Origin of the sequence: Enterobacter cloacae complex sp. SHL022 (assembly GCF_049237785.1) — a bacterium.
GTDB lineage: Bacteria > Pseudomonadota > Gammaproteobacteria > Enterobacterales > Enterobacteriaceae > Enterobacter > Enterobacter hormaechei_C.
Window position 1 is genome coordinate 1 of the sequence record NZ_JBMKJH010000005.1, and the last position, 115,062, is coordinate 115,062.

Annotated in this window: 101 protein-coding genes, 4 tRNA genes, 1 other RNA gene, 1 pseudogene and 1 riboswitch (1 of these 108 only partly in view); of the genes and pseudogenes, 58 read left to right on the top strand and 49 right to left on the bottom strand. The window is 55.5% G+C overall.

Going from position 1 to position 115,062, the window contains the following annotated elements; all coding sequences use genetic code 11:
• The 4 genes and pseudogenes from ACOTZD_RS11275 to ACOTZD_RS11290 form a co-directional block, all read left to right on the top strand.
• A pseudogene (locus tag ACOTZD_RS11275) lies at positions 1-111 on the top strand (dimethyl sulfoxide reductase subunit B); the annotation flags it as partial.
• A gap of 1 nt (position 112) precedes the next feature.
• Complete coding sequence (locus ACOTZD_RS11280) at positions 113-976, top strand: dimethyl sulfoxide reductase anchor subunit family protein (RefSeq protein ID WP_047654007.1); 864 nt, start codon at positions 113-115, stop codon at positions 974-976.
• A gap of 274 nt (positions 977-1,250) precedes the next feature.
• Positions 1,251-2,399, top strand: coding sequence for an MFS transporter (locus tag ACOTZD_RS11285; protein ID WP_003858254.1), 1,149 nt, complete (start codon positions 1,251-1,253; stop codon positions 2,397-2,399).
• 123 nt (positions 2,400-2,522) lie between these two features.
• A complete protein-coding gene (locus ACOTZD_RS11290; protein WP_022650721.1) occupies positions 2,523-3,044 on the top strand; it encodes an anti-virulence regulator CigR family protein in 522 nt (173 codons plus the stop codon).
• A 36-nt stretch (positions 3,045-3,080) separates the two neighbouring features.
• On the opposite strand, the gene pflA is transcribed toward ACOTZD_RS11290, so the two are convergent.
• The 4 genes from pflA to ycaO form a co-directional block, all read right to left on the bottom strand.
• Complete coding sequence (gene pflA, locus ACOTZD_RS11295; RefSeq protein ID WP_003858250.1) at positions 3,081-3,821, bottom strand: pyruvate formate lyase 1-activating protein; 741 nt, start codon at positions 3,819-3,821, stop codon at positions 3,081-3,083.
• 203 nt (positions 3,822-4,024) lie between these two features.
• Positions 4,025-6,307: a formate C-acetyltransferase gene (gene pflB, locus ACOTZD_RS11300; protein WP_003858247.1), complete on the bottom strand. Its 2,283-nt coding sequence runs from the start codon at positions 6,305-6,307 to the stop codon at positions 4,025-4,027.
• Between the two features lie 51 nt (positions 6,308-6,358).
• On the bottom strand, positions 6,359-7,216 hold the full coding sequence (focA, locus tag ACOTZD_RS11305; protein ID WP_017384832.1) for a formate transporter FocA: 858 nt from the start codon (positions 7,214-7,216) through the stop codon (positions 6,359-6,361).
• A 405-nt stretch (positions 7,217-7,621) separates the two neighbouring features.
• A complete protein-coding gene (gene ycaO / locus ACOTZD_RS11310) occupies positions 7,622-9,382 on the bottom strand; it encodes a 30S ribosomal protein S12 methylthiotransferase accessory factor YcaO (RefSeq protein WP_174402232.1) in 1,761 nt (586 codons plus the stop codon).
• 127 nt (positions 9,383-9,509) lie between these two features.
• Here ycaO and ACOTZD_RS11315 point away from each other — a divergent pair, with 127 nt between their 5' ends.
• From ACOTZD_RS11315 to ACOTZD_RS11375, 13 genes are all read left to right on the top strand, one after another.
• Positions 9,510-10,202 carry a DUF421 domain-containing protein gene (locus tag ACOTZD_RS11315; RefSeq protein ID WP_003858241.1) on the top strand — a complete coding sequence of 231 codons (693 nt, stop codon included), beginning with the start codon at positions 9,510-9,512 and terminating at the stop codon, positions 10,200-10,202.
• Positions 10,203-10,364: 162 nt separating this feature from the next.
• The gene (gene serC / locus ACOTZD_RS11320) at positions 10,365-11,453 is read left to right on the top strand and encodes a 3-phosphoserine/phosphohydroxythreonine transaminase (RefSeq protein ID WP_003858240.1); all 1,089 of its coding nucleotides are present in this window, start codon (positions 10,365-10,367) and stop codon (positions 11,451-11,453) included.
• 68 nt (positions 11,454-11,521) lie between these two features.
• Complete coding sequence (aroA, locus tag ACOTZD_RS11325; RefSeq protein WP_003858238.1) at positions 11,522-12,805, top strand: 3-phosphoshikimate 1-carboxyvinyltransferase; 1,284 nt, start codon at positions 11,522-11,524, stop codon at positions 12,803-12,805.
• 185 nt (positions 12,806-12,990) lie between these two features.
• Positions 12,991-13,674 carry a (d)CMP kinase gene (cmk, locus tag ACOTZD_RS11330; RefSeq protein WP_003858236.1) on the top strand — a complete coding sequence of 228 codons (684 nt, stop codon included), beginning with the start codon at positions 12,991-12,993 and terminating at the stop codon, positions 13,672-13,674.
• Between the two features lie 111 nt (positions 13,675-13,785).
• The gene (rpsA, locus tag ACOTZD_RS11335) at positions 13,786-15,459 is read left to right on the top strand and encodes a 30S ribosomal protein S1 (protein WP_003858235.1); all 1,674 of its coding nucleotides are present in this window, start codon (positions 13,786-13,788) and stop codon (positions 15,457-15,459) included.
• Between the two features lie 170 nt (positions 15,460-15,629).
• Positions 15,630-15,917: an integration host factor subunit beta gene (gene ihfB, locus ACOTZD_RS11340; RefSeq protein WP_003858233.1), complete on the top strand. Its 288-nt coding sequence runs from the start codon at positions 15,630-15,632 to the stop codon at positions 15,915-15,917.
• 213 nt (positions 15,918-16,130) lie between these two features.
• Positions 16,131-18,395: a ComEC family protein gene (locus ACOTZD_RS11345; RefSeq protein WP_174402233.1), complete on the top strand. Its 2,265-nt coding sequence runs from the start codon at positions 16,131-16,133 to the stop codon at positions 18,393-18,395.
• Between the two features lie 36 nt (positions 18,396-18,431).
• Positions 18,432-20,180 carry a lipid A ABC transporter ATP-binding protein/permease MsbA gene (gene msbA, locus ACOTZD_RS11350; RefSeq protein WP_003858227.1) on the top strand — a complete coding sequence of 583 codons (1,749 nt, stop codon included), beginning with the start codon at positions 18,432-18,434 and terminating at the stop codon, positions 20,178-20,180.
• Positions 20,177-21,154 (top strand): tetraacyldisaccharide 4'-kinase, encoded by a 978-nt coding sequence (lpxK, locus tag ACOTZD_RS11355; protein ID WP_060580024.1) that lies wholly within the window; start codon positions 20,177-20,179, stop codon positions 21,152-21,154. The genes msbA and lpxK overlap by 4 nt, the downstream gene beginning before the upstream one ends.
• Positions 21,155-21,197: 43 nt before the next feature.
• Positions 21,198-22,427 (top strand): winged helix-turn-helix domain-containing protein, encoded by a 1,230-nt coding sequence (locus ACOTZD_RS11360; protein WP_174402234.1) that lies wholly within the window; start codon positions 21,198-21,200, stop codon positions 22,425-22,427.
• Positions 22,428-22,472: 45 nt separating this feature from the next.
• Positions 22,473-22,655, top strand: coding sequence for a protein YcaR (ycaR, locus tag ACOTZD_RS11365; protein ID WP_003858220.1), 183 nt, complete (start codon positions 22,473-22,475; stop codon positions 22,653-22,655).
• A complete protein-coding gene (gene kdsB / locus ACOTZD_RS11370) occupies positions 22,652-23,398 on the top strand; it encodes a 3-deoxy-manno-octulosonate cytidylyltransferase (protein WP_003858218.1) in 747 nt (248 codons plus the stop codon). Before ycaR ends, kdsB begins: the two co-directional genes overlap by 4 nt.
• A 142-nt stretch (positions 23,399-23,540) precedes the next feature.
• Positions 23,541-24,434 carry a YcbJ family phosphotransferase gene (locus ACOTZD_RS11375; protein WP_003858216.1) on the top strand — a complete coding sequence of 298 codons (894 nt, stop codon included), beginning with the start codon at positions 23,541-23,543 and terminating at the stop codon, positions 24,432-24,434.
• Here ACOTZD_RS11375 and elyC read toward each other — a convergent pair.
• Positions 24,411-25,190 carry an envelope biogenesis factor ElyC gene (gene elyC, locus ACOTZD_RS11380; protein WP_058658891.1) on the bottom strand — a complete coding sequence of 260 codons (780 nt, stop codon included), beginning with the start codon at positions 25,188-25,190 and terminating at the stop codon, positions 24,411-24,413. The two genes, ACOTZD_RS11375 and elyC, sit on opposite strands and share 24 nt — an antisense overlap.
• A gap of 120 nt (positions 25,191-25,310) precedes the next feature.
• Here elyC and cmoM point away from each other — a divergent pair, with 120 nt between their 5' ends.
• The 7 genes from cmoM to ACOTZD_RS11415 all read left to right on the top strand — a co-directional run bounded on the left by cmoM (position 25,311) and on the right by ACOTZD_RS11415 (position 35,947).
• Complete coding sequence (cmoM, locus tag ACOTZD_RS11385) at positions 25,311-26,090, top strand: tRNA uridine 5-oxyacetic acid(34) methyltransferase CmoM (protein WP_003858212.1); 780 nt, start codon at positions 25,311-25,313, stop codon at positions 26,088-26,090.
• 3 nt (positions 26,091-26,093) lie between these two features.
• The gene (gene mukF / locus ACOTZD_RS11390; protein WP_003858210.1) at positions 26,094-27,416 is read left to right on the top strand and encodes a chromosome partition protein MukF; all 1,323 of its coding nucleotides are present in this window, start codon (positions 26,094-26,096) and stop codon (positions 27,414-27,416) included.
• A complete protein-coding gene (mukE, locus tag ACOTZD_RS11395; RefSeq protein WP_003858208.1) occupies positions 27,397-28,101 on the top strand; it encodes a chromosome partition protein MukE in 705 nt (234 codons plus the stop codon). Before mukF ends, mukE begins: the two co-directional genes overlap by 20 nt.
• Complete coding sequence (mukB, locus tag ACOTZD_RS11400; protein ID WP_003858206.1) at positions 28,101-32,549, top strand: chromosome partition protein MukB; 4,449 nt, start codon at positions 28,101-28,103, stop codon at positions 32,547-32,549. The genes mukE and mukB overlap by 1 nt, the downstream gene beginning before the upstream one ends.
• A gap of 179 nt (positions 32,550-32,728) precedes the next feature.
• Positions 32,729-34,552 (top strand): L,D-transpeptidase, encoded by a 1,824-nt coding sequence (ldtD, locus tag ACOTZD_RS11405; RefSeq protein WP_174402235.1) that lies wholly within the window; start codon positions 32,729-32,731, stop codon positions 34,550-34,552.
• Positions 34,553-34,727: 175 nt separating this feature from the next.
• Complete coding sequence (locus ACOTZD_RS11410) at positions 34,728-35,279, top strand: YcbK family protein (RefSeq protein WP_003858202.1); 552 nt, start codon at positions 34,728-34,730, stop codon at positions 35,277-35,279.
• 20 nt (positions 35,280-35,299) lie between these two features.
• Positions 35,300-35,947, top strand: coding sequence for an MBL fold metallo-hydrolase (locus ACOTZD_RS11415; RefSeq protein ID WP_022650729.1), 648 nt, complete (start codon positions 35,300-35,302; stop codon positions 35,945-35,947).
• A gap of 54 nt (positions 35,948-36,001) precedes the next feature.
• On the opposite strand, the gene ACOTZD_RS11420 is transcribed toward ACOTZD_RS11415, so the two are convergent.
• The 4 genes from ACOTZD_RS11420 to pncB all read right to left on the bottom strand — a co-directional run bounded on the left by ACOTZD_RS11420 (position 36,002) and on the right by pncB (position 41,814).
• Positions 36,002-37,192, bottom strand: coding sequence for an amino acid aminotransferase (locus tag ACOTZD_RS11420; protein WP_003858198.1), 1,191 nt, complete (start codon positions 37,190-37,192; stop codon positions 36,002-36,004).
• Positions 37,193-37,376: 184 nt separating this feature from the next.
• Positions 37,377-38,435 (bottom strand): porin OmpF, encoded by a 1,059-nt coding sequence (gene ompF / locus ACOTZD_RS11425; RefSeq protein WP_022650730.1) that lies wholly within the window; start codon positions 38,433-38,435, stop codon positions 37,377-37,379.
• A gap of 607 nt (positions 38,436-39,042) precedes the next feature.
• Positions 39,043-40,443, bottom strand: a complete 1,401-nt coding sequence (gene asnS, locus ACOTZD_RS11430) for an asparagine--tRNA ligase (protein WP_003858191.1) — start codon at positions 40,441-40,443, stop codon at positions 39,043-39,045.
• A gap of 168 nt (positions 40,444-40,611) precedes the next feature.
• Complete coding sequence (gene pncB / locus ACOTZD_RS11435; RefSeq protein ID WP_174402236.1) at positions 40,612-41,814, bottom strand: nicotinate phosphoribosyltransferase; 1,203 nt, start codon at positions 41,812-41,814, stop codon at positions 40,612-40,614.
• Positions 41,815-42,068: 254 nt separating this feature from the next.
• Between pncB and pepN the strand changes: the two genes are divergently transcribed.
• On the top strand, positions 42,069-44,681 hold the full coding sequence (gene pepN / locus ACOTZD_RS11440) for an aminopeptidase N (protein WP_022650731.1): 2,613 nt from the start codon (positions 42,069-42,071) through the stop codon (positions 44,679-44,681).
• Between the two features lie 102 nt (positions 44,682-44,783).
• On the opposite strand, the gene ssuB is transcribed toward pepN, so the two are convergent.
• From ssuB to ssuE, 5 genes are read right to left on the bottom strand one after another with little or no spacing between them, the layout of a single operon-like run.
• Entirely contained in the window at positions 44,784-45,554 is a 771-nt protein-coding gene (gene ssuB / locus ACOTZD_RS11445; protein ID WP_023324411.1) for an aliphatic sulfonates ABC transporter ATP-binding protein, read from the bottom strand.
• Complete coding sequence (ssuC, locus tag ACOTZD_RS11450; protein ID WP_003858185.1) at positions 45,551-46,342, bottom strand: aliphatic sulfonate ABC transporter permease SsuC; 792 nt, start codon at positions 46,340-46,342, stop codon at positions 45,551-45,553. Before ssuC ends, ssuB begins: the two co-directional genes overlap by 4 nt.
• Before the next feature lie 9 nt (positions 46,343-46,351).
• Positions 46,352-47,497 (bottom strand): FMNH2-dependent alkanesulfonate monooxygenase, encoded by a 1,146-nt coding sequence (gene ssuD / locus ACOTZD_RS11455; protein WP_174402237.1) that lies wholly within the window; start codon positions 47,495-47,497, stop codon positions 46,352-46,354.
• Positions 47,494-48,456, bottom strand: coding sequence for a sulfonate ABC transporter substrate-binding protein (locus tag ACOTZD_RS11460; protein ID WP_023315761.1), 963 nt, complete (start codon positions 48,454-48,456; stop codon positions 47,494-47,496). The genes ssuD and ACOTZD_RS11460 overlap by 4 nt, the downstream gene beginning before the upstream one ends.
• Complete coding sequence (ssuE, locus tag ACOTZD_RS11465; protein WP_003858180.1) at positions 48,449-49,024, bottom strand: NADPH-dependent FMN reductase; 576 nt, start codon at positions 49,022-49,024, stop codon at positions 48,449-48,451. The genes ACOTZD_RS11460 and ssuE overlap by 8 nt, the downstream gene beginning before the upstream one ends.
• A 248-nt stretch (positions 49,025-49,272) precedes the next feature.
• On the opposite strand from ssuE, the gene pyrD reads away from it, so the two are divergent.
• Complete coding sequence (gene pyrD, locus ACOTZD_RS11470) at positions 49,273-50,283, top strand: quinone-dependent dihydroorotate dehydrogenase (protein WP_015570907.1); 1,011 nt, start codon at positions 49,273-49,275, stop codon at positions 50,281-50,283.
• Positions 50,284-50,449: 166 nt separating this feature from the next.
• Entirely contained in the window at positions 50,450-50,992 is a 543-nt protein-coding gene (gene zapC, locus ACOTZD_RS11475; protein ID WP_003858176.1) for a cell division protein ZapC, read from the top strand.
• Here the strand turns inward: zapC and ACOTZD_RS11480 are convergent.
• Entirely contained in the window at positions 50,989-52,098 is a 1,110-nt protein-coding gene (locus ACOTZD_RS11480) for a YcbX family protein (RefSeq protein WP_003858174.1), read from the bottom strand. The two genes, zapC and ACOTZD_RS11480, sit on opposite strands and share 4 nt — an antisense overlap.
• A gap of 98 nt (positions 52,099-52,196) precedes the next feature.
• Between ACOTZD_RS11480 and rlmKL the strand changes: the two genes are divergently transcribed.
• The 6 genes from rlmKL to rmf all read left to right on the top strand — a co-directional run bounded on the left by rlmKL (position 52,197) and on the right by rmf (position 60,122).
• Complete coding sequence (gene rlmKL, locus ACOTZD_RS11485) at positions 52,197-54,305, top strand: bifunctional 23S rRNA (guanine(2069)-N(7))-methyltransferase RlmK/23S rRNA (guanine(2445)-N(2))-methyltransferase RlmL (protein ID WP_003858171.1); 2,109 nt, start codon at positions 52,197-52,199, stop codon at positions 54,303-54,305.
• Between the two features lie 12 nt (positions 54,306-54,317).
• Positions 54,318-56,225, top strand: a complete 1,908-nt coding sequence (locus ACOTZD_RS11490) for an ABC transporter ATP-binding protein (RefSeq protein WP_006809352.1) — start codon at positions 54,318-54,320, stop codon at positions 56,223-56,225.
• A gap of 13 nt (positions 56,226-56,238) precedes the next feature.
• Positions 56,239-57,492, top strand: a complete 1,254-nt coding sequence (gene pqiA / locus ACOTZD_RS11495; RefSeq protein WP_017693685.1) for a membrane integrity-associated transporter subunit PqiA — start codon at positions 56,239-56,241, stop codon at positions 57,490-57,492.
• Positions 57,493-57,496: 4 nt separating this feature from the next.
• Positions 57,497-59,137 (top strand): intermembrane transport protein PqiB, encoded by a 1,641-nt coding sequence (pqiB, locus tag ACOTZD_RS11500; RefSeq protein WP_058659655.1) that lies wholly within the window; start codon positions 57,497-57,499, stop codon positions 59,135-59,137.
• Positions 59,134-59,700: a membrane integrity-associated transporter subunit PqiC gene (pqiC, locus tag ACOTZD_RS11505; RefSeq protein WP_017384809.1), complete on the top strand. Its 567-nt coding sequence runs from the start codon at positions 59,134-59,136 to the stop codon at positions 59,698-59,700. Before pqiB ends, pqiC begins: the two co-directional genes overlap by 4 nt.
• A gap of 254 nt (positions 59,701-59,954) precedes the next feature.
• The gene (rmf, locus tag ACOTZD_RS11510) at positions 59,955-60,122 is read left to right on the top strand and encodes a ribosome modulation factor (protein WP_003858162.1); all 168 of its coding nucleotides are present in this window, start codon (positions 59,955-59,957) and stop codon (positions 60,120-60,122) included.
• Positions 60,123-60,193: 71 nt separating this feature from the next.
• On the opposite strand, the gene fabA is transcribed toward rmf, so the two are convergent.
• Complete coding sequence (gene fabA / locus ACOTZD_RS11515; protein WP_000227926.1) at positions 60,194-60,712, bottom strand: bifunctional 3-hydroxydecanoyl-ACP dehydratase/trans-2-decenoyl-ACP isomerase; 519 nt, start codon at positions 60,710-60,712, stop codon at positions 60,194-60,196.
• Between the two features lie 68 nt (positions 60,713-60,780).
• A complete protein-coding gene (locus ACOTZD_RS11520) occupies positions 60,781-62,541 on the bottom strand; it encodes an AAA family ATPase (protein WP_174402238.1) in 1,761 nt (586 codons plus the stop codon).
• A gap of 186 nt (positions 62,542-62,727) precedes the next feature.
• Between ACOTZD_RS11520 and matP the strand changes: the two genes are divergently transcribed.
• Entirely contained in the window at positions 62,728-63,180 is a 453-nt protein-coding gene (gene matP / locus ACOTZD_RS11525; RefSeq protein ID WP_003858158.1) for a macrodomain Ter protein MatP, read from the top strand.
• Between the two features lie 65 nt (positions 63,181-63,245).
• Here the strand turns inward: matP and ompA are convergent, their stop codons facing one another.
• Positions 63,246-64,298, bottom strand: coding sequence for a porin OmpA (gene ompA / locus ACOTZD_RS11530; protein ID WP_017694761.1), 1,053 nt, complete (start codon positions 64,296-64,298; stop codon positions 63,246-63,248).
• Between the two features lie 356 nt (positions 64,299-64,654).
• Positions 64,655-65,164, bottom strand: a complete 510-nt coding sequence (gene sulA, locus ACOTZD_RS11535) for an SOS-induced cell division inhibitor SulA (RefSeq protein ID WP_048209418.1) — start codon at positions 65,162-65,164, stop codon at positions 64,655-64,657.
• Between the two features lie 217 nt (positions 65,165-65,381).
• Between sulA and ACOTZD_RS11540 the strand changes: the two genes are divergently transcribed.
• Positions 65,382-66,008 (top strand): TfoX/Sxy family DNA transformation protein, encoded by a 627-nt coding sequence (locus tag ACOTZD_RS11540; RefSeq protein WP_023315767.1) that lies wholly within the window; start codon positions 65,382-65,384, stop codon positions 66,006-66,008.
• Here ACOTZD_RS11540 and yccS read toward each other — a convergent pair.
• The gene (gene yccS, locus ACOTZD_RS11545) at positions 65,965-68,127 is read right to left on the bottom strand and encodes a YccS family putative transporter (RefSeq protein ID WP_003858151.1); all 2,163 of its coding nucleotides are present in this window, start codon (positions 68,125-68,127) and stop codon (positions 65,965-65,967) included. The genes ACOTZD_RS11540 and yccS overlap by 44 nt on opposite strands.
• 18 nt (positions 68,128-68,145) lie before the next feature.
• Positions 68,146-68,592 carry a YccF domain-containing protein gene (locus tag ACOTZD_RS11550; RefSeq protein ID WP_003858149.1) on the bottom strand — a complete coding sequence of 149 codons (447 nt, stop codon included), beginning with the start codon at positions 68,590-68,592 and terminating at the stop codon, positions 68,146-68,148.
• A 122-nt stretch (positions 68,593-68,714) separates the two neighbouring features.
• On the opposite strand from ACOTZD_RS11550, the gene helD reads away from it, so the two are divergent.
• Entirely contained in the window at positions 68,715-70,769 is a 2,055-nt protein-coding gene (helD, locus tag ACOTZD_RS11555; RefSeq protein ID WP_174402239.1) for a DNA helicase IV, read from the top strand.
• Between the two features lie 53 nt (positions 70,770-70,822).
• Here helD and mgsA read toward each other — a convergent pair whose 3' ends face one another.
• The gene (gene mgsA, locus ACOTZD_RS11560; protein WP_003858146.1) at positions 70,823-71,281 is read right to left on the bottom strand and encodes a methylglyoxal synthase; all 459 of its coding nucleotides are present in this window, start codon (positions 71,279-71,281) and stop codon (positions 70,823-70,825) included.
• A gap of 80 nt (positions 71,282-71,361) precedes the next feature.
• Complete coding sequence (gene csgI / locus ACOTZD_RS11565) at positions 71,362-72,024, bottom strand: curli synthesis inhibitor (protein ID WP_022650746.1); 663 nt, start codon at positions 72,022-72,024, stop codon at positions 71,362-71,364.
• 171 nt (positions 72,025-72,195) lie between these two features.
• Here csgI and ACOTZD_RS11570 point away from each other — a divergent pair, with 171 nt between their 5' ends.
• Positions 72,196-72,609, top strand: coding sequence for a CoA-binding protein (locus tag ACOTZD_RS11570; protein ID WP_003858138.1), 414 nt, complete (start codon positions 72,196-72,198; stop codon positions 72,607-72,609).
• Between the two features lie 32 nt (positions 72,610-72,641).
• On the opposite strand, the gene hspQ is transcribed toward ACOTZD_RS11570, so the two are convergent.
• Both hspQ and rlmI read right to left on the bottom strand, forming a co-directional pair.
• On the bottom strand, positions 72,642-72,959 hold the full coding sequence (hspQ, locus tag ACOTZD_RS11575) for a heat shock protein HspQ (protein WP_045345691.1): 318 nt from the start codon (positions 72,957-72,959) through the stop codon (positions 72,642-72,644).
• A gap of 60 nt (positions 72,960-73,019) precedes the next feature.
• Positions 73,020-74,210, bottom strand: coding sequence for a 23S rRNA (cytosine(1962)-C(5))-methyltransferase RlmI (gene rlmI, locus ACOTZD_RS11580; RefSeq protein ID WP_003858133.1), 1,191 nt, complete (start codon positions 74,208-74,210; stop codon positions 73,020-73,022).
• Positions 74,211-74,303: 93 nt separating this feature from the next.
• On the opposite strand from rlmI, the gene yccX reads away from it, so the two are divergent.
• Positions 74,304-74,585 carry an acylphosphatase gene (gene yccX / locus ACOTZD_RS11585; RefSeq protein WP_003858131.1) on the top strand — a complete coding sequence of 94 codons (282 nt, stop codon included), beginning with the start codon at positions 74,304-74,306 and terminating at the stop codon, positions 74,583-74,585.
• On the opposite strand, the gene tusE is transcribed toward yccX, so the two are convergent.
• Together tusE and yccA are read right to left on the bottom strand one after the other, a co-directional pair.
• Positions 74,582-74,911 (bottom strand): sulfurtransferase TusE, encoded by a 330-nt coding sequence (gene tusE / locus ACOTZD_RS11590; protein WP_003858129.1) that lies wholly within the window; start codon positions 74,909-74,911, stop codon positions 74,582-74,584. The two genes, yccX and tusE, sit on opposite strands and share 4 nt — an antisense overlap.
• Positions 74,912-74,999: 88 nt before the next feature.
• Entirely contained in the window at positions 75,000-75,659 is a 660-nt protein-coding gene (yccA, locus tag ACOTZD_RS11595; protein WP_003858127.1) for an FtsH protease modulator YccA, read from the bottom strand.
• Positions 75,660-75,929: 270 nt separating this feature from the next.
• On the opposite strand from yccA, the gene ACOTZD_RS11600 reads away from it, so the two are divergent.
• Positions 75,930-77,558, top strand: a complete 1,629-nt coding sequence (locus ACOTZD_RS11600; RefSeq protein WP_174402240.1) for an ABC transporter substrate-binding protein — start codon at positions 75,930-75,932, stop codon at positions 77,556-77,558.
• A gap of 144 nt (positions 77,559-77,702) precedes the next feature.
• Positions 77,703-77,790: transfer RNA gene (locus ACOTZD_RS11605), tRNA-Ser, on the top strand.
• A 60-nt stretch (positions 77,791-77,850) separates the two neighbouring features.
• Here ACOTZD_RS11605 and ACOTZD_RS11610 read toward each other — a convergent pair.
• The 3 genes from ACOTZD_RS11610 to ACOTZD_RS11620 are packed head-to-tail and all read right to left on the bottom strand — an operon-like array spanning position 77,851 to position 80,644.
• A complete protein-coding gene (locus ACOTZD_RS11610; RefSeq protein ID WP_045324465.1) occupies positions 77,851-78,612 on the bottom strand; it encodes an ABC transporter ATP-binding protein in 762 nt (253 codons plus the stop codon).
• A complete protein-coding gene (locus ACOTZD_RS11615) occupies positions 78,609-79,640 on the bottom strand; it encodes a FecCD family ABC transporter permease (protein ID WP_032608974.1) in 1,032 nt (343 codons plus the stop codon). Before ACOTZD_RS11615 ends, ACOTZD_RS11610 begins: the two co-directional genes overlap by 4 nt.
• A complete protein-coding gene (locus tag ACOTZD_RS11620; protein WP_022650752.1) occupies positions 79,637-80,644 on the bottom strand; it encodes an ABC transporter substrate-binding protein in 1,008 nt (335 codons plus the stop codon). Before ACOTZD_RS11620 ends, ACOTZD_RS11615 begins: the two co-directional genes overlap by 4 nt.
• A gap of 173 nt (positions 80,645-80,817) precedes the next feature.
• Here ACOTZD_RS11620 and ACOTZD_RS11625 point away from each other — a divergent pair, with 173 nt between their 5' ends.
• The gene (locus ACOTZD_RS11625) at positions 80,818-82,431 is read left to right on the top strand and encodes a mechanosensitive ion channel family protein (protein WP_174402241.1); all 1,614 of its coding nucleotides are present in this window, start codon (positions 80,818-80,820) and stop codon (positions 82,429-82,431) included.
• 40 nt (positions 82,432-82,471) lie between these two features.
• On the opposite strand, the gene ACOTZD_RS11630 is transcribed toward ACOTZD_RS11625, so the two are convergent.
• Positions 82,472-82,990 carry a LuxR C-terminal-related transcriptional regulator gene (locus ACOTZD_RS11630; protein WP_032657976.1) on the bottom strand — a complete coding sequence of 173 codons (519 nt, stop codon included), beginning with the start codon at positions 82,988-82,990 and terminating at the stop codon, positions 82,472-82,474.
• Between the two features lie 253 nt (positions 82,991-83,243).
• On the opposite strand from ACOTZD_RS11630, the gene ACOTZD_RS11635 reads away from it, so the two are divergent.
• Positions 83,244-83,331: transfer RNA gene (locus ACOTZD_RS11635), tRNA-Ser, on the top strand.
• 42 nt (positions 83,332-83,373) lie between these two features.
• Here ACOTZD_RS11635 and ACOTZD_RS11640 read toward each other — a convergent pair.
• On the bottom strand, positions 83,374-84,375 hold the full coding sequence (locus ACOTZD_RS11640) for a magnesium transporter (protein ID WP_174402242.1): 1,002 nt from the start codon (positions 84,373-84,375) through the stop codon (positions 83,374-83,376).
• Between the two features lie 60 nt (positions 84,376-84,435).
• Positions 84,436-84,605, bottom strand: a riboswitch (M-box (ykoK) riboswitch).
• Between the two features lie 158 nt (positions 84,606-84,763).
• Here ACOTZD_RS11640 and ACOTZD_RS11645 point away from each other — a divergent pair.
• On the top strand, positions 84,764-85,264 hold the full coding sequence (locus ACOTZD_RS11645) for a DedA family protein (protein ID WP_058675229.1): 501 nt from the start codon (positions 84,764-84,766) through the stop codon (positions 85,262-85,264).
• A 92-nt stretch (positions 85,265-85,356) separates the two neighbouring features.
• On the top strand, positions 85,357-86,598 hold the full coding sequence (gene agp / locus ACOTZD_RS11650; RefSeq protein WP_174402243.1) for a bifunctional glucose-1-phosphatase/inositol phosphatase: 1,242 nt from the start codon (positions 85,357-85,359) through the stop codon (positions 86,596-86,598).
• A 32-nt stretch (positions 86,599-86,630) separates the two neighbouring features.
• Here the strand turns inward: agp and ACOTZD_RS11655 are convergent, their stop codons facing one another.
• Both ACOTZD_RS11655 and wrbA read right to left on the bottom strand, forming a co-directional pair.
• A complete protein-coding gene (locus ACOTZD_RS11655) occupies positions 86,631-86,858 on the bottom strand; it encodes a YccJ family protein (protein WP_003858110.1) in 228 nt (75 codons plus the stop codon).
• A gap of 18 nt (positions 86,859-86,876) precedes the next feature.
• Positions 86,877-87,473, bottom strand: coding sequence for an NAD(P)H:quinone oxidoreductase (gene wrbA / locus ACOTZD_RS11660; protein ID WP_006809323.1), 597 nt, complete (start codon positions 87,471-87,473; stop codon positions 86,877-86,879).
• Between the two features lie 391 nt (positions 87,474-87,864).
• Here wrbA and ACOTZD_RS11665 point away from each other — a divergent pair, with 391 nt between their 5' ends.
• The gene (locus tag ACOTZD_RS11665) at positions 87,865-88,035 is read left to right on the top strand and encodes a general stress protein (protein WP_001273664.1); all 171 of its coding nucleotides are present in this window, start codon (positions 87,865-87,867) and stop codon (positions 88,033-88,035) included.
• Positions 88,036-88,151: 116 nt separating this feature from the next.
• Positions 88,152-89,072: a DMT family transporter gene (locus ACOTZD_RS11670; RefSeq protein WP_003858106.1), complete on the top strand. Its 921-nt coding sequence runs from the start codon at positions 88,152-88,154 to the stop codon at positions 89,070-89,072.
• A gap of 110 nt (positions 89,073-89,182) precedes the next feature.
• On the opposite strand, the gene rutG is transcribed toward ACOTZD_RS11670, so the two are convergent.
• The 7 genes from rutG to rutA are packed head-to-tail and all read right to left on the bottom strand — an operon-like array spanning position 89,183 to position 94,617.
• A complete protein-coding gene (gene rutG, locus ACOTZD_RS11675) occupies positions 89,183-90,505 on the bottom strand; it encodes a pyrimidine utilization transport protein G (protein ID WP_039268798.1) in 1,323 nt (440 codons plus the stop codon).
• 21 nt (positions 90,506-90,526) lie between these two features.
• Positions 90,527-91,018 (bottom strand): NADH-dependent FMN reductase RutF, encoded by a 492-nt coding sequence (gene rutF, locus ACOTZD_RS11680; RefSeq protein ID WP_015570873.1) that lies wholly within the window; start codon positions 91,016-91,018, stop codon positions 90,527-90,529.
• A 12-nt stretch (positions 91,019-91,030) separates the two neighbouring features.
• Positions 91,031-91,621 carry a malonic semialdehyde reductase gene (locus ACOTZD_RS11685; protein ID WP_058675228.1) on the bottom strand — a complete coding sequence of 197 codons (591 nt, stop codon included), beginning with the start codon at positions 91,619-91,621 and terminating at the stop codon, positions 91,031-91,033.
• A 9-nt stretch (positions 91,622-91,630) separates the two neighbouring features.
• Entirely contained in the window at positions 91,631-92,431 is an 801-nt protein-coding gene (rutD, locus tag ACOTZD_RS11690) for a pyrimidine utilization protein D (protein ID WP_174402245.1), read from the bottom strand.
• A 7-nt stretch (positions 92,432-92,438) separates the two neighbouring features.
• The gene (gene rutC / locus ACOTZD_RS11695; RefSeq protein WP_008499822.1) at positions 92,439-92,825 is read right to left on the bottom strand and encodes a pyrimidine utilization protein C; all 387 of its coding nucleotides are present in this window, start codon (positions 92,823-92,825) and stop codon (positions 92,439-92,441) included.
• Positions 92,826-92,836: 11 nt separating this feature from the next.
• A complete protein-coding gene (gene rutB, locus ACOTZD_RS11700) occupies positions 92,837-93,526 on the bottom strand; it encodes a pyrimidine utilization protein B (RefSeq protein WP_003858095.1) in 690 nt (229 codons plus the stop codon).
• Positions 93,526-94,617 (bottom strand): pyrimidine utilization protein A, encoded by a 1,092-nt coding sequence (gene rutA / locus ACOTZD_RS11705; RefSeq protein ID WP_174402246.1) that lies wholly within the window; start codon positions 94,615-94,617, stop codon positions 93,526-93,528. Before rutA ends, rutB begins: the two co-directional genes overlap by 1 nt.
• 245 nt (positions 94,618-94,862) lie before the next feature.
• On the opposite strand from rutA, the gene rutR reads away from it, so the two are divergent.
• Positions 94,863-95,501: an HTH-type transcriptional regulator RutR gene (rutR, locus tag ACOTZD_RS11710; RefSeq protein WP_023324433.1), complete on the top strand. Its 639-nt coding sequence runs from the start codon at positions 94,863-94,865 to the stop codon at positions 95,499-95,501.
• Here the strand turns inward: rutR and ACOTZD_RS11715 are convergent.
• Both ACOTZD_RS11715 and putA read right to left on the bottom strand, forming a co-directional pair.
• A complete protein-coding gene (locus ACOTZD_RS11715) occupies positions 95,498-95,893 on the bottom strand; it encodes a lysozyme inhibitor LprI family protein (RefSeq protein WP_032608981.1) in 396 nt (131 codons plus the stop codon). The two genes, rutR and ACOTZD_RS11715, sit on opposite strands and share 4 nt — an antisense overlap.
• A gap of 51 nt (positions 95,894-95,944) precedes the next feature.
• Positions 95,945-99,907, bottom strand: a complete 3,963-nt coding sequence (gene putA / locus ACOTZD_RS11720; RefSeq protein WP_023315788.1) for a trifunctional transcriptional regulator/proline dehydrogenase/L-glutamate gamma-semialdehyde dehydrogenase — start codon at positions 99,905-99,907, stop codon at positions 95,945-95,947.
• Between the two features lie 422 nt (positions 99,908-100,329).
• Here putA and putP point away from each other — a divergent pair, with 422 nt between their 5' ends.
• On the top strand, positions 100,330-101,838 hold the full coding sequence (putP, locus tag ACOTZD_RS11725; protein ID WP_003858085.1) for a sodium/proline symporter PutP: 1,509 nt from the start codon (positions 100,330-100,332) through the stop codon (positions 101,836-101,838).
• Between the two features lie 71 nt (positions 101,839-101,909).
• The gene (locus ACOTZD_RS11730) at positions 101,910-102,329 is read left to right on the top strand and encodes a DUF3574 domain-containing protein (protein ID WP_047653668.1); all 420 of its coding nucleotides are present in this window, start codon (positions 101,910-101,912) and stop codon (positions 102,327-102,329) included.
• A gap of 82 nt (positions 102,330-102,411) precedes the next feature.
• Here the strand turns inward: ACOTZD_RS11730 and ACOTZD_RS11735 are convergent, their stop codons facing one another.
• Positions 102,412-103,596 (bottom strand): NupC/NupG family nucleoside CNT transporter, encoded by a 1,185-nt coding sequence (locus ACOTZD_RS11735; RefSeq protein ID WP_023315790.1) that lies wholly within the window; start codon positions 103,594-103,596, stop codon positions 102,412-102,414.
• A gap of 251 nt (positions 103,597-103,847) precedes the next feature.
• Here ACOTZD_RS11735 and efeU point away from each other — a divergent pair, with 251 nt between their 5' ends.
• From efeU to phoH, 4 genes are all read left to right on the top strand, one after another.
• Positions 103,848-104,681, top strand: coding sequence for an iron uptake transporter permease EfeU (efeU, locus tag ACOTZD_RS11740; RefSeq protein ID WP_003858080.1), 834 nt, complete (start codon positions 103,848-103,850; stop codon positions 104,679-104,681).
• Positions 104,682-104,720: 39 nt separating this feature from the next.
• Complete coding sequence (gene efeO, locus ACOTZD_RS11745; protein ID WP_032608984.1) at positions 104,721-105,848, top strand: iron uptake system protein EfeO; 1,128 nt, start codon at positions 104,721-104,723, stop codon at positions 105,846-105,848.
• A gap of 3 nt (positions 105,849-105,851) precedes the next feature.
• Complete coding sequence (efeB, locus tag ACOTZD_RS11750; protein ID WP_003858074.1) at positions 105,852-107,135, top strand: iron uptake transporter deferrochelatase/peroxidase subunit; 1,284 nt, start codon at positions 105,852-105,854, stop codon at positions 107,133-107,135.
• Between the two features lie 500 nt (positions 107,136-107,635).
• On the top strand, positions 107,636-108,424 hold the full coding sequence (gene phoH / locus ACOTZD_RS11755; RefSeq protein WP_003858070.1) for a phosphate starvation-inducible protein PhoH: 789 nt from the start codon (positions 107,636-107,638) through the stop codon (positions 108,422-108,424).
• 475 nt (positions 108,425-108,899) lie between these two features.
• On the opposite strand, the gene ACOTZD_RS11760 is transcribed toward phoH, so the two are convergent.
• The 3 genes from ACOTZD_RS11760 to ACOTZD_RS11770 form a co-directional block, all read right to left on the bottom strand.
• Positions 108,900-108,987 (bottom strand) — tRNA-Ser (locus ACOTZD_RS11760).
• A gap of 137 nt (positions 108,988-109,124) precedes the next feature.
• Complete coding sequence (locus ACOTZD_RS11765; protein WP_003858068.1) at positions 109,125-109,802, bottom strand: isochorismatase family protein; 678 nt, start codon at positions 109,800-109,802, stop codon at positions 109,125-109,127.
• A 20-nt stretch (positions 109,803-109,822) separates the two neighbouring features.
• Complete coding sequence (locus ACOTZD_RS11770; protein ID WP_003858066.1) at positions 109,823-110,683, bottom strand: pirin family protein; 861 nt, start codon at positions 110,681-110,683, stop codon at positions 109,823-109,825.
• A gap of 109 nt (positions 110,684-110,792) precedes the next feature.
• Between ACOTZD_RS11770 and ACOTZD_RS11775 the strand changes: the two genes are divergently transcribed.
• A complete protein-coding gene (locus ACOTZD_RS11775) occupies positions 110,793-111,698 on the top strand; it encodes a LysR family transcriptional regulator (RefSeq protein ID WP_023324439.1) in 906 nt (301 codons plus the stop codon).
• Positions 111,699-111,829: 131 nt separating this feature from the next.
• Here ACOTZD_RS11775 and ACOTZD_RS11780 read toward each other — a convergent pair.
• Together ACOTZD_RS11780 and ACOTZD_RS11785 are read right to left on the bottom strand one after the other, a co-directional pair.
• A non-coding RNA gene (locus tag ACOTZD_RS11780) (RtT sRNA) lies at positions 111,830-111,967 on the bottom strand.
• A gap of 42 nt (positions 111,968-112,009) precedes the next feature.
• Positions 112,010-112,097: transfer RNA gene (locus tag ACOTZD_RS11785), tRNA-Ser, on the bottom strand.
• A 229-nt stretch (positions 112,098-112,326) separates the two neighbouring features.
• Here ACOTZD_RS11785 and ghrA point away from each other — a divergent pair.
• The 4 genes from ghrA to ACOTZD_RS11805 all read left to right on the top strand — a co-directional run.
• Positions 112,327-113,265: a glyoxylate/hydroxypyruvate reductase GhrA gene (gene ghrA, locus ACOTZD_RS11790; protein ID WP_003858063.1), complete on the top strand. Its 939-nt coding sequence runs from the start codon at positions 112,327-112,329 to the stop codon at positions 113,263-113,265.
• 84 nt (positions 113,266-113,349) lie between these two features.
• Complete coding sequence (locus ACOTZD_RS11795; protein ID WP_003858061.1) at positions 113,350-114,087, top strand: phosphatase; 738 nt, start codon at positions 113,350-113,352, stop codon at positions 114,085-114,087.
• A 19-nt stretch (positions 114,088-114,106) separates the two neighbouring features.
• A complete protein-coding gene (locus ACOTZD_RS11800) occupies positions 114,107-114,661 on the top strand; it encodes a TorD/DmsD family molecular chaperone (protein ID WP_003858059.1) in 555 nt (184 codons plus the stop codon).
• 96 nt (positions 114,662-114,757) lie between these two features.
• On the top strand, positions 114,758-115,062 hold the 5' portion of the coding sequence (locus ACOTZD_RS11805) for a DUF1097 domain-containing protein (RefSeq protein ID WP_057979956.1). The gene runs 178 nt beyond the window's last position; the window shows 305 of its 483 coding nt (coding positions 1-305); the start codon lies at positions 114,758-114,760; its stop codon lies beyond the right edge, outside the window.

Sequence of the window (115,062 nt, forward strand, 5' to 3'; positions counted from 1 at the left end):
CCGCTGCCGTCTGCGCACTTCACAAAGCCGAGTATTGTGATTAAACCTAACGCCAACAGCCGTCCGACGGGGGACACCACCGGCTACCTGGCAAACCCGAAGGAGGTGTGAGATGGGAAGTGGATGGCATGAATGGCCGCTGATGATCTTCACGGTCTTTGGGCAGTGCGTGGCGGGCGGGTTTATCGTTCTTGCGCTGGCGCTGTTAAAAGGGAACCTCAATACTGAACAGCAGCAGCGTTTAGTGTTAAGCATGTTTGGCCTGTGGGTGTTGATGGGCATTGGGTTTATCGCCTCTACGCTGCACCTGGGCTCACCGATGCGCGCGTTTAACTCCCTGAACCGCGTAGGTGCCTCTTCGCTGAGTAACGAGATTGCCAGCGGCGCAATCTTCTTTGCCGTTGGCGGGCTGGGGTGGTTACTGGCAGCGGTGAAAAAGCTGCCGTCAGGGTTACGCGCGTTGTGGCTCATCGTCACCATGGTACTGGGCGTTGTCTTCGTCTGGATGATGGTCAGGGTGTACAACACCATTGATACGGTTACAACCTGGTACAGCGTCTGGACGCCGATGAGCTTCTTCCTGACCATGTTTATTGGCGGGCCCCTGCTGGGTTATCTGCTGCTGCGCGTGGCTGGCATTAATGGTTGGGCGATGCGCCTGCTGCCCGCGGTCTCGCTGCTGGCGCTGGTAATCAGTACCGTTGTCGCGCTCATGCAGGGAGCGGAGCTGGCGACCATTCACAGCTCTATCCAGCAGGCTTCGGCGCTGGTGCCGGATTACGGTTCGCTGATGGCCTGGCGTGTGGTGCTGCTGACGGCTGCGCTGGTGTGCTGGATTGCCCCTCAGCTTAAAGGTTACTCGCCTGCGCTGCCGTTACTGTCCCTGGCCTTTGTACTGGTGCTGGCAGGGGAGTTAATTGGTCGCGGCGTATTTTATGGTCTGCATATGACGGTCGGTCTGGCTATCGCCAGCTAATTTTAGATTTTGTTATAAAAAGCCGGGACATAGCGCCCGGCTTTTCTTTTTTCATTCATGAAATTTTTCGACTGATGTTTCGTTGTAAAAATTCCCGGAAATAAATAAAAACAAATAGATAATTAATATCAGTAGCAGGCTTTGCATTAGCAGGATGAGTTTTTTAAATCGACAAGGCGCATAACGTGCGTGACGCCTGAATCGGTGGATTGACTTTGTTTTTGCCAGTGGCATGATGCGCACGAAATCTGAACTTCCTCACGGTTTTTAATCCATGACCACCTATACCCGCCCGGTGCTTTTGTTGCTCTGTGGCCTGCTTTTGCTGACCCTGGCGATCGCGGTGTTAAACACACTCGTCCCGCTATGGCTCGCCCATGAAAACTTACCGACCTGGCAGGTGGGTATGGTTAGCTCGTCCTTTTTTACGGGCAATCTGCTGGGCACCTTATTAACGGGCAGCCTTATTAAGCGCTTTGGTTTTAACCGCAGTTATTATCTGGCGTCGCTGATCTTTGCCGTCGGCTGCGCCGGTTTAGGCCTTATGGTCGGCTTCTGGAGCTGGATGGTCTGGCGCTTTATTGCGGGCGTCGGCTGCGCCATGATCTGGGTGGTGGTTGAAAGTGCGCTGATGTGCAGCGGCACGTCCCGTAATCGCGGGCGTCTGCTGGCGGCCTATATGATGGTTTACTACGTCGGTACCGTTCTGGGACAGCTGATGGTCAGCAAACTGCCAACCGACCTGATGAGCGTGCTGCCGTGGGTGACGGGCATGGTGCTGGCGGCGATCCTGCCGCTGCTCTTTACCCGTATTGTGAATCAAAACAGCGAACATCAGGAAGCCACCCACGTCTGGCCGATGCTGAGACTGCGCCAGGCGCGTCTGGGGGTTAACGGCTGCATTATTTCCGGGATTGTGCTGGGCTCGCTCTATGGCCTGATGCCGCTCTATCTTAACCATCAGGGCGTCAGTGATTCCGGGATCGGTTTCTGGATGGCGGTGATGGTCAGCGCGGGGATTGTCGGCCAGTGGCCGATTGGCCGCCTGGCGGACCGCTTTGGTCGTCTGCTGGTGCTGCGCGTTCAGGTCTTCGTGGTCATCATGGGCTGTCTCGCCATGCTCAGCAACGCCGCGATGGCGCCCGCGCTGTTCATTCTGGGGGCTGCGGGCTTTACGCTCTATCCAGTCGCGATGGCGTGGGCCTGTGAGAAAGTTGAGCATCACCAGTTGGTGGCGATGAACCAGGCTTTGTTGCTGAGTTACACCATCGGCAGTTTACTGGGGCCGACTTTTACCGCTATGCTCATGCAAAATTATTCTGATAATCTGCTGTTTATCATGATCGCCAGCGTGTCGTTTATTTATCTGCTAATGCTGCTGCGCAAAGTGGGCGAACATCCAACGCCAGTGGCCCATGCCTGATTTATTAAAAGCCTGTCGATGACAGGCTTTTTTGTCCCTGTCACATATAAGACTTTTACTGATTGTGAGTTTTTACTGCCTGGCGATAATTCCAATGAGTTCTCCCACTAAAAGGCAGCCATCATGTCTACTCGTCGTTTTTCCACTACCGCACTTGCCGTAGTGTTGGCTTTAACGTTTGCAACGGCTCCGGCCATGGCTAATCCTGGTAACGGGAATGGCGGTGGTCACGGAAACGGTGGCGGACAAGGTAATAGCGGCAATCATGGTAACGGGAACTCTGGTAACCATGGTAATAAGCACAATAACGGTCAGGATAACCCTGGGAAATCGGATAAGAGCTTTAAAAACAGCAAAGATGTCGGTAATGATGTGGATGCTCGCGTAAGCTTCGATCATGCCCGCCATCTGGCCCTGAATTACGGCTTAACGGGCTACGACTCTCTGCCTCCGGGTATTGCGAAAAACCTGGCGCGCGGTAAGCCACTGCCTCCGGGCATTGCGAAGAAAACCGTGCCAGCCGATATGCTGGGTCAGCTTCCTTCCTATCCGGGCTATGAATGGCGCGTGGTAGGTGACGACCTGGTCTTAATTGCGCTGAGTACAGCGATTGTGACTTCCGTTATTAACGGCGTCTTTAAATAGAATATAAAAAGGCCCGATTTTCACCGGGCCTTTTCGTTAATACATGACCTTGTGGCCATACTGCTCAAGAATACCTTTGACGCGCTCCATCGTCTCTTTTTTTGGCGGCTTCACGCCATCGAGCTTGTACTCTTCACCCATCGCCACCCATTTATGTTTACCCAGCTCGTGATAGGGCAGGAGTTCGATTTTCTCCACGTTACCCATATCCCGGGTAAATTCACCCAGACGATGTGCAGAGTCATCATCATCTGACCAGCCCGGCACCACCACGTAGCGGATCCAGGTCTTGACGCCTTTGTTGGCAATGTATTTGGCAAATTCCAGGGTACGGTGGTTCGAGACGCCAACCAGATTCTGGTGGATCTCATCGTTCATCTGCTTGAGATCGAGCATGACCAGATCGGTCACTTCAAGCAGTTCATCAATAACTGGATCGTAACGGCGCACAAAGCCGTTGGTGTCGAGGCAGGTATGAATGCCTTCTTTGTGGCAGGCGCGGAACCAGTCGCGCACAAATTCAGCCTGAAGAATGGCTTCACCGCCGGATGCCGTCACGCCACCGCCGGACGCGTTCATAAAGTGGCGATAGGTCACCACCTCTTTCATCAGATCTTCTACGGTGACTTCTTTACCTCCATGGGTGTCCCAGGTGTCACGGTTATGGCAGTACAGGCAGCGCATCAGGCAGCCCTGGAAGAAAGTGATAAAGCGGATCCCCGGGCCATCGACGGTGCCACAGGATTCAAAGGAGTGAATACGACCAATAATTGACATTGCGGTGATATCTCCGAATTTGGCCCATCCGGGGGCCTATGTAGATGCACAGCTCAAAGGCTATGTCGAGTCTGTTTTGGCTGTTATCCATTAAGTATAGATAGCGGACAAAAGAGACTGATGAAGCGAGGGTGTTAAAAAGGCCCCACTTGCGTGGAGCCTTTATTGTACGCTTTTTAACGCGTGATTTCAGTCAATTCCACTTACATGGACTGAGTGAAAGTACGGGTAATAACGTCCTGCTGCTGTTCTTTCGTCAGGGAGTTAAAACGTACTGCGTAGCCAGATACGCGGATGGTCAGCTGAGGATATTTCTCAGGGTGTTCCATCGCATCGAGCAGCATTTCACGGTTCATCACGTTCACGTTCAGGTGCTGACCACCTTCGATGGACGCTTCGTGGTGGAAGTAACCATCCATCAGACCCGCGAGGTTAGTTTTACGCACTTCGTCGTCTTTACCCAGCGCGTTTGGCACGATAGAGAAGGTGTAAGAGATACCATCTTTCGCGTAAGCAAACGGCAGTTTAGCAACGGAGGTCAGAGAGGCAACCGCACCTTTCTGGTCACGACCGTGCATTGGGTTAGCACCTGGGCCGAATGGCGCGCCAGCACGACGACCGTCTGGGGTGTTACCGGTTTTCTTACCATACACAACGTTAGAGGTGATGGTCAGAACAGACTGAGTCGGGATAGCGTTACGATAGGTAGTGAGTTTCTGAATTTTCTTCATGAAACGTTCTACCAGGTCAACCGCCATGTCATCAACGCGAGCGTCGTTGTTACCAAACTGCGGATATTCGCCTTCGATTTCGAAGTCGATAGCCAGACCATCTTCGTCACGAATTGGTTTAACTTTCGCATATTTGATTGCAGACAGGGAGTCAGCCGCAACGGACAGACCTGCGATACCACATGCCATGGTGCGAACGACGTCACGGTCATGCAGCGCCATCAGAGAGGCTTCGTAGCTGTACTTGTCGTGCATGTAGTGGATAACATTCAGCGCGGTCACGTACTGTTTAGCCAGCCAGTCCATGAAGTGATCCATGCGGTCCATGACTTCGTCATAGTTCAGCACGTCGCCTTTGATCGGTTCAGACTTAGGACCAACCTGCATTTTCAGTTTTTCATCAACGCCGCCGTTGATTGCGTACAGCATGGTTTTCGCCAGGTTTGCACGCGCACCGAAGAACTGCATTTGCTTACCAACAACCATTGGACTTACGCAGCAAGCGATAGCGTAGTCATCGTTGTTGAAGTCAGGACGCATCAGGTCATCGTTCTCATATTGCAGAGAAGAGGTGTCGATGGACACTTTAGCGGCGAATTTCTTGAAGTTCAGAGGCAGTTTTTCAGACCACAGAACGGTGATGTTCGGCTCCGGAGAAGGACCCATGGTGTACAGGGTGTTCAGGAAGCGGAAGCTGTTTTTGGTTACCAGAGTACGGCCATCTACGCCCATACCGCCGATAGATTCGGTTGCCCAGATGGGGTCACCAGAGAACAGCTCATCATATTCTGGGGTACGCAGGAAGCGAACCATACGCAGTTTCATGACCAGGTGGTCAATCATTTCCTGAGCGTCTTGTTCGGTGATTTTGCCTGCTTTCAGGTCACGTTCGATGTACGCATCCAGGAAGGTGGATACGCGGCCGAAGGACATTGCTGCACCGTTCTGAGACTTAACTGCGGCCAGGTAGCCGAAGTAGGTCCACTGGATAGCTTCCTGAGCGTTGGTAGCAGGACCAGAGATATCGCAGCCGTATTTAGCCGCCATCTCTTTGATCTGACCCAGCGCACGGTGCTGTTCAGCGATCTCTTCACGCAGACGGATAGTCGCTTCCAGGTTTACGCCGTTTTCCAGGTCAGACTGGAGAGAGACGAACTGCGCGTATTTGTCTTTCATCAGGAAGTCGATACCGTACAGCGCAACGCGACGGTAGTCACCGATGATACGGCCACGGCCATAGGCATCTGGCAGACCGGTCAGAACGCCAGATTTACGGCAGTTCAGAATGTCTTTGGTGTAAACATCGAATACGCCCTGGTTATGGGTTTTGCGGTATTCGGTGAAGATTTTTTTCAGCATTGGGTCCAGCTCGCGATTATACGCTTTGCAGGAACCTTCAACCATTTTGATACCACCGAACGGGATGATTGCGCGTTTCAGTGGTGCTTCAGTTTGCAGACCAACAATTTTCTCAAGGGCTTTATTGATGTAGCCAGCATCGTGAGAAGTGATGGTAGAAGCAACGGAGGTGTCAAAATCAACTGGCGCGTGAGTGCGGTTTTCCAGTTTAACGCCTTCCATTACGCTGTCCCACAGCTTGGTGGTTGCGTCAGTCGCACCAGCCAGGAAGGATTCGTCACCTTCATACGGGGTATAGTTTTTCTGAATAAAGTCACGGACGTTGACTTCATTCTGCCAGTCACCTTTCGTAAAACCTTCCCAGGCTGTGGCTAACTTTTCATTAAGCTCGGACATGTAACACCTACCTTCTTAAGTGGATTTTTTATTTACTGCCTGAGACAACCATTAATGATGATCGCCGCCACGCAGGTAAATGACCCAGTATGTCAACCCAACTAACAGACCCCCACCGATAATGTTCCCGATAGTGACGGGGATCAGGTTATCAGTAATGAAGTTCATAATCGTCAGGTGTGAAAAACTTTCCGGGGTTGAACCTACAGCAGTCCAGAACTCCGGGCTTGCAAAGTTGCGGATAACAATCCCCATCGGGATCATGAACATATTCGCAATACTGTGCTCAAAGCCGCTGGCAACAAACATCGCAACCGGCAGAACCATAATCATGGCTTTATCCATCAGGCTACGACCAGAGTAGCTCATCCAGACCGCCAGGCAGACCATCAGGTTTGCGAGGATGCCGAGAGCAACGGCTTCGATAAATGTATGGTGCATTTTGTGGTCGGCGGTTTGCAGGACGTTAAGCCCCCAGCCGCCGTTGGCGGTCATATACTCGCCAGAGAGCCACATCAACAGAACAAAGAGCAGACAGCCAATCAGGTTGCCAACGTAAACGTTGAGCCAGTTGCGACCCAGTTGACCCCAGGTAATTCTTCCGCTGGCTTTTGCCACAACAATCAGCACCGTTGAGGTGAAGAGGTCGGCGCCGCAGATGACGCAGAGAATCAGGCCCAGTGAGAAGCAAATACCACCAATCAGTTTCGCTATGCCGAAAGGCATCCCGGCCGTGCCGGTGGTGGCTGTGATATAGAAGACGAAAGCGATGGAGATGAACACCCCAGCCGTAATGGCCAGAAAGAACGTCGTCATCGGATGTTTCGTGGCTTTGTAGACACCCGCTTCTTCGGCAACTTTCGCCATCGCAGCGGGGAGTAATAGATCAAAAGGGTTGTCAGCTTTCACACTAACTCTCTCTTTATTAAGTCGGCGACGAGATACTAACAAAGCATTATAGAAGAGAAATTGATATAGATCATATCTCGCCTGGCTTATAGGCCCGCAGTGTGTATGGTTTTACAGCAAAAGCGGAGTAAGTATTTGATTATCCGTATAAAAATAAATTTTAAAAGTTATGAAAAGAGTTGAATTTTTTCCTTCAGCCTCCCATGGAACAGTTAATTAAAATGGAGTATTTATTATAATTAGTAACAGTAAAGCTCAGGTAAGCGTTTTTATATTTACCCGTGGTTAACTTAATTATTACAATTAAAAGTCATTGCGGAAAAATAAAAAAAAGGGGCAATGAAATTGCCCCGTAATATAGCTCAGGCGATTGAATACGCCTACAGCCATTAATGTTATATGCGCTTATTTTGACCAGTAAGCGGCTTTTGCCTTCTGCAATTTTTCATACGCATTCAGCAGTGACTGATGCGCCGGGAAGGCTTGCAGATCGCTGTCAACCGCTTGCAGGCCGTAGAATGGTTCTTCACCGCTCAGCGCCGCGCTGGCAGCTTCAACGGCATCCGCACCGTACATACGCACAAAGGCGTTCAGATACTGCAATGGCTGGCGGTCGTCTTCCTGAGAAAGCAGGAGCAGCGTTTGCAGGCAACGGTAATAATTAGTGCGCTCGGCGGAGAAGACGGACTGGTTAAACTCCATCGTCCACTCGGTCCAGGCCAAAGCCTGATCCAGATCGCCGCCCGCCAGCGCCAGCATCGCTTTCAGCTCGCCGATGCGCAGGGTGTACCAGCCGTTATCTTTTCCGGTCGCCAGACCCAGCAGTTCGCGTACGCGGGTGAAATCATCGTGTCCTTCTTCGTCCAGCTGGGCGATCAGGTTCAGATAATCTTCTTTATCCCACTCGCTGCCCGGCAGGGCCAGCAGGGTTTCACGCAGATGCGCGCCCATGCTGTTGTTTGCCAGCCACAGATCTTCTGCCGGATAAATGTCCGACATACCTGGCACAATAATACGGCACGCGTAAACGCCGAGATGTTCATAGTCGGCAATGTAGACTTCCTGATCTTCCGCGTGGAAGATCGCCATCAGGGTGGCGAACTCTTCTTCCGTCGTACCGGCAAAGCTCCAGTCCACGAACGGATAGTCCGCGTCCTGTTTGAACATATCCCAGGAGATCAAACCGCTGGAGTCGATGAAGTGCGTTTCGAGGTTGGTGTGCTCGGCGACCTCTTCGTCATCAAAGGTCGGCGGCGTAAACACGTCGAGATCTTTCAGGCTACGACCTTGCAGCAGTTCGGTCACGGTACGCTCCAGCGCCACGCCGAAGTCAGGGTGCGCGCCGAAGGAGGCGAAGCAGGTGCCGTTGGCCGGGTTGAACAGCACGACGCAGATCACTGGATACTTGCCGCCCAGCGAGCCGTCATACGCAAAGATTGGGAAACCTTCTGCTTCCAGCTTGGCGATGGATTCCACCACGCCCGGGTAGCGCGCCAGCACCTCTGCCGGAATTTCAGGCAGGCTGATGGATTCGGCAATAATGCGGTTTTTGATATGACGCTCGAAGACTTCAGACAGCCCCTGCACGCGCGCTTCATTGCGGGTGTTACCGGCGGACATGCCGTTAGACACATACAGGTTGCCGACGATGTTCATCGGGATATAGACGGTCTGCTCGTCAGACTGACGGGTAAACGGCAGGGCGCAAATACCGCGATCGTCGTTACCGGACTGCAGATCGATCAGCATGCTGGCGGTCAGTTCGTTTTCCGGATCGTAGAAGGCACGCAGGCGCGCGTCGAGAATTCCTTCCGGCAGTTCATCGTCTTCGGTCAGCGGGAACCATTTTTCGTTCGGATAGTGAACGAACGGGCCGTTGGCGATGGTTTCGCCCAGCCAGAAGTCGGCGAAGAAGTAGTTGGTGGACAGACGCTCAAAATACTCACCCAGCGCAGAGGCCAGCGCCGCTTTTTTGGTCGCGCCTTTACCGTTGGTAAAGCACAGCGCACAGTCTTTGTCGCGAATATGCACGGACCAGACGTGAGGCACCGGATTCAGCCAGGAGGCTTCTTCGATATTAAAGCCCAGGTCGGTCAGTTTCTGCTGGAAGCGAGCGATGGAATCTTCCAGAGCGGCGTCTTTGCCGGGGATAAACGTTTGAGTCATGGCGTTCACTTTTATCGTACGTAAAGCGCGCAATGATACGGGTTTTGCGTGACGGGTGCTATCTCCGGCGAAAATAAATGGCTGGGCTATGCTTATAAGCAGTAACCTACTGTTAAGGCATAGAAAAATGAAAGCATTTGATCTCCAGCGGATGGCGTTTGATAAAGTCCCGCCTGAGTTTTTAGGCGAAGTGGCGTTGCGTAGCCTTTACACCTTTGTACTCGTCTTCCTGTTTCTGAAAATCACCGGACGTCGCGGCGTGCGGCAGATGTCGCTGTTTGAAGTACTGATTATCCTGACGCTGGGGTCGGCGGCAGGGGACGTTGCCTTTTATGACGATGTGCCGATGGTGCCGGTCTTTATCGTCTTTGTGACGCTTGCACTGCTGTACCGGCTGGTCATGTGGCTGATGTCGAAAAGTGAGAAACTTGAAGATCTGCTCGAAGGGAAGCCGGTGGTGATTGTCGAAGATGGTCAACTGGCCTGGGAGAATGTGCAAAGCGCCAATATGACGGAGTTTGAGTTCTTTATGGAACTCCGTCTGAGCAGTGTTGAGCAACTGGGGCAGGTGCGTCTGGCGATTATGGAAACGAATGGTCAAATCAGCGTTTATTACTATCCCGACGATGAGGTGAAGCCCGGTCTGTGCATCCTGCCGGATATGCTCATCGAGCGATACAAAACTGTACCTGAAGCGGGGGAGTATGCCTGCATAAAATGTAGTCATGTGGTGGTCATGCAGGCGGGCGATCATCAATTATGCCCCCGCTGTACGAATCCAGAATGGACGAAGGTTAGCCGGGCTAAACGCATCACCTGACAGCGATTTTGTCGGTTTTGTGACAACGGTACGGCAGATTGTTTTGTGTGACGAGGGGCACATTTCTTCGGCCATCAGTTTTAGACATTGCGGCGCGTGTCACTGAATGATAAAACCGATATCCACAGTTATAACTTATGGCTTTTAGCGTGGTGAGGGGAAATGGCTCAAGTCTTTAATTTCAGTTCAGGTCCGGCAATGTTACCGACAGATGTGCTCAAACAGGCTCAACAGGAGCTGTGTGACTGGAACGGTCTGGGTACGTCGGTGATGGAAGTCAGCCACCGGGGTAAAGCGTTTATTAAGGTGGCGGAAGAGGCAGAAAAGGATTTTCGCGATCTGCTGAACATTCCCTCGAACTACAAAGTATTGTTCTGTCACGGCGGTGGACGCGGCCAGTTTGCGGGTATCCCGCTCAATCTGCTGGGCGACAAAACCACCGCTGATTACGTTGATGCGGGCTACTGGGCGGCCAGTGCGGTAAAAGAAGCGCATAAATATTGCACGCCGAATGTCATCGATGCCAAAGTGACCGTTGACGGTCTGCGCGCCGTGAAGCCGATGAGTGAGTGGCAGCTTTCTGACAACGCCGCGTATCTTCACTACTGCCCGAACGAAACCATCGACGGTATTGCCATTCACGAAGAGCCAGACTTTGGCGAAAATGTCATTGTGACGGCGGACCTCTCTTCAACCATTCTGTCCACCCCGCTGGATGTCAGCCGCTACGGCGTCATCTACGCGGGTGCCCAGAAAAACATCGGTCCTGCGGGCCTGACAATCGTTATCGTGCGTGAAGACCTGCTGGGGAAAGCCCATAAGTCTTGCCCGTCAATTCTGGATTACACCGTCCTGAACGACAACGATTCCATGTTCAACACCCCACCAACGTTTGCCTGGTATCTCTCCGGCCTGGTCTTCAAATGGCTGAAGCTAAAAGGCGGTGTGGCGCAGATGGATAAGATCAATCAGCAAAAGGCTGAACTGCTGTACGGCGTGATCGACAAGAGCGATTTCTACCGTAACGATGTCGCCAAAACTAACCGTTCGCGCATGAACGTGCCGTTCCAGCTGGCGGACAGCAACCTGGATAACGTGTTCCTTGAAGAGTCCTTCGCGGCGGGTCTGCATGCGCTGAAAGGCCACCGTGTGGTAGGCGGGATGCGCGCCTCTATCTATAACGCCATGCCGCTGGAAGGCGTTAAAGCCCTGACTGATTTCATGATCGACTTCGAACGTCGTCACGGTTAATTGGCTGTTTTTCACCCCCGCAGCGTTCCTGCGGGGTTTTTATTATGTTGAGTTGAGAGTTGAGTTTCATGGAATCCCTGACGTTACAACCTATCGCGCGGGTAGATGGCACCATTAATCTGCCTGGTTCAAAAAGTGTCTCGAACCGCGCTCTGCTGCTGGCAGCTCTGGCAAACGGCACCACCGTCCTCACTAATCTGCTGGACAGCGATGACGTGCGCCATATGCTCAATGCACTGAAAGCGTTGGGCGTTCAGTACGCGCTGTCTGACGATCGTACCCGTTGTGAAGTCACCGGTAACGGCGGCGCGTTACATTCTGCTGAAGCGCTGGAGCTTTTCCTGGGTAACGCCGGTACCGCGATGCGTCCTCTGGCCGCTGCGCTGTGTCTGGGGAGTAACGATATTGTGCTGACCGGTGAGCCGCGAATGAAAGAGCGTCCGATCGGCCATCTGGTGGATGCCCTGCGCCAGGGCGGCGCGCAGATTGATTATCTTGAGCAGGAAAATTACCCGCCCCTGCGTCTGCGCGGGGGATTCACTGGCGGCAATGTAGAGGTTGACGGTAGCGTTTCCAGCCAGTTCCTGACCGCGCTGCTGATGACCGCACCGCTGGCACCACAGGACACCGTCATCAGCATTAAAGGCGACCTGGTTTCTAAGCCGTACATTGATATTACCCTGCACCTGATGAACACCTTTGGTGTTGAGGTGGAAAACCAGTCTTATCAGCGCTTCGTGGTGCGCGGAGCGCAGCAGTATCAGTCCCCGGGCCACTACCTGGTTGAAGGCGATGCTTCCTCCGCCTCCTATTTCCTTGCCGCAGGTGCGATTAAAGGCGGTACGGTAAAAGTGACGGGCATTGGCCGCAACAGCGTGCAGGGCGATATCCGTTTTGCTGACGTGCTGGAAAAAATGGGCGCGGTGGTGACCTGGGGCGATGACTTCATCTCCTGTACCCACGGTGAGCTGAACGCCATTGATATGGATATGAACCATATTCCGGATGCGGCGATGACCATTGCTACCGCTGCGCTGTTTGCGAAAGGCACCACCACGCTGCGAAACATTTACAACTGGCGTGTGAAAGAGACGGACCGCCTGTTCGCGATGGCAACCGAGCTGCGTAAAGTGGGGGCCGAGGTAGAAGAGGGCGAAGACTACATTCGCGTCACGCCGCCGGCAAAACTGCAATTTGCAGAAATTGGCACCTACAACGATCACCGCATGGCGATGTGTTTCTCGCTGGTGGCGTTGTCAGATACGCCAGTCACTATCCTTGATCCGAAGTGTACGGCAAAAACGTTCCCGGACTACTTCGAACAGCTGACGCGCATTAGCACCCTGGCCTGATGATCGTATGCCGCATCACCTGATGCGGCATTTCCTTACGCTTTCTGACACTCATCCTCTTTCATTTCTTCTACACTCTGCTTCAATCATTCCGTAATTTGCACGCAAAGGTAACAGTTGCGCACGTTGGCGCGTATAATGCGCGGCGTTCATGTAAACGGTATGCCTTAATTAAGGAGAAAAAGATGACGGCAATTGCCCCGGTAATCACCATTGATGGGCCAAGTGGCGCAGGGAAAGGTACTCTGTGCAAAGCGATGGCGGAAGCATTGCAATGGCATCTTTTAGATTCGGGAGCAATCTATCGCGTGCTGGCGCTGGCTGCGCTGCATCATCATGTGGATGTTGCGTCTGAAGAAGCGCTGGTACCGCTGGCTGCGCATCTGGATGTGCGCTTTGTCTCGACCGATGGCAACCTTGAAGTGATCCTGGAAGGGGAAGATGTCAGCGGTGAAATCCGTACCCAGGAAGTGGCCAATGCGGCCTCTCAGGTGGCGGCTTTCCCACGCGTTCGTGAAGCGCTGTTACGTCGCCAGCGCGGTTTCCGTGAAGCGCCGGGGCTGATCGCCGACGGCCGCGACATGGGAACCGTGGTATTCCCTGATGCGCCAGTGAAAATTTTCCTTGACGCCTCTTCAGAAGAACGTGCCCATCGCCGCATGCTTCAGTTGCAGGAAAAGGGGTTTAGTGTTAACTTTGATCGCCTTTTATCCGAGATAAAAGAGCGCGATGACCGCGATCGTAACCGCGCCGTCGCACCACTTGTTCCCGCGCAAGACGCATTAGTGCTGGATTCAACCAGTTTAACTATTGAGCAAGTGATTGAAAAAGCGCTACAATATGCGCGCCAAAAACTGGCACTCGCGTAATCGCGACCGATTTAGCAGTACCCCCGCTGCAATGGATTGACGGCGGGTATGTGAAACAACCCCATCCGGCACGGAGCCAGGTGGACGTTAATATTAACCTGAAGATTAAACATGACTGAATCTTTTGCTCAACTGTTTGAAGAATCCTTAAAAGAAATCGAAACCCGTCCGGGTTCCATCGTTCGTGGCGTTGTTGTTGCTATCGACAAAGACGTTGTACTGGTTGACGCCGGTCTGAAATCTGAGTCTGCCATCCCGGCTGAGCAGTTCAAAAACGCCCAGGGCGAGCTGGAAATCCAGGTAGGTGACGAAGTTGACGTTGCTCTGGACGCAGTAGAAGACGGCTTCGGCGAAACCCTGCTGTCTCGTGAGAAAGCTAAACGTCACGAAGCATGGATCACGCTGGAAAAAGCTTACGAAGAAGCTGAAACTGTGGTCGGTGTTATCAACGGCAAAGTTAAAGGTGGCTTCACTGTTGAGCTGAATGGTATTCGTGCGTTCCTGCCAGGTTCTCTGGTAGACGTTCGTCCAGTCCGTGACACCCTGCACCTCGAAGGCAAAGAGCTTGAGTTCAAAGTAATCAAGCTGGACCAGAAGCGTAACAACGTTGTTGTTTCCCGTCGTGCCGTTATCGAATCCGAAAACAGCGCAGAACGCGATCAGCTGCTGGAAAACCTGCAGGAAGGCATGGAAGTCAAAGGTATCGTTAAGAACCTCACTGACTACGGCGCATTCGTTGACCTGGGCGGCGTTGATGGCCTGCTGCACATCACCGACATGGCGTGGAAACGCGTTAAGCACCCAAGCGAAATCGTGAACGTGGGCGACGAAATCACTGTTAAAGTGCTGAAGTTCGACCGCGAGCGTACTCGTGTATCCCTCGGCCTGAAACAGCTGGGCGAAGATCCATGGGTAGCTATCGCTAAGCGTTACCCAGAAGGTACTAAACTGACTGGTCGCGTAACCAACCTGACTGACTACGGCTGCTTCGTTGAAATCGAAGAAGGCGTTGAAGGTCTGGTGCACGTTTCCGAAATGGACTGGACCAACAAAAACATCCACCCATCCAAAGTTGTTAACGTTGGTGATGTAGTGGAAGTGATGGTTCTGGATATCGACGAAGAACGTCGTCGTATCTCCCTGGGCCTGAAGCAGTGCAAAAACAACCCATGGCAGCAGTTCGCGGAAACCCACAACAAGGGTGACCGTGTTGAAGGTAAAATCAAGTCTATCACTGACTTCGGTATCTTCATCGGCCTGGACGGCGGCATCGATGGCCTGGTTCACCTGTCTGACATCTCCTGGAACGTTGCAGGCGAAGAAGCAGTTCGTGAATACAAAAAAGGCGACGAAATCGCAGCAGTTGTTCTGCAAGTTGACGCAGAGCGTGAGCGTATCTCCCTGGGCGTTAAACAGCTTGCAGAAGATCCGTTCAACAACTGGGTTGCACTGAACAAGAAAGGCGCAATCGTAAACGGTAAAGTGACTGCTGTTGACGCTAAAGGCGCAACCGTAGAACTGGCTGACGGCGTTGAAGGTTACCTGCGCGCTTCCGAAGCTTCACGTGACCGCGTTGAAGATGCAACTCTGGTTCTGAGCGTTGGTGACGACGTTGAAGCTAAGTTCACCGGTGTTGACCGTAAGAACCGTGCAATCAGCCTGTCTGTTCGTGCTAAAGACGAAGCTGATGAGAAAGATGCAATCGCAACTGTGAACAAACAGGAAGATGCAAACTTCTCTAACAACGCAATGGCTGAAGCTTTCAAAGCAGCTAAAGGCGAGTAAGTTCAGGTTCGCACCATCATTTGAGCTGTAACGCATTTACAGCGCGAAGGATGGAGAGCAGACTTGACAGATTGCAGGATTCGTCCTGTAATCAATAACAAAGGGCGGCTACGGCCGCCCTTGTTTAATAAGCTGTTCAGCTAATGGGTTTGAAAGGAACCGGAGGAATCATGACCAAGTCAGAATTGATTGAAAGACTTGCCAGTCAGCAACCGCATATCCCTGCCAAGGCTGTGGAAGATGCCGTTAAAGAGATGCTGGAGCATATGGCTACCACTCTTGCCCAGGGCGAGCGCATTGAAATCCGCGGTTTCGGTAGTTTTTCCCTGCACTATCGTGCACCACGTACCGGGCGTAACCCGAAGACTGGCGATAAAGTGGAGCTGGAAGGAAAGTATGTTCCGCACTTTAAGCCGGGTAAAGAACTGCGCGATCGCGCCAATATTTACGGTAACTGAGTTTAATCATCAGGGTTAAACTGAGTTTAAAGAAAGCACCTTAGGGTGCTTTTTTTGTATCCCGCCCCTGCATTTCTGAATACGCGACGCATTTAAATTTTCTCTTTACTGTAAACGCTAAAAAACGTTGCAGCGTCCGCTGTAAATCACGCCTTTTCTGTCTGACGACGCATCAGGTCCCGCCGCATAATCGCCTGAAACATGGAGGTGAAGATGGGGATCCACGTTATCAGTATGTGCGCCATTCTGGCCATAATCCCACTCTATTGGTTACCCGTTTTGCCAGATTTGCATATTGTCTGGTTGCTGATTGCCGCAGGAATTGCGTTATCAGTACAGCAGAGAAAATGGCTCAGGTTTTCAGGCCTCGCATTGCTTTTTATGTGCTGGGGGATCCTGGCCGCTCAGGAAAGCGTGTGGCCGATGAACCATTTAACGAAAGTTCCGCAGCAGGCCGAGGTGGTCATTACCGAAACGGACGGCGCAACGATGCATCAGGGAAGGATTGTCAGCCTCAATGGAGAACGTGTGTGGGCTGCCATGGGCGTGGCGCTGTATGGCAACTATCTGCCGCAAAACGTCTGCGTGGGTCAACGCTGGGCAATGACCCTGCGGCTCAGGGCGGTACACGGAGAACTCAACGATGGCGGCTATGATTCACAGAAAAATGCCTTTGCCCGACATCAGACGCTGAGTGGACGGTTTACCCATGCGGCGCTCGTTGACGAAGGCTGTAGCCTGCGTGCGCAGTACCTGACATCACTACAGAGTACGCTTTCAGCATATCAGTGGGGACCCGTGATACTGGGGCTGGGAATGGGGGAGCGGCTGTCGGTCTCGCGGGAGATAAAAAACCTGATGCGTGAGACCGGAACGATGCATCTGATGGCAATCTCGGGATTGCATATTGCGCTGGCCGCTTCTGTCATCTGGTTTCTGGCGCGAGGCATCCAGTTCTTCCTGCCGGGCCGCTGGATTATCTGGCAAATCCCCTTGCTGGCAGGGCTGATTTTTGCCGCGTTTTACGCATGGCTAACAGGCTTACAGCCGCCTGCGCTGCGCACGGTTATCGCGCTTGTGGTACTGGCGGTGTTAAAAATGAGCGGTCGCCAGTGGTCGCCCTGGCAGGTATGGCTTACCTGCGTGGCGGCGATCTTGGTTTTCGATCCACTGGCGGTCCTGTCACAAAGCCTGGCGCTATCAGCGTTTGCGGTCGCCGCGCTTATTTTTTGGTATCAGTGGTTGCCTCTCCCGCTCTGGCAACGTGGCCGGTGCCTGCGGCCGCTGGTTACGCTGTTGTATTTGCAGGTCGGTATGCTGCTGCTTCTGTTGCCGCTTCAGGTGCTGATTTTCCATGGTTTCAGTCTCTCCTCGCTGGCGGCGAATCTGTTTGCCGTTCCTCTGGTCACGTTTATCTCAGTTCCGCTGATCCTGCTCGGCATGTTTCTGCATCTGTTTCCGGTGGCGACGCTGGAAAGTATCGTCTGGCTGGCTGCCGATAAATCTCTGGCAGGGCTTTTCTGGCTATTGATGCGTTTACCGAATGGCTGGCAGGACGTTGATGAACGCTGGCAATACCTGACGTTACTGCCATGGCTGCTGATCATTGGCTGGCGATTCAGGGCCTTCAGCGCAGTACCCGCAGTCTGTCTGGCAGGCAGCGTGGTGCTGGCATTTCCCCTCTGGCACAGGGCCAAAACAGACAGCTGGTCCCTGCATATGCTGGATGTAGGGCAGGGGCTGGCGATGGTCATTGAGCGTCACGGGAAGGCCATTCTGTATGACACTGGGTTGGCATGGCCCGGTGGGGACAGCGGGCAGCAGCTGATTATCCCCTGGCTACGCTGGCATCATCTGAGGCCGGAAGGGGTGATCCTGAGCCATGAACATCTCGACCACGCGGGGGGACTGGCATCGCTAAAAGCTGCCTGGCCCGCAATGTGGATCAGAAGCCCCTTATCCTGGGCCGGGCATCTTCCTTGCTTTCGTGGAGAGCGATGGCAGTGGCAGGGTTTAACGTTCTCCGTGCACTGGCCACCCGAAAATACCTCGGCAAAAGGTAACAACCGCTCCTGCGTGGTAAAAATCGATGACGGCGAACAAAGCGTTTTACTGACCGGAGATATTGAAGGGCAGGCAGAACTGGCAATGCTGAGCCACCGCTGGCGTCAACTAGCGTCTACACTGATTCAGGTGCCGCATCATGGAAGTAACACGTCATCTTCAACACCGCTGCTACAGCGCGTGGAGGGACAGGTTTCGCTGGCCTCGATGGCCCGCTATAACGCGTGGCGTTTCCCTTCCATCAAAGTAGTCAGGCGCTATCGAACTGAGGGATATCTCTGGCTTGATACTCCGCAGTCCGGACAGATATCTGTGACGTTTTCGCACCAAAGTCGGCAAATTCGCCGCTTACGTGAACACTATTTACCGCGTTGGTATCATCAGTGGTTTGGCGCGCCCGTAGATAACGGGTAGAATATGCGGCTATTTCAACAAATGCTGGTTTTTTGAATGCATAACGACAAAGATCTCTCCACGTGGCAAACGTTCCGCCGGCTCTGGCCGATGATTGCTCCTTTCAAAGCAGGCTTGATCGTGGCGGGCGTAGCGTTAATCCTCAACGCAGCCAGCGATACGTTTATGTTATCGCTTCTCAAACCGTTACTGGATGACGGTTTCGGTAAAACGGATCGTTCAGTGCTGCTATGGATGCCGCTGGTGGTTATTGGGCTGATGATCTTACGCGGAATCTCCAGCTATGTATCCAGCTACTGCATCTCCTGGGTATCCGGTAAAGTGGTGATGACCATGCGCCGTCGGTTATTCAGCCATATGATGGGGATGCCGGTCTCATTCTTTGACAAGCAGTCAACCGGTACCCTGCTGTCGCGTATTACCTACGATTCAGAGCAGGTTGCGTCGTCCTCTTCCAGCGCACTGATTACCGTTGTGCGTGAAGGCGCATCCATCATCGGCCTGTTCGCGATGATGTTCTATTACAGCTGGCAACTGTCGCTGATCCTTATTGTGCTGGCGCCGATTGTCTCCATCGCGATCCGCGTGGTATCAAAGCGTTTTCGCAACATCAGTAAAAATATGCAGAATACGATGGGGCAGGTGACTACCAGCGCCGAGCAGATGCTGAAAGGCCATAAGGAAGTGTTGATCTTCGGCGGTCAGGAAGTCGAAACCAAACGCTTTGACAAGGTCAGCAACAGAATGCGTCTGCAAGGGATGAAAATGGTATCGGCCTCGTCGATTTCCGATCCGATCATTCAGCTGATTGCCTCTCTGGCCCTGGCCTTCGTCCTGTATGCCGCAAGCTTCCCGAGCGTAATGGAAACCCTGACTGCGGGTACCATTACCGTGGTGTTCTCATCCATGATTGCGCTGATGCGTCCGCTGAAATCGCTGACTAACGTCAACGCCCAGTTCCAGCGCGGGATGGCAGCCTGTCAGACGCTGTTCAGCATCCTCGATTCCGAACAGGAAAAAGATGAAGGTACACGCGTGATCGAGCGCGCTAAAGGCGACCTGGAATTCCGTAACGTGACCTTTACCTATCCAGGCCGTGAAGTGCCGGCGCTGCGTGATATCAGCCTGTCCATCCCGGCGGGTAAAACCGTCGCGCTGGTCGGTCGTTCCGGTTCGGGCAAGTCGACCATTGCCAGCCTGATTACCCGTTTCTACGATATCGACCAGGGCGAGATCCTGCTTGATGGTCACGACCTGCGGGAATATACCCTCCAGTCGCTGCGTAACCAGGTCGCGCTGGTCTCGCAGAACGTGCATCTGTTCAACGATACGGTGGCGAACAACATTGCGTATGCCCGTACCGAAGAGTACAGCCGTGAAGAGATCGAGAATGCGGCGCGTATGGCCTATGCGATGGACTTCATTAACAAAATGGATAACGGTCTGGATACGATCATTGGCGAAAACGGGGTGCTGCTCTCCGGTGGTCAGCGTCAGCGTATCGCGATTGCCCGTGCGCTGCTGCGCAACAGTCCGATTCTGATCCTCGATGAAGCAACGTCCGCACTGGATACGGAATCTGAACGCGCTATCCAGTCTGCTCTGGATGAATTACAGAAAAACCGTACCTCGCTGGTTATCGCGCACCGTCTGTCGACCATCGAACAGGCTGACGAAATCGTGGTGGTGGAAGATGGCGTGATCGTTGAACGCGGCAGCCATGCGGACCTGCTGGAACAGCGTGGTGTTTACGCGCAGCTTCATAAAATGCAGTTCGGTCAATGATTGCACGCATCTGGTCGGGTGAATCCCCTCTGTGGGTGCTGCTTCTCCCGCTCTCCTGGCTGTATGGCCTGGTGAGCGGTGCTATTCGTCTGCTTTACCGCCTTGGGATCAAGCGCGCCTGGCGCGCACCGGTACCGGTAGTGGTGGTCGGCAACCTGACGGCGGGTGGAAACGGCAAAACCCCGGTGGTGATCTGGCTGGTAGAGCAGCTCCAGAGGCGCGGTATCCGCCCGGGAGTTGTCTCACGCGGTTACGGTGGTAAAGCGGCGCAGTATCCACTGGTGCTGAGCCCAGCTACGACAACCGCTGAAGCCGGTGATGAGCCGGTACTGATTTACCAGCGTACAGGCGCGCCGGTTGCGGTATCGCCGGTGCGCAGTGATGCCGTGAAGGCACTGCTTGCGGAGCATGATGTACAAATCATCATTACCGATGATGGTTTGCAGCATTACGCGCTGGCGCGTGATAAAGAGATCGTGGTCATTGACGGCGTTCGGCGTTTTGGCAACGGCTGGTGGCTTCCAGCCGGTCCAATGCGCGAGCGTGCGTCGCGCCTGAAAACCGTCGATGCCGTGATTGTGAACGGTGGTGAAGCCAGAGCGGGCGAAATCCCGATGCTTCTTCGTCCCGGACAGGCCGTAAATATGCTGACCGGCGAGCGTAAAGATGTCGCGCAACTGGAACATCTGGTTGCGATGGCCGGTATAGGTCATCCGCCGCGTTTCTTCGCAACGCTGGAGCAGTGCGGCGCGCGGCTGGAAAAACGGGTGCCGCTGGCCGATCACCAGGCGTTAGTTGCCGAAGAGGTTGAAAGGCTGGCAGCGCCGGGCCAGACGCTGATCATGACGGAAAAAGACGCGGTAAAATGCCGGGCCTTTGCGAAAGAAAACTGGTGGTATCTGCCGGTTGACGCTGAACTCAGCGGCGAACAGCCGGAACATTTGCTCAAGGAACTGCTCGCGTTAGTGCAGTAACTTCTACGCGGTTCCGGTGGCGCTTTGACTGACAGGAAAACGCATGTCTCTACCGCAACTCTCACTTGCAGCCGCACGAAACCTGCATCTTGCCGCCCAGGGGCTTCTGAAAAAGCCCCGCCGCCGCGCGCAGCCAGCTGATATCCTCTCTACCGTGCAACGCATGTCGTTGCTGCAAATCGACACCATTAACATCGTGGCGCGTAGCCCGTATCTGGTCCTGTTTAGCCGCCTGGGAAACTATCCTCCGCAGTGGCTGGATAATGCGCTGAGTCAGGGCGAACTGATGGAATACTGGGCGCATGAAGCCTGTTTTCTCCCGCGCAGCGATTTTGCACTGGTGCGTCACCGCATGCTCGCCCCGGACAAAATGGGCTGGAAATACCGCCAGGAGTGGATGGTGGAACACGCGGATGAAATAGAACAACTGATTGCCCATATTCAGAAAAACGGTCCGGTACGCTCCGCGGATTTTGAACACCCGCGAAAAGGCGCCAGCGGATGGTGGGAGTGGAAACCGCACAAACGCCATCTTGAAGGGCTGTTTACGTCGGGCAAAGTGATGGTGGTCGAGCGCCGCAACTTTCAGCGCGTCTATGACCTCACGCACCGCGTTATGCCTCACTGGGACGATACGCGTGACCTGCTGTCTCAGGAGGTAGCCGAAGCCATCATGCTCGGGAACAGCGCCCGCAGCCTTGGCATCTTCCGCCCGCAGTGGCTGGCGGATTATTATCGTCTGCGTCAGCCGCGGCTAAAACCACTGCTCGAAACGTGGCAGCGCGAACAGCGCGTCATGCCGGTCTCGGTAGAGTCGTTAGGTGAAATGTGGCTGCATGCGGATTTGTTCCCTCTGCTGGCGCAGGCGCAGGAGGGCAAACTCCAGGCGACCCACAGTGCCGTGCTGTCGCCGTTCGACCCCGTTGTCTGGGACAGAAAGCGGGCCGAACAGCTGTTTGATTTCAGCTACCGTCTGGAATGCTACACCCCGGCGCCCAGGCGTCAGTATGGTTATTTTGTTTTGCCGCTGCTGCACAAAGGACAGCTTGTCGGGCGCATGGACGCTAAAATGCACCGTAAAACCGGCATGCTTGAAATTATCGCGCTCTGGCTGGAAGAGGGCATAAAGGTGACGGCTGGCCTGGAAAAAGGGTTAACGACTGCGCTCAGTGAATTTGCGCGCTGGCAGGGGGCGCATGAAATTGTACTCGGTCGCGTGCCTGTGGAGCTGTTTGCGACCTGTCGAGATGGCTGGGAAACAGACACTCCCTGAAAAGGGAATGTGATAAGCTTTAGCGATTACCCATACGGAGGAACTATGGATCACCGTTTACTAGAAATTATTGCCTGCCCGGTGTGCAACGGCAAACTGTATTACAGCCAGGATAAACAAGAGCTGATTTGCAAACTGGACAGCCTGGCGTTCCCGCTGCGTGACGGTATTCCGGTCCTGCTGGAAAATGAAGCCCGTTCACTGGTGGCAGAAGAGATCAAACCATGAGTTTTGTTGTCATTATCCCTGCGCGTTATGCTTCAACGCGCCTGCCAGGTAAACCGCTGGTGGATATCAATGGCAAACCGATGATTGTGCATGTCCTTGAACGGGCACGCGAATCGGGCGCCGGACGTGTCATCGTCGCCACCGATCACCCGGATGTCGCGCGAGCGGTTGAGGCCGCGGGTGGGGAAGTGTGCATGACCCGTGCCGATCATCAGTCAGGCACCGAGCGCCTGGCGGAAGTCGTCGAAAAATGCGGTTTCAGCGACGAGACGGTGATTGTGAACGTGCAGGGCGATGAGCCGATGATCCCGGCGGCGATTATCCGTCAGGTGGCCGACAACCTGGCTCGGCGTCAGGTCGGGATGGCAACCCTCGCGGTGCCGATTCACCACGCTGAAGAGGCGTTCAATCCGAATGCGGTGAAAGTGGTCATGGACGCAGAGGGCTACGCGCTCTATTTCTCCCGCGCCACCATTCCGTGGGATCGCGATCGTTTCGCGCAATCGAAAGAGACAATCGGCGAAACCTTCCTGCGCCACATCGGTATTTACGGCTACCGCGCCGGCTTTATTCGTCGCTACGTCGCCTGGGCTCCAAGCCCGCTGGAGCATATTGAAATGCTCGAACAGCTTCGCGTGCTGTGGTACGGCGAGAAAATTCACGTTGCGGTTGCCCAGGAAATCCCCGGCACCGGCGTGGATACCCCTGAAGATCTCGAGCGCGTACGCGTCGAAATGCGTTAATTCGCTGGCATCCCCTCGTCTGGGGGGATGCTCTCCCGCCAGGCGATTTTCCTTTTCTTTTTCATTATTGATCTCTACCGGGTGACATCCGGGTTTCGCGCGCTCATTATAAAAGCAGTAGTCTTAATGGGGGTAATCTCATATGGAACAGCTGCGTGCTGAACTCAGCCATCTCCTTGGCGAAAAGCTAAGCCGGGTGGAATGCGTGAATGAAAAGGCCGATACCGCACTCTGGTCGTTGTATGACAGTCAGGGAAACCCCATGCCGCTGATGGCCAGAAGTTTTACCTCGCCGGGCGTCGCCAGACAGCTGGCCTGGAAAATGTCGATGCTGGCGCGGGAAGGGACTGTCCGTATGCCGACGGTCTATGGCGTGATGACCCATGAGGAGCATCCCGGCCCGGATGTTCTGCTTATCGAGCGTTTACGCGGGGTTTCTGTTGAAGCCCCGACGCGTACACCGGAGCGCTGGGAACAGCTGAAAGATCAGATTGTCGAGGCTCTGCTTGCCTGGCATCGGCAGGACAGCCGGGGTCTTGTTGGCGCGGTAGACAGCACCCAGGAAAACCTGTGGCCGCTGTGGTATCGCCAGCGTGTCGAAGTGCTGTGGGGCACGCTGAACCAGTTCAACAACACCGGCTTAACGATGCAGGACAAACGTATTCTGTTCCGCACCCGGGAATGTCTGCCGACGCTGTTTGAGGGTTTTAACGACAACTGCGTGCTGGTTCACGGCAACTTCACGCTACGCAGTATGCTTAAAGACTCGCGCAGCGACCAACTGCTGGCGATGGTCGGGCCGGGGATCATGCTCTGGGCGCCGCGCGAGTACGAACTGTTCAGGCTGAGCGAGGGCGGGGCGGCGGAAGATTTGCTCTGGCACTATCTTCAGCGCGCCCCCGTTGCGGAGGCCTTTCTCTGGCGACGCTGGCTCTATCTTCTCTGGGATGAGGTGGCGCAACTGGTCAACACCGGGCGCTTTAATCGCGCCAGTTTCGATCTGGCCGCAAAATCACTCCTGCCCTGGCTTGCCTGACGAACCTTTAAGCCACTGCCACAAGCGGCCAAGCGTCTCGTAGCCGACGCGGTCGCTGTGCATCAGCCATACCGGGGACGGGATTATCCGTTCCCACGGATTGAGCGGGGCGTCAATGGCCAGCTGGTTTGCCGGAGCAGGAAGCGGATGCAGGCCCTCCTTCTCAAAGAAAATCATTGCGCGCGGCAGGTGTGAAGCAGAAGTCACCAGCAGGAACGGTACATCACCGATGGCCTGTTTCACCGCCGCCGCCTCTTCTTCGGTATCTTTTGGGCTATCCAGCGTGATGATGGCGGAACGCGGTACGCCAAGCGATTCAGCCACTCTTGCTCCTGCTTCAGCGGTACTGACCGGGTTGGTTTTTGCCGCTGCGCCCGTGAAGATCATCTTCGATCCAGGATTGGCCAGCCACAGGCGGATCCCCTCGTTCAGGCGCGGCAGGCTGTTGTTGATCAGGTTCGAGCTGGGCGCCCAGTTCGGATCCCAGGTATACCCGCCGCCCAGCACCACGATATAGCCCACCTTCTGATTTCCCTGCCACGTCGGGTAGGTGTTTTCAATCGGACGTAATAAACCGTCAGCGACCGGTTGCAGGCTGAGTAACAGCAGCGCCAGCCAGCCCACGGTAACAAGGGATTTACCGCTTTTCTGAAAGCGGCTAAACCATATCATTGCCAGCCCCAGCGCGATGAGAAGCAACAGCAGGGGAAGGGGAAGCATCATGCCTCCGATATATTTTTTTAGGGTAAAAAGCATCCTTTTTGGTTCCTTTTTTAACCATACAGCAGGCGATTGTCGGTGATATTACACCAGAGTGGTTCATTCTCCGCGCGGGTGTGACAAAATAGCGGTTTTGCAGTGAGTGGAACCCTCCCAATGCGGGATCGCAATTTTGATGACATCGCGGAAAAGTTTTCGCGCAACATTTATGGCACCACCAAAGGTCAGCTTCGTCAGACGATCCTCTGGCAGGATCTGGACAAGCTGCTGGCTGAATTCGGTGACCGACCGTTGCGCGTGCTGGATGCCGGCGGTGGGGAAGGTCAGACTGCAATTCTGATGGCGCAGCGGGGACATCACGTCACGCTTTGCGATCTTTCTGCCGAGATGGTTGCGCGCGCCGGGCGAGCGGCAGAAGAGAAAGGTGTGAGCGACAACATGCATTTTATACATTGCGCCGCTCAGGACATTCCGCAGCATTTGGAAACGCAGGTTGATCTGATATTGTTTCATGCTGTGCTCGAATGGATCGCCGAACCCCAGGCGATGTTAAAAACGCTGTGGTCGATGTTGCGCCCGGGCGGTGCGTTATCGCTGATGTTTTACAATGCCAACGGCCTGCTAATGCGAAACGTGCTGGTCGGCAATTTTGGCTACGTACAGCAGGGCATGTATAAAAAGAAACGACGCACGCTTTCACCGGATTTCCCCCGTGAACCGCAGCAGGTCTATGGCTGGCTGGAGGAGATCGGTTGGGAAATTACCGGCAAAACCGGCGTGAGGGTGTTTCATGATTATCTGCGTGATAAACAAAAACAGGATGACTGTTTAGACGCCTTAACAGAAATAGAGACGCGGTACTGCCGCCAGGAGCCTTATCTGAGCCTTGGCCGCTATATACACGTCACCGCGCGCAAGCCGCAGATGCAAGGATAATCTATGAGTGAATTTTCCCAGACAGTCCCCGAACTGGTTGCCTGGGCCAGGAAAAACGATTTCTCCATCTCGCTGCCGGTAGACAGACTCTCATTCCTGCTGGCGGTTGCGACGCTAAACGGCGAACGCCTGGATGGCGAAATGAGTGAAGGCGAACTGGTGGATGCGTTCCGCCACGTCAGTGATGCGTTTGAGCAAACCAGCGAAACCATTAGCGTGCGTGCCAACAACGCAATCAATGATATGGTGCGTCAACGTCTGCTGAACCGCTTTACCAGCGAGCAGGCGGAAGGAAACGCCATCTATCGTCTTACGCCACTGGGCATTGGCATTACCGACTATTACATCCGCCAGCGCGAATTTTCCACGCTGCGTCTCTCCATGCAGCTCTCTATTGTTGCAGGTGAGCTGAAGCGTGCCGCCGACGCGGCTGATGAAAACGGTGACGAATTCCACTGGCATCGCAACGTTTACGCGCCGCTGAAATACTCGGTCGCCGAGATTTTCGACAGTATCGATCTGACTCAACGTCTGATGGACGAACAGCAGCAGCAGGTGAAAGACGATATCGCTCAACTGCTTAATAAAGACTGGCGTGCGGCTATCTCCAGCTGTGAACTCTTGCTGTCAGAAACGTCCGGTACGCTGCGTGAGTTGCAGGATACGCTGGAGGCGGCGGGGGATAAGCTACAGGCCAATCTGCTGCGCATCCAGGACGCGACAATGGCGCACGACGATCTGCATTTTATCGACCGTCTGGTGTTTGATTTGCAGAGCAAGCTTGACCGCATTATCAGCTGGGGCCAGCAGTCAATCGACCTGTGGATCGGTTACGACCGCCACGTGCATAAATTTATCCGTACCGCCATCGATATGGATAAGAATCGCGTCTTTGCTCAACGTCTGCGCCAGTCGGTACAGACCTATTTCGATGCGCCGTGGGCGCTGACCCACGCCAACGCCGATCGTCTGCTGGATATGCGCGACGAAGAGATGGCGCTGCGCGATGAAGAGGTCACCGGTGAACTGCCGCCGGATCTGGAATACGAAGAATTTAACGAAATTCGCGAGCAGCTTGCGGCGATGATCGAAGAACAGCTCGCTGTCTACAAAACCAGACAAGCACCGCTGGATCTTGGCCTCGTGGTACGCGACTATCTGGCGCAGTATCCGCGCGCGCGCCACTTCGATGTTGCCCGCATTGTTGTAGACCAGGCGGTGCGCCTGGGCATCGCACAAGCCGATTTCACCGGACTGCCGCCGAAGTGGCAGCCGATTAACGATTACGGAGCCAAGGTACAGGCGCATGTCATTGACAAATATTGAACAAGTGATGCCAGTTAAGCTGGCACAGGCGCTGGCGAATCCGTTGTTTCCGGCGCTGGACAGCCAGCTGCGTGCCGGTCGTCACATTGGCCTTGACGAGCTGGATAATCACGCCTTTTTGATGGACTTTCAGGAGTACCTGGAAGAGTTTTACGCTCGCTATAACGTTGAGCTGATCCGCGCGCCGGAAGGGTTTTTCTACCTGCGTCCGCGCTCTACCACGCTTATTCCGCGCTCGGTGCTTTCCGAACTGGATATGATGGTCGGCAAAATTCTCTGCTACCTCTATCTCAGCCCGGAACGTCTGGCGAATGAAGGGATCTTCACCCAACAGGAGCTTTACGATGAGCTGCTGTCGCTGGCGGATGAAAGCAAGCTGCTCAAGCTGGTGAATAACCGCTCAACGGGGTCCGATCTGGACCGTCAGAAATTACAGGAAAAAGTTCGCTCATCCCTTAACCGTCTACGCCGTCTGGGAATGGTCTGGTTCATGGGTCACGACAGCAGCAAGTTCCGCATCACCGAATCGGTCTTCCGTTTTGGCGCCGACGTGCGTGCGGGTGATGATGCGCGTGAAGCGCAGCTGCGCATGATACGTGACGGTGAAGCGATGCCGGTGGAAAACCATTTGCAGCTCAATGACGAGCACGAAGAGAATCAGCCGGATAGCGGGGAGGAAGAGTAATGATTGAACGCGGTAAATTTCGCTCACTGACGCTGATTAACTGGAACGGCTTCTTTGCCCGAACCTTCGATCTGGATGAGCTGGTGACAACGCTCTCCGGCGGTAACGGGGCGGGTAAATCCACCACCATGGCGGCCTTCGTGACGGCGCTGATACCTGACCTGACCCTGCTGCACTTCCGTAACACCACTGAAGCGGGCGCCACGAGCGGCTCTCGTGATAAAGGTCTGCACGGTAAGCTGAAAGCGGGCGTTTGTTATTCAGTGCTGGACGTGATCAACTCCCGCCATCAGCGCGTGGTTGTAGGCGTGCGTCTGCAACAGGTTGCCGGCCGCGATCGTAAAGTAGATATCAAACCGTTTGCGATCCAGGGGCTGCCTACCTCCGTACAGCCAACCGCGCTGCTGACGGAAACCCTGAATGAACGTCAGGCACGCGTCCTGACGCTCCAGGAGCTGAAAGACAAGCTGGAAGCCATCGAAGGCGTACAGTTTAAGCAGTTTAATTCCATTACCGACTACCACTCTCTGATGTTCGATCTCGGCGTGGTAGCCCGTCGTCTGCGCAGCGCGTCAGATCGTAGTAAATACTACCGTCTGATTGAAGCCTCCCTGTACGGCGGTATCTCCAGCGCCATTACCCGCTCCCTGCGCGACTACCTTTTGCCGGAAAACAGCGGCGTGCGTAAGGCCTTCCAGGATATGGAAGCCGCGCTGCGTGAAAACCGCATGACGCTGGAAGCGATTCGCGTTACGCAGTCTGACCGGGACCTGTTTAAGCACCTGATCAGCGAAGCCACCAACTACGTGGCGGCGGACTATATGCGCCACGCCAACGAGCGCCGTATTCATCTCGATCAGGCGCTGGAGTATCGCCGCGAGCTGTTTACCTCCCGCAAACAGCTGGTGGCCGAGCAGTATAAGCATGTCGAAATGGCGCGCGAACTGGGCGAGCACAATGGTGCGGAAGGGGATCTGGAAGCCGATTACCAGGCGGCCAGCGATCATCTGAATCTGGTGCAGACCGCGCTGCGTCAGCAGGAAAAAATCGAGCGCTACGAAGCCGATCTTGATGAGCTGCAAATTCGTCTTGAAGAGCAAAATGAAGTGGTGGCCGAAGCTGCCGAATTGCAGGAAGAGAACGAAGCCCGCGCGGAAGCCGCCGAGCTGGAAGTGGATGAGCTGAAAAGCCAGCTCGCTGACTACCAACAGGCGCTGGACGTGCAGCAGACGCGTGCGATTCAGTACAACCAGGCGTTGCAGGCGTTGCAGCGTGCCAAAGAGCTGTGCCATCTGCCGGACCTGACCCCGGAAAGCGCTGACGAATGGCTGGATACCTTCCAGGCCAAAGAGCAGGAAGCTACTGAGAAACTGCTTTCTCTCGATCAGAAAATGAGCGTGGCGCAAACGGCGCATAGCCAGTTTGAGCAGGCGTACCAGCTGGTGGTGGCGATTAACGGTCCGCTGGCGCGTAACGAAGCGTGGGACGTTGCCCGTGAGCTGCTGCGCGACGGCGTCAATCAACGCCATCTGGCCGAACAGGTGCAGCCGCTGCGCATGCGCCTGAACGAGCTGGAACAGCGTCTGCGTGAACAGCAGGAAGCCGAGCGTCTGCTGGCGGAATTCTGCAAGCGTCAGGGTAAAAATTACGATTTCGACGAGCTTGAGGCCCTGCATCAGGAACTGGAAGCGCGTATTGCGGCCCTGTCCGATACCGTATCGAATGCCAGCGAACAGCGCATGACGCTGCGCCAGGAGCTGGAACAGCTTCAGTCCCGTTCGAAGACGCTCTTGCAGCGTGCGCCGATCTGGCTGGCCGCACAAAGCAGCCTGAACCAACTCAGCGAGCAGTGTGGCCAGGAGTTTGCGTCCAGCCAGGACGTCACCGAATACATGCAACAGCTGCTGGAGCGCGAGCGCGAAGCGATTGTTGAGCGTGACGAAGTGGGCGCGCGCAAGCGTGACGTCGATGAGGAGATCGAGCGTTTAAGCCAGCCAGGCGGCTCAGAAGATCCGCGTCTGAATGCCTTAGCCGAGCGTTTCGGCGGCGTGCTGTTGTCTGAAATTTACGACGATGTTGGTCTGGACGATGCGCCGTACTTCTCCGCGCTGTACGGTCCATCCCGTAACGCGATTGTGGTGCCGGATCTGTCGCTGATTTCTGACCAGCTTGCAGGGCTGGAAGACTGCCCGGAAGATCTCTACCTCATCGAAGGAGATCCGCAGTCGTTTGATGACAGCGTATTCAGCGTTGACGAGCTGGAAAAAGCGGTGGTGGTGAAAATCGCCGATCGCCAGTGGCGCTATTCGCGCTTCCCGGAACTGCCGCTGTTTGGCCGCGCCGCGCGTGAAAGCCGCATTGAAAGCCTGCATGCCGAGCGCGAAACGCTTTCTGAACGTTTTGCGACCCTGTCGTTTGATGTACAAAAAACGCAGCGTCTGCATCAGGCGTTCAGCCGCTTTATCGGCAGCCATCTGGGCGTGGCCTTTGAGCCCGATCCGGAAGCCGAAATTCGCAAGCTCAACACCCGCCGCGGTGAGCTGGAGCGTGCGCTGGCTAGCCATGAAAATGACAACCAGCAGAGCCGCGTCCAGTTCGAGCAGGCGAAAGAGGGCGTTGCGGCGCTTAACCGCATTCTGCCGCGTCTGAACCTGCTGGCGGACGATACGCTCGCCGACCGCGTGGATGAAATTCAGGAACGACTGGACGAGGCGCAGGAAGCCGCGCGCTTTGTGCAGCAGCACGGCAATCAGCTGGCGAAGCTGGAGCCGATGGTTTCCGTTCTCCAGAGCGACCCGGAACAGTTTGAACAGTTAAAAGAGGATTACGCCTGGTCACAGCAGGTGCAGCGCGAAGCGCGTCAGCAGGCGTTTGCCCTGACGGAAGTGGTGCAACGTCGCGCGCACTTCGGCTACTCCGATTCAGCAGAAATGCTGAGCGGGAACAGCGATCTTAATGAAAAGCTGCGCCAGCGCCTTGAGCAGGCGGAAGCGGAACGTACGCGCGCGCGCGAAGCGATGCGTACTCACGCCGCACAGCTGAGCCAGTACAGTCAGGTGATGGCGTCGTTGAAAAGCTCCTTCGACACCAAGAAAGAGCTGTTAAACGACCTGCATAAAGAGTTGCAGGACATTGGCGTGCGCGCCGACAGCGGTGCAGAAGAGCGGGCACGTATTCGCCGCGATGAGCTGCATGCTCAGCTCAGCAACAACCGTGCGCGTCGTAATCAGCTGGAAAAAGCGCTGACCTTCTGTGAAGCGGAGATGGACAACCTGACGCGTCGCCTGCGCAAGCTGGAACGTGACTATCACGAGATGCGCGAGCAGGTTGTGACCGCGAAGGCGGGCTGGTGCGCGGTGATGCGCATGGTGAAAGACAACAACGTGGAGCGTCGTCTGCACCGCCGCGAGCTGGCGTATCTGTCGGCCGATGAACTGCGTTCTATGTCGGATAAGGCGCTGGGCGCGCTGCGTCTGGCGGTGGCGGATAACGAACACCTGCGCGACGTGCTGCGCATGTCCGAAGATCCGAAGCGTCCTGAGCGCAAAATCCAGTTCTTCGTGGCGGTGTATCAGCACTTGCGCGAGCGTATCCGTCAGGACATCATCCGTACCGACGATCCGGTTGAAGCGATCGAACAGATGGAGATCGAGCTGGGCCGTCTGACGGAAGAGCTGACCTCCCGCGAGCAAAAGCTGGCAATCAGCTCCCGCAGCGTGGCGAATATTATTCGTAAAACCATTCAGCGCGAGCAGAACCGTATCCGTCAGCTGAACCAGGGCCTGCAAAGCGTGTCGTTTGGCCAGGTCAACAGCGTGAGGCTGAACGTGAACGTGCGTGAGGCGCACTCCACGCTGCTGGACGTGTTGTCTGAACAGCATGAGCAGCACCAGGATCTGTTCAACAGTAACCGCCTGACCTTCTCCGAAGCGCTGGCGAAGCTGTATCAGCGTCTGAATCCGCAGATTGACATGGGCCAGCGTACGCCGCAAACCATCGGCGAGGAGCTGCTGGACTACCGCAACTATCTGGAAATGGAAGTTGAGGTTAACCGTGGCTCAGACGGCTGGCTGCGCGCGGAATCCGGTGCGCTCTCTACCGGTGAAGCCATCGGTACCGGTATGTCGATTCTGGTGATGGTGGTGCAGAGCTGGGAAGATGAAGCGCGTCGTCTGCGCGGCAAAGACATCTCTCCATGTCGTCTGCTGTTCCTCGATGAAGCCGCGCGTCTCGACGCCCGCTCCATCGCCACGCTGTTTGAGCTTTGCGAGCGACTCGATATGCAGCTCATCATCGCGGCGCCGGAAAACATCAGTCCGGAAAAAGGGACAACCTATAAGCTGGTGCGTAAGGTGTTCCAGAACAGTGAACACGTGCACGTCGTGGGCCTGCGTGGTTTCGCCCCGCAGCCACCGGAGTCATTACCGGGCACGGCTGACGCCTCTTAACCTGGGGTGCGACAAATAGCGGCGCTCATGCGCCGCTTTTTTTATTCACTTAACTTGTGTTCAGGGCTGCGTTATCTTTAAACTTCTTTACATAAGGCAAGGCAGCAGCGTGTATGCCTTTCTATACTGAAGGAAAGCTCCAGAATACTGGGCATGTCGTGAAAAACAGGGGGCAAGGGATGTTGCTTAAGAAGAATCGTGGTCGTCAGCTGTCTGCGCTGAGTTTGTGCCTGACAGTGATGTTTGCTCCACTGTTTACCGCTCAGGCCGATGAGCCTGAAATTGTACCGACTGACAGCTCCGCGACGATGGGCGCGCAGCCGACGTCGCTGTCACAACCGCTGGATCAGTCTCCGGCGACGGCCATCATGGCCGGCATTAAACCACTGCCGGAAGGCATCGATACTGGATCATTACGTCAGCAGCTTATGACCGGGCTGCCCTCGGGCTATACTCCCGCTTATATTAACCAGCTCACGCTGCTTTACGCTGCGCGCGATATGAAACCGATGTGGGAAAATCGCGAGGCGGTACGTGCCTTCCAGCAGCAGCTGGCTGAAGTGGCGATTGCAGGTTTTCAGCCGCAGTTCACGACCTGGGTTGAACTCCTGACCGATCTTGCCGTGACCGGACAAGCGCGTGACGTGGTGCTGTCTGATGCCATGATGGGCTACTTACAATTTGTTGCGGGGATTTCGGTGAACGGCAACCGCTGGTTATACAGCAGTAAGCCGTACAAGCTGGCGACGCCTGCGCTGTCCGTCATTAACCAGTGGCAGCTGTCGCTGGATAACGGCGAACTGCCGCGCTTTATCGCAAGCCTTGCGCCTGCCCATCCGCAGTATGCCACGATGCATCAGTCGCTTCTTGAGCTGGTTGCGGATTCCCGCCCGTGGCCTCAGCTGCGCGGCACCACAACGCTGCGTCCGGGGCAGTGGAGTAGCGATGTGCCTGCGATCCGCGAAATTATGAAACGCTCCGGCATTCTCGACAGCGGCCCTAAAATTGCGCTGCCCGGTGACGAGACGCAAAATGCGGTCGTCAGCCCGTCGGCGCCGGTAAAAGAGAAAACCGCCGTTGCGTTGAGCAATAAGCCCGCCGCTTACGATCGCGAGCTGGTCGCCGCAGTGAAGCAGTTCCAGGCCGCGCAGGGGCTGGGCGCTGACGGCGTGATTGGTCCATCTACTCGCGACTGGCTGAACGTCTCTCCGGCCCAGCGGGCTGGAGTGCTGGCGTTGAATATCCAGCGCTTGCGCTTGCTGCCGGGCACGTTATCCACCGGCATTATGGTCAACATTCCGGCGTACTCCCTGGTCTACTATCAGGACGGTAGTGAAGTGCTGGCGTCCCGCGTGATTGTCGGCCGACCTGACCGTAAAACGCCAATGATGAGCAGCGCGCTGAATAACGTGGTGGTTAACCCGCCGTGGAACGTGCCGCCGACGCTGGCGCGCAAAGATATTCTGCCTAAGGTCTGGAATGACCCGGGTTATCTGGAGCGACATAACTATACGGTGATGCGTGGCTGGAACAGCAAAGAAGCGATTGACCCCTGGATGGTGGACTGGTCAACGATTACGCCTTCGAACCTGCCGTTCCGTTTCCAGCAGGCACCGGGCGCACATAACTCGCTGGGACGTTACAAATTCAATATGCCAAGTTCGGACGCAATCTATCTGCATGATACCCCGAACCATAATTTGTTCCAGAAAGACGTACGCGCGCTCAGCTCGGGCTGTGTCCGCGTGAACAAGGCCTCTGAGCTGGCAAATATGCTGTTGCAGGATGCAGGCTGGAACGATACGCGGATATCAGATGCGCTGAAGCAGGGAGATACGCGTTACGTCAATATCCGCCACAATATTCCGGTCAATCTTTACTATCTGACGGCGTTTGTAGGGGCAGACGGACGTACCCAGTATCGTACAGATATTTACAATTATGATCTGACAGCGCGATCCGGCGCACAAATTTTGCCAAAAGCGGAACAATTAATCAGGTAAATGAAGTAGTTCGGTAAAAATGATTGTCGTAAGTTATGGTGAATATGAGGCGATCTGGCTGCAAGCCGCGTATTTACTGGGGTTGGGCGCCTTGACGTAACAGGTTTTGCCAGTTATGGTGCCCTTCGTGCGCTAAGCATATTGACAATTTCTTTTACCTGTAGACCTGATTATCATGGACAAATTTGACGCTAATCGCCGCAAATTGCTGGCGTTAGGTGGCGTTGCGCTGGGCGCAGCAGCCATCCTTCCGACGCCAGCATTTGCCACCCTCTCGACACCTCGTCCGCGTATTTTAACGCTCAACAATCTGCATACTGGTGAGACGCTTAAAGCGGAATTTTTCGATGGCAGAGGCTATATTCAGGATGAATTAGCAAGACTCAACCATTTTTTCCGTGATTTCCGCGCGAATAAAATCAAAGCCATCGACCCTGGATTATTCGATCAGCTTTACCGCTTGCAGGGACTGCTGGGGACCAAAAGGCCGGTGCAGCTCATCTCTGGCTATCGCTCTCTGGATACCAACAATGAACTGCGTGCTCACAGCCGTGGGGTAGCGAAAAAAAGCTATCACACCAAAGGGCAGGCGATGGATTTCCATATTGAGGGCGTTTCGTTAGCCAATATTCGCAAAGCGGCGTTATCTATGCGCGCAGGTGGTGTAGGATACTACCCACGTAGCAACTTTGTGCATATTGATACCGGGCCGGTTCGGCACTGGTAATAACGAAACACAGGAGCAGTATGAACTATCGTATTATTCCGGTTACCGCGTTCTCACAGAACTGTTCATTGATCTGGTGTGAACAAACTAAACTGGCCGCGCTTGTTGATCCCGGTGGCGACGCTGAGACAATCAAGCAGGAAGTCGCTGCCAGCGGTGTAACGCTGATGCAGATTTTACTCACCCATGGCCATCTCGACCATGTGGGTGCAGCGGCTGAACTGGCTGAATACTACGGTGTGCCGATTATCGGCCCGGAAAAAGAAGATGAGTTCTGGCTACAGGGATTACCTGCTCAAAGCCGTATGTTTGGCCTGGAAGACTGTCAGCCACTGACACCGGACCGCTGGCTGAACGAAGACGATCGCGTTAACGTAGGGAATGTAACTTTACAGGTGTTGCATTGCCCCGGACATACGCCCGGCCATATTGTCTTCTTTGATGACGTGTCGCGTCTGCTGATTTCCGGTGACGTGATTTTCAAAGGGGGCGTAGGACGCAGTGATTTCCCACGCGGCGATCACGGTCAGCTGATTCAGTCGATTAAGCAGAAGTTATTACCGTTAGGTGATGATGTGACGTTTATCCCTGGACACGGACCAATGTCAACGCTGGGGGATGAGCGGTTGCATAACCCGTTCCTTCAGGATGAAATGCCTGTCTGGTAAACCCGGTAAAATAAAAAAGCCTGCACGATGCAGGCTTTTTTTTAGGGATGCAGGTTACAGCACCGCGACAATGGCTTCGCACAGCGGCGCCATGTTGTCAGGCGTCATACCTGCAACGTTCACGCGGCCAGATGCAACGGCATACACGCCAAACTCTTCACGCAGGCGCAGCACCTGCTCTTTGGTCAAGCCGCTGAAGGAGAACATGCCGTTCTGCTTGATGATGAAGCTGAAGTCACGGTCAGCGCCTTTCTCAGCCAGCGTGTTCACAAACAGCAGACGCATGCGCTGAATGCGCTGACGCATATCGTTCAGCTCTTGCTCCCAGATGGCGCGCAGCGCATCGTTGCTCAGGATCGTCGCGACCACAGACGCACCGTGTGCCGGTGGGTTGGAGTAGTTAGCGCGGATCACGGACTTCATCTGGCTGAATGCGCGATCGACGGTTGCTTCGTCAGCAGCCACCAGCGTACAGGCGCCGACACGCTCGTTATACAGACCAAAGTTCTTGGAATAGGAGCTTGCGACTATCAACTCTTGATGCACGGCGGCGAATGCGCGCAGACCTTCTGCATCTTCTTCCAGACCACGGGCAAAGCCCTGGTAAGCGAAGTCAAACAGCGGCAGCCAGCCTTTTTCAACGGACAGCTTAGCCAGCTGTTCCCACTGCTCAAGCGTAGGATCGATACCGGTTGGGTTATGGCAGCAGCCGTGGAACAGCACCACATCGCCCGCCTGGGCTTCGCTCAGGCTGGCCAGCAGGCCGTCGAAATCCAGCGCGTGGCTGGCTGCGTCGTAGTAGGCGTATTCACGCACTTCCAGACCCGCAGAATTAAACACGCTCTTATGGTTCGGCCAGCTTGGATTGCTTACCCACACACGCTTCACAGAAGTGTTTTTCGCCAGGAAATCTGCCGCCACGCGCAGTGCGCCGGTACCGCCTGGGGTCTGCGCCGTGCGGGCGCGTTTTTCGCTCACAATGGTGCTGCCTTTGCCGAACAGCAGCTCCTGGGTGCAGCGACCAAATTCAGGGATACCATCAATACCGAGGTAGTTTTTGGTGGTTTCGTTTTCCAGCAGATACTGCTCAGCTTTTTTGACGCTGGTCAGTACCGGAGTTTTGCCGGTTTCATCTTTATATACACCAATACCCAGGTTGATTTTGCCAGGGCGGTCGTCGGCGCGAAACAGATCGGCCAGGCCCAGAATTGGGTCGGCAGGAGCGGCAGTAATGTTCTCAAACATGACGAAGTTCCATTGTGATTACAGAAGTGAAATCCGCTATCAGGTTAACGGTAGATTTACAAAATGCCAACCGTTTGCGACGAAAAGCGTGCGGCTTTTCAAAAGTCGCTATTATTTTCTCTCAGGAATAAAAAAACAGGGCCGAAGCCCTGTTCATTAAGCATATAACAACGAGGTGTGCTGATTAGAACTGGTAAACCAGACCCAGAGCCACGATGTCGTCGTTGTTGATGCCCAGCTTGTTGTCGTCTTTCAGCTGGTTGATCTGATAGTCAACATAGGTAGACATGTTTTTGTTGAAGTAGTATGTCGCACCAACGTCGATGTAGTTGATGTAGTCTTCATCACCGATACCTTCTACGTCTTTCGCTTTAGATTTGTAATAAGCGATGGATGGACGCAGACCGAAATCGAACTGGTACTGAGCGACGACAGAGAAGTCCTGAGACTTGTTAGCGAAACCACGGCTGCCCAGACGCGCTGCGTTACGCATTTCGCCATAAATAGCTGCCAGGTAGATGTTGTTCGCGTCATATTTCAGGCCGGTTGCCCACTGTTCAGCTTTGTCGCCTTTACCCCATTCCAGCGTCTGCTGGTTGTTGGTACGGTCAGCGGCGCCATAAGCACCCACAATGCCGAAGCCTTCGAAATCATAGCTCAGTGAGGTTGCCCAGCCGTCGCCGTTGGAACGTACTGCATCAGTACGCTCGTTTTTGCCCAGGTACTGAACACCAAAGTTCAGACCGTCAACCAGGCCGAAGAAGTTGCTGTTACGGTACGTCGCCAGGCCACCGGTACGGCCAGAGAAGAAGTTATCGCTCGCGCCGGTGTCGCCACCGAACTCAGGGAGCATATCGGTGATGCCGATTGCATCATAGACCAGACCGTAGTTACGACCGTAGTCGAAGGAGCCTGCGTCACCGAATTTCAGACCTGCGAATGCCAGACGGGTTTTGTTGCCGTTCTGTGCATCGCCACCTTCAGAGTTGTTACCCTGGAAGTTGTATTCCCACTGACCGTAGCCAGTCAGCTGATCGTTGATCTGAGTTTCGCCTTTGAAGCCCAGACGTGCGTAAGTGTTGTCGCCATCATTGCTGTCGTTATCGGAGAAGTAATGCAGGCCGACTGCTTTCCCGTAAAGATCTAATTTGTTGCCGTCTTTGTTATAGATTTCAGCAGCGTTTGCTGCACCGGCTACCAGCAGGGCAGGGACTACCACTGCCAGGATATTGCGCTTCATCATTATTTATTACCCTCATTGGTTTTTTTATGACACTCGCCACTGCCGTCAATAAATTCTGTCAATAAATATTTCCGGAACTATTGATGAGAGTTAGGTGTCTTTATGTGTCTGACAGGCATCTTTCCATTCATAGAACCGTTTCGCTACACTGAAAGTGCTACAATCTTCAAGATTCAGTTACCAAAAGAAAATATATGTAACTAAATGTGTATTTTTGGGAACTTTGTGAAGCACCTCAAACTTCAGCGCTTTCTGGTGAATTAACCCTCCGCTTTATTCTTATATATATGATTTCCTTATGTTTAATTTAGCTAAAGACCTTTCGTATAAACAGAAGTTAAACGGCTCATTTTTTCTTATAATCGACAAAAGCCATCCAGATGGCTGTGAGGGTGGTTGTTTTTTTGTGCTATTGCGTAAGGATTGTATTAAGCGCCATAAAAATGGGGTTATTTTTTTATCGCAGGATATTTCGTGGAAACAAAACGTAACAGGTAGAGGTAATCGCGGGGTTGTGGTTTAAAGACGCTTACTTTTGACTGACGAAAACTGACATTGCAGGATAAAATAATGGCCAGCATTTGCTGGCCATTAAGGATTTGGTCGGTTAGAAACTTGCGTTACGCGGTGTGCGTGGGAACGGAATCACATCACGAACGTTCTGAACACCTGTTACGTAAGCAATCAGACGTTCAAAGCCCAGGCCAAAGCCGGAGTGCGGGACGGTGCCGTAGCGACGGAGATCGCGATACCAGCTGTAGTCCGCCGGGTTCAGACCCATCTCCTGCATACGCGCGTCCAGCACATCCAGTCGCTCTTCACGCTGGGAGCCACCGATAATCTCACCGATGCCCGGCGCCAGCACGTCCATCGCGGCAACGGTTTTACCGTCTTCGTTAAGGCGCATATAGAACGCCTTAATGTCTTTCGGATAATTTTTCACCACAACCGGTGCTTTGAAGTGCTTCTCTGCCAGATAACGTTCGTGCTCGGAGGAGAGATCCACGCCCCAGTAAACCGGGTTTTCGAATTTCTCACCGCATTTTTCCAGGATAGCGACCGCGTCGGTGTAATCCACCTGCGCGAAGTCTGCGGAGACGAAGCGCTCAAGACGGGCGATGGCGTCGTTATCGACACGCTCAGCGAAGAATTTCATGTCGTCTGCACGCTCTTCGAGAACCGCTTTGAACACGTATTTCAGCATCGCTTCTGCCAGGCCTGCCACGTCATTCAGATCGGCAAAGGCCACTTCCGGCTCCAGCATCCAGAATTCCGCCAGGTGACGGCTGGTGTTGGAGTTTTCCGCACGGAAGGTTGGGCCGAAGGTGTAAATCTTAGACAGCGCACAGGCGTAGGTTTCGCCGTTCAGCTGGCCAGAAACCGTCAGGAAGGCTTCTTTACCAAAGAAGTCTTTGTCGTAATCCACTTTACCTTCCGGCGTACGCGGCAGGTTTTCCATATCCAGCGTTGAAACGCGGAACATTTCACCTGCGCCTTCGGTATCGGATGCCGTGATCAGCGGAGTAGAAACCCAGAAGTAACCCTGCTCGTCAAAGAAGCGATGCAGCGCCTGCGCCAGCGTATGACGCACGCGGGCAACCGCACCAATCAGGTTGGTGCGCGGACGCAGGTGCGCAACTTCACGCAGATATTCGATGCTGTGACGCTTTGCAGCCATCGGATAGGTGTCCGGATCTTCAACCCAGCCGGTCACTTCCACCGAGGTCGCCTGAATTTCGTAGCTCTGACCCTGGCCCGGAGAGGCCACCACAACACCGGTGACGATCACGGAACAGCCGGTTGTCAGGTGCAGAACGTCATCATTGTAATTGGGCAGAGAATTATTAATGACGGCCTGTACAGGATCAAAGCAGGAACCGTCATAGACGGCGAGGAAGGAGATGCCAGCTTTAGAATCTCGGCGAGTACGCACCCATCCGCGCACGGTGACCTCCTGGTCAACGGCGACACGGCCCTGGAGTACGTCGGCTACAGGCACAACGCTCATAATATTCTCTCTGTTAATAGTCGGAAAAAATAAACACTTGTCCGCCCTTATAGGGGGGATATCTATGTTACCTGCCATCCGCTATCAGACAAGTAAATTTCACCGTCTTGAGAGAAGAAATAAGAAATAAATAAGAGAAGGGGAGCCATGAAGGCTCCCCCGAAGCCGTTAACTGGCTTTTTTAACCTGAGGCAGATCGAAGGCTTTACGTAATGCGCGGACAAACGCTTTGTCATGGCAGATGGTTTTGCCAGGGCTGTCGGAGAGCTTCGCGACCGGCTTACCGTTACATTCCACCAGTTTTATGACGATGTTCAGCGGTTTCACCTGAGGGATATCACAGGTTAACCGCGTACCAATCCCGAAACTCAGGTTCACCCGCGATGAGAAATGGCGATAAAGGTCGACGGCTTTTGCCAGATCAAGGTTATCGGAGAAGACCAGCACCTTACTCATTGGGTCGATACCCAGCTTTTCGTAATGGGCGATGGCTTTCTCACCCCATTCAACCGGGTCCCCGGAATCATGGCGTAACCCCTGGTAGCGTTCGGCAAACTCAGGGCCAAAGTCGCGCAGGAACGCGTCCATGGTAATGCAGTCGGTAAGGGCAATACCCAGCCGATCCGGGTATTCCTCTAGCCACGCGGCGAGGGCGGCGCGCTGGCTGTTGGCAAGGTCAGGGCTGATCTGCTGGTGCGCCTGGAACCATTCGTGCGCCTGGGTGCCCATCGGCGTTAAATCAAGGCGACGTGCCAGATCGTAGTTACTGGTGCCAACGAACCACGGCTCCTGTTGCAGACGTCTGACAATGGCTTCCTGAACCTCGCGAGAGAAGCGGCGGCGCGTGCCAAAGTCCATCAGACGGAAGCGGGACATATCCAGCCCTTCGGTCAGTCTGGAAAACTCAACGAGTTTATTCTCCAGAGCGGCGACCGCCTGCGTCACACCGGTTTCAGGGGAGCGATAGCGGTGGGCCAGCTCGCTGATCACGGCCAGAAGCGGCACTTCCCACATGATCACCTGCCGCCACGGGCCGGTCAGACGAATGTCCAGCTTGCCGTTATCATTGGTGACGGTGACCTGTTCCGGCTTATAGCGGAACTCACGCAGCCAGTTCAGATAGTCCGCTTTGAAGAAAGGCAGGCCTGAAAGCCACTGATATTCGTCATCGGTGAGCGCCAGATGCTGCATGGCCTCGACCTGTTCACGAATGGAATCTGCGTAGATACCCAGCAAGTCGTCACCCCGGCAGCGAAATTCCGCCGCAACATGGACATCATGATAGTGGTGAAACACGGCTTGCTGCATATGCAGCTTGTACGCGTCGGTATCCAGCAACGTATGCAGAACCGGAGAAGCGAATTGAGTCATAGGTGCGCTGTAGCATCCTCTCACGGGAGCGTTTAGTACAATAAACAACTCCGGAGTATACCCTGTTTAGTGATTTATTGAACCCCGATCACAACATAAGCACACTTTATGGTCGAGAGCATTTCGTGCCCCGTGTTATAAAAATGTAGCTAAAAAGGGCGTTGTGCCTGAAAAGATGAACATTCTGCATAGCGCGTTTTACACAACAGGAATATATTGAATCGTTACTCGACAAACGATGCATAAGGTTTTCTATGACACAACAGCCACAAGCTAAATACCGCCACGACTACCGTGCGCCGGAATACCTGATAAGCGATATCGATCTGACTTTCGACCTGGATGCCACAAAAACCGTCGTGACGGCGGTAAGCCAGGTGACGCGCCAGAGCGCGACAGCCGTGCCGCTGCGTCTGGATGGTGAAGACCTGACGCTGGTTTCCCTGCATATTAACGATGAAGCCTGGTCAGACTATAAAGAAGAAGGCAACCAGCTGGTCATCGACAACCTGCCGGAACGCTTTACCCTGCGCATCGTGAATGAAATTAGCCCTGCCGCCAATACCGCGCTGGAAGGGCTTTACCAGTCAGGCGTAGCCCTGTGTACCCAGTGTGAAGCCGAAGGTTTCCGCCACATTACCTGGTATCTTGATCGCCCGGACGTCCTGGCGCGCTTTACCACCAAAATTATTGCCGACAAAACGCTGTACCCGTACCTGCTCTCCAACGGCAACCGGATTGGCGAGGGGGAAATGGAGAATGGCCGTCACTGGGTACAGTGGCAGGATCCGTTCCCGAAACCCTGCTATCTGTTTGCGCTGGTGGCGGGAGATTTCGATGTTCTCCGCGACACCTTTAAAACGCGCTCTGGCCGTGAAGTCGCGCTGGAGCTGTTCGTGGATCGTGGCAACCTTGACCGCGCACCGTGGGCAATGACCTCTCTCATCAACTCCATGAAGTGGGATGAAACGCGCTTTGGTCTCGAATATGACCTCGACATCTATATGATTGTTGCTGTCGATTTCTTCAACATGGGCGCGATGGAGAATAAAGGTCTTAACATCTTTAACTCCAAATACGTGCTGGCGCGTACCGATACCGCCACGGATAAAGATTACCTCGATATCGAACGCGTTATCGGCCACGAATATTTTCATAACTGGACCGGGAACCGCGTCACCTGTCGCGACTGGTTCCAGCTGAGCCTGAAAGAGGGCTTAACCGTCTTCCGCGATCAGGAGTTCAGCTCCGATCTGGGATCGAGGGCGGTGAACCGCATCAACAACGTGCGCACTATGCGTGGTCTGCAATTTGCAGAAGATGCCAGCCCAATGGCCCACCCGATCCGCCCGGATAAAGTCATTGAGATGAATAACTTCTACACCCTGACGGTGTATGAAAAAGGCGCTGAAATTATCCGCATGATCCACACCCTGCTGGGCGAAGAGAATTTCCAGAAAGGGATGCAGCTTTACTTCGAGCGTCACGACGGCAGTGCGGCCACCTGCGACGATTTCGTCCAGGCGATGGAGGACGCCTCTAACGTGGATCTGTCTCATTTCCGCCGCTGGTACAGCCAGGCCGGTACGCCGATCGTGACGGTCAAAGACGACTACAACCCGGAAACCGAGCAGTACACGCTGACCATCAGCCAGCGCACGCCGCCAACGGCCGAGCAGGAAGAGAAACATCCGCTGCACATTCCGTTCAGCGTTGAGCTGTACGACAACGAAGGCAACGTGATCCCGTTACAGAAGGGCGGTCACCCGGTGCATAACGTGCTGAACGTGACCCAGGCAGAGCAGACCTTTATCTTCGATAACGTCTATTTCCAGCCCGTTCCCGCCCTGCTGTGCGAATTCTCCGCGCCGGTGAAACTCGAATACAAGTGGAGCGATCAGCAGCTGACGTTCCTGATGCGTCACGCGCGCAACGATTTCTCGCGCTGGGATGCGGCACAAAGTCTGCTGGCGACCTACATCAAGCTGAACGTCAACCGTTACCAGCAGGGCCAGCCGTTGACGCTGCCGGTTCATGTGGCAGACGCGTTCCGTGCCATCCTGCTGGATGAGAACATTGACCCGGCGCTGGCGGCTGAAATTTTAACGCTGCCGTCTGCGACTGAAATCGCCGAGCTGTTTGACATCATTGATCCGATTGCCATCGTCGCCGTGCGTGAAGCGCTGACCCGCACGCTGGCGACCGAACTGGCAGATGAGTTCCTCGCCATTTACAACGCCAACAAGCTGGACGCGTATCGGGTGGAACATGCGGATATCGGTAAACGTTCCCTGCGCAATACCTGCCTGCGCTATCTGGCGTTTGGTGAGGCAGAGCTGGCGAACACGCTGGTCAGCAAGCAGTACCACGAAGCCGATAACATGACGGATGCCCTGGCCGCGCTGGCTGCAAGCGTTGCCGCCGAGCTGCCGTGCCGCGATGCGCTGATGCAGGAGTACGACGACAAGTGGTATCAGGATGGTCTGGTGATGGACAAGTGGTTCATCCTTCAGGCCACCAGTCCGGCAGCCGATGTACTCAGCAAAGTACGTAGCCTGCTGAAGCACCGTTCGTTCACCATGAGCAACCCGAACCGCGTCCGCTCTCTGATTGGTGCCTTCGCCAGCAGCAACCCGGCCGCGTTCCATGCCGAAGACGGCAGCGGTTATCAGTTCATGGTTGAAATGCTGACCGAGCTGAACAGCCGTAACCCGCAGGTGGCGTCTCGTCTGATTGAGCCGCTGATCCGCCTGAAACGTTATGATGCGCAGCGTCAGGCGAAAATGCGCGCCGCGCTTGAGCAGCTGAAAGGGCTGGAAAATCTGTCTGGCGATCTGTACGAGAAGATTGCTAAGGCCTTAGCGTAATAAAAAATTGCCCGGTGGGCAGGTAAAAGCAAAACGGCAACCTCGGTTGCCGTTTTTAGTTTTTTCTCCCTCTCCCTGTGGGAGAGGGCCGGGGTGCGGGCATCAGGCATTAGCTTTAATCAACACCCGTTCACTTACCCCACGCTTCATCACCCGATCCAGCACTTCGGCTTCCAGCTCCCCCAGTCGGGCCGATCCCACGCGGCGAGGACGCGGAATATCTACCGTCAGATCCAGACCAATTTTACCTTCTTCTATTAACAGCACCCTGTCTGCCATTGCCACGGCTTCACTGACATCATGCGTCACCAGCAGCACCGTAAAGCCGTGCGTCTGCCATAGGGTTTCAATCAGATCCTGCATTTCGATCCGCGTCAGGGCATCAAGCGCGCCGAGCGGTTCATCAAGCAGCAGCAGGCCGGGACGATGAATCAGCGCGCGTGCCAGCGCTACGCGCTGCTTTTGTCCACCCGACAGGGCCGCAGGCCACTCTCCCGCGCGATTCTCCAGCCCTACCGCAGCGAGTGCCTGCCGGGCGTCCTCCCGCCAGCTGCCCTTCAGGCCCAGCCCGACGTTATCCATCACCGTTTTCCACGGCAGCAGACGCGCATCCTGAAACATCATGCGCGTATCATCCTGAATCGTGGCCAGCGGCGTAGTGCCTGCCAGAATGTCACCGCTGTTTGGCGCTTCCAGCCCGGCTAAAAGACGCAGCAGGGTACTCTTGCCGCCACCGCTGCGGCCGACAACGGCAACAAACTGTCCGGCAGGAATGTGCAGATCCAGTGCATTCAGAATGGTGTTGTCGCCGTAGCGTTTGGTCACGCCGTTCAGCAGTAACGGTGTTCCCTGGTTCAGTCGTGCAGTATTCATGCTTTCGCCTCCTGAGCGGTGTAGGCCGGGTTCCAGCGCAGCCAGCTACGTTCCAGCCACTGGGCGCTGACGTCCGCAAGTTTGCCGAGCAGGGCATAAAGGATAATGGCAACCACCACCACGTCCGTTTGCAGGAACTCGCGGGCGTTCATGGCCAGATAACCAATGCCGGAGTTAGCCGAAATGGTTTCCGCCACGATCAGGGTTAGCCACATCAGGCCGAGCGCAAAACGCACCCCAACCATAATGGAGGGCAGGGCGCCCGGCAGGATCACATGGGTAAACAGGGCAAAACCTGACAGGCCATAGCTGCGGGCCATCTCAACCAGACCGCGATCGATATTGCGGATCCCATGCCAGGTATTGATATAAATCGGGAATAACGTTCCCAGCGCCACGAGGAAAATTTTGGCGCTCTCATCAATGCCAAACCACAAAATAACCAGCGGGATAAGCGCCAGATGCGGCACGTTACGCAGCATCTGAACGGAGGTATCCAGCAGCCGCTCACCCCAGCGGGACAGGCCGCTGATCAGCCCCAGCGTCAGGCCGATGCTTCCGCCAATCGAAAAGCCGATTACCGCGCGCCAGGAGCTGATGGCAAGATGTTGCCACAGCTCACCGCTGGCGCTGAGCGACCAGAACGCTTCCACAACGCCCTCCGGAGAGGGCAAAATGCGGCTCGACAGCCAGCCAGTTGAAGACGCCAGTTGCCAGACGAGGACAATGCCGACGGGCAGAAACCACGGCGCGGCGCGCAGTAGCCATTTTTGTGCGGTTGCAGACATGGTGGCTCCTTAGCTTTGCGCGACTTTTCTCGGGATAAACGGGTTCGCCACGGCTTCGCCCTGTAACTGAAGCTGGCGTGGCTGCGGAATTTCCGGGATAGCGACATCCAGGTGCGGAAACAGCAGTTCACCCACCTTGTACGCCTCCTCCAGATGCGGGTAGCCAGACAGGATAAAGCTGTCGATCCCCAGCGCCGCGTATTCATTAATGCGTGCCGCTACGGTTGGACCGTCGCCGACCAGCGCCGTGCCGGCGCCGCCGCGCACCAGACCCACCCCGGCCCACAGGTTCGGGCTGATCTCAAGATTTTCACGCTTGCCGTTGTGCAGGGAGGCCATCCGGTGCTGGCCCACGGAGTCGGTTTTGGCAAACGCCGCCTGTGCTTTGGCGATAGTGTCGTCGTCCAGATGAGCGATCAGACGGTCGGCGGCTTGCCAGGCCTCGTCGTTGGTTTCGCGGACGATCACGTGCAGGCGAATACCAAAGCGTACCGTACGGCCATGTTCTGCGGCTTTAGCGCGTACCTGAGCAATTTTCTCTTTCACCAGCTCCGGTGGTTCGCCCCAGGTCAGATAGAGATCGACCTGCTCGGCCGCCAGCTCCTGCGCCACGTCCGACGATCCGCCAAAATAGAGGGGAGGGCGCGGCTGCTGTACCGGCGGGAAGTAGAGCTGCGCATCGCGAACGTGGATATGTTTCCCTTCGAAGGTGACGGTTTCCCCTTCCAGCAGACGTCGCCAGACGCGGGTGAACTCTGCGGAGGCTTCATAGCGTTCGGTATGATCGAGGAAAACGCCATCCCCCGCCAGCTCCTGCGGATCGCTGCCCGTCACAAGGTTGAACAGCGCACGGCCGTTGGAAAGCCTGTCCAGCGTTGCCGCCTGACGCGCCGCGACGGTGGGCGACACCACGCTCGGGCGCAAGGCTACCAGGAATTTCAGGCGCTGGGTGACGGGGATCATTGACGCGGCAACCAGCCACGCATCCTCACATGAACGGCCCGTCGGGATCAGCACCCCGGTAAAACCGATGCGGTCTGCCGCCTGGGCGATCTGCTGTAGGTAGCCGTGATCGACCGGGCGGGCGCCTTCTTCTGTGCCAAGATAGTGTCCATCACCGTGGGTGGGTAAAAACCAGAAAAGATTCAGACTCATGATTTTTTTCCTTCAATGCCAGCGGGTTGCCAGATGCGTTCGCGAATATTCACCTGCTTTGGAACCAGGCGGTTTTGATAAAAGAGGTCTGCCGTTTGCTGCTGGAGAGCGGCAACGTGGGCGTCAACCGGCGCTATGGTGGTGGGAGGACGGTGGTCAAGATAGGTGGCGATCACCGGTTCAGGCAGGCCCATGGTTTTTGCCAGCAGCGTGATGCTCTGCTGACGCTGGCTTTGGGTCAGCGCATCGGCCTGAGAGAAGGTATCCAGCACCTGCTGAATAAAGGCGCCATTTTTCTCAGCGTAAGGACGTGCCGCCAGGTAGAACGAACCGGTCTGCTTCAGGGTGGTGCCGTCTTTCAGCACCCGCACACCGCCCTGCAACAGTGCGGCGGAGTAGTACGGATCCCAGATAGCCCAGGCATCAACATTTTTTTGCTGAAACGCCGCGCGCGCATCGGCAGGCGTCAGGTAAACGGGCTGGATATCGGTGAATTTTAGGCCGGCCTCCTGCAACGCGCGCAGCAGCAGGTTGTGCGAGCTTGAACCTTTCTGGAAAGCAACCTTATGGCCTTTGAGGTCGGCGACGCTTTTGATCTCGCTGTTTTCGGGCACCAAAATAACCTCTGCCTTCGGCTTGGCGGGCTCAACGCCAACGTAAACCAGATCCGCCCCGGCAGCCTGCGCAAAGATCGGCGGGATATCGCCGGTGCTGCCTAAATCAATACTCCCGACGTTCAGCGCCTCCAGCATCTGTGGTCCGGCAGGGAACTCGACCCATGAGAATTTGGTCTCCGGGAAACGCTTCTCCAGCAACGCATGGCTTTTCGCCAGCACCATGCTGACGCTGCCTTTCTGATAACCGATACGCAGGCTCTCCGGCGCTTTCACCGTCGCCTGAGCCAGCGACGCCACTGCCAGCAGACCTGCCAGCCCGATACGGGTAACTGTTTTAAACATGCGCCACTCCTTGTGATTGATGAAATGCCGCCGCGTGGCGATCCCGACGGTTCAGGGCGTGCCAGAAGGTTTCAAGCGCGCTGTCGAGGCGGGTTTGCAGATTCGGCGTGAAATGCGGTTTATGCTGGTAGTCGATTACCTGTGAGTCGTCAGCGAAGACGCCATGCAGGATCTCCTGTGCTTTCAGCGCGTTCAGAACCGGCTTGAGGGCATAATCCACCGCCAGTAAATGGGCTACCGTACCGCCTGTGGCCAGCGGCAGGACGACCTTACCGTCCAGCGCACGTTCGGGCAGCAGATCGAGGAGCGTTTTCAGTGCGCCGGAAAAAGAAGCTTTATAAATCGGTGTCGCGACGACCAGCCCGTCAGCACTCTTAAGTTGTTCGATCAGGGTTTTCAGCGCCGGGCTGTCGAAACGGGCGTAGAGCAGATCTTCAGGCGCGAAATTGTGCAAATTCCAGTGACACACTTCGACATCCAGAGCATTAAGCTTTTCGCGAGCGTATTCCAGCAGTGCGCTGGAGCGAGAGGGGAAGCGGGGGCTTCCGGCCAGGGTAATGACGCGCATGGTTGCTCCTTATAACTAATTGTTTGCTTTTATCTAACATTCATAACAATTTTCAGGAGTGTGACATTGCGTGGTTATTCCACTAAATGATTTATCCTCAGGATGAATGCAGAAAAATGCATAAGAAGCGAACCGATAAGTAAACGATTGCGTTTTACGTGGCTTTTTTGCCACAGGTCAATTCCCTTTCCGGGCGGGATCGCACATAATCCCCTCCCGGTTTGCACACCGGGAATCCAGGAGAGTTCATGTACTACCCCTTCGTTCGTAAAGCCCTTTTCCAGCTCGATCCTGAGCGCGCTCATGAATTTACATTTCAGCAGTTACGCCGTATTACAGGAACGCCTCTGGCCGCGCTGGTGCGTCAAAACGTGCCGGAAAAACCAGTTCAGTGCATGGGCCTGACTTTCAAAAATCCACTGGGCCTGGCGGCCGGTCTGGACAAAAATGGCGAATGCATTGATGCACTCGGTGCGATGGGCTTTGGCTCGATCGAAATCGGGACGGTAACGCCGCGTCCGCAGCCGGGAAATGACAAGCCACGTCTGTTTCGCCTGGTTGAAGCCGAAGGGCTGATCAACCGCATGGGCTTTAATAACCTTGGCGTCGATCATCTGGTTGAGAACGTTAAGAAAGCCCATTTTGATGGCGTGCTGGGTATAAATATTGGCAAAAATAAAGACACGCCGGTCGAGCAGGGTAAAGATGACTATCTGATTTGTATGGAAAAAGTCTATGCCTATGCCGGTTATATTGCGGTGAATATTTCCTCGCCTAACACCCCAGGGCTGCGTTCATTACAATATGGCGAAGCGCTCGACGATCTTCTTAGCGCCATTAAAAATAAACAAACGGCGCTACAGGCGATCCACCATAAATATGTTCCGGTCGCGGTTAAGATCGCCCCGGATCTTTCGGCAGAAGAATTGATCCAGGTTGCCGACAGTTTAGTTCGCCATAATATTGATGGTGTGATTGCGACCAATACGACACTCGATCGCTCTCTCGTTCAGGGAATGAAAAACTGTGACGAAGCGGGTGGATTAAGTGGCCGTCCGGTACAATTAAAAAGCACCGAAATTATTCGCGCACTCTCCGCGGAATTAAAAGGCCAGCTGCCGATTATTGGCGTGGGTGGCATTGACTCCGTCATCGCTGCACGTGAGAAGATGGCGGCAGGCGCATCGCTGGTGCAAATTTATTCCGGCTTTATTTTTAAAGGGCCGCCGCTGATTAAAGAAATCGTCACGCATATCTAATCTTTTCTCTTAATCAGACAACCAGGGCTTTATTTCCAGCCCTGGTTGTTTTATATTCCGTCATTGTTGCTTATTTAGACATTATAGTCTTTTATTACTAGTGTTATAAGCGAAGCGGCAAACAGGACATTTTTAGTACAGGACGTTTAGGGGACGGGAGAGAAACATGCGAATTAAACCTGACGATAACTGGCGCTGGTATTTTTGTGAAGAGCATGACCGTATGATGCTCGACTTAGCCAACGGCATGTTGTTTCGCTCTCGTTTTGCGCGCCGAATGTTAACGCCAGACGCGTTTGCTCCCTCAGGCTTTTGCGTTGACGATGCCGCGCTCTATTTCTCTTTTGAAGAAAAATGCCGCGATCTCGATCTCTCCAAAGAACAGCGCGCCGAACTGGTATTAAACGCGCTGGTGGCGATCCGTTTCCTGAAACCGCAAATGCCGAAAAGCTGGCATTTCCTTGCGCACGGCATGAGCTGGACCCCGGCTATCGGCGATGCGGCGAGCGTCAATCTGAGCGATACCGAAGAGGAGGTGAATTTGCTGGTGGTTGAACCCGGTGAAAACGCTGCGCTCTGTTTGCTGGCCCAACCCGGCGTGAACATTGCCGGGCGAGTTATGCAGTTAGGTGATGCCATCAAAGTGATGAACGACAGGCTGAAGCCACAGCTGCGCGTTGATTCCTTCAGCCTCGAACAGGCGGTTTAAGCTTCCAGCTGTACGGATGTTTTCGGGACACAGCTACAGCACAGGATCGTGCCGTCACCGCCAATCGCAGATTTCTTCAGGGCACTCACTTCACCATCGACCAGTTTAATGCGACAGCATCCGCAAATCCCCGCGCGACAGGAATACGGTACGCGGATACCCGCCTGTTCCAGTTGTTCCAGTAGCACCTGCTGATTGTTACCACGGATAACTTTGCCTTCCCAGTGAATATCCACCGCGGAAGCGACGTTGGTTACCACGTCAACCATCTCTTCTTCCTGACCTGCGCCATACACCCTGGCAGGCCCTCGGGTAAGGATCTCGATCTCGTCGCCCACGCGGATCACGCCGCTGGAGCGGGGGATCAGGTTCTGGCCGAAGTCGACATCACCTTTATCCTGCGCGGTGCGAAATGACTGCAAGGTTTTTAGCGGTTCACCGGAAGGATGCTTCTGGCCTTTCTCCGGGCTAATGGTGGTGAGAATACAGCGGCTGCACGGTTTCACCACGTCAAAAATAACGCTGCCGATGCGGATGACTTTCCAGGTATCTTCATCCCAGGCCTCCGCTCCGGTCACCACCAGATTCGGGCGAAACTGCTCCATCTGCACGCTGGCTTTGCAACGTTTTTGTAAATCTCGCAGCGAGGCCTCGCTGGTCAGCAGAAAGGGAAAACCATCCGCGAAGGAGAGGGGAACCGCATCGTGGCGCTTCACGCGACGGGTCAGCGCAGGCCCAACCCAGCGCAGCTGAACGTCACGGGAGAAAAAGCCGCTGAGCCACTGGTTAATGTTATCCGGCGCGATACGCGCGGTAAAATGATTGCCCCACACTTCCGTTGGCGCATCAAGCGGCGCAAAATCAGCAAAGCGGATCACGACGCTTGAACCGTCTGGCGCGGTCAAATGCAGCCCGTCATGAAGCGGGGAAGGCGTAAAGCGAACCATCTGCGGGAACTGACGTGCGGTGATAAACGTACCGTCAGGCTCGGTGACCATAAAAATACGATCGAAGGCGAATCCGCTCATATCGGCCAGCGCGTGAGTCACGCCGATACCGCGCATCGATTTCACCGGATGAATAAAAAGCCTGGATAACGTCGCCACTACACACTCCCGCTAAAGAAAATAAGCCTTCAACTTTATGACATACACGCCATATTAGCTATAATGCGCGACAATTTTCTATGAGTAAAAGTGACGATATGAATTCTCTGTTTGCCAGTACGGCCCGTGGGCTGGAAGAGCTGTTAAAAACTGAACTGGAAGCCCTGGGCGCGAAAGAGTGCCGGGTGGTTCAGGGTGGTGTCCATTTTGAGGGCGACACGCGGCTTATTTACCAGAGCCTGATGTGGAGCCGTCTGGCGTCGCGCATCATGCTGCCGATGAAAGAGTGCAAGGTCTACAGCGATCTTGATCTCTACACCGGCGTACAGATGATCGACTGGACAGAGATCTTCACCCCGGACGCCACCTTTGCGGTGCATTTCAACGGCGTCAACGATGAGATCCGCAACAGCCAGTACGGTGCCCTGCGCGTTAAGGATGCCATTGTGGACTGCTTCACGCGTCGTAATAAAGAACGTCCGAACGTTGACCGTGAAAACCCGGATCTGCGTATCAACGTCTGGCTGAACGGCGATACGGCCAGTATTTCCCTTGATCTGAGCGGCGCAGGCCTGCATCTGCGCGGTTATCGCGATCGCACCGGGATGGCGCCGATCAAAGAAACGCTGGCTGCCGCTATCGTGATGCGCTCCGGATGGCAGCCAGGTACGCCGCTGCTCGATCCGATGTGCGGTTCCGGTACGCTGCTGATTGAAGCCGCGATGCTGGCCACCGACCGTGCGCCAGGGCTGCACCGCGGCCACTGGGGCTTCAAAGGCTGGGCACAGCACGATGAGGCCATCTGGAAAGAGGTCAAAGACGATGCGCAGACCCGCGCCCGTAAAGGGCTGGCGGAATACACCTCTCACTTTTACGGTTCGGACAGCGATGCACGGGTGATTGAACGTGCGCGCAGCAACGCCCGTCGTGCCGGTATCGGCGAGCTGGTCACCTTCGAGGTGAAAGACGTGGCGAACCTGACCAACCCGTTGCCAAAAGGCCCGTACGGTACGGTGATCAGCAACCCGCCGTATGGTGAGCGTCTGGACAGCGAGCCGGCGCTGATTGCACTGCACAGCCTGCTGGGCCGCAACATGAAAGCGCATTTCGGCGGCTGGAACCTCTCCCTGTTTAGCGCCTCGCCGGAGCTGCTGAGCTGCCTGCAATTGCGTGCCGATCGCCAGTTCAAGGCGAAAAACGGCCCGCTGGACTGCGTGCAGAAAAACTACCATCTGGCAGAGATAGCGGCGGATAGCAAACCGTCAGGCGTGGCGGAAGATTACGCCAACCGCCTGCGCAAAAACCTGAAGAAATTTGAGAAGTGGGCAAAGCAGGAAGGCATCGAATGTTATCGCCTGTACGACGCTGACCTGCCGGAATACAACGTGGCGGTTGACCGCTATGCGGACTGGGTAGTGGTTCAGGAATACGCCCCGCCGAAAACTATCGATGCGCAAAAAGCGCGTCAGCGTATGCTGGATGTGATTGCGGCCACCATCGCCGTACTCGGCATTTCGCCAAACAAGCTGGTGCTGAAAACCCGTGAGCGTCAGAAAGGCAAAAACCAGTATCAGAAGATGGGCGAGAAGGGTGACTTCATCGAAGTGGGCGAATATAACGCGCGCCTGTGGGTTAACCTGACCGACTACCTTGATACCGGTCTGTTCCTCGACCACCGTATCGCCCGCCGCATGCTGGGCCAGATGAGCAAGGGCAAAGACTTCCTGAACCTGTTCTCCTATACCGGCAGCGCCAGCGTTCATGCGGGGCTTGGCGGCGCGCGTAGCACCACCACGGTAGATATGTCACGAACTTATCTGGAGTGGGCAGAGCGCAACCTGCGTCTTAACGGCTTAACCGGTCGTCAGCATCGCCTGTTACAGGCCGACGTGCTGGGCTGGCTGCGCGATACCGACGAGCAGTTTGACCTGATCTTTATCGATCCGCCGACCTTCTCTAACTCCAAGCGTATGGAGGATAGCTTTGACGTTCAACGCGATCACCTGCGCCTGATGACCGACCTGAAACGCCTGCTGCGTAAAGGCGGCACCATTATGTTCTCGAACAACAAGCGCGGATTCCGCATGGATCACGACGGCCTGGCCGAACTGGGACTGAAAGCACAAGAAATCAGCCAAAAAACGCTGTCTCAGGACTTTGCCCGTAACCGTCAAATCCACAACTGCTGGCTGATCTCCGCGGTCTGAAAGGAAAAATAAATGTCTTTAATTAGTATGCACGGCGCGTGGCTCTCTTTCAGCGACTCACCGCTTCTCGATAATGCAGAGCTGCATATCGAAGATAACGAGCGCGTCTGTCTGGTGGGCCGTAACGGCGCAGGTAAATCGACGCTGATGAAAATCCTCAACCGTGAGCAGGGGCTGGATGACGGCCGTATTGTTTACGAGCAGGATCTGATCGTCTCTCGTCTGCAACAGGATCCGCCGCGTAACGTCACCGGCAGCGTTTACGATTTTGTGGCCGAAGGGATTTCAGAGCAGGCGGAATACCTCAAGCGTTACCACGAGATTTCGCATCTGGTCATGACGGACCCGAGCGACAAGAATCTCAACGAGCTGGCAAAAGTGCAGGAGATGCTCGATCACCACGGTCTGTGGCAGCTGGAAAACCGCATTAATGAAGTGCTGGCCCAGCTTGGCCTGGAAGCGGATATGGAGCTGTCGGCGCTCTCCGGCGGCTGGCTGCGTAAAGCGGCGCTGGGCCGTGCCCTGGTGAGCGGGCCTAAGGTGCTGCTGCTGGACGAACCGACGAACCACCTGGATATCGAAGCGATTGACTGGCTGGAAGGGTTCCTGAAAACCTTTAACGGCACCATTATCTTCATCTCCCACGACCGTTCGTTCATCCGCAATATGGCCACGCGCATTGTCGACCTCGACCGCGGCAAGCTGGTGACTTACCCGGGCGATTACGATACCTATCTACTGGAGAAAGAAGAGAACCTGCGCGTCGAAGAGCTGCAAAACGCCGAGTTCGACCGCAAGCTGGCACAGGAAGAGGTCTGGATCCGTCAGGGCATCAAAGCCCGTCGTACCCGTAACGAAGGCCGCGTTCGCGCCCTCAAGGCGATGCGCCGCGAACGTAGCGAACGCCGTGAAGTCATGGGGAGCGCCAAAATGCAGGTTGAAGAGGCGTCCCGCTCGGGCAAGATTGTCTTCGAAATGGAGAACGTGAATTATTCGGTTGACGGCAAAGTGCTGGTAAACGATTTCTCCGCTCAGGTTCAGCGCGGCGACAAAATTGCGCTGATCGGCCCGAACGGGTGCGGTAAAACCACGCTGCTGAAACTGATGCTCGGTCAGCTCCAGGCCGACAGCGGTCGTATCCACTGCGGTACCAAACTGGAAGTGGCGTACTTCGACCAGCACCGCGCAGAGCTGGATCCAGACCGTACGGTGATGGATAACCTCGCTGAGGGCAAACAGGAGGTCATGGTTAACGGCAAGCCGCGTCACGTGCTGGGCTACCTTCAGGACTTCCTGTTCCACCCGAAACGCGCCATGACGCCGGTGCGCGCGCTGTCCGGCGGTGAGCGTAACCGTCTTTTGCTGGCGCGTTTGTTCCTGAAACCCAGTAACTTATTGATTCTCGATGAACCGACTAACGATCTGGATGTCGAAACGCTGGAACTGCTGGAAGAGTTGATTGATGGTTATCAGGGAACCGTGATGCTGGTCAGCCACGATCGTCAGTTTGTCGATAACACCGTGACCGAGTGCTGGATCTTCGAAGGCGAAGGACGCATCGGGCAATATGTAGGCGGCTATCATGACGCGCGTGGACAGCAATCACAGTCGCTGGCGCAAAAACAGGCGAAGACCAAAAATGTCGCTGAACCTGTTGTTGCAAAAGCAGAAACTGTCAAAAAGTCTCCTGCTAAAATGAGTTATAACTTGCAGCGCGAGCTGGAGGGGCTGCCGCAGCGTCTGGAAGAGCTGGAAGCTGCACTGGAAGCACTGCAAATCCAGGTCGCTGATGCGTCATTCTTTACGCAGCCTCACGACTATACTCAGAAAGTATTGGCTGAACTCTCCCAGGCTGAACAGGCGCTGGAAGAGGCATTTGAGCGCTGGGAGTACCTTGAGTCTCTGAAAAACGGCGCATAAACAGGGATAATCTATGTGTGACCAGCACCATGCCGATCGGCATATATTATGCTCGCAATGCGATATGCTCGTGGCGTTGCCAGAGCTTGGTCACGGACATAAGGCTGCCTGCCCGCGCTGCGGCGCTACGCTGACGACCGAGTGGGACGCGCCAAGGCAGCGTCCTACGGCTTATGCGCTGGCAGCCTTATTCATGTTACTGCTCTCCAATCTCTTCCCTTTCATCTATATGAAAGTAGGTGGGATGACCAGCCAGGTAGATTTACTGGAAATTCCTGGCGTGATGTTCTCGGAAGATTACGCCAGCCTTGGCACCTTCTTTCTTCTGTTCGTGCAGATCGTCCCGGCTTTTTGCCTGGTCGTCATTCTGCTGCTGGTCAACCGCGTCAGGATGCCCACTGTCCTTAAAATCAAACTCGCGCGGATCCTTTTCCAGCTGAAAAGCTGGGGGATGGCGGAAATTTTTCTCGCGGGTATCCTGGTCAGCTTCGTGAAGCTGATGGCCTACGGCGATGTGGGGATTGGCAGCAGCTTTATTCCGTGGTGTCTGTATTGCGTGCTGCAACTGCGCGCGTTCCAGTGCGTGGACCGACGCTGGGCCTGGGACGATATTGCCCCGGCGCCGACGCTCTCGCAGACGGTAAAGGTGGGCGTACCGGGTATCCGTCAGGGGCTTCGCTCCTGCTCGTGCTGCACCGCCGTGCTGCCCGCGGATGTCGAGGTGTGTCCGCGCTGTGAAACAAAAGGTCACGTCCGGCGCAAAAATAGCCTGCAATGGACCATGGCGCTGCTGGTGACCTCTGTCATGCTCTATCTGCCCGCCAATATCTTGCCGATCATGATCACCGATTTGCTCGGCGACAGAATGCCCTCGACCATACTGGCCGGGGTGATTTTGCTGTGGAGCGAGGGATCTTACCCTGTAGCAGGCGTCATATTCCTCGCCAGTATTATGGTTCCGACCTTAAAGATGATTGCCATTGCCTGGCTTTGCTGGGATGCAAAAGGGCACGGTAAGCGAGACAGCGAGCGCATGCATCTGATTTATGAGGTCGTGGAATTTGTTGGCCGCTGGTCGATGATTGACGTGTTCGTGATTGCGGTTCTCTCAGCGCTGGTGCGTATGGGGGGGCTGATGAGTATTTATCCCGCTATGGGAGCGCTGATGTTTGCGTTGGTCGTCATTATGACCATGTTTGCGGCCATGACCTTCGACCCTCGTTTATCGTGGGATCGTGAGCCCGATTCAAGCCATGAGGAAGAGTAAGAGCATGGAAAATAAGAGTGGAGAGGCTAAAGTGCAGAAGGTCAGAAACTGGTCGCCGGTGTGGATTTTCCCCATCGTGACCGCGCTGATCGGTGCATGGATCCTGTTTTATCATTACAGCCATCAGGGACCGGAAGTCACGCTAATTACCACCAATGCAGAGGGGATTGAGGGCGGAAAAACCACCATCAAGAGCCGCAGCGTGGATGTGGGTGTCGTGGAAAGCGCGACCCTGACGGATGATTTAACCCATGTTGAAATCAAGGCCCGCCTGAATGCTGGCATGGAAAAACTGCTCCATGAAGATTCTGTTTTTTGGGTAGTGAAACCGCAGGTTGGTAGAGAAGGGATCAGCGGCTTAGGGACGCTATTGTCCGGGGCTTATATTGAACTCCAGCCCGGCAACAAAGGCGCCCAGCCAGCAAACTATCAGCTGCTGGATTCACCGCCGCTTGCGCCACCGGATGCAAAAGGGATCCGCGTTATTCTGGACAGTAAAAAAGCGGGCCAGCTCTCGCCGGGCGATCCGGTGCTGTTCCGTGGGTATCGCGTCGGTTCGGTTGAAACAAGCACCTTCGATCCGCAAAAACGGACCATCAGCTATCAGCTATTTATCAACGCGCCTAATGACCGCCTGGTGACCAGCAACGTTCGCTTCTGGAAAGACAGCGGGATCGCGGTAGATCTCACCTCTGCGGGGATGCGCGTTGAGATGGGTTCACTCACCACGCTGTTTGGTGGGGGCGTCAGTTTTGACGTGCCGGAAGGTATAGATCTGGGACAACCGGTGGCGGAGAAAACCGCCTTCAGACTGTTTGACGATCAAAAAAGCATTCAGGATGCGCTCTATACCGATCACATCGACTACCTGATGTTCTTTAAGGACTCTGTACGCGGCTTGCAGCCAGGGGCGCCAGTTGAGTTCCGCGGTATTCGTCTGGGGACAGTGGGACAAGTGCCTTACTTTGTTCCGGGACTCAAGCAGATGCTTGATGATGATTATCGTATTCCGGTGCTGATCCGCATTGAGCCTGAGCGTTTGATTAACCAGATAGGCGAGGACCAGGATATTGGGGAGCATATCAGCGACCTGCTGAATCGCGGGCTGCGCGGCTCGCTGAAAACCGGCAACCTGGTCACAGGGGCGTTGTATGTCGATATGGACTTCTATCCAAAAGCGCCACCTATGACGGGAGTCCGTGAATTTGGCGGCTACAAAATCATTCCTACGGTCAGCAGTGGCCTGGCGCAGATCCAACAGCGCCTGATGGAAACGCTGGATAAGATCAACAATCTGCCGCTGAATCCAATGCTTGAAGCTGCGACGGGATCACTGCATCAGAGCCAGGCAACGATGCTACGTCTGCAAACCACGCTGGATAATATCAACAAGATCACCGCTAACCAGTCCATGCAGCAGCTGCCGCAGGATATGCAGAAAACGTTGCGCGAACTGAATCGTAGTATGCAGGGCTTCCAGCCGGGCTCAGCGGCCTACAACAAGATGGTGGCGGATATGCAACGTCTTGATCAGGTTTTACGCGAGCTACAGCCCGTTCTGAAAACGCTCAATGAAAAGAGCAACGCACTGGTGTTTGAAGCGAAAGACAAAAAGGATCCTGAGCCTAAGAGGGCGAAACAATGAAAAAATGGCTAATCATCGCAGGCGCACTGGTATTAACGGCCTGTAGCTCTGGAAGCGATAACAAAAGCTACTACCAGCTGCCGTTAAGCGCCCAGTCCGGTGCGCAGAGCAGCACCTCGCAGGGCAGCCGTCTGCTGTGGGTTGAACAGGTTGCCGTGCCAGATTACCTGGCGGGCAACGGGGTGGTCTACCAGACCAGCGATGTGCAGTACGTAATCGCCAACAATAACCTGTGGGCCAGCCCGCTGGATCAGCAGCTACGCAATACGCTGGTGGCGAATCTGAGCAGCCAGCTCCCCGGTTGGGTCGTTGCCTCGCAGCCTCTGGGAAGCGATCAGGACACTCTGAATGTTAACGTGACGGGATTCCATGGCCGCTATGATGGTGCCGTTGTTATCAGCGGGGAGTGGCTGCTGAATCACCAGGGTCAGCTGATTAAGCGTCCTTTCCATCTTGAACTCAAGCAGCAGAAAGATGGCTATGACGAAATGGTGAAAGTACTTGCGCAGGGATGGGCACAGGAGTCGGCTGCTATCGCAAGAGAGATTTCCCGCCTGCCATAAGTAAAATTCATCGACGAAAGCCGCACTCAGCTTCTTGCTGATTGCGGCTTTTTTTTCGTTTTGCGTTCAGGTTGTTACTTGTCCCGCGTCACATTTTTTGTACAAACGATCTTCCATGTAGCTCACAAATATGACACCCGTATGAATTTTGAACGTTGACGCTGACGTCGATTCGGGGTATTCGTTAACTGTGCTTGCACATATTGCAACCACTGTTTTCTTTCCACCAGACAAAAGAATGAGGGAAACGAGGCATGAAGAGACAGAAACGAGATCGCCTGGAAAGGGCTCATCAACGTGGTTATCAGGCTGGCATCGCCGGACGTTCAAAAGAAATGTGTCCCTATCAGGCCCTGAATCAAAGGTCCCAATGGCTAGGGGGCTGGCGAGAAGCCATCGGAGACAGGGCAGTACTTGCTTGATACCGTCTCTTTAAAAAGAAACCTCCGCAATGCGGAGGTTTCGCCTTTCTGGATGGGGCTAAAAGCCGTTATCAGAAAGCGGAGGTATCCTGGAACAGACCCACTTTCAGGTCGTTCGCGGTATAGATCAGGCGACCATCTACCAGCACTTCACCGTCCGCCAGGCCCATAATCAGGCGGCGGTTAACGATGCGTTTGAAATGGATACGGTAGGTGACTTTCTTCGCGGTAGGCAGAACCTGACCGGTGAATTTCACTTCGCCTACGCCCAACGCACGGCCTTTGCCTTCACCGCCAAGCCAGCCCAGATAGAAGCCAACCAGCTGCCACATGGCATCGAGGCCCAGGCAGCCAGGCATTACCGGATCGCCAATAAAGTGGCAACCGAAGAACCACAGGTCCGGGTTGATATCGAGTTCTGCTTCTACGTAACCCTTATCAAAGTTGCCGCCGGTTTCGGTCATTTTCACGACACGGTCCATCATCAGCATATTTGGGGCTGGTAACTGCGGGCCTTTCGCGCCAAACAGTTCACCGCGACCAGAGGCAAGAAGGTCTTCTTTAGTATAGGATTCGCGTTTATCTACCATGTTCTCAGTAAGCCTTATTTTAGTGAAGGACGCAGGATAGCTAACACGTGTACGCTGAACAAGTCCGATCAGTTCGCACTAAACCAACTTAACCAGCGTAACGGCCACGGATAACGATGACGAGCATCCTGCTGTGTCGCCTGAGCTATACGTTCCTGAATGGTCTGCATAAGGGTTGTCTGGCCTTCGCCGTCCCAGACCAGGTTTGTCAGTAAGGGTAGTGCATCCTCAACCCCTTCGATGGCCCAGACGGTGAATTGTTCCTGCTCTACCGCATCCAGAATCGCCTGGCTCAGGCTCAAATGGCGAGCGTTAGGTGCCGGAATAATCACGCCCTGTTTGCCGTTTAAACCGCGCTGCTGGCAGATTGCGAAGAAGCCTTCGATTTTCTCATTCAGTCCGCCCACCGGTTGGGCACGGCCAAACTGATCCACGGACCCGGTAATCGCAATATTCTGGTTAATCGGCACGTCTGCAAGCGCGCTGATCACGGCACACAGCTCCGCCATTGAGGCGCTGTCGCCGTCGACTTCACTGTAGGACTGTTCAAAGGTCAACGAGGCAGAGAAGGGGATCTGCTGCTCGAGCTGAAGTTCAGACATCAGGAACGCCTGCATGATCATCATGCCTTTGGCATGAATGTTTCCGCCCAGTTCGGCCTTGCGTTCGATATCGGTAAATTCGCCGTCACCAATGTGTACGACACAGCTGATACGGGAAGGCTCACCAAAGGCGCGCGGGTGTCCGGGGAACTCGATGACGGACAAGGCGTTGATTTGCCCGATACGTTCGCCTTCGGTCTCCACCAGAATCTGTTCCAGCAGAATTTCATCCTGCATACGGTCAGCAAGATAACCTTCACGCCATTCACGCTGGGCCAGCATCTGGCTAAGCTGCTCACCGGTAAACGGACCGTTACCGCTGATAACCCCCACTTCACGCAGCTGTTTACCGATCCAGAGCGGGCAGAGCGGCAGGGTTTCCTGATCGCCAGTGTAGCGTACGGCCTCGCGGATTAAGCCCGGCCACGCATCCTCGGCAGGCGAGGGCAGTGCGAAACGTTCCGCCACGGCCATAACCCACTGACACCACTGCGCCATGTCATCGGCATCGGCGATCTGAATATTATCTTCAAATTCGCTATAGACAGCCTGCTCCGCGAGTTCTGGCTCCATTTCCTGGAAATCAGCCAGAGATTCACGGTCGCCCGTCAGCACGACGGTCAGCGACAGCGGCATAGACGGAATGGATACAGGCAGCGGACGCGAATCGTCGTAGCCTACCCAGTCAAAACGTTGCTGCGTCACCACCGTTTTCAGGCGCATCCACAGCAGAGGCTGAGCAAGCAGGGTGCGAAGGGAAATGAGCAACACGCCGCCATTCGCGCGGTGTACCAGCCCCGGTTGCAGTGACACATCGCCATTGAACTGACGAAGGCAGCCGAACAGCTGTTCTGCTTCCACCCAGTTGGCGATGATCACCTCGCCTTTTGCAGCGAACTGTCCGTCTGCCTGCGTGGCAGGTTCGTACGTCACCTCACGTCCGGCAATATGATACTGGCCACCAAAAACGGCATTCGTTTTTGGCTGCAACTGGCGCATGGCATCACCGAGAAGCGTCAGATACTCGGCTTCTTCCGGGGCTTTGAGCAGCATGAAAGGAGATGTAGCCCATGGGGATGACATCTGCTCCAGCGCGTAATGCAAACGCGGTTGTGTATCGCTAAGTATGAATTCGTGTTCTTTTGTGAGGTCTGGCTGTGCAAACAGCTCCTGATAGCTCTCGGTATCCGGAACCAGGTCACGCCATGCAAGTTTCGTAATGGTCAAAGTTGATGTTTTTTAGTCAGAAGTAAAACCGTGGAGTATACCGTAAGCGGCGCACTCTGCCCAATCAGGATTCGGGTTTTCGTCATGCGGATCGCCTGCGGCGTTTCACAGGATATGATTTCTTTTCAGCAGATTGCCAAAAAACTGATATTCTGAACAGAGTTACACGGTAACACTGAGATCGCAATGAAATATCAACAACTGGAAAACCTCGAAAGCGGCTGGAAATGGAAGTACCTGGTCAAAAAGCACCGTGAAGGGGAGCTGATCACCTGCTACATCGAAGCCAGCGCGGCGCAAGAAGCTGTGGATATGTTGCTGACCCTCGAAAACGAACCGGTACTGGTCAACGGCTGGATTGAGAAACACATTAATCCGGCCCTGTTAAACCGGATGAAGCAAACTATCCGTGCTCGTCGTAAACGGCATTTCAATGCCGAGCATCAGCACACCCGTAAGAAATCCATCGACCTGGAGTTTATGGTCTGGCAGCGTCTGGCCGGGCTTGCGCAACGGCGCGGGAAAACCCTGTCGGAAACGGTGGTGCAGCTGATTGAAGATGCCGAGCACAAAGAGAAGTATGCCAGCCAGATGTCGACGCTGAAGAACGATCTACAGGCACTGTTAGGTAAAAAATAAGCGTTTTGCTTTTCTTCAGATAATAAAAAACCCCGCATGGCGGGGTTTTTTTATAAGACGATAACTTATGCCGCAGGCTGAGTTACAACGTCTTTGATACCTTTAACTTCGATCTCTACGCGACGATCTGGTGCCAGGCAGTCGATCAGTGCAGCGCGTGGTTTCACGTTGTCACAGGTAGAACCGGTAACTGGGTTAGATTCGCCCATACCACGTGGGGAGATCTTGTTAGCTGGGATACCTTTAGATACCAGGTAATCAACTACAGACTGAGCACGTTTCTCAGACAGACCCTGGTTGTAAGCGTCAGAACCGATACGGTCGGTGAAGCCCAGAACCACTACAGAACCGTCTTTAGGATCCAGGTTGCTCAGCTGGGTGTACAGCTGATCCAGTGCCTGCTGACCTTCTGGTTTCAGGGTAGCTTTGTTGAAGTTGAACAGAACGTCAGACTTCAGAGTGAAGTGCTTGGTCTGTACTTCTGGCGCTGGAGCCGGAGCTGGAGCTACGACTGGCGCATCTTCCTGCTGACCGAAACGGTAAGAAACACCAACGCTCAGCATGCCGTTGTCTGGACGAACGCCAACGGTAGCACCGTCACCGATGTTGTTAACCCACTGGTATTCCAGACGGGTAGCGATGTCACGGGTCATTGCCCACTCAACGCCACCAGCGAATACTGGGGAAACACCCGTGTCGTGGTCGTCACCAGCGATGCTGTTGCTGGAGTCTGCACGCCATACCATGCCGCCCAGACGGGTGTACACGTCCAGATCGTCAGTTACTGGGTAACCCAGTTTAGCGGTCAGCTGTACGCCTTGAGCTTTGAAAGCGCCATTTACGTTGTCGCCTTTGTAAGGCATACGACCTAACCAGTCGTAACCCATTTCAAAGCCAACATACGGGTTAACCTGATAGCCACCGAACGCACCTGCACCCAGCTGGCTCTCGTGAGTAGGGCCATCGTTGTTCAGGCTGCTGTTGTACCAACCGGTGTCATGGAACTGAGACCAGCCCAGTTTACCACCTGCATACCAGGTATTATCTTTCGGAGCGGCCTGCGCTACGGTAGCGAAGCCAGCCAGTGCCACTGCAATCGCGATAGCTGTCTTTTTCATTTTTTGCGCCTCGTTATCATCCAAAATTTGCCATGAATATCTCCATCGGAGGAATCACGGTTAAATCCTTCACCGGGGGGCGTGGTCAAATATAAACCTACCGATATCTTCGGCTTAGGCCGAGCACCCCTGGCGATGTAAAGTCTACAACGTAGCTGAAAACTTACAAGTGTGAAGTCCGTCAGGCATATGAAAAAAAAAGTTCCGTATACCTAATATTTAACAATTTTTGAACGAATTTTGTGCAGTAAAATTAACGAGAACCGCGTCAGACAAGACTTGCCGCAGTTTTGGCGCGTTGAACTTTTTTTGCATACTGCGGTCGAAAAAAATTCCAGGAAAACTCTTAAAATCACTCAATGGTACACATTTGAGTGAATTTTTAGCCCGGGATGTTGTCCTCTGCGATAGGAATCTCCACGAACTGGCCGCATGATGAAACCCATCGCGTTACCTTCTTCAGCCGCTTCAGTCAGACGCAAATGTTCCTCTTGCGACAGATCCTCATGCAACCACCCAATCACGACGCTATAGTTCCCGGTACGTAATGCCCGGACCATCGACTCGACCGTATCGCAAGGGGAGAGTTGATTAATCTGCATCACCTTCGCTAACGGCAGCCCAGCCGACTGAACCCATTCGCGACTTAATTTTTGCTGTGGCGTCAGCCAGAGCTGCCAGCGAGACTGTTGCCCGAGCTGCTGCAAAAGCGGCAGGAGTAAGAGTTGTGTCAACAGCGGCTGGTCTTCACGGTAAACCACTTCACTGATAAGCCCTGTCGATTCACGCCCGATAGAATTCTGCGCAGCATTGCCTGCGGCAGAAGTAGAAGGTGTTAAGTGATTTGCATAGCCTGAAGTGTACATAATCATTCCAGCCCTGTAGTTACTGTATGGATATACAGTAACCCCTGTATGCATAAAGATCAACCTCATTTTCGGAAAGCGACTCGCAAATTTCATCCATTCCTGGTGAACATGAAAAAATCATCTTGCCCAACGGCAATAAGTTGCCTATTTTCCTGCTAACGGATCCGTTAGTAAGAAATATCGTGGTTACTGTATGATTTTTAATGGAATTATCATGAAAAAGATATCTTATGAGCGGATTTATCAATCTCAAGAATACCTCTCTCCGCTGGGCGAAATTCATCATCGCGCCCTGTTTGGCGGTTATACCCTGGCCGTGGATGAAGCGGTGTTCGCGATGGTGTCTGACGGCGAGCTGTACCTTCGCGCCTGTGAGCAAAGTGCAAAATACTGTGTAAAAAACGCTTCCTCTTTTCTGACCCTGATGAAACGAGGACGCCCAGTGCTGCTTAATTACTACCGTGTGGACGAAGGTCTGTGGCAAAACAGGGAAAAACTGCTTCAGCTCTCCTCGTTTGCGCTCGATGCCGCCAGGAAAGAGCGCTACCAGCGCCATCAGCGTAACCGGCTTAAAGATCTGCCGAACCTGACCTTTCAGATTGAGGTCCTGCTTATGGAGGCGGGCATTACCAATGAAGAGACGCTACGACAGTTGGGGGCGAAGACGAGCTGGCTGAAAATGCGCTCGAAGAATAAAGCGCTGAGTATCCGGGTATTGTTCGCGCTTGAAGGCGCGATTGAAGGGTTACATGAAGCGGCACTCCCGGCGGATATTCGCCGGGAGCTTACGGAGTGGTTTAATGCGCTGCCTGAGTCGCAGGGCCATCATTCCGCCAGGTAGCGATCTGCTGTCGCAGCCGACAAATTTCCGGCAGCAAAGCGATAAGCAGGCCAATTTGCTGAAGGACCAGTGGAGCTTTGTTGTCGGTGCCTGGATCAAGGTGTGCGATACGTTGCACCAGTTCATCCAGTGCCTGGTGAACCCGTGGCTCATCCGCAGGTTGATGATGAAGCGCATCATCAACGTAGCAAACGGCGTCGTCCAGCAGCGCCAGGATGTCCGGATTCGTCAGTTTCTCTCGGTGGGCGCCAAGGGTAGAGATATAGCTGGTGAACGTGTGGTTCAGACACAGCAGGCGGAAGGCTGTCTCACGGATTTCTGCCGTAGCGCGCGGCTCAGTTGACATATTCGAGACAACGGAAGCCAGCTCTGCGTCAGTGTTATGCGCATCGCGACGGGCAATCCGATAGGCCAGACGGTTATCGCGACCCTGATGGTATTGCTCAAGAATAGCATCCAGGTAGCGGCAGTTGGCGTTCATTGCTCTGTCGGACACGCGCGGTAAATTTCGGAAACGCCAGTCAGGCCAGATAAAACTCACCGCCGCCCAGGCGATGGCGCAGCCGATTAGCGTGTCAATCACACGGGGGAGGGCCACCTCAAAGCCTTCACCCAGCAGATTGAAGCAGAGCAGCACCAGCAGCGTGATGAACATCGTGGCGTGGGCATACTGCACATTGCGGAAAGCGAAGAACAGTACACCGGTAATCACAATCAGGATCAGTTGCCCTTCTACGGATGGCACAAAGTAGAGCACCGGCAGCCCGATGGCGACCCCGACTAATGTCCCGACAATACGCAGCGCGAGCCGATGGCGGGTAGCGTTATAGTTCGGCTGGCAGACAAACAGGCTGGTCAACAGGATCCAGTAGCCGTGGTGCAATCCTGTTATCTGGATAAACGCGTAGCCGACGCACAGTACCAGCGACATCCTTACCGCATGGCGAAAGAGGGCGGATTCCGGCGTAAAATGACGGCTCAGGCGCAGCCACATATCGCTGAAACCGTTGAGACTGTCGTCGGCAAGCTGGTTGTCAGCGTCATTGCCCGGCATCGCCATCGCCTGTTCAGACTCAATGGTGGCGAGCTGAGCATCAATGGCTCTCAGGTTGTTGAGCAGGAATCCCAGGGCTTTGAACTGTTCCGGTGATGTCCCACTGGCCTGAACGCGATCGAGCGCCGCATCCAGGTGGCTGAATGCGCGTTCAAAGCGCGGATCGTGCTGATAGGGCGTGCGCAGCAGTATTGAGCGCGCAAGTTGCTGGCAGGCCTGAGACTGCATCGACAGCAGGCGCTGGAAACGGAACATCACGTCGCTATAGCGGAATTTCTCGCGCAGGTCAGCGTACTGCACATGCGAGGAGCTGGCGCGCTCGTGAATATCCTGGGCGACAAAATAGTAGTGCAGTGTGCGCCGTGTACCGCGCTGACCGCGATCGCCGCGCAGACGGGTGAGCAGAGACGCTTTGGTCTGGTTCAGCGTAGCGACCAGCTGGCCATTTGCCAGCGCCAGATCGTACAGGGGCGCCTGACTGTCCTCTTCAATATCCGGATCAAACAGCCGGGATTTCAGCTCCAGATAGTGGGCCAGCTGTTCGTAACTGCGGGCAATGTTGTCCTGTAAGGCACGAACCGGAAAAATAAGATGCCCGGTTAAGGTCAGCAGGTTATACCAGATAGCACCCAACAGCAGCAGGACCGGTTGCTGATACCACTGCTCGTAAAGAGAGACGCCCAGCATGGTGTAAATGGCAATCAGCAGGGCGCCAAACGCGATAGTGGCGTAGCGCTGCCCGAGGCCGCCGAGCAAAATGAAGCCGCTGGTGGACACCGTCAGCCCTAAGGCAAACAGCCAGGGCCACGGGAAAAGCAGCTCAACGGAGGCGGAAGCAATAAAGAAGCAGACCAGCGTGATGACCAGATTACGCAAACGACCGGCCAGGCGGTCGTCGAGATCCGCCAGCGCACCGGCCACCACCCCAAGCGTGAGGGGGATGGTGAGCTTCACATCATTCAGCCACCACGGCAGAGCGACGGTGCCGCAGAGGGCGATAAAAATCCTGACGTTATACAGCCAGTTACTGTTCCATGTATAGCGACGAAGCAGGGGGCTTAGCATGAGAGCGGCCAGTCCTTATTACTGAAAACGACGACGGGCATTGGCTTCACGCGCGGCTTGCGCGACTTCGACCGGGACAACTCGGCGTCCTACCGGCCACAGGGCGATGGTGGCAATTTTGAAATTAGCGATGCCAACCGGAATGCCAATAATCGTAATGCACTGGGCGATGCCGGCGAAAATATGCATCAGACACAGCCACCAGCCAAAGAAGATCAGCCATAAAATATTCAGCAGCGTGCCGCCGGTATTCATCAGGGCATTTTTTCTTTCCGGCTCCAGCTCATCCACGTGCACGGCTTCATTTCCATAAGGAACGAGGGACAGTTTGGTGATTTCCCAGCAGGAGCGCGTCAGCGGAAGGGTGAAGATGAGCACAATGCTCACCAGGGTGGCAAAAAGCCAGGAAAGGGTGGTGGCAAAACCGCCAAGGACAAAATTCAACACATTCAGAACGGTACGCATAAACCCTCATTTCCTTCGATATGATTAACGCCCGGTGATTGTAACGTTTTTTTGGGCTGGAGCACCTTAAAACTGGCAGTTAAACTGTCTGACAAATTATGACCTCGTGGATCCGGCAGGATATGGAACTGAAAGCAACTTCAATGGGCAAACGCCTGGCGCAGCACCCTTACGACAAGGTTGTCCTTCTCAATGCGGGAGTGAAAGTCTCCGGGGAACGCCACGAATATCTTATTCCGTTTAATCAGCTACTGGCCATTCATTGTAAACGAGGGCTGGTATGGGGGGAGCTGGAGTTCGTCTTGCCGGCAGACAAAGTGGTGCGACTCCACGGGACCGAGTGGGCGGAAACCCAACGCTTCCACTACCATCTGAACACGCGCTGGCAACAGTGGAGCCAGGAGATGAGCGTGATAGCCGCACAGGTGCTGCAACAGGTGCTGGACGATATCGCGCTAAGCAATACGCAGCAGAAGTGGCTGACGCGCCAGCAAACCGCCGGGCTTCAGCAAAAAATTGCCCAGGCGCTGACGGCATTGCCTTTACCGGTGGCGCGGCTTGAGGAATTTGATAACTGCCGCGACGCGTGGCGGAAGTGTCAGGCCTGGCTGAACGATATCGAGAAAAGCCGTCTGGCGCATAACCAGGCCTGGACTGAGGCGATGCTTACGCAATATGCCGATTTTTTCAGTACGGTGGAATCATCGCCCCTCAATCTTGCCCAGGCGCGCGCCGTGGTGAATGGCGAGCAGTCTCTTTTAGTGCTGGCAGGCGCCGGGAGCGGCAAAACGTCGGTGCTGGTGGCACGCGCGGGCTGGCTTCTGACAACGGGCGAGGCGGTTGCCGACCAGATTTTGCTGCTGGCCTTTGGTCGCAAGGCGGCGCAGGAGATGGATGAGCGCATTCAGGCGCGTTTGCATACCCAGGATATCTCGGCGCGCACGTTCCACTCCCTCGCTTTACACATCATTCAACAGGGCAGCAAAAAAGTCCCTGTTGTCAGCAAGCTGGAGAACGACGCTCAGGCTCGCCAGACGCTGTTTATCAAGGCATGGCGTCAGCAGTGCAGTGAAAAAAAGGCGCAGGCGAAAGGCTGGCGTCAGTGGCTTGAAGAGGAACTCAACTGGGAGGTGCCGGAGGGCAGCTTCTGGCAGGATGAAAAGCTGGCGCGCCGGCTGGCCTCTCGTCTCGACCGGTGGGTAAGCCTGATGCGCATGCACGGCGGCTCTCAGACGGAGATGATAGAAAGCGCACCGGAAGCGATCCGCGCCGTGTTTTCTAAGCGGGTTAAGCTGATGGCGCCGATGCTGAAAGCGTGGAAAACCGCGCTGAAAGACGAAAACGCGGTCGATTTTTCGGGGCTGATCCATCAGGCCATTATCATTCTGGAGAAAGGGCGCTTCGTCAGCCCGTGGAAACACATTCTGGTGGATGAGTTTCAGGACATCTCGCCGCAGCGCGCTGCGCTGCTTTCGGCGCTGCGGGCGCAGAATAAACACACGTCGCTGTTTGCCGTGGGCGATGACTGGCAGGCTATCTACCGTTTCAGCGGGGCGCAACTTTCTCTCACGACGGCCTTCCACCACTATTTTGGGGAAGGCGATCGCAGCGATCTGGACACCACCTACCGCTTCAACTCGCGGATTGGCGAAATAGCCAACCGTTTTATTCAGCAGAACCCGCACCAGCTGTCGAAACCGCTTAACAGCCTGACGTCGGGTGATAAAAAGGCCGTCACGCTGCTGGCGGACGATCAGCTGGAACCGCTGCTGGATAAACTGAGCGGCTATGCGAAACCGGATGAACGAATTCTGGTGCTGGCGCGTTACCACCACCTCAAGCCGACGGCGCTGGAAAAAGCGGCGACGCGCTGGCCAAAACTACAGCTCGATTTCATGACCATTCATGCCAGTAAAGGGCAGCAGGCCGACTACGTGATTGTGGTGGGGCTAAAAGAGGGGAGCGACGGTTTCCCGGCGCCGGCGCGGGAATCCGTGATGGAAGAGGCGTTATTACCTGTTCCGGAAGATTTCCCGGATGCAGAGGAGCGGCGTTTACTGTACGTGGCGATAACCCGCGCGCGCCATCGCGTGTGGCTCTTGTTCAACAAAGAGGAGCCGTCGGTGTTTGTCGATATTTTGAAAAGTATTGACGTGCCGGTGGCGAGAAAGCCGTAACGCGCCGGGCAAATTCTGTAGGCCCGGTAAGCGCAGCGCCACCGGGCAAAAAACTACTTCAGTCTCTCCGCAAGATAACGCTGATAATCCGGGATCAAAATCTCCACCGGATCGTTAAACTGCGGCGATTCAATGATGAAATCTGCCGTTGAAAGATTGGTGGCTACCGGAATGTTCCATACCGTCGCCAGACGCAGCAGCGCTTTAACGTCCGGATCATGCGGAACCGCATTCAGCGGATCCCAGAAGAAAATCAGAACGTCAATTTTACCTTCTGAAATCTGAGCGCCTACCTGCTGGTCACCCCCCATCGGGCCGCTCAGCATGGCATTCACTTCCAGACCAGTTTCGCGGTGGATCAGGTTGCCAGTTGTTCCCGTAGCAGAAAGGGCATGATGCTGTAAAAGAGGCTGATGGCGACGAACCCAGTTAAGCAGCATTTGTTTACAGTGATCGTGCGCAACCAGAGCAATGTGCTTGCGCGCCGGAAGTGTGCGTGTTGTCAGTTCCATAATCTTATCCGTGAGGTTACCTCGCTACACGATGACGGGAACTGACTGATGCTGCAAGAGAAAGTACAAAAAAATGTGGCTTACGACGAAGGTTGCTGTTTCGCCCATTGCAGAAAACGGGCGCGCGTGTCCGGATCGGCATTCTGGAACCAGAACTTGAGACGTTGCTCAGTAAGGGTCTGCGACTGAGGGGGGAGTACATCCAGCTCCGATACGCCCGAAAGCAGGGTACTGTCATCCGCCATCATGGTGGCGAACTGGGGCAGCGAGGCGCGCCTGCTGGCCCTGTTGTAGGTCTCGGTGTCCGCTTCATAGTCAGTTCCCTTTGGCCTTTTTGTCAGCGCCAGAATATCCAGCTTTACCGGGATGGGCATGGAATCCCCGTCCACCAGTTCAATGCGCGGCGAGGCATCAAATGCCAGTGACTCCTTTTCTGTCTCAAGGCGCGGGAGACGAAAATTGACCTGGCTGATACGCTGGGTATTAAAGCTGACCACCAGCGGAGGCGAAATGTACACCTGCTGTTCGTCGTCGGCGAGGCGAATGGTCTTTTCCACCCGAAAAACCAGCTGATGCGGGCCGTTATCCAGCTCGATGCTGTCTGCGCCCCGTAGCAGGGAACTGGAGACTTTTTTCCCGTCCAGCACCAGCAGGTCAATGTCGGTTGTGAGTCTGAGAGTAGTTGCGAAAACACAAACCGGCATGATTAACGCAACCACAGCCCAGGCAATGCCGGTTTTCATAGCTGACTCCTGTAGACAAACTACCCGGTAAGAATGTATCAAAATTTTTCGATAAACACGTTTACTAACATATAGACATATTCTGCCGTTTTGCCCTCATACTTCTGTATGGGATGCGTGGTTGAGATGTTCGCTTTGACGTACACTTTGAAAAAAACCAGGAGGCACAGCATGAAAGAGAACGACATTGTCGAGATTCTGACGACCACGCGCACTATCGCGCTGGTCGGCGCGAGCGATAAACCGGATCGCCCAAGCTATCGGGTCATGAAATACCTTCTGGACCAGGGATATCACGTGATCCCGGTCTCGCCGAAGGTGGCGGGGAAAACGCTGCTGGGTCAGCAGGGCTATGCGACGCTCGCGGACGTGCCGGAAAAGGTGGATATGGTGGACGTTTTTCGTAATTCAGAAGCGGCCTGGGGCGTGGCGCAGGAAGCGATCGCCATTGGCGCGAAAACGCTGTGGATGCAACTGGGCGTGATTAATGAGCAGGCGGCCGTGCTGGCACGCGATGCCGGGCTGAAAGTGGTGATGGATCGCTGTCCGGCAATCGATATTCCCCGTCTGGGGCTGGCAAAATAAAAAAAGCCCGTTTGACGGGCTTTTTTACACCTTTAGTTACGCAGTCTTGGTGTCTGTAACTGTTTGCGGATGGTCTGAGCAAGCTCGTCCATAGTGGGTTGTTCCGGATGCTCATCCTGTAGTTCACCACTCAGCTGCGCTTCGGCAAGATAGGTATGGACAGGCTGACCATCGTCGCCCTCCATAACCACATGATACCAGGGCGCGGCGCGAAGCTCTGCGTCAACGGCCAGATCGTCTGCTGACGGTTCATCAAGGGAATACTCCGGGTCGATATCCACGACCACACCCAAATATCCAAGCAAGGTGTGGCGGACCTGCTGGCCGATACCGAATTTGCTGGCAATCATAGTCACCTCCCGGGAAACATTACATACACACTATGTGCGGGCAATATTTCTCTTTTCAAGTTACATGACGCGACAGGCAAACCCTTTCAGATACAGCCCTTCCGGGTAGGTAGCGATCACCGGGTGATCGGCGGCCTGACGGAACTGCTCTATAAATTGTACATCACGACCCGCATCTATTGCGGCATCGGCGATGATTTTTTGGAATAAATCTGTCGTCATCAGGCCAGAGCAGGAGAACGTCAGCAGTACGCCGCCCGGGTTCAGCAGCTGGATCGCCAGCATGTTAATGTCTTTATAGCCACGGCAGGCGCCCATCAGCTGGCTTTTATTTTCTACAAACTTCGGTGGGTCCATCACGATAACGTCAAATTTCTCGCCCTGGTCGCGGTATTTACGCAGCAGTTTGAACACGTCGTCGCGCACAAACTCCGCTTTGCTCAGATCCAGCTTGTTCAGCTCAACGTTCTGTTTCGCCACGTCCAGCGCTTCCTGTGAGGTGTCGACGCTCACAACCTGGGCACAGCCGCCCATCAGGGCAGAGACCGCAAAGCCGCCGGTATAAGAGAAGCAGTTCAGCACGCGCTTATCGGCAACGTACTGGCGCGTTGCCAGACGGCTGTCACGCTGGTCGAGGTAATAACCGGTCTTATGGCCGCCCTGGATATCCACCAGCAGCTTCATGCCATGCTCTTCAATAGGCAGCAGGGCAGGCGGCAGTTCGCCGGTGACCGGGCCTTGCGTCAGCTCCATGCCCTCTTTTTTACGTACCGCCACGTCGCTGCGGTCGTAAATGGCGCATGACGGGAACAGCGTTTGCAGGGCGCTGATCAGCGCAGCACGCTGGTATTCCGCCCCGGCGCTCAGCAGCTGCAACACCAGGAAATTGCCGAAGCGGTCAATGGTCACGCCCGGCAGCCCATCGGACTCTCCGGCAATCAGACGATAGCTGTCCAGCCCGTCACGCTTTGCCAGCCACTCACGCCACTGCTGCGCCTGTTGCAGACGACGGACAAAGAAGTCGATATCGATGGCTTCTTCTTTATTGAACGTCCAGACGCGCGCGCGGATCTGAGATGCAGGCGAGTATGCGCCGCGTGCTAACCATTTCCCCTGATGGTCAACAATATCGATGGTTTCACCGAGGCTGGCTTTACCTTCCATGCGGGCAACCGCGCCGGAAAAGACCCAGGGATGACGGCGCAGTAATGACTTCTCGCGCCCTTTGGCTAACACTAAACGTACACTCATAATTTGCTATTCTGTCGATTCCAATGAAATGGCCGCCATTTTCCCGACTTCAGTGAGGAAATGCAACGCGCCAGTCGGATAAGGAGAAGGATGATGTCAAATGTTTGCACCATTGCCTGGGTCCATGGCCTTGTACAGGGCGTCGGATTCCGCTACAGCACCCAGCGCGAAGCCCTTCAGCTCGGGCTGACGGGGTATGCGCGTAACATGGATGATGGCAGCGTGGAGGTTGTGGCCTGCGGTGAGGCGGATCGGGTAGAGAAGCTGGTGGCGTGGCTGAAAGCGGGCGGACCGCGCAGTGCGCGGGTTGATAAGGTGCTAACGGAACCGCATCAACCCGGCCGGGAATACGCTGACTTCAGTATTCGCTATTAAATGCATTTTACCGGCTTTGGCAGGCCGGCGATTTTTGTCGCCTGTTTAGCCGGGCCTTTCGGAAACAGGCGATACAGATAACGGCTGTTGCCTTTCTCTTCGCCAAATTTATTCGCCATGGCTTTGACCAGCATGCGGATAGCTGGCGACGTGTTGAATTCAAGGTAAAATTCTCGCACGAAGCGCACCACTTCCCAGTGTTCCGGGGAGAGGGTAATTCCTTCGTTTTCCGCAATTTTCTCCGCCAGCGCTTCGCTCCACTGGCTGCTCTCTTTCAGATAACCGTCGTTATCGGTTTCGATCTCTTTGCCTTCAAAACTCAACATATTCATTCACGCGTTAGTCAAAAACCGCCTCAGTCTACCAAAAAAACAAAGCCCCGCATAAGCGGGGCCCTGTTCACAGCACGGTGAGTTAATCGCGGCTGGCGAAGCCCAGGATGCTCAGCAGGCTGACAAAAATGTTGTACAGCGACACATACAGGCTCACGGTGGCGCGGATATAGTTCGTCTCACCGCCGTGAATGATGTTGCTGGTTTCATACAGGATTGCGCCGGATGAAATCAGGATAAACACCGCGCTGATTGCCAGATGCAGCGCAGGCAATTGCAGGAAGATGTTCGCCAGCATACCGACCAGTACAATCACGATACCCGCCATCAGCATACCGCCAAGGAAGGACATGTCCTTACGGGTGGTCAGCACGTAGGCCGAGCAGCAGAAGAACACCAGCGCGGTACCGCCCAGCGCCATACCAATCACGTCGCCCATTCCGGCAGACAGATAGGCATTCAGGATTGGCCCCAGAATGTAGCCCAGGAAGCCGGTAAAGGCGAACGCGGAGAGAATCCCCACCGGTTTATCCGCGGTTTTGTAGGTCAGGAACATCAGACCGTACATACCCACCAGCGTCAGGATCAGGCCTGGAGAAGGCAGCATCAGTACGGTGCTGGCCGTTGCGGTGATCGCCGAAAACGCCAGCGTCAGGCTGAGCATGAAATAGGTATTGCGCAGCACCTTATGGGTGCTGAGTAGCGATGTGCGGTCGCGTGAAGAAGTAATTATACGATCCATGAGTCACTCTCTTATGACAGATGTAATTAGCGCAAAGAATAGGAAACGGCGCGGCAGACGCAAAGTGGTTTTACCCATCTTTACTCAGCCCCTTAGGGATTATGCTGGTTTTTTATTCTGGCAAAGCCTTTGTACTCAGAATGAAGTGCGGTTTGTAGGGCGTATTCAGATCAACCTCTTATAGGTCACTGAAAAATATTGCGTTATTTCCCTAAGGCCGCTAAGAGTTATTTCCGGATCGTCATAAAAACAGACAATAAGGCGAAGGAAATGAAACCACAAACACGCACGCACTTTACACTCTCTTTGTTAACCGCAGGGATCCTGTGCGCCAGCACGGCAACCTGGGCGGCTAAGGTGCCGGCAGGAACCCAGCTGGCAGATAAGCAGGAACTGGTCAGGAACAACGGCAGTGAACCCGCCTCGCTCGACCCGCATAAAGTCGAAAGCGATGTCGAATTCAATATTATCAGCGATTTATTCGACGGGCTGGTCAGCGTCTCTCCGGCAGGTGAAATCCAGCCGCGCCTGGCGGAGAAATGGGAAAATAAAGACAACACCGTCTGGACGTTCCATCTGCGCCCGGGCATTACCTGGAGCGATGGAACCCCCATCACCGCGGAAGATATTGTCTGGAGCTGGCAGCGGCTGGTCGACCCGAAAACCGCCTCTCCGTATGCCAGCTATCCCGGTAGTATGCGTATCGTCAACGGCACTGATATCGCAGAAGGCAAAAAAGCGCCCGAGTCGCTGGGGGTGAAAGCCATCAATGACACCACGCTGGAAGTGACGCTCACGCAACCTAACGCCGCTTTCCTGGCGATGCTGGCTCACCCGTCTCTGGTGCCAATTGATAAAGTCCTGGTAGGCCGTTTCGGTGATAAGTGGACCAAACCGGAGCACTTCGTCAGCAGCGGGGCCTATAAACTGTCACAGTGGGTGGTTAACGAACGCATTGTGGCGGTGCGTAACCCGAAATATTGGGATAACGAACATACCGTCATTAACAAGGTGACCTATCTGCCCATTTCCTCTGAAGCTGCTGACGTTAACCGCTACAAAGCGGGCGAAATCGACATTGTCTACACGGTGCCGATCAACCAGTTTGCTCAGCTGAAGAAAACGCTGGGGAGCGAGCTGGATGTATCGCCGCAGCTTGCCACCTATTATTACGAATTCAACACCACCCGGCCGCCGTTCAACGACGCCCGCGTGCGCAAGGCGCTGAACCTGGCGCTGGATAAAGACATTATCGCCGATAAAGTATTAGGGCAGGGTCAGCGCCCGGCATGGCTCATCAGCCAGCCGGATATTGGCGGCGTCAAGCTCCAGAACCCGGATTACGCCAGCTGGCCGATGGATAAACGCATTGCCGAGGCGAAAAAGCTGCTGGCCGAAGCCGGATTTAACGACAGCCATCCGCTCAGCTTTAATCTCCTCTATAACACCTCGGAATCGCACCAGCGTATTGCCATTGCCGCCAGCTCAATGTGGAAGAAGAACCTCGGCGTGGAGGCGAAGCTGCAAAATCAGGAGTGGAAAACCATGCTTGATACCATGCACACCCATAATTTTGACGCGGTACGCTACGCCTGGATTGCCGATTACGACGATGCGGCAACCTTCCTGAACAACTTCCGTACCGGGGACAGCCAAAACACCACTCAGTACAGCAATCCGGACTACGATCGGGCACAGGTGAACGCGGCGAAATCGAAAACGGCGGAGGAGCGCGGTAAATTCTACCAGCAGGCAGAAGATCTGCTGGGACGCGATGTCCCGGCGATCCCTGTTTATCATTACGTGCGCACGCACCTGGTGAAACCGTGGGTAGGGGGCTTCACGCCAGACAAGCTCGGGTACTACTACACCAAAGATATGTACATCAAAAAGCACTAACGATCCGCGGTGGATATTATGCTGTCAAAACGGCCAATCTGTCGTCTATTCAACCGATTAAACGCATTTTGGCTATTTTTAAAGCGAACGAATGCGCGCACTCTTTACAGCGCGCGGTGAGGTGTTTATAGTTCGCCTCACTTAGGAAGCGTGGCCGAGCGGTTGAAGGCACCGGTCTTGAAAACCGGCGACCCGAAAGGGTTCTAGAGTTCGAATCTCTACGCTTCCGCCAAATTCGAAACCCCTGCGATAGCAATATCGCAGGGGTTTTTGCTTTTGCGCCAGTCTTCCGTCATGCCACCATGTTGTAGCTTATCGTGATCCCGGCGTCGGCCTTGCAGACCTGAGCTTTTACGCACCAGGTGTCCTCGATGTTTACCGGCGTCAGAACCGCTTCGGGCGCGCCCGTGGCGGCGATCTGCCCGGCCTTCAGGAGGATCAGACGCTGGCAATAATTGGCTGCAAGATTGAGATCGTGCAGTGCAACCACCACCGTAAGCGGCAGCTGTGAAACGAGCCGCATCAGCTCCAGCTGGTGCTGAATGTCCAGGTGGTTTGTCGGTTCATCGAGCAACAGCACCTGCGGCTGCTGGGCCAGCGCGCGGGCTATCTGGCTTCGCTGGCGCTCTCCGCCAGACAAAGAGTGCCATCGCCGCTGGCGTAAGCGGCATAACTGCATCAGGCCAATCGCCTGCTCAACCGCAGCCTCATCGTCGCGCGAGGTTCTCTGGAATGTTTTCCGGTAGGGCGTACGCCCCAGTCTGACAATGTCCTCAACGGTCAGTTCTCCGTCGACCTCAGCATGTTGCGGGACAAACGCCATGTGCTGCGCGCGTTTTTTCAGCGGCATCATGCCGAGCGTTGTGCCATTAAGCGCCACGCGTTCGCTGAGTCGTGGAAACAGCCCGGCGAGACAGCGCAGCAGCGTCGACTTGCCCGAGCCGTTTGGCCCTAACAGGCCGATAATCTGCCCGGATGGCAGGTCGAGATCGATATTCTTAAGCACCGTCTGCGCTTGTCGGGTTACGGTTAACCCGGCCACAGTAATATTCATGGATGCTCCTTTCGGTTTTGATAAAGCAACGCCACAAAGACGGGGGCGCCCACCAGCGCAGTCACCACCCCGATGGGGAGAACCTGGTGCACAATCAGCGTGCGTGAGACGATATCGGCGAGGATCATAAAGTGGGCGCCGATAAGAAACGTCAGCGGGATCGAGCGACGATGGCCCGGCCCGCATAGCATGCGCGTCACATGGGGAATGACCAGCCCGACAAACCCCACTGCGCCGGTGGCGCTCACCAGCGTTGCGGTAACAATGGCACAGGTCAGCAATAAGACAATACGCACGGCGGTAACCGGGATCCCCAGCGTGGTGGAGACCTCATCCCCGAAGGTGAAGGTGTCCAGCGCCCGTGAAAAGAGCAATACCACCAGTAAACCCGCCAGCGTAACGGCCAGCGCCAGCAGCGCGTCAGGCCAGCGCACGCCGCTCAGACTTCCCAGCAGCCAGAACATGACGCTACGGGACTGCTCGGCATTGGCGGACGTGCTGACGACGTACGCGGTCATGGCGTTGAAGAGCTGGGTGCCCGCAATGCCAGCCAGCAAAATGCGCGACGGGCTTTCACTCATCCCGTTTGTTATCACCATGATGAGCGCAAAGGCGGCGCACGAGCCGACAAACGCACCGCTGCTCACGCCAATCACGCTTCCCCCCATGCCGAGAAGCATCACGCAGACGGCCCCCAGCGAGGCGCCCGCGGAAATCCCCAGCAGATAAGGCTCAGCCAGAGGGTTACGCAGGATCGACTGTAACACCAACCCGCACAACGCCAGGCCGCCGCCGTTGCACGCGGCCATTACTGCCCGGCTCATGCGATATTGCCAGACGATACCTTCCTCCGTTTGCGGCAACGCATAAGAGGTCAAACCCAGTCCGTTGAGGATCGCTTTCCCGGTACTGGCATACGACACCGGCATATCCCCGATACTGGCGGCAAAGACCAGCATCAGCGGCAGCGCCATGGCACCTGCTGCCAGTAAACCCTGCTGGCGGCGGTCAAAAGCGAAATGACTCATTGTTCATCCTGGAAAGAAGCCAGCCGATCGCTGATAAGCTCAACCGCATCGACGTTACGCAATGAAGGGTTTAACGACATCGCTGGCACCACGATGATGTGGTTGTTCCTGACCGCAGGCATGTTCTTTGTCACCGGGTCACTGCGCAAGAACGCTTTTTTTACCTCAACCTCATCGGCAGGATAGAGCCTGCGGGACATCCCGGCGATAACAATCACGTCCGGCTGCGATCGGGCAATATGTTCCCACGTTACAGCGGGCCATTCGTCGTGAGAGTCAATAATGTTCTTCAACCCCAGCGTGCGGCTAATCCAGCCAGGCGCGCCGTAATTCCCCGCCACCCAGGGATCGCCATTCAGACGGCTGCTGGAGAACCAGAATACGACGCTAAGTTGTTTCGCGGAGGCGCGCGCCTGGGCCTTTTTAATACGCTCCGCCAGCGCACGATTGAGCTGCTCACCTCGCGCGGAAACATCAAAAATCGTCGCCAGATCTGTCACTTCCCGCGTAATTTCCGCCAGTGAAAACGGCGCGCTACGTGCTCCGTCTGCGTTTGAGGTTTCCGTTACCGTTTTATCCGTGCAGTCGGCAGGGGAGATCCACGTATTAATCCCCAGCGACGCAAACTGTTCACGGGTTCCCACTTCTCCCTGCGGACCAATGTGCCAGTGATACTGCGCGAGAACGAGTTCAGGTTTCTGCCCTACCACGGCCTCAAAGGAGGGGGAATTATCCGCAAGCCGGGGGAGGTTTTTCCCGGCATCCTCCAGCGTGGGTGGCAGCGTGCCGAACCAGACTGACGTCGCGGCGATGGTTTTCTCCAGCCCCAGTGCGAGCAGTAATTCTGTTTCATGCTGACCCACGGTCACGACGCGCTGAGGAGCCTGCGTAAAGGTCTGCTTTACGCCGCAATTTTCAATCGTGAGAGGCCAGGTGGTTGCGGCGAAAGCGGCAGGTGCCATGGAGAGCAGTGAAGCCAGAAATAACCCTTTTTTAAGTAACATAGAACGCTGTCCGAAATTGTTATGTTATAACATAATACATATATTGCGATTGAGAGCAACACGCTCACCGTCGCTTGTTGCAGAAACGAAAGGCTGGACTATTCTCAACATACCCACCTGGCATTCGCGGGTTGCCTGAAAAATAACAAGATTTCTGACCTGGGGGAGTGAGGATGAAAAAGATCCTGCTCGCGTTTGCGTTCTGTTTTGCCGCCCTGAGCGCCTTCTCATCGTATGCCGCAGAGCCCCGCCAGGCGCCTACGGAGCAGGAGCGCGCCCGAACGGTCTATATCTTCCATCAGCCCATCGTCATGCTACAGGCGAAATTTGGCCTGACCACGCCGGAAGAGCGCGTTTTACGCATCCGCAACACCCTGCGCAATTTTACCGAGGCGGATGTGCGTGAGCCGCTCAGCATCGTCCCCGTGACCCGCTATAACCAGCAGGGACGGCTGATAGTGATGAACGGTAAACCTGTGATGCTGCTGACGGAAGGGGATTTGGACGAAGGGGACGATCTTACCCTCGATCAGGCCGCACAGCGCGTGCTGGCGCGCATGGAAGCACAGAGAATGGCGCTGCACGATCAATACGATTCCGGCTGGCTGGCGCTGTCGACGGTAAAAGCTGCCGCTGGCCTGCTGGCGCTGTTGCTGCTCTGCTACGGCGCGTGGCGATCCTGGCGCTGGTTCCGGCGCGTCTACCGTCGGCGTATTGTGGAGAATCGCAGCCGGGTGCCGCAAAGCTGGCGGCGGTACATTGGCGCCATTGAGATTCGGCTTTACGCCTTGCTGATGTTCCTGCTGGGGTTGATCGGCTTTTACGTCTGGCTGAGCTGGGCATTCAGTCTGTTTCCGTGGACGCGGGTGTGGGGCACGTCGCTGGGAGACTGGACGCTTCGCGTGGTGCAGCAAATCGCCCTGGCGATTGTCTCGGCCTTGCCGGGGCTGACGATTGTTCTGATCATTTTCCTCATTACCGCTTTTATTCTGAAGCTTCTTAAGATGGTGCTGAATCAGGTGGAGGCTGGTCGTCTGCAACTTCCCGGCGTACATCCGGAAACCGTGGGGGCTACCCGTAAGCTCATTTCCGTTGCCGTCTGGCTATTTGCTCTCTCCGCCGCCTGGCCGTTTCTTCCCGGTGCAAACTCGCTGGCGTTTAAAGGTATTAGCGTCTTCTTTGGATTGATGTTAACGCTGGGTTCGGCAGGGGTGATGAACCATGCCATGAGCGGTCTGGTCCTGATTTACTCCCGCGCACTGCGTAAAGGCGATGTCATTCGGGTAGCGGATAACGAAGGCAAGGTCAGTGAAATTGGCATGCTGGCGACCAAAATTATTACCCGGGAAAATTATGTCGTTACCGTGCCCAACGCGGTGGTGGTGAGCGGTAAGATCACCAACCTTAGCGCGCTACAGCCCGATGGCAGCCTCAATCTGACGGTCAGCGTCACTATCGGTTATGACACCCCATGGCGTCAGGTGCATGCCATGCTGGAGCTGGCCGCGAAACGGGCAAAAGGGATTGACCTTTCCGAGCCGCCGCTGGTGCGCCAGTTAGGGTTAATGGACTGGTATATCGCTTACGAATTGCAGGTCCGCCTGCTGCCCGATCAGTCCCTCGCGGTTGCCCGCAATGAACTGCATAGCCAGATACAGGATGTGTTTAACGAATTTAACGTGCAGATCATGTCCCCGAATTTTGTTATGCAGCCAGAGGGCAGCGTGATGGTTGCCAAAGAGAACTGGTATACCGCGCCAGCCAAACCCCCTCAGGGCGAAACGTGACGGCCCGGTTTTTCCGTGGCAAGGCAAAATGTCACAGCTTTTAATCGACGATCGCCGATTTTACACGGGTCATCGCCAGAATGTTTTTTGAGCGCATATTTAATTTCTCGATGATCCTCACGCGGTAGGTGCTGGTCGTTTTTTGTGACAGTTGCAGCTTTTTCGCGATCTCATGGTTTTCCAAATGAAACAGCTTCAGCACGTCATACTCGCGTCGCGTAAAGGAGTGTGTCCTGAGCGCCCGATAAAAACGCATCAGCTGCTGAAAAGGGTGAGCAGTAAAATGCATCGACGAATAGATAATATTATCGATTCTCACTGCGCGGTTGGCTTCTATCTCATGCATCAGGACAATGTAATCACGCTTAACTTTTTTGACCTGCCGAATGGTTTTATTGCGTAACTTATCCTGTTCAATCGCAATGATAAAATCCATCGCCTGATCGACCCCATCAAGATCGTGAATATCCGCGTCATCGCGAATCAAATGGGTTGATGTCAGGGAGCTTGATACACCATGGCAAAGGTAATAGTTATCACTGATAAATAAAAAATTCATAATCGTCGTTAAATAAAGTCATGGCTATCTCTTAACGCAGTGATCTACGGTTAATGAGTGTTGTGCGAAAAAGAGTCTAAATGACCACCCGCGAATCTAATAAACGTTATGAATGTAAAAATAAATGTTTACATTTTAGCCAGTCGATGGCGAAGAAATCAGCGGGACGGAAGGGGAGGACGGAAGACGTGTAATGTTATGCAAATTCGTGCTTTACATCATGCTCAGAGATGTTTATAGTGCGCCTCACTTTGGAAGCGTGGCCGAGCGGTTGAAGGCACCGGTCTTGAAAACCGGCGACCCGAAAGGGTTCTAGAGTTCGAATCTCTACGCTTCCGCCAAATTCGAAAACCCTGCGATAGCAATATCGCAGGGTTTTTTCGTTATTCCAGCTCCAGCGTATACTGCGCGATTTTGAAGTAGATAATCAGCCCGGTCCCGTCGATTAGCGTGGCGATAAACGGTGCGGAGACCACCGCCGGATCGATTTTGCAGCATTTCAGTACCATCGGGATCACCGACGAGACGATGGCGCTCCACAGCGTAATGCAGACCAGCGTCAGGCTGACGATGAGCGTGATTTCCATCCCAATACCCATCATCCAGGCGCGAACGCAGCCCGCCAGACCCAGCGTGGCGGCAATCATTAACGAGGTGCTGATCTCTTTGCGCAGCACGCGACCCACATCGCGAAGGTGGACTTCACCCAGCGCCATGGCGCGCACCAGCGTCGAGGTGATCTGCGTCCCGCTGTTTCCGCCGGTGCCAATCAGCAGCGGAATAAAGAACGCCAGCGCGATGGCAGATTCCAGCGCCTCTTCAAAATGCTGGATCACCGAGCTGGTATACGCTTCCGCGACAAACAGCAGCAGCAGCCAGACGGAGCGTTTCTTCCACAGGCTAAAGGCACTGGTTTCCAGATAGGGCTTCTCCAGCGGCAGCGTCGCCCCCTGAAGCTGGGCATCTTCAGTAACGTCATCTTCCAGCAGATGGGCGATTTCACGCTCGGTAAGGCAGCCCACCAGCTTGCCGTGGGTCACCACCGGAACTACATCCGCACCCGCGTGCGCCAGCACCCCGGCGACATCCGCCCGCTCATCTTCCGGTTTGAGCTGAATAAAATCCGATATCATCAACCCCTTAACGGGCTGCACGGTGTCGGTGGTCTGCAACAATTTGCGTACGGCGATCAAACCCGCGAGGCGACCGTTATCTTCGATAAAAATATGCGACGGAATATCATCATCTTTTAATTTTTCAAAGAACTGCTCGCGTGCCAGAGCCACGCATAATGAAATATCAATAACGATAAAATCGGTATTCATATATTGCGCGATGGCGCTGTCGTTAAAAGCCTGGTTTTGGTTGTGAATAGCGTAAGACATAGTAAATTCCCTTTGAATAATAAAATCTCTCAGGGGCGAGCAAGACAGGGCATGTCGGAAAGGAGATCCCCACGTCCTGGGTTCAGCACTGTACACCGTATCCCGCTAGGGAAGTTATACTGACAAAGCCTTGATTCGACAGTGCCTGTTTTACCCTGTGCCGGTTCTCTCGAACCCACCAGAGCGATAACGTTTATTTGTACAGGAGCCTCGCCATAACGAGATCGTTGTAAAACGAGAGGGATAATACGCTTATTTAAAACTGCTGCTGAGGAATTTTAATAATGTTGAAGAACGGTTTAAATGAATAGTATTAAACGCATGTTGAGGTTTTATTTAACTGTTTTCTTTTTAAATGGAGAATTCATTTGTTACCGGAGAGAGTAAAATGGCATGGCTGGACACGCTGCTGGATCATTTTGCGCATTATCCGACGCATCTGTTCGCGCTGCTCGTTGTTATGGCGTTGAGTAAATCGACGGTGCTGGTCTCCTCGGTGCTGCCGCCCGCATCGGTCATGCTGATGGCGGGGATCGCCGTCAGCCAGTCGAGTCTGCATCCCGGAATGACGTGGCTGGCGGTGGTGATGGGCGCTACGGCAGGTTCGGTGCTGAATTACCATATCGGCCAGCTGATGGGGCATACCCGGCTGGTGTCACGCCTCACCGCAAAACATGCCGATAAGATTCTGCGGGTACAGCATCAGCTGCAAAAGCACGGCGTAGTCGCGCTGTTCACGTCGCGTTTCCTGGCGGTGCTGCGTTATATCGTGCCGCTGGCGGCCGGCATGCTCAGGATGAGCGCGATGAAGGTTTACGTCGTTAGCCTGCTGTCAGCCTGCGCATGGGCGGCGCTGTATGTCGGTATCGTCACCGGCATCAGCATCTGAACGTATTCATCAGTTTGAGAAATGCTTCCCGAAAAAACGGTCACCAGTCTGTCACACTCAGCGTAACGATAAAAACGCATGAGGAAAAAGGGATGAGAAAAGCACTACTCGCTGTCGCCGTGGCAGGAACGTTTTCAGTGACGTTTGGGGCGCAGGCACAGGACACGCCGGATGGCTATCAGCTGGAACAGGTGCTCATCATGAGCCGCCACAACCTGCGCGCGCCGCTTGCCAATAACGGCAGCGTGCTGGAGCAGTCCACGCCCAAGCAGTGGCCGGAGTGGGACGTCCCGGGTGGACAGCTCACCACCAAAGGCGGCGTACTGGAAGTGTATATGGGTCACTATATGCGCGAGTGGCTGGCAGAGCAGGGAATGGTGAAGACGGGTGAATGCCCGCCAGCGGATACCGTCTATGCCTACGCCAACAGCCTCCAGCGCACCGTGGCGACCGCGCAGTTCTTTATCACCGGCGCGTTCCCCGGGTGCGATGTTCCTGTGCATCATCAGGAAAAAATGGGCACCATGGACCCCACCTTCAATCCGGTCATTACCGATAACTCCCCTGAGTTTCGCGAGAAAGCGCTGAAAGCGATGGAGACGGAACGGCAGAAAATGCATCTGGATGAAAGCTACAAACTGCTGGAACAGCTGACAAACTACAGCGACTCGCCGTCCTGCAAGGAGAAAAAAGTCTGCTCCCTGACGGAGGCGAAAGATACCTTCAGCGCCGATTATGAAAAAGAGCCGGGCGTCTCCGGGCCGCTGAAGGTGGGTAACTCGCTGGTGGATGCGTTCACGCTACAGTATTACGAAGGCTTCCCGACAGACCAGGTGGCCTGGGGGGAAATCAAAACCGATCAGCAGTGGCGCGTGCTGTCGAAGCTGAAAAACGGCTATCAGGACTCGCTGTTTACGTCGAAGGAAGTGGCGCAGAACGTGGCTAAACCGCTGGTGAAGTACATTGATAAAGCGCTGGTGACCGACCAGGCAAAAGCGCCAAAAATCACCCTGCTGGTAGGGCACGACTCTAACATCGCCTCGCTGCTGACCGCGCTGGACTTCAGGCCTTATCAGCTGCACGACCAGCAGGAAAGAACCCCGATTGGCGGTAAAATTGTCTTCCAGCGCTGGCATGATAAAAACACTAACCAGGAGCTGATGAAAATTGAGTATGTTTACCAGAGTTCAGATCAGCTGCGTAACGCCAGCGTACTGTCGCTGCAATCCCCTGCGCAGCGCGTGACGCTGGAGCTGAAGGGCTGTCCGGTGGATGGCAACGGCTTCTGTCCTGTCGATAAATTCAATGCGGTGATGGATAACGCGGCGAAATAGAAAATAACCCCCCGCGTGGGCGGGGGGAACGTTCAGACGTTTTTACGTTCGATGGTTTGCTCGCCCCAGAACAGCGAGTCTTTGTCGGTTTTTTTGAAGGCGCGAACCAGCACTTCATCGTTGCCTTCTTCCCAAATCTGTTCAGCCAGCTTTTCGTCATAATTGGCGACTTCAAAGATGGCTTCGGCAATCTCCGGAGAGGTATTGCGTAAACTTGCCCATTCGCCCACGTGGTGAGCTTTGGATTCTTGAGTTGGCATACTTGTCCTCCTGTTAGGTTAGCCGTTCAGTTTTTTGGCAAGACCCGCGACGTATTCACCCTGATAGCGGGCGATTGAAAGTTCTTCATTGCTTGGCTGACGTGAACCATCCCCACCGGCAATCGTTGTTGCGCCATAGGGCGTACCACCACGGACCTGGGAGACATCAAACAGTTCCTGCGCGCCGTAGCCAATCGGCACAATGACCATCCCATGATGCGCAAGCGTTGTCCAGGTGGAAGTGATCGTCTGCTCCTGGCCGCCGCCCGTGCCGGTAGAGCTGAACACGCTGGCCAGCTTGCCGTATAATGCGCCGGAGGCCCAGAGCCCGCCCGTCTGGTCGAGGAAGGTGCGCATCTGGCCGGACATATTGCCGAAGCGGGTCGGGGTGCCGAAGATAATGGCATCATAGTCCGCGAGCTCCTGCGGGGTGGCGACCGGGGCGTTTTGTGTTTTCCCCCCGGCTTTGGCGAAGGCTTCCGCCTGCATGGTTTCCGGTACGCGTTTAACCACGACCTCAACGCCGTCTACTCTGTTTGCGCCTTCTGCTACTGCGTGAGCCATGGTTTCAATGTGTCCATACATGGAATAATAGAGCACCAGAACTTTTGCCATTTTGCATCACTCCTCGTTGGTTTTTCTTACAGCGGATCGCTGCGTTCCTTTAAAGATATGACATCACAGCCAGACTGCAAAAATGAACGGCATTTCTTTGATATATAACAATATCTTTTCGTTACGTGCTTTGTAGCAAAATGAAACAACTTTCGCGGCGCGGATTTTTCAAAATATAAGAATGGCTTATGAATGACTTCCTCAATATTTCATACGAAAGGCTGAGATCATGTTGCAGAATATTACCTCTCGCTTGCCGGATAGCCGCATTACACTAAGCTTAGTTTCACGCGGCACAGATAAAGGCACTGTCCTTGAGCCGCGAGGTGAAAGAATCCTCTTTTACTGAATGCAATATGATGTCTAATGTTTCACACTCTGGAGGTTAGAGATGGCAAACCATCGTGGTGGTTCAGGTAATTTCGCTGAAGACCGTGAAAGAGCATCAGAAGCAGGTCGTAAAGGTGGCCAGTCTAGCGGGGGCAACTTTAAAAACGACCCTCAGCGCGCATCAGAGGCTGGTAAAAAAGGGGGTAAAAATAGCCACGGCAGCAACAAGTAGTACGCCGGGTTAACTCTCTGCCGCCGGGTTTCCCGGCGGTTTTTTTATGTCTGCTACATTGAACTGTCATCAAAGGCATCGCACACTACAGGATTGATTCTTCGTGCTGGTGTCCCATGTCCGTTTCCCGTTTTACCTTCTCCATTAAGCCTCAGGAAGCCATCCTGATTTTGATCACCATGTTCTGGGGCGGAACCTTTCTTGCCGTTCAGTACGCGGTCACGATGAGCGATCCGTTTTTCTTTGTAGGGCTGCGTTTTGCAACCGCTGCGGTTGCCGTGGCGCTTATTTCACTGAAAACCCTGCGCGGATTGACCCTGAGAGAGCTTAAAGCGGGTGTCGCCATTGGCGTGGCGATTGCCATGGGTTACAGCCTGCAAACGTGGGGGCTCCAGTCTATCTCCAGCAGTAAATCCGCCTTCATCACCGCCATGTACGTACCGCTGGTGCCGCTGTTGCAGTGGCTGTGCCTCGGCAGAATGCCGGGCCTGATGTCGTGCATTGGCATCGTGCTGGCGTTCATCGGCCTTATTTTATTAGCCGGGCCGGAAAATAATCTGCTGGCGCTGGGGCCGGGGGAGATCATCACTCTGGTGGGGGCCGTCGCCATTGCGGCAGAAATTATTCTGATTAGCGCCTGGGCAGGAAAAGTGGACGTCAAGCGGGTGACGGTGGTGCAGCTTGCCACCGCGTCGCTGGTGGCGTTCGCGACGATGGTGCCGGCAGGGGAGTCCGTCCCGCCGATGTCTACCGGGCTTATCGTCGTGGCGCTGGGGCTGGGCATTTTCAGCGCCATTATCCAGGTTACCATGAACTGGGCGCAGCGCAGCGTATCCCCGACACGGGCGACGGTCATTTACACCGGTGAACCGGTGTGGGCGGGTATTTTCGGGCGACTCGCCGGGGAGCGTCTGCCGCTGCTGGCGCTGGTGGGCGCGGCATTTATTATCGCCGGGGTGCTGGTGAGCGAGTTGAAGTTAAAAAAACGACGTAAGGCGACTGCCGGATTGAGCGCTGAACAAGGGGCAGATAGCTAACAACGCGCACCCTGTCCGTTTAGCCCGGCGGCGCTTCGCTTGCTCGGGCCTACTTGCCAATTGTAGGCCGGGTAAGCGTAGCGTCACCCGGCAAGAATGCGGCACGTATTTCAGGTGGAAGGGGTGATGGCTTTTCCTTGCGGTACATCCCTTTTCCGGCGGCTCAGCAGGGCGTTGAGCAGGATCGCGCCGAAGGTCGCCGTGCCAATCCCGCCTACCGTAAACCCGCCCAGCGTCAGGGCGAAATCACCCGCCCCCAGCACCAGTGTCACCGCCACCATGATCAGGTTACCATTCTGGCTCAGATCAACATGATTCTGCACCCAGATACGTGCCCCCGCGACGGCAATAAGACCAAATACCACAATCGAGGCGCCGCCAATCACGGGTGCCGGGATGGTGTGGATCAATGCGCCGAATTTTGGGGAAAAGCCGAGCAGCATCGCCATCACCGCCGCCGCCACGAAGACCAGCGTCGAGTAGACTTTGGTCACTGCCATCACGCCGATGTTTTCCGCGTAGGTCGTCACGCCGCTGCCGCCGACCGAGCCGGAGAGCATGGTCGCCAGACCGTCTCCCACAAACGCCCGTCCCATATACGGGTCCATATTGCGGCCGGTCATTCCCGCTACGGCTTTCAAATGGCCCAGGTTTTCAGCCACCAGAATCACCGCGACAGGCGCGATGAGCATCATCGCCTGAGCGTTAAAGGTGGGCGAGGTTATGTGCGGCATGCCGAACCAGGCGGCCTGATGAATCAGTGTGAAATCAACCGGTTTGCCGAGGCCGAACACGTTCGCCAGCAGCGCGTAGACCAGACAGGCCGCAATCAGCCCGACCAGGATCAGCAGCCGCTGGATCATGCCGCGCGTAAAGACCGCCACCACGCCGATGCACAGCACCGTAATCACCGCCATCCAGCTTTCAAACGGTGAGCCGGAAACGCTCTTCACCGCAATCGGCGCGAGGTTCAGGCCTATCGCCATCACCACCGCCCCGGTGACGACGGGGGGCATCATCCGCTCGATCCAGCGCGTGCCGACTTTCATCACCACCAGACCGGTCAGGGTATAGACCAGCCCACAGGCGATAATGCCGCCGAGGGCCACGCTCAGGTTGGGATTAATACCCTGACCGTTAAACCCGGTCGCTGCAATGACCACTCCAACGAAGGCGGCGCTGGAGCCCAGATAGCTGGGCACACGCCCGCCGGTGACAAAAAAGAACAGCAGGGTACCCATACCCGACATCAAAATGGCGAGGTTAGGATCCAGCCCCATCAGCATGGGCATCAGCACCGTCGCACCAAACATCGCGACCGCATGCTGCACGCCCATCACCATGGTCTGCCCGAGCGGGAGCCTTTCATCCGGCGCGACCACGCCTGCTTCTGTGGAGGTCGATTTCAACTGCCAGTGGGGAAGTCCGAACATGATCTGTCTCCTGAATGCGGATTAACAGGCGGGTCGCATAAGTGCGTGATAGCCGCGGTCGAACCACACCAGCCCTTGCGGCGCCGGGTGGCGTACGATGGATACGATGTCGCAAAACAGAATGTCGTGAGTGCCAACGCTCACCACCTGGCTGATGCGGCAGTCGAACGAGGCCAGCGCATTTTCCAGACGCGGGCAGCCCGTGTCGCCTGTCTGCCAGCGGGCAGCGGCAAAGCGGTCCGCCATCGGCGTTTTCCCGCCAAACAGGTTGGATAAAGGCTCCTGTCCGGCACTCAGCGTGTTAACGCACAGGGTGCGGTTCTCGCTGAAAATCGGCCAGACCGACGCGCCGCGGTTCAGGCACACCAGCAGGGTAGGCGGGGAATCCGTGACGCTGCATACCGCGCTGGCGGTGAAGCCCGCCAGGCCTGCCGGGCCGTCGGTGGTAATGATATTGACCGCTGCGCCGACGCAGGCCATAGCGTCGCGAAAGGTTTGTTTATCCGGTGTCATCACGTTCGCTCCTTACGCCAGCCCGCAGGCATCGTCAAAGGCCAGACGCGGCAGGCGTCCGTACAGTTTGGTCGTATCGCCATAGCCGATGTTAATCAGCAGATTGCTTTTGAGTAGCGTGCCCGTGAAAAATGCCGCGTCCACTTTTTCCCGGTCAAAACCCGACATCGGCCCGGTGTCCAGCCCGAGCGCGCGGCAGGCGAAAATCAGGTACGCGGCCTGCATTGAGCTGTTGCGAAAGGCGGTCTCTTCCGCCAGCGCGGGGCTTGCGGTAAACCAGCTTCTGGCATCGCCGTGCGGGAACAGTTCAGGCAGGCGCTCATAAAACTCGCTGTCCCAGGCGACAATCGCCGTGACCGGGGCAGTGAGCGTTTTCTCAAGGTTGCCGCTGGAGAGCGCCGGGCGCAGCTTCTCTTTTCCTTCCGGGCTTCGCACAAACACAATGCGCGCCGGGGAGCAGTTGGCGGACGTCGGCCCCCATTTCATCAGGTCATAAATCTCGCGCAGCGTCTCGTCACTGACCGGTATATCCAGCCAGCCGTTATGGGTACGTGCGCCGGTAAACAGCGTTTCCAGCGCGGCGTGCGTGATGGCTTCGCTCATTCAAACTCCTTACAAAGCGGGTTCTGGGCTGTGCAGCAGGCTGGCAAGCCCGTTCAGCAGCAGAGTGTTAAAGTTGTCCGGCGCGGTCACGTTGCAGGCATGCCCGCCCTGACGCATGACCGTTTTACGGGCGTGCGGGAGTACGGCGTGCAGTTCATCAGAACAGACGGACGGCACCAGCAGATCGTCGGTGGAACAGATAATCTGCACGGGGCAGCGAACGCGTGCAGCGTGGCGGCTGAAATCGGCCTGCTTCAGCGCATGCAGCCTGCGCAGCAGATTGGCTTTGCCCTGAAAATGGGCCAGCGCCAGCGCGTCCTCGGCCTCCAGCCGCGGGACGCGGGCGGCCATCCAGTCTGCCGGGTAGAGGAACAAGGGCTGTGCCTCTACCCACGCCTGCGCGCCGCCCGCATGCAGCAGACGTTCGCGAACGTCAAAACAGCGTCGGGTATGGGCATTGAGCGTCAGCCAGCCGTTGACGCAGACCAGCGCGGTAAGGGCGTCGGGCTTATCGATGGCCAGCCGCAGGCCCACCAGCGCCCCCAGCGCGTGGCCGACCACGCAGTAACGGGCGATCCCGGCCCCGGCTAACGCCAGTGCGAGCTCGTCGGCCATGTGTGCGAGGGTGTAGTCTTCCGGCAGGGTATCCGGGTTATTCCCCGTGCCCCGCTGGTCGTAGCACACCACCTGATACTCCTGCCCCAGCACGGCGAGCTGAGGCAGCCAGTAGCTCCCGCTGCCGCCGAGCCCGGCAATCAGTACCACCACGGGCGCGCCCGCAAAGGGGGGCGGGGAAATGGACAGTTTCATGGCGGCCTCACTTCGCGATGTGCGCAACGGTGGCAATTTCAACCAGCGCGTCCGGCTTTACCAGCCCGCACTGGATGCAAAACCGCGCCGGTTTATCGCCCGGGAAAAACTCCGCGTAGATTTCGTTAATCGCGGCGTAGTTTTTCCAGTCGGTGATAAAGATGCTGTTGAAGGTCACGTCCTCCATCGTGCCACCCGCCGTTTCGATCACGGTTTTGATCGTCTCCAGCACGTGGCGGGTTTGCGCCTTTGGGTCATTGATAAACACCACGTTGTTGTCTTTATCAAACGGCAGCGTGCCCGAGACATACACCACGCCGTCGGCGAGGGTGCCGGGAACGAAGGGGGCAATCGGAGTGCTGGTGCCCGGCGGAATAATCACGGATTTCGGCATAGCGGTTCTCCTCAGGCGATACGGGCGAGCGGGGGATCCAGCGCGTCGCAGAAATCATTGACGTTACTGACCCAGCCAAAAAAGGTTTCGATATTGAACAGGGCGGCTTTCTGGGCAAAATCCGGCCCGGCCTGATGGGTAGCGTCTTCCAGCACCACGCCAAAATACTCGAGGAAAAAGCCGTCGCGCAGGGTCGACTCCACGCAGACGTTGGTGGCAATGCCCGTAAAGACCAGATGACGAATGCCCCGGCTGCGCAGCAGGCTGTCGAGCGGGGTATTGAAAAAGCCGCTGTAGCGCGGTTTCGGCAGTACGATATCGCTGGCTTCCGGTACCAGCTCATCCACCAGTTGATAATCCCAGCCGCCTTTCGCCAGCAGCGTGCCCTGGAGTTCTGGCCGTTGGCGCATGGTTTTCAGGGCGTTGGATTTGTGAAAGTTGGGGGAGCCGGGACCACCAGCTTCGACGTACTGGTCGTCCCAGCCGTTCTGGAACCAGACGATGAGCATGCCCGCAGCGCGCGCAGCGTGCACGGCGGTTTTAATGTTCTCGATCACCGGCTGCGTGGTGGAGACGTCAAACCCGGCCAGATCCAGATACCCGCCTTTACTGGCATAGGCGTTTTGCATATCCACCACGATCAGCGCGCTGCGCTGCGCGTCAAAGGTAATGGCTTCCGGGCGAGCGTTGAGGGTCGTCATTACGCCACCTCCTTCGTCACGGCAGGGATGTGGGCGCGGCACTGCATCAGCGGCTGAATGCGCTCGCCGAAGGTTTCCACGCCGGTGAGAAAATCATCGAAGGTCAGCAGCACGCCTTCGGCGCCGGGCACGGCAGCCACTTCGTCGAGCATTCTGGCGACGCTGGCATACGAGCCAACCAGGGTGCCCATGTTGATATTGACGGCAGACGTCGGGTCGGCCATCTGGCGAACGTTGGTGTCCGCGCCGGAGCGGGTATCCTTCTGGCTCTGCTCGGTCAGCCAGCTCAGCGCTTCGTCATCCGCGCCGTCCTTGTATCGTTCCCATTTGGCGCGCGCGGCGTCATCGGTTTCGTCGGCAATCACCATAAACAGCACGTAGGAGGCCACGTCGCGCCCGGTTTTATCGGCGGCCGCTTTCATGCGTGCCGCAGTGGGCGCGAAGGCGGCAGGGGTGTTAACGCCTTTGCCGAAGCAGAAGTTGAAGTCGGCGTATTTCGCGGAGAATTCCATCCCGGCGTCGCTCTGCCCGGCGCAGATAACCTTCATCGGCACCGACGGCTGCGGGCTGACGCGGCAGTCGTTCATGGTGAAGAAATCGCCTTTGAAATCGCTTTTGCCGGTGCCCCACAGATCGCGCAGCACCTGCACATATTCAGTCAGGTAGTCGTAGCGACGGGAGAAGTAATCGTCCCCCGGCCAGATCCCCATCTGCTCGTACTCCGGCTTTTGCCAGCCGGTGACCAGGTTAACGCCAAAGCGCCCGCCGGAGATGGAGTCGATGGTGGAGGCCATCCGCGCCACGATCGCCGGGGGCAGGGTAAGGGTGGCGGCGGTGGCGTAGATCTGGATCCGCGAGGTGACCGCCGCCAGGCCCGCCATCAGGGTAAAGGACTCCAGGTTGTGGTCCCAGAATTCGGTCTTACCGCCGAAACCGCGCAGCTTGATCATCGAGAGCGCAAAGTCGAAATGGTAATGCTCCGCTTTCTGCACGATGGCTTTATTCAGCTCAAAGGTCGGCATGTATTGCGGGGCAGTGGTCGAGATAAGCCAGCCGTTGTTGCCGATCGGTACAAATACGCCAATTTTCATCACGAACCTCTCTTCATTACGTCGCAGGTGTCACGATGTTTTTGCAAAGGCAGTGCCAGTTTTGAAAATCACTTTGTTATTAGGGTGTTAAATGATGGTTGTTGAAATTAACAGCGAAAATGTGGACTAGATGGTCAAAATCATTGCACAGAAAACAGGCACTCATGCGCGCTGAGGGTGCAGAAGGTCGTGGCGAGACGGGGGTTTTGCTATGCTGAGCGCAGGACAGAAAATGGAGAGCGAAAATGACACAAGGCGCAGTGAAAACACCCGGAAAACGTTCGCAGGCGGTGAGCGCCAAGAAACAGGCGATCCTCAGCGCTGCGCTGGAGACATTTTCGCAGTTTGGTATTCACGGTACGCGCCTTGAGCAGGTGGCGGAGCAGGCCGGGGTGTCCAAGACCAATCTGCTCTACTACTACCCGTCGAAAGAGGCGCTGTATGTGGCGGTGATGCAGCAAATCCTCGATATCTGGCTGGCACCTCTCAAGGCGTTTCGCGAAGAGCTGGCCCCGCTGGTGGCGATAGAGGAGTACATAAGGCTGAAGCTGGAGGTATCGCGTGATTACCCGCAGGCATCCAGGCTGTTCTGTCTGGAGATGTTGCAGGGCGCGCCGCTGTTGCAGGCGGAGCTGACGGGAGATCTAAAGCAGCTGGTGGACGATAAATCGGCCATTATTGCCGGATGGGTCGCCAGCGGAAAACTGGCGCCCGTCGATCCGCATCATCTGATCTTCATGATTTGGGCCTCAACCCAGCACTACGCTGACTTCGCGGCCCAGGTCGAGGCGGTGACCGGTAAAACGCTCCAGGACGAGGCGTTTTTCCAGAGCACCCTCGAAAACGTACAGCGGATGATTATCGAAGGGATCCGCGTGCGTTAATTGCCCGGTGGGAGAGGGCAGCTTAGGTCGCCCTCTTCACACTGCATCAGCGTGGCCAGAAACGCTTCGCGCTCTGCGGTTTTCTCCGCCAGACACTGGTTCACAATCATTGGCTGAACGCTCCCGCCTTCCGTACCCGAACCGATAAACGCACAGTCTGCGTCGCGCAGGCCGATCCACGCCTGCTGCGCCTTTTTCAGCAGGTCGCGCTGAGGGGCTGCCGCGCGTTTGATGGCGGCCTGGTACGTCTGGTTGAGCTTTTTATCCGCAGCCTGGTACTGCTCTGCCGCACAGGCACTGAGTTCTGTCTGGGTGGTCGCTTTGTCGCACTCGTCGGCCAGCGCGCCGGCGCTGAGCAGCAGTGCTGCGCCTGCGATAAGATATCGTTTCATACACTCCCCAATAAAATAAGGCTCCGTCTCCGGAGCCTTATTAGCACAGCGTTAGCCGATTGTCATCAGGCTGGCGTTACCCCCCGCCGCCGCGGTGTTGACGCTGAGCGAGCGCTCAACGTACAGACGCTCCAGCAGCAGGTTGGTTTCCCCGCGCGCAAAGCCCTGCACGGAAACGATGGCACCGCTGCGGGCCGCAACCTGCTCGCACAGTTCGCGCAGCTGGTCGGAATCACCGTGGTAGATCACCGCGTCAAACGGCTGGGTCAGCAGGGCATCGGCCTTCGCAAAGCGAATGCGGGCCGAAACCGCTTTTGGCAACTGTTTGGCGAGGTCGCGATGCAGGGCATCTTCCGGCCACAGCACCTCACAGCCCGTTGCCGTTGCGGCTGCCAGCTGCACCAGCGCATCCTGCTCGTTATCCGCCACGCACAGCACACGCTCGCGCGGCATCAGCGTCCAGGTGTTGCGCTCACCGGTTGGACCCGGCAGCAGACGCTGTGTTCCCGCCTGCGCCAGCTCGCCGTACTGCTGTGCAATCGCATGCAGCTCGGGACGATTTTCAGCCCACTTAATCAGCGCGTCCAGCGGCTGGGTCAGCACGGCTTTCACCTGCGCATCCACCGGATATTCCGCGTCCTGACGCGCCAGCGTCACGCCCAGCGCATTTTCCGGACGGTTTGCCAGCAGACGGTACAGATAGAGCGGACCGCCCGCTTTCGGGCCGGTGCCGGAGAGACCTTCACCGCCGAATGGCTGCACGCCCACGACCGCGCCAACCATGTTGCGGTTGACGTACAGGTTGCCAACTTTAGCATTGCCGGTCACCTGGGCAATGGTTTCGTCGATACGGGTATGCACGCCAAGCGTCAGGCCGTAACCCGAGGCGTTGATCTGATCGATCAGCTCGTTGAGGTTGTTACGGTTGTAGCGCACCACGTGCAGTACCGGGCCGAAGACCTCTTTTTTCAGCTCGTCGAAGCTTGCCAGCTCAATCAGCGTTGGCGGCACGAAGGTGCCGGTCTGCCACTCGCGGGCATCTTCGCTGTTCTCGCGCACCGCCTGGAACACCGGACGGCCTTTTGCACGCATGGTCTGAATGTGGTTTTCAATGTTGGCTTTGGCTTCCGCGTCGATCACCGGCCCGATGTCGGTAGTGAGACGGCCCGGGTTGCCCATGCGGCATTCCGCCATCGCACCGCGCAGCATCTTCAGCGTGTGGTCAGCCACGTCATCCTGTAAGCACAGTACGCGCAGGGCGGAACAGCGTTGGCCCGCGCTGTCGAAGGCAGAAGCCAGCACGTCAACGACGACCTGCTCGGTGAGTGCGGAGGAGTCCACGATCATGGCGTTCATGCCGCCGGTTTCAGCGATCAGCGGGGTAGGACGGCCCTGCGCATCCAGACGGGTGGCGATGTTGCGTTGTAGCAGGGAGGCCACTTCGGTAGAACCGGTAAACATCACGCCGCGTACGCGGTTATCGGAGGTCAGTTTGGCCCCGACCGTTTCACCGCGCCCTGGCAGCAGCTGCACCACGCCCGCCGGTACGCCCGCTTCCAGCAGAATGTTAATGCCCTGGGCGGCAATCAGCGGGGTCTGCTCTGCCGGTTTCGCCAGCACGCTGTTGCCTGCGGCCAGCGCCGCGGCAATCTGGCCGGTGAAGATCGCCAGCGGGAAGTTCCACGGGCTGATACACACCACCGGGCCGAGCGGACGGTGGGTTTCGTTGTCGAAATCATCGCGCACCTGACCGGCGTAGTAGTGCAGGAAGTCTACCGCCTCGCGCACTTCGGCGATGGCGTTGCTGAAGGTTTTACCCGCTTCACGCACCAGAATGCCGATCAGCTGCTGCATCTGATCTTCCATCAGCACCGCCGCGCGTTCCAGAATGGCGGCACGCTCCTGCGGCGGGGTGGCAAACCAGATTGGCGCGTTGTTCACCGCGCTCTCCAGGGCCTGCTCCACTTCCGCTTCCGTGGCTTCGCGCACGTAGCCGACGATATCCTTCGGCTCTGCCGGGTTAATCACCGGCTGCATTTCACCGTCCTCAACGGATTGCTCAAGGATCGGCCTGGCCTGCCACTTCTGCAATGCGCTGTTAAGCAGGGCGGAAGAGAGCGACGCCAGACGGTGTTCGTTGGCGAGATCCAGACCCGCCGAGTTGACGCGGCCTGCACCATACAGCTCGCGCGGCAGGGCAATCTTCGGATGCGGCAGGCCAATCTGGCCTTCCTGCGCCGCCATCTTCTCAACGGCCTGTACCGGGTCGGCCACCAGCTCGTCCAGCGGCAGGGTGGTGTCGGCGATGCGGTTAACGAAGGAGGTGTTCGCCCCGTTCTCCAGCAGACGGCGCACCAGGTAGGCCAGCAGGGTTTCGTGGGTACCTACCGGGGCATAGATTCGGCACGGACGGTTCAGCTTGCCGTCGGCCACTTTACCGGTCACCTGCTCGTACAGCGGTTCACCCATGCCGTGCAGGCACTGGAACTCGTACTGGCCCGGATAGTAGTTCTGACCCGCGAGGCTGTATATCGCCGCCAGGGTGTGGGCGTTGTGGGTGGCGAACTGCGGATAAATCAGGTTCGGCACGCCGAGCAGTTTTTTCGCGCAGGCGAGGTAAGAGACGTCGGTATAGACCTTGCGGGTATAGACCGGATAGCCTTCCAGACCTTCCATCTGGGCGCGTTTGATTTCGCTGTCCCAGTAGGCACCCTTCACCAGACGGATCATCAGGCGGCGACGGCTGCGGCTGGCCAGGTCAATCAGGTAGTCAATGACGAACGGGCAGCGTTTCTGGTAGGCCTGGATAACGAAACCAATCCCGTTCCAGCCCGCCAGCTCCGGCTCGAAGCACAGTTTTTCCAGCAGATCGAGGGAGATCTCCAGACGGTCCGCCTCTTCGGCGTCGATGTTAATGCCGATATCATACTGGCGCGCCAGCAGGGTCAGGGACTTCAGGCGCGGGTAGAGTTCTTCCATCACCCGGTCGTACTGCGCGCGGCTGTAGCGCGGGTGCAGGGCGGAGAGCTTGATAGAGATGCCCGGACCTTCATAAATACCGCGACCGTTGGACGCTTTACCGATGGCGTGGATCGCCTGCTGGTAAGATACCATGTAGGCCTGCGCGTCGGCGGCGGTCAGCGCCGCTTCACCCAGCATGTCGTAGGAGTAGCGGAAGCCTTTATCTTCCAGCTTGCGGGCGTTCGCCAGCGCTTCGGCAATGGTTTCCCCGGTGACGAACTGCTCGCCCATCAGGCGCATCGCCATGTCCACGCCCTTGCGGATCAGCGGCTCGCCGCTCTTGCCGATGATGCGGTTCAGAGAGCGCGACAGGTTGGCTTCGTTATGGGTGGAGACCAGCTTGCCGGTAAACAGCAGGCCCCAGGTGGCGGCGTTAACGAACAGCGACGGACTGCGGCCAATGTGGGAGTGCCAGTTGCCGTTGCTGATTTTGTCGCGGATCAGGGCATCGCGGGTGGCTTTATCCGGAATACGCAGCAGCGCTTCCGCCAGACACATCAGCGCCACGCCTTCCTGCGAGGAGAGGGAGAACTCCTGCAACAGACCCTGCACCATACCAGCGCGTCCGCTGGCGGTTTTCTGATTACGCAGCTTGTCGGCGAGCTGATACGCCAGGCTGTGCGCCTGAGCGGCAACGGCTTCCGGCAGGCGCGCCTGCTCCAGCAGCATCGGCACGGCGTCGGTTTCGGCACGGCGGTAGGCGCCGGTAATGGCGGCGCGGCTGACGGACTGCGGCAGGATCTGCTCGGCAAATTCGAGGAACGGCTGGTGGTTCTCCTCAACGGCCGTCGCGGCTTCTTCGCTTTCGTTCGCTGCGCCCGCCAGCAGGGCAGGCAGCTCCGGCAGACCTTCTTCACTCTCCAGTCTTTCCAGATAGTTAAAAATCGCCTGCTTGATTAACCAGTGCGGTGTGCGGTCGATGCGGGTCGCAGCGGTTTTAATCCGTTCGCGGGTAGCGTCATCCAGCTTAACCCCCATGGTGGTCATCCCCATGCCAAAACTCCTGTTGTTCTGTAATAGCGTTCTGTTGATAGCGTGAAATATCCACCATGTTGCAACTTTGTGCAACCGTGTTAAATGTGACCTGGTCTGCAAGCTGGAAAATGAATGGATTGTTAAGGATTAGTTAGCTGTGAAAAAGAACGTGCGGCCGTTTCTGAGCCCAGTTTTTATGCGGTGCTTAACACTTTTTAAAGGTGCAACCCGTAAAAGCGTGAGCGAGTGCAACCTATAGGAAAGACGTATAAAACCAGGGATGAAATTCATGTAAATGCAGTGTTAAATCGTTTGTCAGTGGGATGCGTATACGGCAGGATAGCGCGCCCAACGGAAACACATACACACATCACTACGTTCCGGTGATGACATAACAAGGCAACCCGGACGGTTGTCGCTCGACATTTTGGAGAATTTGAATGGCTATTAGCACACCGATGCTGGTGACATTTCTCGTTTATATTTTTGGCATGATCCTGATAGGGTTTTTGGCATGGCGTTCCACTAAAAACTTTGACGACTACATCCTCGGCGGGCGCAGCTTAGGCCCGATGGTCACCGCACTCTCTGCGGGCGCTTCCGACATGAGCGGCTGGCTGCTGATGGGGCTGCCGGGCGCGATTTTCATCTCCGGTATCTCCGAAAGCTGGATCGCCATCGGCCTGACCGTTGGCGCATGGATCAACTGGAAGCTGGTAGCAGGCCGTCTGCGTGTGCATACCGAAGCCAACAACAACGCGCTGACGCTGCCGGACTACTTCACCGGACGCTTTGAAGATAACAGCCGTATCCTGCGCATTATCTCTGCGGTGGTGATCCTGCTGTTCTTCACCATCTACTGTGCTTCCGGCATCGTGGCGGGCGCGCGTCTGTTCGAAAGTACTTTCGGCATGAGCTATGAAACCGCCCTGTGGGCCGGTGCGGCCGCGACCATCCTCTATACCTTCGTGGGCGGATTCCTGGCGGTAAGCTGGACCGACACCGTGCAGGCGAGCTTGATGATCTTCGCCCTGATCCTGACTCCGGTGATTGTCATTTTCACCGTCGGCGGCTTTGGCGAATCGCTGGAAGTGATCAAGCAGAAGAGCATTGAAAACGTCGATATGCTGAAAGGGCTGAACTTTGTCGCCATCGTCTCCCTGATGGGCTGGGGCCTGGGCTACTTCGGTCAGCCGCACATTCTGGCGCGCTTTATGGCGGCGGATTCTCACCATACCATCGTTCACGCGCGTCGCATCAGCATGACGTGGATGATCCTGTGTCTGGCGGGCGCGTGCGCGGTTGGCTTCTTCGGCATTGCGTACTTTAACAACAACCCGGCGCAGGCGGGCGCGGTGAACCAGAACGCCGAGCGCGTGTTCATCGAACTGGCGCAGATTCTGTTTAACCCTTGGATTGCCGGTATTCTGCTCTCCGCGATCCTGGCTGCGGTGATGTCCACCCTGAGCTGTCAGCTGCTGGTGTGCTCCAGCGCCATCACCGAAGACCTCTACAAAGCGTTCCTGCGTAAGGGCGCGAGCCAGAAAGAGCTGGTGTGGGTAGGGCGTTTTATGGTGCTGCTGGTTGCGCTGGTGGCGATTGCGCTGGCAGCAAACCCGGAAAACCGCGTGCTGGGGCTGGTGAGCTACGCGTGGGCGGGCTTCGGTGCCGCGTTTGGGCCGGTAGTCCTGTTCTCCGTCATGTGGTCACGCATGACCCGCAACGGCGCGCTGGCGGGGATGATTATTGGTGCGGTGACCGTTATCGTCTGGAAACAGTTCGCCTGGCTGGGCCTGTACGAAATCATTCCTGGCTTCATCTTCGGCAGCATCGGTATCGTTGTCTTCAGCCTGCTGGGTAAAGCACCGTCTGCCTCCATGCAGAAACGCTTTGCGGAAGCCGACGCGCACTACCACACTGCGCCGCCGACTAAGCTTCAGGCTGAGTAATCTCCCCTCACCCTAACCCTCTCCCCGGTGGGGAGAGGGGATAGTCCTTTCACCTATGTGAGTCTTCATCAATGAGAATTAAAACAGGGTTAATGGTGGCAGCATTCGTGATGCTGGCGGGCTGTAACGCACCCGCGCAGCACGTGCCGGTGGAAACCTGCAAAGCGGATAACCAGATGCAGCAGACCACGCTCTATTTTGGCTTGAATCGCCCGGCAGGGGCGCAGATTACCGGCAGCGAGTGGCAGCAGTTTGTTGACCAGGACGTGACGCCGCGTTTTCGCGATGGCTTAACGGTGTTTGATGCCCGTGGTCAGTGGCTGGGTAACGACGGCAAGGTGGCGCGCGAGCCGAGCAAGGCGCTGATGCTGATCTACGGGAAAGATGCGCAGAGTGAGAAGAATATTGAAGCGTTGCGCGGGATCTATAAGTCACGCTTCGCGCAGGAGTCGGTGATGCGGGTTGACCAGCCGGTGTGCGTGCAGTTTTAATGAAAAACGGCGGGAAATCCCGCCGTTGTAGTATCGTAGGCCCGTGCAAGCGAAGCGCCGCCGGGCATTAACCGCACAAAACTTACAACACCAACCCCGCAAAGCTCGCCGAAAGCAGGCTCACCAGCGTCGCGCCGTACACCAGACGCAAACCAAACCGCGACACCACGTTGCCCTGCTGCTCGTTCAGACCTTTTATTGCCCCCGCCACAATGCCAATGGAAGCAAAGTTAGCGAACGACACCAGGAACACGGACAAAATACCCAGCCCGCGAGGTGACATTTGATGGGCAATTTTTTGCAGCTCGATCATCGCCACAAATTCATTCGCCACCAGTTTAGTTGCCATAATGCTCCCCGCGTTTAAGGCATCGCTCAACGGAATACCAATAAGCCACGCCAGCGGATAAAACACATAACCCAGAATCTGCTGGAAGCTCATGCCAAATATGCTGGAGAAGAGGGCGTTAACGGCGCTAATAAGGGCGATAAAACCAATCAGCATCGCCAGAATAATCATTGCCACCTTAAAACCGGCCAGAATATACTCGCCCAGCATTTCAAAGAAGCTCTGGGATTCGTGCAGTTTTTCCAGCTTGATATCCGGCTCCGCTTCCGGGCGGGTCGGGTTAATGACCGAAAGAATAATAAAGGTGCTGAACATGTTCAGGATCAGCGCCGCGACGACAAATTTGGCGTCGAGCATGGTCATATAGGCCCCGACAATCGACAGCGACACCGTCGACATAGCCGTGGCAGCCATCGTAAACAGACGACGTGAGGAGAGATCCCCGAGTACGCCCTTGTAGGCAATAAAGTTTTCCGACTGACCGAGGATCAGCGAGCTCACCGCGTTGAAGGATTCCAGCTTGCCCATGCCGTTCAGTTTTGACAGCAGCGTCCCGATCACCCGAATAAAGATCGGCAGAATGCGCCAGTGCTGAAGAATACCGATCAACGCTGAGATAAAAATAATGGGGCAGAGCACGCCAAGGAAAATAAACGCCAGCCCTTTTTCACCCATCCCGCCAAAGACAAAATTCGTCCCTTCGGCAGCGAATTTAAGCAGCGACTCAAAGAAACCGGAGACGTATTTAATAATAAACAGACCGCTTTCTGCATGCAGGAAAAAGAACGCCAGCGCAATTTCAATCACGATCAGCTGTAAAACGAAACGAATACGAACTTTTCGGCGGTCGAAACTCACCAGCCAGGCAAGCGCAAGAATAATCACCAGCGCCAGCAGGAAATGGACAATTTTAAACATGGTTTATTTTCAGTTGGTTTTCGAGGTGGACATTTAGCCACAGCCCCGGTTAACCGTAAATGGGCATTTTCGTTATACCTTATAAACGCAACGGTTACTCAGGCAATTATTACTCCGCAATGCGTTTACATCTGGTCATCAAAACGCAACACATTTCGCTTGTTTTTCTTGTTGCCGTAATGATAATCACTATCACAAGAATTTACCTTTCTTTGCATCAGTTGACCGCGATAAACATTTAAGGTGTCGGCATGTTTGTTCCTTTTCTCATTATGTTACGTGAAGGCCTTGAAGCGGCCCTGATTGTTAGCCTTATCGCCAGTTATCTGAAGCGTACCCAGCGCGGACGCTGGATTGGCGTGATGTGGGTTGGCGTTTTCCTTGCCGCGGCGCTCTGCCTGGGGCTGGGTATTCTTATCAACGAAACCACTGGTGAATTTCCGCAGAAAGAGCAGGAGCTGTTTGAAGGCATTGTTGCCGTAATAGCGGTGGTGATCCTCACCTGGATGGTGTTCTGGATGCGCAAAGTTTCCCGTAACGTGAAGGTACAGCTTGAGCAGGCGGTGGATAACGCCCTGCAAAAAGGCAACCACCACGGCTGGGCGCTGATCATGATGGTCTTTTTCGCCGTGGCGCGTGAAGGCCTGGAGTCCGTGTTCTTCCTGCTCGCGGCTTTTCAGCAGGACGTGGGCATCTGGCCGCCGCTGGGCGCGATGCTCGGGCTGGCCACGGCGGTTGTGCTTGGTTTCCTGCTCTACTGGGGCGGCATTCGTCTTAACCTGGGCGCGTTCTTCAAGTGGACCAGCCTGTTTATTCTGCTGGTGGCCGCGGGACTGGCGGCAGGGGCGATCCGCGCCTTCCACGAAGCGGGCCTGTGGAACCACTTCCAGGACGTGGCGTTCGATCTCAGCAACGTCCTGTCGACCCATTCACTGACCGGTACCCTGCTTGAAGGGATCTTCGGCTACCAGGAAACGCCGAGCGTCAGCGAAGTGGCGATGTACTTTATCTATCTGGTTCCGGCGCTGATCCTGTTCGCTATGCCGCCGCGTACCGGCTCGCAGACGTCGCGCGTTGCGCCGTAAGTGCTGTTTTAGTTACAACATACTTTAAAGGGAAGAGTCATGGCCATTCAGTTCCGTCGTAGTGCGTTATGCGCAGGCATCGCCGCGCTGTTCGTGTCTGCCTTCGCCGCTCAGGCAGCAGATATTCCGCAGGTCAAAGTCACCGTCAACGATAAACAGTGTGAGCCGATGACCATCACGGTTAACAGCGGTAAAACCCAGTTTATTATTCAGAACCACAGCCAGAAGGCGCTGGAGTGGGAAATCCTGAAAGGCGTGATGGTGGTGGAAGAGCGCGAGAATATCGCGCCGGGCTTCAGCCAGAAGATGACCGCAAATCTTCAGCCCGGGGAATATGACATGACCTGCGGCCTGCTGACTAACCCGAAAGGTAAGCTGATCGTCAAAGGCGCAGCGACGGCGGACGCGGCCAAAGGCACGGCGCTGCTGAGTCTCGGCGACGCTATTACCGCCTATAAAGCCTACGTCACCAAAGAGACGGCGGACCTGGTGGCAGGCACCAAAGCCTTTACCGACGCGGTGAAAGCGGGCGATATCGAAAAAGCGAAATCCCTGTATGCGCCTACACGTCAGCACTACGAGCGCATCGAGCCGATTGCCGAGCTGTTCTCTGACCTCGATGGCAGCATTGACGCCCGTGAAGACGACTACGAGCAGAAGGCCGCCGATCCGAAATTCACCGGCTTCCACCGTCTGGAAAAAGCCCTGTTTGGCGATAACTCCACCAGGGGGATGGAGAAATACGCCGAGCAGCTCAACAGCGACGTGCTGGAGCTGCAAAAACGCATCAGCGAGCTGGCATTCCCACCGTCGAAAGTGGTGGGTGGCGCAGCGGGTCTGATTGAAGAAGTAGCCGCCAGCAAAATCAGCGGTGAAGAAGATCGTTACAGCCACACCGACCTGTGGGACTTCCAGGCAAACGTCGACGGCGCACAGAAAATTGTCGATCTGCTGCGGCCACAGTTGCAAAAAGAGAACGGCGAACTGCTGGCGAAAGTGGATGCCAATTTTAAGAAAGTTGACGCTATCCTGGCGAAATACCGCACCAAAGACGGGTTCGAAACCTACGACAAGCTGACCGATGCTGATCGTAACGCGCTGAAAGGCCCGATTACGACGCTGGCGGAAGATCTCTCCCTGCTGCGTGGCGTACTGGGTCTGGATTAAGCGATGAACGAGCATGACGAGTACGACGTGGCGGAACCTTCCCGACGTCGGTTGTTAAAAGGGGTAGGGGCGCTGGGCGGCGCGTTTGCCCTGGCGGGCGGCTGTCCGGTGGCGCATGCGGCAAAACCGCAAAGCGCCCCCGGCACGCTCTCCCCGGACGCGCGTATGGAAACGCAGCCGTTTTATGGTGAGCACCAGGCGGGGATCCTGACGCCGCAGCAGGCCTCGATGATGCTGGTGGCTTTCGATTCGTTGGCGAGTGATAAGGCCGACCTTGAGCGTCTGTTCAGGCTATTAACCACGCGCATTGCCTTCCTCACAGCCGGCGGTCCGGCACCGGAAACACCGAATCCGCGCCTGCCGCCGATGGATTCCGGGATCCTCGGGGCGTTTATCGCTCCCGATAATCTGACCATCACCGTGTCGGTGGGGGAATCACTATTTGATGATCGCTACGGTCTGGCGAAGCAGAAGCCGAAAGCGCTGCAAAAAATGACGCGATTCCCGAATGATTCTCTCGACGCGGCGCTGTGCCACGGCGATCTGCTGTTGCAGATCTGCGCTAATACCCAGGATACGGTGATCCACGCCCTGCGCGATATTATCAAGCACACCCCGGATCTGCTGAGCGTGCGCTGGAAGCGGGAAGGTTTTATCTCTGACCACGCCGCGCGCAGTAAAGGGAAAGAGACGCCGGTCAACCTGCTGGGCTTCAAAGACGGTACCGCCAACCCGGACAGCAGCAATACCGCGTTGATGAACAAGGTGGTCTGGGTTACGGCGGATCAGGGCGAACCGGCTTGGGCGGTGGGCGGCAGCTATCAGGCGGTGCGTATCATTCAGTTTCACGTGGAGTTCTGGGACCGCACGCCGCTGAAAGAGCAGCAGACTATCTTCGGCCGCGATAAGCAAACCGGCGCACCGCTCGGCATGAAGCTCGAGCACGATGAACCCGACTACGCCCGCGATCCGAACGGGGATGTCATCGCGCTGGACAGCCATATTCGCCTCGCCAATCCTCGCACCAAAGAGACGCAATCCAGCCTGATGATGCGCAGGGGTTACAGCTACTCGCTGGGGGTGACCAACTCCGGGCAGCTTGATATGGGACTGCTGTTTGTCTGCTATCAGCACGATCTGGAGAAGGGATTCCTCACCGTGCAGAAGCGGCTCAACGGCGAAGCGCTGGAAGAGTACATTAAGCCCATCGGCGGCGGCTATTTCTTTGCCCTGCCCGGCGCGCGTGACGCGAACGCCTGGCTCGCTCAGGGTCTCATAGAAGCCTGATAATCGTCCCCGCGACAGTTCGCGGGGACATTATTTTTTTTCCAGACTATCTTATTGTTATATTTCTGTAATATTTCTATATAAGACTGATTTTCCATGTAGGGGCAGTCCGAAAAGTTGCATTCAGGTAAAATAAATGTTGCATTTATGATAATTCCTGATGTACTTAAGAGAAGACAGCGGTAGTTCCCGGCAGTGATGTTAACTCACTATGGAGATCGCGAATGGTTGCGTCCTGTACTGGACAAGGTAAACACATCAACCGCAGTACCCGGCGCGGAGGCTCAGACTCCGGCAGCGATTTCTTCACCACCAAATTCTCTCCTTCACCTCAACAACCTTTTTCTACCGACGTGCATAACGGTGCGCGTAGCCGTTGTATATCGTCATCCGGTAATGCAAGCAATGGCTTACAAGGAAGCCAACCCTCTGATGTTCGTGCGCATAATCGTGCCGATGCTGGCGCGTGTGATGAATACCAACAACTCAAGGTGCTATCCATGGGAAGACAGAAAGCAGTGATCAAAGCTCGTCGCGAAGCAAAACGTGTGCTGAGACGGGATTCACGTAGTCATAAACAGCGTGAAGAAGAATCGGTCACCTCGCTTGTGCAGATGAGCGGCGTAGAATCGATTGGCATGGCGCGGGACAGCCGCGATGCATCGCCAATTGTGGCGCGAAATGAAGCTCAGGCGCACTACCTGAATGCTATCGAGAGTAAACAGCTCATCTTTGCAACCGGGGAAGCCGGATGCGGGAAAACCTGGATCAGCGCCGCCAAAGCGGCGGAGGCGCTGATTCATAAGGACGTGGAAAGGATCATCGTTACCCGTCCGGTACTGCAAGCGGATGAAGATCTGGGCTTCCTGCCCGGCGATATTTCCGAGAAGTTTGCCCCGTACTTCAGGCCCGTCTATGACGTGCTGGTGAAGCGGTTGGGCGCTTCCTTTATGCAGTACTGCCTGCGACCAGAGATTGGCAAGGTGGAAATCGCGCCGTTCGCCTATATGCGCGGACGTACATTTGAAAATGCGGTCGTTATTCTTGACGAGGCTCAGAACGTGACCGCTGCGCAAATGAAGATGTTTTTAACGCGCCTCGGGGAGAACGTGACGGTGATCGTCAACGGCGATATTACCCAGTGTGACCTGCCGTCGGGCGTGAAGTCCGGCCTGAGCGATGCCATGTCACGTTTTGAGGAAGATGAGATGATAGGGGTGGTCCGCTTCACAAAAGAGGACTGCGTCCGCTCGGCGCTCTGCCAGCGCACGCTACAAGCGTATTATTGAATATGCTGTTGTGTTCAAGGCCCGGGAAACCGGGCTTTGTTTTTTGTGCATTTTATCCCCTCTTCCCTGGGGAGAGGGTTAGGGTGAGGGGCTCAGGCCGCACCGAACTGCATATAGCACCGGGGGGATTGACTCGCTGCGCTCGCCCTGCGGGCAGCCTGTTCGCTTCGCTCTCAGTCTGTCCAACTGGCTGCGCCAGTTGTCGAACCCCGGTCGGGGGTTCTCATTCCCCACAAAGGCGTACAACATGCAAAAAAAAAGCCCGCATTTTCATGCGAGCTCTTCTTCAAATATGGCGGTGAGGGGGGGATTGACTCGCTGCGCTCGCCCTGCGGGCAGCCTGTTCGCTACGCTCTCAGTCTGTCCAACTGGCTGCGCCAGTTGTCGAACCCCGGTCGGGGGCTCTCATTCCCCCCAAAGGCGTACAACATGCGAAAAAAAAGCCCGTATTTTCATGCGAGCTCTTCTTCAAATATGGCGGTGAGGGGGGGATTCGAACCCCCGATACGTTGCCGTATACACACTTTCCAGGCGTGCTCCTTCAGCCACTCGGACACCTCACCATATTGTTTTGCTGCCTGACCGCTTGGGGGGCAACGGGGCGCTACTATAGGGAGTTGCGCTAAAACGGTCAAGCAGATTTTCAGCATTCGTGCTTGTTCGGTTAAGCCTTAATCAGCTTATGTCGCAGCGCGCAGGATTAACGCTGCGAATCGAGCACTTCGCTATTTTTCACCACGTCCTGCGCTTTGCTGTAGCTTTCGATCAGCAGCTGGTAGGCAGGGAAGATGTGTGTGTACACCTCTGCCCATTCACCCGCATCTTCACGGTTCCACGTGCGCTGAATTTCGGAAGCAACAGCAGCCGTGTCCATCGGCACCACGCCTGCCTGCACCACGCGCGCCAGGGTGATCTCCTGCGCCATTTTGCTGTAGGTGCCGGAGGCATCAATCACCGCAAACACTTTATATCCGTCCGCCACCGCGCTGATGGACGGGAAGGCCATGCAGACGCTGGTGATCGTCCCCGCGATAATCAGCGTTTTGCGCCCGGTGGCTTTCACCGCCGCCACGAACTCCGGGTTATCCCAGGCGTTGATCTCACCCTTGCGTGCGACATACTGTGCGTGCGGCGCGTTGGCGTGGATCTCCGGGATAAGCGGGCCGTTCGGTCCCTGTGGAACCGACGCCGTGGTGATCACCGGGATCTTCGCCAGCGAGGCGATTTTTGCCAGCGCTGCTGCACGGGCGCGCAGCTCAGGCATTGGCATGTCTCCAACGGTCTGGAACAGCCCGCTCTGGTGATCGATAAGCAGCATAACGGCATCGTTTACGTCAATAACGGGACGTGCACCGTTGAAGTTTGCAGGGGTAGACATAATGCGCTCCTTTATTACGTTTAGATTTGGCCAAAGCGGCCGGAGTTAAAATCGCGAATAGCCTCGGCGATTTCGGTTTTACTGTTCATCACAAACGGGCCATAGCCCACGATGGGTTCATTCAGCGGCTCCCCGGCCATCAGCAGCACTTTGGCATCGCTGCTGGCTTCGAGATGCAGTTTGTCACCGCTCTGGCTCAGCACGACCAGTTGCGCCTCACCGGCAGGCGTGGTGCCGTTCACCGTCACGCTGCCTTCAACGACAACCAGCGCCGTGCTCCAGCCTTCGGGCTGATTAAGCGTCAGGTGGCTACCCTGATGCAGCGCGAGATCCCACACGTTCAGCGGTGAGAAGGTATGCGCCGGGCCGGTTACCTCTCCAAAGCGGCCAGCAATCACGCGCAATGTTCCGCTGTTATCCGGCAGGGTGACCACCGGGATATCCGCCTGAGTGATGCTCTGGTAGCCAGGCGTCGCCATTTTGTCTTTGGCGGGCAGGTTGACCCACAGCTGCATCATTTTCAGTTCACCGCCTTTCTGCGAAAACGCGCTGGAGTGGAACTCCTCGTGCAAAATGCCTGCGCCCGCCGTCATCCACTGCACGTCACCTGGACCAATAACGCCGCCTCTGCCGGTTGAATCACGGTGCTCCACTTCGCCTGAGTAGACGATGGTTACCGTTTCAAAACCGCGATGAGGATGCTCGCCCACGCCGCGTTTCGCGCCATCCGCCGGGAAGGTATGCGGTCCGGCGTAGTCCAGCAGCAGGAACGGGCTCAGGGGCTCGCCATGCGTCTGGTAAGAAAACATCGAACGAACCGGAAAACCGTCACCGACCCAGTGCGGACGAGGTGCGGTATACACGCCTGTTACGTTTTTCATGATTAACTCCTGATGTCCTGTTGATGGAATTAGCTTATATTCAGGGTTAATATCCCGGTAGATAGCAAAAATGACATTCACTGTTCCTTAAATGGAACAATGGAGGCGTATGCAGGACCTCAATGATTTCGTATGGTTTGTGAAGGTGGTGGAGCATGGCGGCTTTGCAGCGGCGGGTCGGGCGCTCGATCAGCCTAAGTCGAAACTGAGCCGTCGGATTGCGCAGCTGGAGGAACGCCTGGGTGTTCGGTTGATACAACGTACCACGCGGCAGTTTGCGGTGACGGAGGTGGGGCAGACATTCTATCAGCACTGTAAAGCTATGCTGGTGGAGGCTGAAGCTGCGGAGGAGGCGGTGGCTGCTTTACAGGCTGAGCCGCGTGGTATGGTCCGGATCACCTGTCCTGTCACCTTGCTGCACGTTCACGTGGGGCCCATGCTGGCGCGGTTTATGGCGCGCTATCCGGGGATCAACCTTCAGCTCGAAGCCACCAACCGCCGGGTCGATCTGGTGGCGGAGGGGGTGGATGTGGCGATCCGCGTTCGTCCGCGCCCGTTTGATGACAGCGATCTGGTATTAAGGGTGCTGGCGGACAGGGGACACTGTCTGGTTGCCGGGCCGGCACTGATTGAACGGATGGGCAACCCGGCGATGCCCTCTGAACTCAGCGAGTGGCCGGGGTTAAGTATGGGGGCGGGCAAGCACCTGCATAAGTGGGAATTGAACGGTCCGGAGGGCGCAAAGGCAGAAATTCACTTCACGCCGCGCCTGGTGACTACCGACATGCTGGCGCTGCGGGAGGCAGCGATGGCGGGCGTGGGCGTGGTACAGCTGCCCATTTTGATGGTGAAGGATCAGCTGGCTTCAGGTGAACTTGTTCGGGTGCTGAATGCCTGGGAACCCAGACGGGAAGTGATCCATGCGGTGTATCCTTCCCGGCGCGGCCTGCTGCCATCGGTCAGGACGCTGGTGGATTTTCTCACCGAAGAGTATGCAAAGATGGTTGAAGACTAGCTTTTTGTAGGTCGGGTAAGCGTAGCGCCACCCGACACAATTACCGCAGGGGCTGCAAAGTTCGAATCCCCCACAGGCGTGCAACATGTGAAAAAAAAGCCCGCATTTTCATGCGAGCTCTTTTTCAAAGATGGCGGTGAGGGGGGGATTGACTCGCTTCGCTCGCCCTTCGGGCAGCCTGTTCGCTACGCTCTCAGTCTGTCCAACTGGCTGTCGCCAGTTGCCGAACCCCGGTCGGGGGTTCTCATCCCCCCTTACGAGAATATAAAAGAAAAAAGCCCGTACTTTCGTACGAGCTCTCATCATGAATATGGCGGTGAGGGGGGGATTCGAACCCCCGATACGTTGCCGTATACACACTTTCCAGGCGTGCTCCTTCAGCCACTCGGACACCTCACCATATTGTCATCCCGTTGTTGTCGGGACGGGCGCTAATGTAAGTAAAAGCCGTACTGCCGTCAACCCACTTTTTCAGTAATTTAGCGTGTTTAGACAAACTTCAGGCAACCTGATTCCGAAATGTGCGAAATGCGCCTCTTTTATCAGCAACGCGGTTTAGCAATAAATTTGTTATGCTGGCAAGCCAGTTGAAAATGAAAATAAAACAGTGCAATAAAAGGCAATGACTATGGATATTATCTTCTATCACCCCACTTTTGATACGGCTTACTGGATTAATGCGCTTACGGCGGCACTGCCTGGCTCACGCGTTCGCGAATGGAAACAGGGCGATAATGAACATGCCGACTACGCGCTGGTCTGGCATCCCCCGGTCGAAATGCTTCAGGGACGCCGTTTGAAGGCGGTATTTGCTCTTGGTGCGGGGGTGGATTCCATTCTCAGTAAGCTGAAGGCACACCCTGAAATGCTGCCGGAAGATATTCCCCTGTTTCGTCTGGAAGATACCGGTATGGGGCAGCAGATGCAGGAATATGCCGTGAGCCAGGTGCTGCACTGGTTCCGCCGTTTCGACGATTATCAGGCGTTTAAACAGCAATCCCACTGGGAACCGCTTCCGGATTATCAGCGTGAAGATTTCACCATCGGCATCCTCGGCGCGGGAGTACTGGGTTCGAAAGTCGCCGAAGCGCTCGCACCGTGGGGCTTCCCACTGCGCTGCTGGAGCCGGAGCCGTAAGGAGTATCCGGGCGTCGAGAGCTTTGCCGGAACGGACGAACTCCCGGCGTTCCTGAAAGGGACTCGCGTCCTCATTAACCTGCTGCCGAATACGGCGGAAACGGTCGGCATTATCAATGGCACGCTCCTCAACCAGTTGGCAGAAGACAGCTACTTAATGAACCTGGCGCGCGGGGTACACGTTGTGGAAGACGATCTGCTGAAAGCGCTGGATAGCGGTAAACTGAAAGGCGCAATGCTGGATGTGTATAGCCGCGAACCGCTGCCAAAAGACAGCCCGCTCTGGGCACATCCGCGCGTGGCGATGACGCCCCATATTGCGGCCGTGACGCGACCGGCGGAGGCCGTGGCGTACATCTCGCATACCATCAGCGAAATAGAGAAGGGCAACGCGGTGACCGGACAGGTCGACAGACAGCGAGGCTACTGAGAGAAACCCGGCGTTCGCCGGGTTTTTGCTAATATTCGCCGCTGATAACTGCTATCCTTTGGAAAAACCGCAGAGGAGAGAAAGATGTATCCCGTTGACCTGCATATGCACACCGTCGCCAGTACCCACGCTTACAGTAACCTCCATGATTATATCGCTCAGGCGAAGCTGAAAGGCATCAAACTGTTTGCGATAACCGATCACGGTCCGGATATGGCGGATGCGCCGCACTACTGGCATTTTGTGAATATGCGTATCTGGCCACGCCTGGTGGACGGTATTGGGATACTGCGCGGCATCGAAGCGAACATCAAAAATACCGACGGTGAAATTGACTGCACCGGCCCGATGCTGACCTCTTTAGATCTGATCCTCGCTGGCTTCCATGAGCCGGTCTTTGCGCCCCAGGATAAAGAGACCAACACCGCAGCGATGATTGCCACTATTGCCAGCGGCAACGTGCACATTATCAGCCACCCGGGAAATCCGAAATACCCGATTGATATTCAGGCCGTGGCGCAGGCGGCAGCGAAGCACCGCGTGGCGCTGGAGATTAACAACTCCTCCTTTGTTCACTCGCGTAAGGGCAGTGAAGCCAACTGCCGCGAAGTGGCGGCGGCCGTGCGTGACGCGGGCGGCATGGTGGCGCTGGGCTCTGATTCACACACGGCCTTCACGCTGGGGGATTTCAGCGAGTGCCTGAAAATATTGCGGGACGTGAATTTCCCGGAAGAACAGATCCTGAACGTCACGCCGCGTCGTATGCTCGACTTCCTTGAGTCGCGCGGCATGGCGCCGATTGATGAATTTGCCGATCTTTAATTAATAACGGAATAAAAACATGAATGAGTTTTCCATCCTTTGCCGCGTGCTGGGCACCTTATATTACCGCCAGCCGCAGGATCCGCTGCTGGTTCCGCTGTTTACCCTGATTCGTGAAGGTAAACTGGCGCAGAGCTGGCCGCTGGAACAGGATGAATTGCTGGAACGCTTGCAAAAAAGCTGCGATATGCAGCAGATTTCAACGGATTACAACGCGCTGTTTGTGGGGGAAGAGTGTCGCGTGTCGCCGTATCGTTCTGCCTGGCAGGAAGGTGCGACCGAAGCGGAAGTTCGGGCGTTTCTTTCAGAACGCGGCATGCCGCTGACGGATATGCCTGCCGATCATATCGGTACCCTGCTGCTGGCGGCCTCCTGGATTGAAGATAATGCAGGTGATGATGAGAACGAGGCGATTGAGACCCTGTTCGAAACGTATCTGCTGCCGTGGGTTGGCACCTTCCTGGGTAAAGTGGAAGCCCACGCCACTTCGCCATTCTGGAGAACGCTGGCTCCGCTGACGCGTGACGCTATCGCTGCTATGTGGGACGAGCTGGAAGAAGAGAACGAAGAGTGACTTGAATCACAAAAATCCTGCAACGATACATTTCAACTTGCACGTAATGTGCTTCTGATCTCATTTCTATGGTGCGCATCTGCTAAGATGCGCACCATGAACATATTACTTTGTATTGCAATCACGACTGGCATCCTCTCCGGCCTCTGGAGTTGGGTGGCTGTTTCTCTCGGCTTGTTGAGCTGGGCTGGTTTTCTTGGCTGCACGGCCTATTTCGCCTGCCCGCAGGGTGGTCTCAAGGGGCTCTTTATTTCAGGCTGCACGTTACTGAGTGGCGTGGTCTGGGCGCTGGTCATTATGAAAGGCAGCGCGCTGGCGCCGCATCTTGAAATCCTGGGGTACGCCATGACCGGCATTGTGGCCTTCCTGATGTGCGTTCAAGCAAAACATCTGCTGTTGTC

Bases quoted from the DNA above. Each gene is read 5' to 3' on its own strand.
- ACOTZD_RS11645 (WP_058675229.1), top strand. From the start codon at position 84,764: ATGGCATGGCTGGACACGCTGCTGGATCATTTTGCGCATTATCCGACG.
- mukE (WP_003858208.1), top strand. From the start codon at position 27,397: ATGTCATTGACAAATATTGAACAAGTGATGCCAGTTAAGCTGGCACAG.
- yccX (WP_003858131.1), top strand. From the start codon at position 74,304: ATGTCAAATGTTTGCACCATTGCCTGGGTCCATGGCCTTGTACAGGGC.
- zapC (WP_003858176.1), top strand. From the start codon at position 50,450: ATGCGAATTAAACCTGACGATAACTGGCGCTGGTATTTTTGTGAAGAG.
- pflB (WP_003858247.1), bottom strand. From the start codon at position 6,307: ATGTCCGAGCTTAATGAAAAGTTAGCCACAGCCTGGGAAGGTTTTACG.
- mukB (WP_003858206.1), top strand. From the start codon at position 28,101: ATGATTGAACGCGGTAAATTTCGCTCACTGACGCTGATTAACTGGAAC.
- ACOTZD_RS11685 (WP_058675228.1), bottom strand. From the start codon at position 91,621: ATGAGCGAAGCCATCACGCACGCCGCGCTGGAAACGCTGTTTACCGGC.
- ACOTZD_RS11280 (WP_047654007.1), top strand. From the start codon at position 113: ATGGGAAGTGGATGGCATGAATGGCCGCTGATGATCTTCACGGTCTTT.
- wrbA (WP_006809323.1), bottom strand. From the start codon at position 87,473: ATGGCAAAAGTTCTGGTGCTCTATTATTCCATGTATGGACACATTGAA.
- ACOTZD_RS11800 (WP_003858059.1), top strand. From the start codon at position 114,107: ATGAATGAGTTTTCCATCCTTTGCCGCGTGCTGGGCACCTTATATTAC.
- ACOTZD_RS11615 (WP_032608974.1), bottom strand. From the start codon at position 79,640: ATGAGTCATTTCGCTTTTGACCGCCGCCAGCAGGGTTTACTGGCAGCA.
- ACOTZD_RS11625 (WP_174402241.1), top strand. From the start codon at position 80,818: ATGAAAAAGATCCTGCTCGCGTTTGCGTTCTGTTTTGCCGCCCTGAGC.
- ACOTZD_RS11640 (WP_174402242.1), bottom strand. From the start codon at position 84,375: ATGTCTTACGCTATTCACAACCAAAACCAGGCTTTTAACGACAGCGCC.
- ycaO (WP_174402232.1), bottom strand. From the start codon at position 9,382: ATGACTCAAACGTTTATCCCCGGCAAAGACGCCGCTCTGGAAGATTCC.
- ACOTZD_RS11770 (WP_003858066.1), bottom strand. From the start codon at position 110,683: ATGAAAAACGTAACAGGCGTGTATACCGCACCTCGTCCGCACTGGGTC.
- rutC (WP_008499822.1), bottom strand. From the start codon at position 92,825: ATGCCGAAATCCGTGATTATTCCGCCGGGCACCAGCACTCCGATTGCC.
- tusE (WP_003858129.1), bottom strand. From the start codon at position 74,911: ATGTTGAGTTTTGAAGGCAAAGAGATCGAAACCGATAACGACGGTTAT.
- yccS (WP_003858151.1), bottom strand. From the start codon at position 68,127: ATGCTAAGCCCCCTGCTTCGTCGCTATACATGGAACAGTAACTGGCTG.
- pncB (WP_174402236.1), bottom strand. From the start codon at position 41,814: ATGACTCAATTCGCTTCTCCGGTTCTGCATACGTTGCTGGATACCGAC.
- ACOTZD_RS11765 (WP_003858068.1), bottom strand. From the start codon at position 109,802: ATGTCTACCCCTGCAAACTTCAACGGTGCACGTCCCGTTATTGACGTA.
- pepN (WP_022650731.1), top strand. From the start codon at position 42,069: ATGACACAACAGCCACAAGCTAAATACCGCCACGACTACCGTGCGCCG.
- elyC (WP_058658891.1), bottom strand. From the start codon at position 25,190: ATGCTTTTTACCCTAAAAAAATATATCGGAGGCATGATGCTTCCCCTT.
- csgI (WP_022650746.1), bottom strand. From the start codon at position 72,024: ATGAAAACCGGCATTGCCTGGGCTGTGGTTGCGTTAATCATGCCGGTT.
- sulA (WP_048209418.1), bottom strand. From the start codon at position 65,164: ATGTACACTTCAGGCTATGCAAATCACTTAACACCTTCTACTTCTGCC.
- ssuD (WP_174402237.1), bottom strand. From the start codon at position 47,497: ATGAGTCTGAATCTTTTCTGGTTTTTACCCACCCACGGTGATGGACAC.
- ACOTZD_RS11360 (WP_174402234.1), top strand. From the start codon at position 21,198: ATGTCTCTACCGCAACTCTCACTTGCAGCCGCACGAAACCTGCATCTT.
- rutF (WP_015570873.1), bottom strand. From the start codon at position 91,018: ATGACACCGGATAAACAAACCTTTCGCGACGCTATGGCCTGCGTCGGC.
- ACOTZD_RS11285 (WP_003858254.1), top strand. From the start codon at position 1,251: ATGACCACCTATACCCGCCCGGTGCTTTTGTTGCTCTGTGGCCTGCTT.
- kdsB (WP_003858218.1), top strand. From the start codon at position 22,652: ATGAGTTTTGTTGTCATTATCCCTGCGCGTTATGCTTCAACGCGCCTG.
- mgsA (WP_003858146.1), bottom strand. From the start codon at position 71,281: ATGGAACTGACAACACGCACACTTCCGGCGCGCAAGCACATTGCTCTG.
- rpsA (WP_003858235.1), top strand. From the start codon at position 13,786: ATGACTGAATCTTTTGCTCAACTGTTTGAAGAATCCTTAAAAGAAATC.
- ACOTZD_RS11420 (WP_003858198.1), bottom strand. From the start codon at position 37,192: ATGTTTGAGAACATTACTGCCGCTCCTGCCGACCCAATTCTGGGCCTG.
- ACOTZD_RS11315 (WP_003858241.1), top strand. From the start codon at position 9,510: ATGAAAGCATTTGATCTCCAGCGGATGGCGTTTGATAAAGTCCCGCCT.
- ACOTZD_RS11540 (WP_023315767.1), top strand. From the start codon at position 65,382: ATGAAAAAGATATCTTATGAGCGGATTTATCAATCTCAAGAATACCTC.
- ssuC (WP_003858185.1), bottom strand. From the start codon at position 46,342: ATGTCTGCAACCGCACAAAAATGGCTACTGCGCGCCGCGCCGTGGTTT.
- rlmI (WP_003858133.1), bottom strand. From the start codon at position 74,210: ATGAGTGTACGTTTAGTGTTAGCCAAAGGGCGCGAGAAGTCATTACTG.
- ACOTZD_RS11775 (WP_023324439.1), top strand. From the start codon at position 110,793: ATGCAGGACCTCAATGATTTCGTATGGTTTGTGAAGGTGGTGGAGCAT.
- helD (WP_174402239.1), top strand. From the start codon at position 68,715: ATGGAACTGAAAGCAACTTCAATGGGCAAACGCCTGGCGCAGCACCCT.
- efeU (WP_003858080.1), top strand. From the start codon at position 103,848: ATGTTTGTTCCTTTTCTCATTATGTTACGTGAAGGCCTTGAAGCGGCC.
- ACOTZD_RS11795 (WP_003858061.1), top strand. From the start codon at position 113,350: ATGTATCCCGTTGACCTGCATATGCACACCGTCGCCAGTACCCACGCT.
- rlmKL (WP_003858171.1), top strand. From the start codon at position 52,197: ATGAATTCTCTGTTTGCCAGTACGGCCCGTGGGCTGGAAGAGCTGTTA.
- ompF (WP_022650730.1), bottom strand. From the start codon at position 38,435: ATGATGAAGCGCAATATCCTGGCAGTGGTAGTCCCTGCCCTGCTGGTA.
- ACOTZD_RS11550 (WP_003858149.1), bottom strand. From the start codon at position 68,592: ATGCGTACCGTTCTGAATGTGTTGAATTTTGTCCTTGGCGGTTTTGCC.
- ACOTZD_RS11290 (WP_022650721.1), top strand. From the start codon at position 2,523: ATGTCTACTCGTCGTTTTTCCACTACCGCACTTGCCGTAGTGTTGGCT.
- pqiB (WP_058659655.1), top strand. From the start codon at position 57,497: ATGGAAAATAAGAGTGGAGAGGCTAAAGTGCAGAAGGTCAGAAACTGG.
- rutD (WP_174402245.1), bottom strand. From the start codon at position 92,431: ATGAAACTGTCCATTTCCCCGCCCCCCTTTGCGGGCGCGCCCGTGGTG.
- ACOTZD_RS11490 (WP_006809352.1), top strand. From the start codon at position 54,318: ATGTCTTTAATTAGTATGCACGGCGCGTGGCTCTCTTTCAGCGACTCA.
- ssuB (WP_023324411.1), bottom strand. From the start codon at position 45,554: ATGAATACTGCACGACTGAACCAGGGAACACCGTTACTGCTGAACGGC.
- ACOTZD_RS11735 (WP_023315790.1), bottom strand. From the start codon at position 103,596: ATGTTTAAAATTGTCCATTTCCTGCTGGCGCTGGTGATTATTCTTGCG.
- ACOTZD_RS11665 (WP_001273664.1), top strand. From the start codon at position 87,865: ATGGCAAACCATCGTGGTGGTTCAGGTAATTTCGCTGAAGACCGTGAA.
- pyrD (WP_015570907.1), top strand. From the start codon at position 49,273: ATGTACTACCCCTTCGTTCGTAAAGCCCTTTTCCAGCTCGATCCTGAG.
- cmk (WP_003858236.1), top strand. From the start codon at position 12,991: ATGACGGCAATTGCCCCGGTAATCACCATTGATGGGCCAAGTGGCGCA.
- ACOTZD_RS11570 (WP_003858138.1), top strand. From the start codon at position 72,196: ATGAAAGAGAACGACATTGTCGAGATTCTGACGACCACGCGCACTATC.
- ycaR (WP_003858220.1), top strand. From the start codon at position 22,473: ATGGATCACCGTTTACTAGAAATTATTGCCTGCCCGGTGTGCAACGGC.
- ACOTZD_RS11345 (WP_174402233.1), top strand. From the start codon at position 16,131: ATGGGGATCCACGTTATCAGTATGTGCGCCATTCTGGCCATAATCCCA.
- mukF (WP_003858210.1), top strand. From the start codon at position 26,094: ATGAGTGAATTTTCCCAGACAGTCCCCGAACTGGTTGCCTGGGCCAGG.
- pqiC (WP_017384809.1), top strand. From the start codon at position 59,134: ATGAAAAAATGGCTAATCATCGCAGGCGCACTGGTATTAACGGCCTGT.
- pqiA (WP_017693685.1), top strand. From the start codon at position 56,239: ATGTGTGACCAGCACCATGCCGATCGGCATATATTATGCTCGCAATGC.
- rutG (WP_039268798.1), bottom strand. From the start codon at position 90,505: ATGTTCGGACTTCCCCACTGGCAGTTGAAATCGACCTCCACAGAAGCA.
- ACOTZD_RS11715 (WP_032608981.1), bottom strand. From the start codon at position 95,893: ATGAAACGATATCTTATCGCAGGCGCAGCACTGCTGCTCAGCGCCGGC.
- hspQ (WP_045345691.1), bottom strand. From the start codon at position 72,959: ATGATTGCCAGCAAATTCGGTATCGGCCAGCAGGTCCGCCACACCTTG.
- ACOTZD_RS11620 (WP_022650752.1), bottom strand. From the start codon at position 80,644: ATGTTACTTAAAAAAGGGTTATTTCTGGCTTCACTGCTCTCCATGGCA.
- serC (WP_003858240.1), top strand. From the start codon at position 10,365: ATGGCTCAAGTCTTTAATTTCAGTTCAGGTCCGGCAATGTTACCGACA.
- asnS (WP_003858191.1), bottom strand. From the start codon at position 40,443: ATGAGCGTTGTGCCTGTAGCCGACGTACTCCAGGGCCGTGTCGCCGTT.
- lpxK (WP_060580024.1), top strand. From the start codon at position 20,177: ATGATTGCACGCATCTGGTCGGGTGAATCCCCTCTGTGGGTGCTGCTT.
- ACOTZD_RS11655 (WP_003858110.1), bottom strand. From the start codon at position 86,858: ATGCCAACTCAAGAATCCAAAGCTCACCACGTGGGCGAATGGGCAAGT.
- putA (WP_023315788.1), bottom strand. From the start codon at position 99,907: ATGGGGATGACCACCATGGGGGTTAAGCTGGATGACGCTACCCGCGAA.
- agp (WP_174402243.1), top strand. From the start codon at position 85,357: ATGAGAAAAGCACTACTCGCTGTCGCCGTGGCAGGAACGTTTTCAGTG.
- rmf (WP_003858162.1), top strand. From the start codon at position 59,955: ATGAAGAGACAGAAACGAGATCGCCTGGAAAGGGCTCATCAACGTGGT.
- ihfB (WP_003858233.1), top strand. From the start codon at position 15,630: ATGACCAAGTCAGAATTGATTGAAAGACTTGCCAGTCAGCAACCGCAT.
- ACOTZD_RS11630 (WP_032657976.1), bottom strand. From the start codon at position 82,990: ATGAATTTTTTATTTATCAGTGATAACTATTACCTTTGCCATGGTGTA.
- phoH (WP_003858070.1), top strand. From the start codon at position 107,636: ATGGGAAGACAGAAAGCAGTGATCAAAGCTCGTCGCGAAGCAAAACGT.
- ACOTZD_RS11415 (WP_022650729.1), top strand. From the start codon at position 35,300: ATGAACTATCGTATTATTCCGGTTACCGCGTTCTCACAGAACTGTTCA.
- ACOTZD_RS11600 (WP_174402240.1), top strand. From the start codon at position 75,930: ATGAAACCACAAACACGCACGCACTTTACACTCTCTTTGTTAACCGCA.
- cmoM (WP_003858212.1), top strand. From the start codon at position 25,311: ATGCGGGATCGCAATTTTGATGACATCGCGGAAAAGTTTTCGCGCAAC.
- ACOTZD_RS11730 (WP_047653668.1), top strand. From the start codon at position 101,910: ATGAGAATTAAAACAGGGTTAATGGTGGCAGCATTCGTGATGCTGGCG.
- ompA (WP_017694761.1), bottom strand. From the start codon at position 64,298: ATGAAAAAGACAGCTATCGCGATTGCAGTGGCACTGGCTGGCTTCGCT.
- matP (WP_003858158.1), top strand. From the start codon at position 62,728: ATGAAATATCAACAACTGGAAAACCTCGAAAGCGGCTGGAAATGGAAG.
- rutA (WP_174402246.1), bottom strand. From the start codon at position 94,617: ATGAAAATTGGCGTATTTGTACCGATCGGCAACAACGGCTGGCTTATC.
- ssuE (WP_003858180.1), bottom strand. From the start codon at position 49,024: ATGCGCGTCATTACCCTGGCCGGAAGCCCCCGCTTCCCCTCTCGCTCC.
- ACOTZD_RS11375 (WP_003858216.1), top strand. From the start codon at position 23,541: ATGGAACAGCTGCGTGCTGAACTCAGCCATCTCCTTGGCGAAAAGCTA.
- ACOTZD_RS11460 (WP_023315761.1), bottom strand. From the start codon at position 48,456: ATGTTTAAAACAGTTACCCGTATCGGGCTGGCAGGTCTGCTGGCAGTG.
- fabA (WP_000227926.1), bottom strand. From the start codon at position 60,712: ATGGTAGATAAACGCGAATCCTATACTAAAGAAGACCTTCTTGCCTCT.
- putP (WP_003858085.1), top strand. From the start codon at position 100,330: ATGGCTATTAGCACACCGATGCTGGTGACATTTCTCGTTTATATTTTT.
- ACOTZD_RS11670 (WP_003858106.1), top strand. From the start codon at position 88,152: ATGTCCGTTTCCCGTTTTACCTTCTCCATTAAGCCTCAGGAAGCCATC.
- ldtD (WP_174402235.1), top strand. From the start codon at position 32,729: ATGTTGCTTAAGAAGAATCGTGGTCGTCAGCTGTCTGCGCTGAGTTTG.
- rutR (WP_023324433.1), top strand. From the start codon at position 94,863: ATGACACAAGGCGCAGTGAAAACACCCGGAAAACGTTCGCAGGCGGTG.
- msbA (WP_003858227.1), top strand. From the start codon at position 18,432: ATGCATAACGACAAAGATCTCTCCACGTGGCAAACGTTCCGCCGGCTC.
- ACOTZD_RS11610 (WP_045324465.1), bottom strand. From the start codon at position 78,612: ATGAATATTACTGTGGCCGGGTTAACCGTAACCCGACAAGCGCAGACG.
- rutB (WP_003858095.1), bottom strand. From the start codon at position 93,526: ATGACGACCCTCAACGCTCGCCCGGAAGCCATTACCTTTGACGCGCAG.
- efeB (WP_003858074.1), top strand. From the start codon at position 105,852: ATGAACGAGCATGACGAGTACGACGTGGCGGAACCTTCCCGACGTCGG.
- aroA (WP_003858238.1), top strand. From the start codon at position 11,522: ATGGAATCCCTGACGTTACAACCTATCGCGCGGGTAGATGGCACCATT.
- ACOTZD_RS11410 (WP_003858202.1), top strand. From the start codon at position 34,728: ATGGACAAATTTGACGCTAATCGCCGCAAATTGCTGGCGTTAGGTGGC.
- efeO (WP_032608984.1), top strand. From the start codon at position 104,721: ATGGCCATTCAGTTCCGTCGTAGTGCGTTATGCGCAGGCATCGCCGCG.
- yccA (WP_003858127.1), bottom strand. From the start codon at position 75,659: ATGGATCGTATAATTACTTCTTCACGCGACCGCACATCGCTACTCAGC.
- pflA (WP_003858250.1), bottom strand. From the start codon at position 3,821: ATGTCAATTATTGGTCGTATTCACTCCTTTGAATCCTGTGGCACCGTC.
- ghrA (WP_003858063.1), top strand. From the start codon at position 112,327: ATGGATATTATCTTCTATCACCCCACTTTTGATACGGCTTACTGGATT.